84 protein-coding genes, 6 tRNA genes, 2 rRNA genes and 3 pseudogenes are annotated in these 90,092 nt (G+C 53.3%); 23 read left to right on the top strand and 72 right to left on the bottom strand.

The features are described 5' to 3' along the window. The 5 genes from ACH0VJ_RS21550 to pepQ all read right to left on the bottom strand — a co-directional run. Positions 1 to 110 (bottom strand): 16S ribosomal RNA (locus ACH0VJ_RS21550); the annotation flags it as partial. Between the two features lie 377 nt (positions 111 to 487). Continuing rightward, positions 488 to 1,033, bottom strand: a complete 546-nt coding sequence (hemG, locus tag ACH0VJ_RS21545; protein ID WP_000853982.1) for a menaquinone-dependent protoporphyrinogen IX dehydrogenase — start codon at positions 1,031 to 1,033, stop codon at positions 488 to 490. Between the two features lie 11 nt (positions 1,034 to 1,044). Further along, positions 1,045 to 2,496 (bottom strand): Trk system potassium transporter TrkH, encoded by a 1,452-nt coding sequence (gene trkH / locus ACH0VJ_RS21540; protein WP_000545688.1) that lies wholly within the window; start codon positions 2,494 to 2,496, stop codon positions 1,045 to 1,047. 38 nt (positions 2,497 to 2,534) lie between these two features. After that, complete coding sequence (locus ACH0VJ_RS21535; protein WP_000378898.1) at positions 2,535 to 3,149, bottom strand: IMPACT family protein; 615 nt, start codon at positions 3,147 to 3,149, stop codon at positions 2,535 to 2,537. Beyond that, positions 3,149 to 4,480 carry a Xaa-Pro dipeptidase gene (gene pepQ / locus ACH0VJ_RS21530; protein ID WP_000444529.1) on the bottom strand — a complete coding sequence of 444 codons (1,332 nt, stop codon included), beginning with the start codon at positions 4,478 to 4,480 and terminating at the stop codon, positions 3,149 to 3,151. The genes ACH0VJ_RS21535 and pepQ overlap by 1 nt, the downstream gene beginning before the upstream one ends. A gap of 189 nt (positions 4,481 to 4,669) precedes the next feature. Here pepQ and fadB point away from each other — a divergent pair, with 189 nt between their 5' ends. Continuing rightward, the gene (gene fadB / locus ACH0VJ_RS21525; RefSeq protein WP_000965997.1) at positions 4,670 to 6,859 is read left to right on the top strand and encodes a fatty acid oxidation complex subunit alpha FadB; all 2,190 of its coding nucleotides are present in this window, start codon (positions 4,670 to 4,672) and stop codon (positions 6,857 to 6,859) included. Between the two features lie 9 nt (positions 6,860 to 6,868). Beyond that, positions 6,869 to 8,032, top strand: coding sequence for an acetyl-CoA C-acyltransferase FadA (fadA, locus tag ACH0VJ_RS21520; protein WP_000438778.1), 1,164 nt, complete (start codon positions 6,869 to 6,871; stop codon positions 8,030 to 8,032). A 196-nt stretch (positions 8,033 to 8,228) separates the two neighbouring features. Here fadA and ACH0VJ_RS21515 read toward each other — a convergent pair whose 3' ends face one another. From ACH0VJ_RS21515 to ubiD, 3 genes are all read right to left on the bottom strand, one after another. Further along, positions 8,229 to 10,052 carry an aryl-sulfate sulfotransferase gene (locus ACH0VJ_RS21515; protein ID WP_000669887.1) on the bottom strand — a complete coding sequence of 608 codons (1,824 nt, stop codon included), beginning with the start codon at positions 10,050 to 10,052 and terminating at the stop codon, positions 8,229 to 8,231. A 253-nt stretch (positions 10,053 to 10,305) separates the two neighbouring features. After that, positions 10,306 to 11,007 carry an NAD(P)H-flavin reductase gene (gene fre / locus ACH0VJ_RS21510; RefSeq protein WP_000209832.1) on the bottom strand — a complete coding sequence of 234 codons (702 nt, stop codon included), beginning with the start codon at positions 11,005 to 11,007 and terminating at the stop codon, positions 10,306 to 10,308. An 85-nt stretch (positions 11,008 to 11,092) separates the two neighbouring features. After that, positions 11,093 to 12,571, bottom strand: coding sequence for a 4-hydroxy-3-polyprenylbenzoate decarboxylase (gene ubiD / locus ACH0VJ_RS21505; RefSeq protein ID WP_000339764.1), 1,479 nt, complete (start codon positions 12,569 to 12,571; stop codon positions 11,093 to 11,095). A 185-nt stretch (positions 12,572 to 12,756) separates the two neighbouring features. Between ubiD and rfaH the strand changes: the two genes are divergently transcribed. Next, a complete protein-coding gene (gene rfaH, locus ACH0VJ_RS21500; protein WP_001192410.1) occupies positions 12,757 to 13,245 on the top strand; it encodes a transcription/translation regulatory transformer protein RfaH in 489 nt (162 codons plus the stop codon). Between the two features lie 7 nt (positions 13,246 to 13,252). Here the strand turns inward: rfaH and tatD are convergent, their stop codons facing one another. The 9 genes from tatD to udp all read right to left on the bottom strand — a co-directional run bounded on the left by tatD (position 13,253) and on the right by udp (position 21,305). Then, the gene (gene tatD, locus ACH0VJ_RS21495) at positions 13,253 to 14,035 is read right to left on the bottom strand and encodes a 3'-5' ssDNA/RNA exonuclease TatD (RefSeq protein ID WP_000459644.1); all 783 of its coding nucleotides are present in this window, start codon (positions 14,033 to 14,035) and stop codon (positions 13,253 to 13,255) included. Between the two features lie 41 nt (positions 14,036 to 14,076). Beyond that, positions 14,077 to 14,856, bottom strand: a complete 780-nt coding sequence (gene tatC, locus ACH0VJ_RS21490) for a Sec-independent protein translocase subunit TatC (RefSeq protein ID WP_000257554.1) — start codon at positions 14,854 to 14,856, stop codon at positions 14,077 to 14,079. A 2-nt stretch (positions 14,857 to 14,858) separates the two neighbouring features. Next, the gene (gene tatB, locus ACH0VJ_RS21485; RefSeq protein ID WP_000459612.1) at positions 14,859 to 15,407 is read right to left on the bottom strand and encodes a Sec-independent protein translocase protein TatB; all 549 of its coding nucleotides are present in this window, start codon (positions 15,405 to 15,407) and stop codon (positions 14,859 to 14,861) included. A 3-nt stretch (positions 15,408 to 15,410) separates the two neighbouring features. Further along, positions 15,411 to 15,665: a Sec-independent protein translocase subunit TatA gene (gene tatA / locus ACH0VJ_RS21480; protein WP_000508972.1), complete on the bottom strand. Its 255-nt coding sequence runs from the start codon at positions 15,663 to 15,665 to the stop codon at positions 15,411 to 15,413. A 205-nt stretch (positions 15,666 to 15,870) separates the two neighbouring features. Further along, entirely contained in the window at positions 15,871 to 17,511 is a 1,641-nt protein-coding gene (gene ubiB, locus ACH0VJ_RS21475) for a ubiquinone biosynthesis regulatory protein kinase UbiB (RefSeq protein ID WP_000187559.1), read from the bottom strand. After that, the gene (gene ubiJ, locus ACH0VJ_RS21470; RefSeq protein WP_001116087.1) at positions 17,508 to 18,113 is read right to left on the bottom strand and encodes a ubiquinone biosynthesis protein UbiJ; all 606 of its coding nucleotides are present in this window, start codon (positions 18,111 to 18,113) and stop codon (positions 17,508 to 17,510) included. The genes ubiB and ubiJ overlap by 4 nt, the downstream gene beginning before the upstream one ends. 9 nt (positions 18,114 to 18,122) lie before the next feature. Further along, the gene (gene ubiE, locus ACH0VJ_RS21465) at positions 18,123 to 18,878 is read right to left on the bottom strand and encodes a bifunctional demethylmenaquinone methyltransferase/2-methoxy-6-polyprenyl-1,4-benzoquinol methylase UbiE (RefSeq protein ID WP_000229009.1); all 756 of its coding nucleotides are present in this window, start codon (positions 18,876 to 18,878) and stop codon (positions 18,123 to 18,125) included. 95 nt (positions 18,879 to 18,973) lie between these two features. Then, on the bottom strand, positions 18,974 to 20,404 hold the full coding sequence (gene rmuC, locus ACH0VJ_RS21460) for a DNA recombination protein RmuC (protein ID WP_000355562.1): 1,431 nt from the start codon (positions 20,402 to 20,404) through the stop codon (positions 18,974 to 18,976). Positions 20,405 to 20,543: 139 nt separating this feature from the next. Next, a complete protein-coding gene (gene udp / locus ACH0VJ_RS21455; RefSeq protein ID WP_000045169.1) occupies positions 20,544 to 21,305 on the bottom strand; it encodes a uridine phosphorylase in 762 nt (253 codons plus the stop codon). Positions 21,306 to 21,563: 258 nt separating this feature from the next. On the opposite strand from udp, the gene ACH0VJ_RS21450 reads away from it, so the two are divergent. Further along, positions 21,564 to 22,376: a dienelactone hydrolase family protein gene (locus tag ACH0VJ_RS21450; protein WP_000213959.1), complete on the top strand. Its 813-nt coding sequence runs from the start codon at positions 21,564 to 21,566 to the stop codon at positions 22,374 to 22,376. A gap of 79 nt (positions 22,377 to 22,455) precedes the next feature. Here ACH0VJ_RS21450 and ACH0VJ_RS21445 read toward each other — a convergent pair whose 3' ends face one another. Next, positions 22,456 to 23,799, bottom strand: a complete 1,344-nt coding sequence (locus tag ACH0VJ_RS21445; RefSeq protein ID WP_000017944.1) for an anaerobic sulfatase maturase — start codon at positions 23,797 to 23,799, stop codon at positions 22,456 to 22,458. Positions 23,800 to 24,133: 334 nt separating this feature from the next. Continuing rightward, positions 24,134 to 26,398: a 5-methyltetrahydropteroyltriglutamate--homocysteine S-methyltransferase gene (gene metE, locus ACH0VJ_RS21440; RefSeq protein ID WP_000154179.1), complete on the bottom strand. Its 2,265-nt coding sequence runs from the start codon at positions 26,396 to 26,398 to the stop codon at positions 24,134 to 24,136. Positions 26,399 to 26,633: 235 nt separating this feature from the next. Between metE and metR the strand changes: the two genes are divergently transcribed. Further along, positions 26,634 to 27,587 carry an HTH-type transcriptional regulator MetR gene (gene metR, locus ACH0VJ_RS21435; RefSeq protein ID WP_000569786.1) on the top strand — a complete coding sequence of 318 codons (954 nt, stop codon included), beginning with the start codon at positions 26,634 to 26,636 and terminating at the stop codon, positions 27,585 to 27,587. Here the strand turns inward: metR and ACH0VJ_RS21430 are convergent. From ACH0VJ_RS21430 to pldB, 3 genes are all read right to left on the bottom strand, one after another. Further along, entirely contained in the window at positions 27,475 to 28,374 is a 900-nt protein-coding gene (locus ACH0VJ_RS21430; RefSeq protein ID WP_001196254.1) for a carboxylate/amino acid/amine transporter, read from the bottom strand. The two genes, metR and ACH0VJ_RS21430, sit on opposite strands and share 113 nt — an antisense overlap. An 80-nt stretch (positions 28,375 to 28,454) precedes the next feature. After that, positions 28,455 to 29,255, bottom strand: coding sequence for a sugar/pyridoxal phosphate phosphatase YigL (gene yigL / locus ACH0VJ_RS21425; protein WP_000285338.1), 801 nt, complete (start codon positions 29,253 to 29,255; stop codon positions 28,455 to 28,457). A gap of 15 nt (positions 29,256 to 29,270) precedes the next feature. Further along, positions 29,271 to 30,287, bottom strand: coding sequence for a lysophospholipase L2 (gene pldB, locus ACH0VJ_RS21420; RefSeq protein WP_000487685.1), 1,017 nt, complete (start codon positions 30,285 to 30,287; stop codon positions 29,271 to 29,273). A gap of 110 nt (positions 30,288 to 30,397) precedes the next feature. Between pldB and rhtB the strand changes: the two genes are divergently transcribed. Next, entirely contained in the window at positions 30,398 to 31,018 is a 621-nt protein-coding gene (rhtB, locus tag ACH0VJ_RS21415; protein ID WP_000142528.1) for a homoserine/homoserine lactone efflux protein, read from the top strand. Between the two features lie 39 nt (positions 31,019 to 31,057). Here rhtB and rhtC read toward each other — a convergent pair whose 3' ends face one another. The 3 genes from rhtC to pldA form a co-directional block, all read right to left on the bottom strand. Beyond that, positions 31,058 to 31,678, bottom strand: a complete 621-nt coding sequence (gene rhtC, locus ACH0VJ_RS21410; RefSeq protein WP_000980080.1) for a threonine export protein RhtC — start codon at positions 31,676 to 31,678, stop codon at positions 31,058 to 31,060. A gap of 63 nt (positions 31,679 to 31,741) precedes the next feature. Then, entirely contained in the window at positions 31,742 to 33,571 is a 1,830-nt protein-coding gene (recQ, locus tag ACH0VJ_RS21405; RefSeq protein WP_001526553.1) for an ATP-dependent DNA helicase RecQ, read from the bottom strand. 83 nt (positions 33,572 to 33,654) lie between these two features. Continuing rightward, on the bottom strand, positions 33,655 to 34,524 hold the full coding sequence (gene pldA, locus ACH0VJ_RS21400; RefSeq protein ID WP_001201692.1) for a phospholipase A: 870 nt from the start codon (positions 34,522 to 34,524) through the stop codon (positions 33,655 to 33,657). A gap of 164 nt (positions 34,525 to 34,688) precedes the next feature. Between pldA and yigI the strand changes: the two genes are divergently transcribed. After that, positions 34,689 to 35,156, top strand: coding sequence for an acyl-CoA thioesterase YigI (gene yigI, locus ACH0VJ_RS21395; RefSeq protein WP_001277136.1), 468 nt, complete (start codon positions 34,689 to 34,691; stop codon positions 35,154 to 35,156). Between the two features lie 43 nt (positions 35,157 to 35,199). Further along, positions 35,200 to 36,087 (top strand): EamA family transporter RarD, encoded by an 888-nt coding sequence (gene rarD, locus ACH0VJ_RS21390; RefSeq protein ID WP_000339081.1) that lies wholly within the window; start codon positions 35,200 to 35,202, stop codon positions 36,085 to 36,087. 39 nt (positions 36,088 to 36,126) lie between these two features. Here rarD and ACH0VJ_RS21385 read toward each other — a convergent pair whose 3' ends face one another. After that, positions 36,127 to 36,423, bottom strand: coding sequence for a hypothetical protein (locus ACH0VJ_RS21385; protein WP_001170054.1), 297 nt, complete (start codon positions 36,421 to 36,423; stop codon positions 36,127 to 36,129). Positions 36,424 to 36,597: 174 nt separating this feature from the next. On the opposite strand from ACH0VJ_RS21385, the gene ACH0VJ_RS21380 reads away from it, so the two are divergent. Beyond that, positions 36,598 to 36,978, top strand: coding sequence for a hypothetical protein (locus ACH0VJ_RS21380; RefSeq protein ID WP_000619297.1), 381 nt, complete (start codon positions 36,598 to 36,600; stop codon positions 36,976 to 36,978). Positions 36,979 to 37,025: 47 nt separating this feature from the next. Here ACH0VJ_RS21380 and corA read toward each other — a convergent pair whose 3' ends face one another. The 8 genes from corA to ACH0VJ_RS21340 form a co-directional block, all read right to left on the bottom strand. Then, a complete protein-coding gene (gene corA / locus ACH0VJ_RS21375; RefSeq protein ID WP_000947139.1) occupies positions 37,026 to 37,976 on the bottom strand; it encodes a magnesium/cobalt transporter CorA in 951 nt (316 codons plus the stop codon). A gap of 155 nt (positions 37,977 to 38,131) precedes the next feature. Then, positions 38,132 to 38,188: a YsgD/CorL family protein gene (gene ysgD / locus ACH0VJ_RS21370; protein ID WP_212723238.1), complete on the bottom strand. Its 57-nt coding sequence runs from the start codon at positions 38,186 to 38,188 to the stop codon at positions 38,132 to 38,134. Positions 38,189 to 38,447: 259 nt separating this feature from the next. Then, a complete protein-coding gene (gene uvrD, locus ACH0VJ_RS21365; RefSeq protein WP_000383436.1) occupies positions 38,448 to 40,610 on the bottom strand; it encodes a DNA helicase II in 2,163 nt (720 codons plus the stop codon). Between the two features lie 135 nt (positions 40,611 to 40,745). Next, complete coding sequence (gene yigB / locus ACH0VJ_RS21360) at positions 40,746 to 41,462, bottom strand: 5-amino-6-(5-phospho-D-ribitylamino)uracil phosphatase YigB (RefSeq protein ID WP_001213560.1); 717 nt, start codon at positions 41,460 to 41,462, stop codon at positions 40,746 to 40,748. Continuing rightward, entirely contained in the window at positions 41,462 to 42,364 is a 903-nt protein-coding gene (xerC, locus tag ACH0VJ_RS21355) for a tyrosine recombinase XerC (protein WP_000132877.1), read from the bottom strand. The genes yigB and xerC overlap by 1 nt, the downstream gene beginning before the upstream one ends. Beyond that, positions 42,361 to 43,068, bottom strand: a complete 708-nt coding sequence (locus tag ACH0VJ_RS21350; protein WP_000812763.1) for a DUF484 domain-containing protein — start codon at positions 43,066 to 43,068, stop codon at positions 42,361 to 42,363. The genes xerC and ACH0VJ_RS21350 overlap by 4 nt, the downstream gene beginning before the upstream one ends. Beyond that, positions 43,065 to 43,889, bottom strand: coding sequence for a diaminopimelate epimerase (gene dapF / locus ACH0VJ_RS21345; protein WP_001160671.1), 825 nt, complete (start codon positions 43,887 to 43,889; stop codon positions 43,065 to 43,067). The genes ACH0VJ_RS21350 and dapF overlap by 4 nt, the downstream gene beginning before the upstream one ends. A gap of 36 nt (positions 43,890 to 43,925) precedes the next feature. Beyond that, on the bottom strand, positions 43,926 to 44,129 hold the full coding sequence (locus ACH0VJ_RS21340; protein ID WP_000799903.1) for a lipoprotein: 204 nt from the start codon (positions 44,127 to 44,129) through the stop codon (positions 43,926 to 43,928). A 185-nt stretch (positions 44,130 to 44,314) separates the two neighbouring features. Here ACH0VJ_RS21340 and ACH0VJ_RS21335 point away from each other — a divergent pair, with 185 nt between their 5' ends. The 4 genes and pseudogenes from ACH0VJ_RS21335 (at position 44,315) to cyaY (ending at position 45,604) form a co-directional block, all read left to right on the top strand. After that, positions 44,315 to 44,566: a hypothetical protein gene (locus ACH0VJ_RS21335; RefSeq protein WP_001621231.1), complete on the top strand. Its 252-nt coding sequence runs from the start codon at positions 44,315 to 44,317 to the stop codon at positions 44,564 to 44,566. Beyond that, positions 44,536 to 44,837, top strand: a pseudogene (locus ACH0VJ_RS21330) (hypothetical protein); the annotation flags it as partial. The gene ACH0VJ_RS21335 and the pseudogene ACH0VJ_RS21330, both read left to right, overlap by 31 nt. After that, positions 44,825 to 45,214 carry a DUF3021 family protein gene (locus ACH0VJ_RS21325; protein ID WP_001125556.1) on the top strand — a complete coding sequence of 130 codons (390 nt, stop codon included), beginning with the start codon at positions 44,825 to 44,827 and terminating at the stop codon, positions 45,212 to 45,214. The pseudogene ACH0VJ_RS21330 and the gene ACH0VJ_RS21325, both read left to right, overlap by 13 nt. A 69-nt stretch (positions 45,215 to 45,283) precedes the next feature. Beyond that, on the top strand, positions 45,284 to 45,604 hold the full coding sequence (gene cyaY, locus ACH0VJ_RS21320) for an iron donor protein CyaY (protein ID WP_000999930.1): 321 nt from the start codon (positions 45,284 to 45,286) through the stop codon (positions 45,602 to 45,604). Between the two features lie 77 nt (positions 45,605 to 45,681). Here the strand turns inward: cyaY and cyaA are convergent, their stop codons facing one another. Further along, complete coding sequence (gene cyaA, locus ACH0VJ_RS21315; RefSeq protein WP_000281718.1) at positions 45,682 to 48,228, bottom strand: class I adenylate cyclase; 2,547 nt, start codon at positions 48,226 to 48,228, stop codon at positions 45,682 to 45,684. A 376-nt stretch (positions 48,229 to 48,604) separates the two neighbouring features. Here cyaA and hemC point away from each other — a divergent pair, with 376 nt between their 5' ends. From hemC to hemY, 4 genes are read left to right on the top strand one after another with little or no spacing between them, the layout of a single operon-like run. Continuing rightward, a complete protein-coding gene (hemC, locus tag ACH0VJ_RS21310) occupies positions 48,605 to 49,546 on the top strand; it encodes a hydroxymethylbilane synthase (RefSeq protein ID WP_023196070.1) in 942 nt (313 codons plus the stop codon). Beyond that, positions 49,543 to 50,283 (top strand): uroporphyrinogen-III synthase, encoded by a 741-nt coding sequence (gene hemD / locus ACH0VJ_RS21305; protein WP_000025495.1) that lies wholly within the window; start codon positions 49,543 to 49,545, stop codon positions 50,281 to 50,283. Before hemC ends, hemD begins: the two co-directional genes overlap by 4 nt. Before the next feature lie 21 nt (positions 50,284 to 50,304). Further along, entirely contained in the window at positions 50,305 to 51,474 is a 1,170-nt protein-coding gene (hemX, locus tag ACH0VJ_RS21300) for a uroporphyrinogen-III C-methyltransferase (protein ID WP_000138967.1), read from the top strand. A 2-nt stretch (positions 51,475 to 51,476) separates the two neighbouring features. Then, complete coding sequence (gene hemY / locus ACH0VJ_RS21295) at positions 51,477 to 52,673, top strand: protoheme IX biogenesis protein HemY (protein WP_023602562.1); 1,197 nt, start codon at positions 51,477 to 51,479, stop codon at positions 52,671 to 52,673. A 581-nt stretch (positions 52,674 to 53,254) separates the two neighbouring features. Here the strand turns inward: hemY and ACH0VJ_RS21290 are convergent. The 20 genes from ACH0VJ_RS21290 to trxA form a co-directional block, all read right to left on the bottom strand. After that, a tRNA-Pro gene (locus ACH0VJ_RS21290) sits at positions 53,255 to 53,331 on the bottom strand. Between the two features lie 42 nt (positions 53,332 to 53,373). Continuing rightward, positions 53,374 to 53,460: transfer RNA gene (locus tag ACH0VJ_RS21285), tRNA-Leu, on the bottom strand. 20 nt (positions 53,461 to 53,480) lie between these two features. Continuing rightward, positions 53,481 to 53,556: transfer RNA gene (locus ACH0VJ_RS21280), tRNA-His, on the bottom strand. 54 nt (positions 53,557 to 53,610) lie between these two features. Continuing rightward, positions 53,611 to 53,687, bottom strand: a tRNA-Arg gene (locus ACH0VJ_RS21275). A gap of 102 nt (positions 53,688 to 53,789) precedes the next feature. Then, positions 53,790 to 55,175: an amino acid permease gene (locus ACH0VJ_RS21270; protein ID WP_000818376.1), complete on the bottom strand. Its 1,386-nt coding sequence runs from the start codon at positions 55,173 to 55,175 to the stop codon at positions 53,790 to 53,792. 206 nt (positions 55,176 to 55,381) lie between these two features. Then, positions 55,382 to 56,122 carry a lipopolysaccharide N-acetylmannosaminouronosyltransferase gene (wecG, locus tag ACH0VJ_RS21265; protein ID WP_079833557.1) on the bottom strand — a complete coding sequence of 247 codons (741 nt, stop codon included), beginning with the start codon at positions 56,120 to 56,122 and terminating at the stop codon, positions 55,382 to 55,384. Next, positions 56,119 to 57,477, bottom strand: a complete 1,359-nt coding sequence (wzyE, locus tag ACH0VJ_RS21260; protein ID WP_000055601.1) for an ECA oligosaccharide polymerase — start codon at positions 57,475 to 57,477, stop codon at positions 56,119 to 56,121. The genes wecG and wzyE overlap by 4 nt, the downstream gene beginning before the upstream one ends. Next, positions 57,474 to 58,553: a TDP-N-acetylfucosamine:lipid II N-acetylfucosaminyltransferase gene (locus ACH0VJ_RS21255; protein ID WP_000217197.1), complete on the bottom strand. Its 1,080-nt coding sequence runs from the start codon at positions 58,551 to 58,553 to the stop codon at positions 57,474 to 57,476. The genes wzyE and ACH0VJ_RS21255 overlap by 4 nt, the downstream gene beginning before the upstream one ends. Further along, the gene (gene wzxE / locus ACH0VJ_RS21250) at positions 58,550 to 59,800 is read right to left on the bottom strand and encodes a lipid III flippase WzxE (protein WP_000050285.1); all 1,251 of its coding nucleotides are present in this window, start codon (positions 59,798 to 59,800) and stop codon (positions 58,550 to 58,552) included. The genes ACH0VJ_RS21255 and wzxE overlap by 4 nt, the downstream gene beginning before the upstream one ends. A 1-nt stretch (position 59,801) precedes the next feature. Continuing rightward, complete coding sequence (gene rffA, locus ACH0VJ_RS21245) at positions 59,802 to 60,932, bottom strand: dTDP-4-amino-4,6-dideoxygalactose transaminase (protein ID WP_000612087.1); 1,131 nt, start codon at positions 60,930 to 60,932, stop codon at positions 59,802 to 59,804. A gap of 4 nt (positions 60,933 to 60,936) precedes the next feature. Continuing rightward, positions 60,937 to 61,614, bottom strand: a complete 678-nt coding sequence (gene rffC / locus ACH0VJ_RS21240; protein WP_001145156.1) for a dTDP-4-amino-4,6-dideoxy-D-galactose acyltransferase — start codon at positions 61,612 to 61,614, stop codon at positions 60,937 to 60,939. Then, a complete protein-coding gene (gene rfbA, locus ACH0VJ_RS21235; protein WP_000676077.1) occupies positions 61,592 to 62,473 on the bottom strand; it encodes a glucose-1-phosphate thymidylyltransferase RfbA in 882 nt (293 codons plus the stop codon). Before rfbA ends, rffC begins: the two co-directional genes overlap by 23 nt. 32 nt (positions 62,474 to 62,505) lie before the next feature. Further along, positions 62,506 to 63,573 (bottom strand): dTDP-glucose 4,6-dehydratase, encoded by a 1,068-nt coding sequence (rffG, locus tag ACH0VJ_RS21230; protein ID WP_000822143.1) that lies wholly within the window; start codon positions 63,571 to 63,573, stop codon positions 62,506 to 62,508. Next, entirely contained in the window at positions 63,573 to 64,835 is a 1,263-nt protein-coding gene (gene wecC, locus ACH0VJ_RS21225; protein WP_000011236.1) for a UDP-N-acetyl-D-mannosamine dehydrogenase, read from the bottom strand. Before wecC ends, rffG begins: the two co-directional genes overlap by 1 nt. Continuing rightward, positions 64,832 to 65,962: a non-hydrolyzing UDP-N-acetylglucosamine 2-epimerase gene (gene wecB, locus ACH0VJ_RS21220; RefSeq protein ID WP_000866676.1), complete on the bottom strand. Its 1,131-nt coding sequence runs from the start codon at positions 65,960 to 65,962 to the stop codon at positions 64,832 to 64,834. Before wecB ends, wecC begins: the two co-directional genes overlap by 4 nt. Before the next feature lie 55 nt (positions 65,963 to 66,017). Further along, a complete protein-coding gene (gene wzzE / locus ACH0VJ_RS21215) occupies positions 66,018 to 67,064 on the bottom strand; it encodes an ECA polysaccharide chain length modulation protein (protein WP_000193420.1) in 1,047 nt (348 codons plus the stop codon). Positions 67,065 to 67,075: 11 nt separating this feature from the next. After that, on the bottom strand, positions 67,076 to 68,179 hold the full coding sequence (gene wecA, locus ACH0VJ_RS21210; protein ID WP_001050945.1) for a UDP-N-acetylglucosamine--undecaprenyl-phosphate N-acetylglucosaminephosphotransferase: 1,104 nt from the start codon (positions 68,177 to 68,179) through the stop codon (positions 67,076 to 67,078). A gap of 239 nt (positions 68,180 to 68,418) precedes the next feature. Beyond that, a complete protein-coding gene (gene rho / locus ACH0VJ_RS21205; protein ID WP_001054532.1) occupies positions 68,419 to 69,678 on the bottom strand; it encodes a transcription termination factor Rho in 1,260 nt (419 codons plus the stop codon). Positions 69,679 to 69,765: 87 nt separating this feature from the next. Further along, complete coding sequence (locus ACH0VJ_RS21200) at positions 69,766 to 69,849, bottom strand: rho operon leader peptide (RefSeq protein WP_134820045.1); 84 nt, start codon at positions 69,847 to 69,849, stop codon at positions 69,766 to 69,768. A 247-nt stretch (positions 69,850 to 70,096) separates the two neighbouring features. Then, complete coding sequence (gene trxA / locus ACH0VJ_RS21195; RefSeq protein ID WP_001280776.1) at positions 70,097 to 70,426, bottom strand: thioredoxin TrxA; 330 nt, start codon at positions 70,424 to 70,426, stop codon at positions 70,097 to 70,099. Between the two features lie 143 nt (positions 70,427 to 70,569). On the opposite strand from trxA, the gene rhlB reads away from it, so the two are divergent. Further along, on the top strand, positions 70,570 to 71,835 hold the full coding sequence (gene rhlB / locus ACH0VJ_RS21190; RefSeq protein WP_000047524.1) for an ATP-dependent RNA helicase RhlB: 1,266 nt from the start codon (positions 70,570 to 70,572) through the stop codon (positions 71,833 to 71,835). Positions 71,836 to 71,953: 118 nt separating this feature from the next. Further along, positions 71,954 to 73,435: a guanosine-5'-triphosphate,3'-diphosphate diphosphatase gene (gppA, locus tag ACH0VJ_RS21185; RefSeq protein ID WP_001089448.1), complete on the top strand. Its 1,482-nt coding sequence runs from the start codon at positions 71,954 to 71,956 to the stop codon at positions 73,433 to 73,435. Positions 73,436 to 73,474: 39 nt separating this feature from the next. Here the strand turns inward: gppA and rep are convergent, their stop codons facing one another. From rep to ACH0VJ_RS21170, 3 genes and pseudogenes are all read right to left on the bottom strand, one after another. Further along, a complete protein-coding gene (gene rep, locus ACH0VJ_RS21180) occupies positions 73,475 to 75,499 on the bottom strand; it encodes a DNA helicase Rep (RefSeq protein ID WP_001238842.1) in 2,025 nt (674 codons plus the stop codon). A 99-nt stretch (positions 75,500 to 75,598) separates the two neighbouring features. After that, positions 75,599 to 75,736: pseudogene (locus ACH0VJ_RS21175) on the bottom strand (nicotinamide riboside transporter PnuC); the annotation flags it as partial. Further along, positions 75,688 to 75,843 (bottom strand): annotated as a pseudogene (locus tag ACH0VJ_RS21170) (Crp/Fnr family transcriptional regulator); the annotation flags it as partial. The pseudogenes ACH0VJ_RS21170 and ACH0VJ_RS21175, both read right to left, overlap by 49 nt. A gap of 193 nt (positions 75,844 to 76,036) precedes the next feature. Here ACH0VJ_RS21170 and ppiC point away from each other — a divergent pair. Next, a complete protein-coding gene (ppiC, locus tag ACH0VJ_RS21165) occupies positions 76,037 to 76,318 on the top strand; it encodes a peptidylprolyl isomerase PpiC (RefSeq protein WP_001096806.1) in 282 nt (93 codons plus the stop codon). A gap of 37 nt (positions 76,319 to 76,355) precedes the next feature. On the opposite strand, the gene ilvC is transcribed toward ppiC, so the two are convergent. Then, a complete protein-coding gene (gene ilvC / locus ACH0VJ_RS21160) occupies positions 76,356 to 77,831 on the bottom strand; it encodes a ketol-acid reductoisomerase (protein ID WP_000024933.1) in 1,476 nt (491 codons plus the stop codon). 163 nt (positions 77,832 to 77,994) lie between these two features. On the opposite strand from ilvC, the gene ilvY reads away from it, so the two are divergent. Beyond that, positions 77,995 to 78,882, top strand: a complete 888-nt coding sequence (ilvY, locus tag ACH0VJ_RS21155) for an HTH-type transcriptional activator IlvY (RefSeq protein WP_000365798.1) — start codon at positions 77,995 to 77,997, stop codon at positions 78,880 to 78,882. Between the two features lie 2 nt (positions 78,883 to 78,884). Here ilvY and ACH0VJ_RS21150 read toward each other — a convergent pair whose 3' ends face one another. The 9 genes from ACH0VJ_RS21150 to ilvL all read right to left on the bottom strand — a co-directional run bounded on the left by ACH0VJ_RS21150 (position 78,885) and on the right by ilvL (position 86,472). Further along, positions 78,885 to 79,226 (bottom strand): helix-turn-helix domain-containing protein, encoded by a 342-nt coding sequence (locus ACH0VJ_RS21150; RefSeq protein ID WP_000560822.1) that lies wholly within the window; start codon positions 79,224 to 79,226, stop codon positions 78,885 to 78,887. Beyond that, the gene (locus ACH0VJ_RS21145; RefSeq protein ID WP_023196385.1) at positions 79,223 to 79,540 is read right to left on the bottom strand and encodes a type II toxin-antitoxin system RelE/ParE family toxin; all 318 of its coding nucleotides are present in this window, start codon (positions 79,538 to 79,540) and stop codon (positions 79,223 to 79,225) included. The genes ACH0VJ_RS21150 and ACH0VJ_RS21145 overlap by 4 nt, the downstream gene beginning before the upstream one ends. Before the next feature lie 282 nt (positions 79,541 to 79,822). Next, on the bottom strand, positions 79,823 to 81,367 hold the full coding sequence (gene ilvA / locus ACH0VJ_RS21140; protein ID WP_001518457.1) for a threonine ammonia-lyase, biosynthetic: 1,545 nt from the start codon (positions 81,365 to 81,367) through the stop codon (positions 79,823 to 79,825). A 2-nt stretch (positions 81,368 to 81,369) separates the two neighbouring features. Further along, complete coding sequence (ilvD, locus tag ACH0VJ_RS21135) at positions 81,370 to 83,220, bottom strand: dihydroxy-acid dehydratase (RefSeq protein ID WP_001127427.1); 1,851 nt, start codon at positions 83,218 to 83,220, stop codon at positions 81,370 to 81,372. A 160-nt stretch (positions 83,221 to 83,380) separates the two neighbouring features. Further along, positions 83,381 to 84,310, bottom strand: a complete 930-nt coding sequence (gene ilvE, locus ACH0VJ_RS21130) for a branched-chain-amino-acid transaminase (RefSeq protein WP_000208532.1) — start codon at positions 84,308 to 84,310, stop codon at positions 83,381 to 83,383. Positions 84,311 to 84,327: 17 nt separating this feature from the next. Continuing rightward, positions 84,328 to 84,591 (bottom strand): acetolactate synthase 2 small subunit, encoded by a 264-nt coding sequence (ilvM, locus tag ACH0VJ_RS21125; RefSeq protein ID WP_000983260.1) that lies wholly within the window; start codon positions 84,589 to 84,591, stop codon positions 84,328 to 84,330. Then, positions 84,588 to 86,234: an acetolactate synthase 2 catalytic subunit gene (gene ilvG, locus ACH0VJ_RS21120; protein ID WP_001012558.1), complete on the bottom strand. Its 1,647-nt coding sequence runs from the start codon at positions 86,232 to 86,234 to the stop codon at positions 84,588 to 84,590. Before ilvG ends, ilvM begins: the two co-directional genes overlap by 4 nt. A 2-nt stretch (positions 86,235 to 86,236) precedes the next feature. Beyond that, on the bottom strand, positions 86,237 to 86,287 hold the full coding sequence (gene ilvX, locus ACH0VJ_RS21115) for a peptide IlvX (RefSeq protein ID WP_192930503.1): 51 nt from the start codon (positions 86,285 to 86,287) through the stop codon (positions 86,237 to 86,239). An 86-nt stretch (positions 86,288 to 86,373) separates the two neighbouring features. Next, the gene (gene ilvL, locus ACH0VJ_RS21110) at positions 86,374 to 86,472 is read right to left on the bottom strand and encodes an ilv operon leader peptide (protein ID WP_001311244.1); all 99 of its coding nucleotides are present in this window, start codon (positions 86,470 to 86,472) and stop codon (positions 86,374 to 86,376) included. Positions 86,473 to 86,823: 351 nt separating this feature from the next. On the opposite strand from ilvL, the gene ACH0VJ_RS21105 reads away from it, so the two are divergent. Further along, on the top strand, positions 86,824 to 88,344 hold the full coding sequence (locus ACH0VJ_RS21105; protein ID WP_000050212.1) for a YifB family Mg chelatase-like AAA ATPase: 1,521 nt from the start codon (positions 86,824 to 86,826) through the stop codon (positions 88,342 to 88,344). Between the two features lie 24 nt (positions 88,345 to 88,368). Here the strand turns inward: ACH0VJ_RS21105 and maoP are convergent, their stop codons facing one another. Then, a complete protein-coding gene (maoP, locus tag ACH0VJ_RS21100) occupies positions 88,369 to 88,707 on the bottom strand; it encodes a macrodomain Ori organization protein MaoP (protein ID WP_000840996.1) in 339 nt (112 codons plus the stop codon). A 106-nt stretch (positions 88,708 to 88,813) separates the two neighbouring features. Here maoP and hdfR point away from each other — a divergent pair, with 106 nt between their 5' ends. Beyond that, positions 88,814 to 89,662, top strand: a complete 849-nt coding sequence (gene hdfR, locus ACH0VJ_RS21095; RefSeq protein WP_001541181.1) for an HTH-type transcriptional regulator HdfR — start codon at positions 88,814 to 88,816, stop codon at positions 89,660 to 89,662. Positions 89,663 to 89,763: 101 nt separating this feature from the next. On the opposite strand, the gene ACH0VJ_RS21090 is transcribed toward hdfR, so the two are convergent. The 3 genes from ACH0VJ_RS21090 to rrf form a co-directional block, all read right to left on the bottom strand. Then, positions 89,764 to 89,839, bottom strand: a tRNA-Trp gene (locus ACH0VJ_RS21090). An 8-nt stretch (positions 89,840 to 89,847) separates the two neighbouring features. After that, a tRNA-Asp gene (locus ACH0VJ_RS21085) sits at positions 89,848 to 89,924 on the bottom strand. A 54-nt stretch (positions 89,925 to 89,978) separates the two neighbouring features. After that, positions 89,979 to 90,092: ribosomal RNA gene (rrf, locus tag ACH0VJ_RS21080) — 5S ribosomal RNA — on the bottom strand; the annotation flags it as partial.

Here is a 90,092-nt window from a genome sequence, read left to right as displayed (position 1 = left end):
GTCCGCCACTCGTCAGCGAAGCAGCAAGCTGCTTCCTGTTACCGTTCGACTTGCATGTGTTAGGCCTGCCGCCAGCGTTCAATCTGAGCCATGATCAAACTCTTCAATTTAAAAGTTTGATGCTCAATGAATTAAACTTCGTAATGAATTACGTGTTCACTCTTGAGACTTGGTATTCATTTTTCGTCTTGCGACGTCAAGAATCCGTATCTTCGAGTGCCCACACAGATTGTCTGATAAATTGTTAAAGAGCAGTGCCGCTTCGCTTTTTCTCAGCGGCGCGGGGTGTGCATATTACGCTTTCCCGCTTCAGAGTCAAGCGATTATTTTCGCTTTTCTCCGTGAGGTTCTGGTCTGAACCCCGCTGACCCGGCGGCCTGTGTGCCGTTGTTCCGTGTCAGTGGTGGCGCATTATAGGGAGTTATTTCTGCCTGACAAGAGGAAATTTAAAATAATTTTCTGAGTGCGCACTTTTTATTCTTTGCGTTTATTTTGCCGACGATTTGTTGGTTAAATGGGCTATTTCACGGGCAAAGTGCGCAACTTGCTCCCAGTCGGTGTACACCACTTCTTTACTGGTATCCGTTTCGCCGCCCGACATCTTCATAATAAGCTTGATCATCAGACGGTCATACCAGCGATAGCGTGGATAGCGAAGCGCGCCTGCAATGACGGCACAGTAGTCAGGTCGCCACGGAGAGCTCATTAAAAACTTACGCGCGTAGCTGTTAGTCTGCGGCGTCCGTTTTTCAGCTTTACGCGCCACCAGGTTAACGGAATAAAAGGCGCTCGGCATTCCGTTCAACCGCGTGGCATATTTCTTAACAAACTCCTGAAAGGCGCTGTGGTAATGACCATAACGAATAGACGCGCCAATCACTACGCGATCATAGCTATCCCAGTCCGGCTCTTCTGCGCGATGCAGATTAACGACATCGGCCCAGATCCCCATCTCTTTGAGTTCAGAAGCCAGATAAGAGGCAATTTCGCGCGTTTGTCCGTCCCGGGTAGAGAAAAGAATCAATGTTTTCACGTGTTACTCCATTATTCACGCCAGAAAGTCGGGGTAAAAAGTACCAGCAAAGTGAATACTTCCAGACGACCAAATAGCATGTTGGCGATGAGTATCCATTTCGCAACCGGATTCATACTGGCGAAGTTATCAGCAACCACCCCCAGCCCCGGTCCCAGGTTATTAAGCGTAGCCACTACCGAGGCGAAAGCCGAGAAATCATCTACGCCTGTAGCGATAATGGCCAGCATACTGACGATAAATACCAGCGCGTAGGCAGAAAAGAATCCCCAGACGGCTTCCAGAATACGTTCTGGCAGCGCCCGGTTCCCCAGCTTAATACTGTAAACGGCATTCGGATGCACCAGACGTTTGAGTTCGCGGTTCCCCTGTTTAAACAACAACAGAATACGGATGACCTTTAACCCCCCGCCCGTTGACCCGGCGCAACCGCCAATAAACGCGGAACATAGCAGCAAGACGGGCAAAAACAGCGGCCAGCGCGCAATGCTGTCCGTGGTAAACCCTGCCGTTGTCGCCATCGACACAACCTGGAAGAACGCCTGATTTAGCGTTGTCAGCGCCGAGTCGTAGATATTATGGAACCACAGTACCAGCGTGCAGATCACCACCAGCGTCAACTGTACGCCGATGAACATGCGGAATTCCGGATCGCGCCAGTATACTTTCAGGCTACGTCCGCTTAATAAAGAGAAATGCAGGCCATAGTTACAACCGGAGATCAGCAGGAAAATAGCGATGATGGTATTAATAGTGGGACTATCAAAATAGCCTACGCTGGCGTCATGCGTTGAGAAGCCGCCGATAGCGATAGTGGAGAAGCTGTGTCCGATAGCGTCAAACGCGGGCATCCCTGCAAACCATAGCGCCAGCGCGCAGGCTACCGTTAGCAAGACATAGATAAGCCACAGCGTTTTCGCCGTCTCGGCAATACGCGGGCGCATTTTGTTATCTTTGAGCGGCCCCGGCATTTCCGCCCGATAGAGCTGCATCCCCCCGACGCCGAGGATAGGGAGAATCGCCACCGCCAGCACAATGATCCCCATACCGCCAAACCATTGCAGCATCTGACGATAAAAGAGAATGGCGTGCGGTAATGAATCCAGCCCCACCAGAGTAGTGGCGCCCGTGGTGGTTAACCCGGAGAACGATTCAAAAAAAGCATCGGTAATGGTGAGGTTTGGGCTTTCCGAGAAAATAAACGGCAGCGCACCCACGCTGCCCAGCACGGTCCAGAACAGCACCACGATAAGAAATCCTTCGCGGGATTTCAGCTCGCCCTTTTCCCTACGGTTCGGCCACCACAGTATGGAACCGATCGCCAGCGCGACAAAAAAGGTCTGCGTGAACGCTCTTCCTGCGCCATCACGATATATTAGCGCTACCAGTCCCGGGAGAATCATTGTCCCCGAAAATAAGATAACCAGTAGTCCAACGATTCGGGTAATGGCGCGAAAATGCATCTCTGCCGCTTCCTTTATTCTTAAAAATGAGGTGGGGATTATTCTTCAATCGCTAACAATTGCAATGAACCACGGCTAAAATCCGCCAGTTTTGTGGAAAATACATTCACATGAGCAAAAGGAAGCGCCACCCTGAGCCGAACAGACGCCTGATAATCGCTGGAAACGATCTTCCCGGCAAACTGTCCTAATAATGCTTCGATTCCGGCCAACTGACCGTACTCACACTGCAAAGTATATTCGGTTAATGGCGTCTTGCGTTGTGTGGCAAGCTGACGTAATGCCTGATTCACACCGCCGCCATAGGCTTTTACCAGCCCGCCCGTACCCAGCAGAATACCACCATAGTAGCGCACGACGACGGCAGTAATCTCTCCGACGCCGCTGCCCATCAATTGCGCAAGCATCGGCTTGCCTGCCGTTCCCGCCGGTTCGCCGTCGTCTGAAAAGCCCAGTTGCTGTGAGTCGTCCGGCGCACCCGCCACCCACGCCACACAATGGTGGCGCGCATCAGGGTGCTCAGCTCTGACTGACTCAACAAACGCTTTCGCCGCGTCTACGCCATCGGTATGCGCCAATAGCGTAATAAAGCGGCTTTTTTTGATCTCTTCAACAACGGTGACCGGCGCTGCAGGGATTAACCAACTGTCCATTACGCCAGTTTTAAATCCCGCGTCATGTTTTCCACGCCGTTTTCGTGGATGACCACGTTATCTTCAATGCGAATACCGCCGAAAGGCTTGAGCGCTTCAATTTTCTGCCAGTTGAAGTGCTTGCTGAACGGGCCTTCGCGCCACGGCGCTAACAGCGATTCGATGAAGTAAATCCCCGGTTCGATAGTCAACACCATTCGCGGCTGTAACACACGCGTGCAGCGCAGATACGGGTATTTGGACGGCGCGGCGAGATGCGTACCGGAATCATCCTGCATAAACCCGGCCACATCGTGTACCTGCAGACCCAACGGATGACCAATACCGTGCGGCATAAACGGCCCGGTGAGATCATTTTCCACCATCGCCTCTTCACTCATGTCGGTAATGATTTGATGTTTACGCAGCAGCTTCGCGATGCGCTGATGGAACTGAATATGATAATCCACATAGCTGACGCCCGCCTTCATGGTAGCGATCAGCGCCAACTGTTCATCGTTAACATCTTTCACCAGGTGGGCGTAGTCGTTATCGCTTTTCGCCGACCAGGTTCGCGTCAGATCCGCCGCGTAGCCGTTGTATTCCGCGCCCGCATCCAGCAGGAAACTGCGCATTTCAGACGGTGCCTGATGATCCAGTTTCGTGTAATGCAGCACGGCGGCATGTTCGTTCAGCGCCACAATGTTGCTGTATGGAACATCGGTATCGCGATGTCCCGTGGCGGTCAGGTACGCCAGGTTGATGTCAAACTCGCTCATGCCGGAACGGAAGGCCTCTTCCGCCGCCCGATGACCGCTCACCGCCATTTTCTGCGCTTCTCGCATACAGGCCAGTTCATAATCCGTTTTATAGGCGCGGTAGTAATGCAGATAGTCGATAACACCTTTCGGGTTGATGTTGCTGGCAGCGATATCCAATTGTAGCGCGCGCTCAGGAACCGGGCCGATATAGCCGATATTGCCACGCGCGGCAGGCAGCTGGCTGCCGATGCCATCCGCTTTCGGCAAGGCGACGACCTCGACTTCTTCCGTCCAGAAGGATGTTGGCAGCGGTTCAACGTTATGCCAGTAATCGACTGGCAGATAAAACCACAATTTGGGTTTGTTGACGCCATCGACCAACAGCCAGCAATTTGGAACCTGAGTTACCGGCACCCACGCTTTAAACTGCGGATTGACCTTAAACGGATAAGGGTGATCGTCGAGAAAGACGTTGAAAAGCTCGCCGGAATGAATAAGTAACGCATCCAGCTTAAAGCGCGCCAGAACATCGCGCGTCCGTTCTTGTAAGGTAACAATATGATTTTTATAGAGCGCGGCCAGTGATTCCATTTTTTACCCTTCTGTTTTTTTGACCTCAAGTTCCCGCATCTTAGCACATCGCCCCACGAGAGCGTGATCTCTGCCGAGCGTGATCACATCGGCATTTCTTTAATCATTTATTTGCATTTTATTAACACAAAATACACACTTCGCTTCATCTGGTACGACCAGATCACCTTGTGGATTCAGGAGACTGACATGCTTTATAAAGGCGACACCCTGTACCTCGACTGGCTGGAAGATGGCATCGCCGAACTGGTGTTCGATGCTCCAGGCTCGGTCAATAAACTCGACACCGCAACCGTCGCCAGCCTCGGCCAGGCGCTTGAGGTGCTGGAAAAGCAACACGATTTAAAAGGGCTGCTGCTGCGCTCGAATAAAGCGGCCTTTATTGTCGGCGCGGACATCACCGAATTTCTTTCACTGTTCCTCGTCCCCGAAGAGCAGTTAAGCCAATGGCTGCATTTCGCTAATAGCGTCTTTAACCGTCTGGAAGATTTACCCGTACCGACCCTTGCCGCCGTAAACGGCTATGCGCTGGGCGGCGGGTGCGAATGCGTACTGGCCACCGATTACCGTCTGGCGACGCCAGACCTCCGTATCGGTCTGCCGGAAACTAAACTGGGCATCATGCCGGGTTTCGGCGGCTCCGTTCGTCTGCCGCGTATGCTGGGCGCAGACAGCGCGCTGGAGATCATCGCGGCAGGTAAAGATGTCGGTGCAGAGCACGCGCTGAAAATCGGCCTTGTGGACGGCGTGGTCAAACAAGAGAAGTTAATTGAAGGCGCGATAGCGGTGTTACGCCAGGCCATTACCGGCGATCTCGACTGGAGAGCTAAACGCCAGCCGAAACTGGAGCCGTTGAAACTCAGTAAGATTGAAGCAGCGATGAGCTTTACCATCGCTAAAGGCATGGTCGCACAAACGGCGGGTAAACATTATCCGGCGCCGATGACCGCAGTGAAAACCATTGAAGCCGCCGCGCGTTTTGGTCGTGAAGAAGCGTTGAATCTGGAAAATAAAAGCTTTGTTCCGCTGGCACATACCAATGAGGCTCGTGCGCTGGTCGGTATCTTCCTCAACGATCAATATGTAAAAGGTAAAGCCAAAAAGCTGACCAAAGATATTGAGACGCCGAAACAGGCAGCCGTACTGGGCGCGGGCATTATGGGCGGCGGTATCGCTTACCAGTCGGCCTGGAAAGGCGTACCGGTCATCATGAAAGATATCAACGATAAATCGTTGAACCTCGGCATGACCGAAGCGGCCAAGCTGCTGAACAAACAGCTGGAACGCGGCAAGATCGACGGTCTGAAGCTGGCGGGCGTCATTTCGACCATCCACCCGACTCTCGATTATGCCGGTTTCGATCGCGTAGATGTTGTTGTCGAAGCGGTGGTCGAAAATCCGAAAGTGAAAAAAGCGGTACTGGCGGAAACCGAAGATAAGGTACGTCCGGACACCGTACTGGCTTCGAATACCTCAACCATTCCAATCAACGAACTGGCCAGCGTGCTCAAACGCCCGGAAAACTTCTGTGGCATGCACTTCTTTAACCCGGTGCACCGCATGCCGTTGGTTGAGATCATTCGCGGCGAGAAAAGCTCAGATGAAACCATTGCCAAAGTCGTCGCCTGGGCAAGCAAAATGGGCAAGACGCCGATTGTAGTCAACGACTGCCCCGGCTTCTTTGTTAACCGCGTGCTGTTCCCCTATTTCGCCGGTTTCAGTCAACTGCTGCGCGACGGCGCGGATTTCCGCAAGGTCGATAAAGTGATGGAAAAACAGTTCGGCTGGCCGATGGGCCCGGCCTATCTGCTGGATGTTGTCGGCATTGATACCGCGCATCACGCGCAGGCGGTAATGGCGGCAGGCTTCCCGCAACGGATGCAGAAAGAGTATCGCGATGCGATCGACGCTCTGTTTGATGCTAACCGTTTCGGGCAAAAAAACGGTCTGGGCTTCTGGCGCTATAAAGAAGACAGCAAAGGCAAGCCGAAGAAAGAAGAAGATGCCGCGGTGGATGACCTGCTGGCAAGCGTCAGTCAGCCGAAACGCGACTTCAGCGACGACGAGATAATCGCCCGTATGATGATCCCGATGATTAACGAAGTGGTTCGCTGTCTGGAAGAAGGCATTATCGCAAGCCCGGCAGAAGCCGATATGGCGCTGGTCTACGGCCTGGGCTTCCCTCCGTTCCACGGCGGCGCATTCCGCTGGCTGGATACACAGGGCAGCGCGAAATATCTTGATATGGCGCAGCAGTATCAACACCTCGGCCCGCTGTATGAAGTGCCGGAAGGGCTGCGTAATAAAGCGCGCCATAACGAACCGTATTATCCCCCGGTTGAACCAGCCCGTCCGGTTGGTTCTCTGAAAACGGCTTAAGGAGTCACAATGGAACAGGTTGTCATTGTCGATGCTATTCGCACCCCGATGGGCCGTTCGAAGGGCGGCGCGTTTCGCAACGTGCGGGCAGAAGATCTCTCCGCCCACTTAATGCGTAGCCTGCTGGCGCGTAATCCGTCGCTTACAGCGGCCACCCTCGATGATATTTACTGGGGCTGCGTACAACAAACGCTGGAGCAAGGCTTCAACATTGCCCGTAACGCCGCGCTGCTGGCAGAAATTCCCCATTCGGTACCGGCGGTCACCGTCAACCGTCTGTGTGGTTCCTCGATGCAGGCGTTACACGATGCAGCGCGAATGATCATGACCGGCGATGCGCAGGTTTGTCTGGTTGGCGGCGTGGAGCATATGGGGCACGTGCCGATGAGCCACGGCGTGGATTTTCACCCGGGTCTGAGTCGCAACGTCGCCAAAGCGGCAGGGATGATGGGGCTAACGGCGGAAATGCTCTCCCGCCTGCACGGCATTAGCCGGGAAATGCAGGACCAGTTCGCCGCCCGCTCTCACGCTCGCGCCTGGGCCGCTACCCAGTCTGGCGCATTCAAAACGGAGATTATCCCGACTGGCGGTCATGATGCAGACGGCGTGTTGAAGCAGTTTAACTACGATGAAGTGATCCGCCCGGAAACCACGGTCGAAGCGCTATCAACGCTGCGTCCGGCATTTGATCCGGTTAGTGGCACGGTCACGGCGGGCACCTCATCCGCGCTTTCCGATGGCGCAGCCGCCATGCTGGTAATGAGCGAAAGTCGTGCCCGTGAGCTGGGCCTGAAACCTCGCGCCCGTATTCGCTCAATGGCAGTGGTGGGTTGTGATCCGTCAATTATGGGTTACGGGCCGGTTCCGGCGTCAAAACTGGCGTTGAAAAAAGCGGGACTGTCGGCCAGCGATATCGATGTGTTTGAGATGAACGAAGCGTTTGCCGCACAGATCCTGCCATGCATTAAGGATCTGGGATTGATGGAGCAGATAGACGAGAAGATCAACCTCAACGGCGGCGCGATCGCGCTTGGTCATCCGCTCGGCTGCTCCGGAGCACGTATCAGCACCACGCTTATCAACCTGATGGAGCGCAAAGACGCGCAGTTTGGTCTGGCGACGATGTGTATTGGTCTGGGTCAGGGCATCGCCACGGTGTTTGAGCGGGTTTAATCAAAGATAATGTCCCCTAAATAATTCACGTTGCAGCGCGGCGGCAACCGAGCGAATCCCCGGGAACATAGATAACTATGTGCCCGGGGTGAGCAAAGGCAGCCAACAAAGAGGCTGCGCGAATTATGACGGGAAACAGTTTAGTTGCCGTTTTTCCCGCCCGTCAGGGGCGGGTTTTTTCACCGTATGGCCCGCTCTACTCAGTAAGCGCTTTGGTCAGGCTAAATGGCATAGCCTGATATCCACGCGCACCATGTATTTGCATTTCAACCGCAGGCTCTTTTTCTCCCCATTTGAACTCTTCCAGATACGGATTAGGCAAGCTGGTAAATGCGCCTACCGATAAATCAAACGCACCACCTGCTGTTGCGGAATACACGAACACAGAATTCTTGTCAGTCTGGTACTCGGTGATAGAGGTTACCGGGCTAAACCACTCGTTCCCGCGCTCTTTACCGTATTGCCAGATCTGTTGGACTGTCTTGTTTTTCTGGTCGATTTTGTAAATCACGGAGCGGCTGTATTTCATACTCTGCATAGCAGGCTGTTCTAAGCCGCGGCCATCACCATTGTCGAAAGCGGAAAGGTATAAGATATCGCCTTTACTCTTACTATCAATTTTAAAGGCCGTATGTTGCGTCCATGTCCAGTCGAAGTCACCCTCGCAGCCACTGTCCTGGCAGGCGATTTTTTGGCCTTTGCTATCCACAGGCGTCAGAATTGCGGCATTAAATGGCGCTTTCCAGCCAGCAGGCGTACCCAGTATCCACTTCACTTTCTTATCGCGGCCGATTTTGATAATCGCACTCTGGTGGCGGGAGCTGATGATGATGGAATCATCTTCACTGTCATAGTCGACGCTGTTGACATGCGCCCAGTTGCGGCCAGCCCCACTACCCACGATATCCCCGAATTTGTCGGAGGAGTCCAGCGCCGCCAGATCTTCTTCGCTCAACGTATGGCCGGACTGGCTGGCGTCGATATTCAGGCACACAGCGCCCTGATCGAGGGTTTTCATTATCACATCACGATAAGGATCGAGGATATCAAACAGACGCCATTCATCCACTACCACGCCGTTCTGATCAACTTCGGCAATCACATCACGCACGGTACGAACATTTTTCCCATCAGGACGTTTATAGTTAGAGCTGGCTACACGCAGGAAGTAGTGACCGTTGGCCGCGTTATCCATTGAGTGTGAAAAATCGTTATAATTATCCGGCAGGCGGCGGTTAAAGATTTCACGCCCCATGATATCGTATTTCACATAACGCTGACCGTAGCCCCACGATAGTGCGCCATCCTGGTTTTGTTTAAAGCCCATCATAACGCCAGCACGATAAATTGACTTTAAATCATAAATTGAACTTGGATTCATAAACCAACGAATATCACCGGAGGTGTCGATAATAGCGTTAGCTGTAGTGAAGTTCCATTCTAATGCACCCCCAGTAGGGTTGTTCCAGACAGTACGCGTTCCATTCCCAGACTTATCTTTCGTATTATTCAAAAGATACAAGCGATCTTTAAATTCTGGGGAAACCTTTTTAACATCGATAGTAAAGAGTGCTGATTGTTCTTCTTTTGTGCCCGCTGATTCAATATAGGCAGGCGGTGCATACATTTTATAGCTTTCTTTTATATTTTCGGTTTTACTACCCTGGATTCTTGTATATTCAACCTCAACGGTATTGACATAATCCGGGTAAAGACCAAAGACGGGAATACCGCCATACGTTAAAAGGTATTTATTATTAACTTTATACGCGATCTCCTGGCCATTTTCTTTGGGGACAATCCGCACATGCACGTCACGTAACTGGTAACCGCCATTACGAATAACGGCGGTTAACGGCGCGATATCATAGGGGTTCATAACAACTTCGCCAATTTTTCCCTGGACCTGATAGTCCACTTTAGCGCCGCTGGCGCCGCCGATGGCGAAAGCAGTAGAAGGTACTGATGACAAAATTGCAACAGATAATGCGAGAGAAGTTAAAGCATATTTAAATTTCATAACACTCTCCATCTTATAAATAAATAACTAACTTTCCATTTTATGTTTCTTTTATAAAAATAAATGAAGCATATATAATTAACTATTTTTATTGATAGCCTCAGGACATAATATTACTTAATTTATTACACGCAATACAAAGCCTGTAGATATTCAATATCATAAGGTTTTATAGTTGACGATTAATTAATATTTAAGAGGACTTTTAGGTAGGCTAACGTAAAAAGGGACGCTACTGCGTCCCATAAAATAGTTAAATAAATGCGAACGCATCGCCAAACAGACGATCTTCCCGCGCGTTACGCTCATGACAGAACAGATCGCGGGCAATTTTCGCCATCTCAAAACGTCCCGCAATATAAATATCGTGCCCCGCCAGCGTACCATAATCCTGCAATACCGCCGTAAGTACCGTTCCTGTACGTCCACGCCAGCCTTCTTCCGGCTGCTCGACAACAGGTTCAATACGCAAATTCGGATGGTTAACAGAGAGTGCTTCCAGCTCAGAGAGATCATAGAGGTGCTTTTCTTCGCGACCACCCCAGTAAATGGTAACATCGCGGTTCGGGTTGCGCGCTAACGCCGTCAACAGGATGGAGCGCACATAAGAAAAGCCCGTACCGCCCGCGATCAGAATCAACGGACGCTCTTCATCGTCACGTAGCCAGGCGTCGCCATGCGGAATATCGACGACGATTTCCCGGTCTTTCAGAATCCGATCCATGACCGCCATCGCATACAGATTGAGCTCGGAGGCGCCAATGTGTAATTCAATAAACCCTTTCTCGTCCGGCGTTGAGGCCATCGAAAACGGGCGTTTGTCACGCTCGTCCATTACGACCATCAAATACTGACCAGCGCGGAATGAAAACGCCGCGTCCGGCACTAAACGAACCCGATATACGGTATCGGTGATAGCTTCTACCGAGGTCACTTTACAGCTTAAGGTTGTCATGCGCTCCCTCTGTCGGGTGTCGGGTCAATACCGACATTTTTCAAGCCGAGTCGCCGCAGCCTGAAATGTCGATGTCCGCTTTCAGTTATTTAAAGATAGCCAGCTCATCCCAAATCGCATCAATACGCGCGGTAACTTCAGGATCTTTAACAATAGGACGACCCCACTCGCGTTGGGTTTCGCCCGGCCATTTGTTTGTGGCATCCAGCCCCATTTTTGAACCCAGCCCGGAGACCGGCGAGGCAAAATCCAGGTAATCAATCGGCGTATTTTCAACCAGCACCGTATCCCGCGCAGGGTCCATACGGGTGGTAATCGCCCAGATCACATCATTCCAGTCGCGTGCGTTAACGTCATCATCGCAAACGATGACAAATTTCGTATACATAAACTGGCGCAAAAACGACCAGACGCCCATCATGACGCGTTTCGCATGACCAGCGTACTGCTTTTTCATCGTCACTACCGCCAGGCGGTAAGAACACCCTTCCGGCGGCAGATAAAAGTCGACGATTTCCGGAAACTGTTTTTGCAGAATAGGCACGAAGACTTCATTGAGCGCCACCCCTAATACCGCAGGCTCATCGGGCGGACGCCCGGTATAGGTGGAGTGATAAATGGCATCCTCACGCTGCGTAATATGCGTGACGGTAAAGACCGGAAAGCTATCCACTTCATTATAATAGCCCGTATGATCGCCATACGGCCCTTCCGGCGCCATCTCTCCCGGCTCAATGTAACCTTCAAGGATAATCTCGGCGCTGGCAGGCACTTCCAGATCGTTAGAAAGACATTTAACCACTTCAGTTTTCGTGCCGCGCAGCAGGCCCGCAAAGGCATACTCCGACAGAGTATCGGGAACTGGAGTCACGGCGCCAAGTATCGTCGCCGGATCGGCGCCCAATGCGACGGAGACCGGGAAACGTTCACCCGGACGCGCGGCTAACCACTCCTGAAAATCCAGCGCGCCGCCGCGGTGAGACAGCCAGCGCATAATCAGCTTATTTTTACCTATCAACTGCTGACGATAAATGCCCAGGTTTTGCCGTTCTTTGTGCGGGCCACGCGTTACCGTCAGTCCCCAGGTAATCAACGGCGCAGCGTCGTCCGGCCAACAGGTCATGACAGGAAGACGCGTTAAATCGACATCATCGCCAGACGCGATTTTCTGCTGGCAAGGCGCGCCGCGTAACCGTTTCGTCGGCATATTCAGCACTTGCTTAAACTGCGGCAGCTTGTCAAACAGATCGCGAAAGCCTTTCGGCGGCTCAGGTTCTTTCAGAAACGCTAATAATTTACCCACTTCCCGTAATGCGGAAACATCATCCTGCCCCATGCCCATCGCCACGCGTTTTGGCGTGCCAAAAAGGTTGCACAGCACCGGCATGGCGTAACCTTTAGGATTTTCAAACAGCAACGCCGGTCCACCGGCACGCAGCGTGCGGTCAGCGATTTCCGTGATTTCCAGATGAGGATCCACAGGTAGCGTGATGCGTTTTAGTTCCCCCTGCTGCTCAAGTAGCGTCAGGAAGTCGCGTAAATCGTGATATTTCATGGCGTCCATTGTAGCCTCTTGGTAAGCGCATCATTATACGGCGTTCATCATCGGGATGCTGTATTTTTGTTAAATTAGCGTGAACTCTGGCAACCAACGCTAATCCAGATACGGCTTAAAGGATGAAGTGTATAATTAACTTCGCGCATGGCTTTTGCTATGCTTGCGCCCCGAACAAGCGGATAAGAGTCATTATGCAATCCTGGTATTTACTGTACTGCAAACGCGGGCAACTTCAGCGTGCTCAGGAACACCTCGAAAGACAAGCGGTAAGTTGCCTGACACCGATGATCACCCTGGAAAAAATGGTACGCGGAAAACGTACCTCCGTCAGCGAACCGCTCTTTCCTAATTATCTGTTCGTTGAATTTGATCCGGAAGTGATACATACCACTACAATCAACGCCACGCGCGGCGTCAGCCATTTTGTGCGCTTTGGCGCGCATCCTGCGATCGTGCCTTCCAGCGTTATTCATCAGCTTTCTATCTACAAGCCCGAAGGCGTTGTCGATCCTGAAACCCCCTATCCCGGCGATAGCGTCATCATCACGGAAGGCGCATTTGAAGGGCTGAAAGCGATTTTTACCGAACCGGATGGCGAAACGCGTTCGATGTTACTGCTTAATTTACTCAATAAAGAAGTGAAGCAGAGCGTAAAAAACACCGGTTTTCGCAAGATTTAGCGATCGTTCAGAATACAACCTCAAATAAGGTTCTGGCGTTGGCATCTGTCATCGCCGCTAACCATTGCGGATCTTCACCACGCCATAGCGCTATGCGCTCCAGGATGTGAGGCAGATACGCGGGCTCGTTGCGTCGTGACGTTGGTTTCGGCGTAAGATCGCGGGGCAACAGATACGGCGCGTCGGTTTCTATCAGTAGCTTTTCCGCTGGAATAAACGGTAAGAGTTCACGTAGCTCAAGCCCGCGTCGTTCGTCGCAAACCCACCCGGTAATACCGATATAGAGTCCTCTGTCCACACAGTCCTGCATTTGCTGGCGTGAACCGGTAAAGCAGTGCAGTATCGCGCCAGGAAGACTATCCAGCCAGGGATCAAGCAATGCCAGAAATCGCTCATGCGCGTCCCGGCAGTGCATAAAGATTGGCATCTGTAATTCGGCGGCAATTTGTAGCTGCGCCTGAAAGGCACGCTCCTGCTCCTGCGGCGTAGAAAAATTGCGATTGAAATCCAGCCCGCACTCACCGATAGCGACGACTTCCGGCTGGTTCGCCAGCGCAATAATGGCGTCTTCAGACGCGGATGACCACTGACTGCTGTCATGGGGATGGACGCCAGCCGTCGACCAACAATGGGGGTAGCGCCGCGCCAATTTTAACGCCTGCTGACTTTCATGGATGTTCGTTCCGGTCAGTAGCATACCTTTTACTCCCGCCGCAAACGCACGGGCGACCACATCATCACGATCTTTTGCAAACTGGCTACTGGTTAAATTAACGCCAATATCAAACATGCTTGCCCCCATATGACAACCGCCCTGGCGGGCGGTTGTGTTTAGTCTTCAGTGTGCTCGGCCTTTTCGGTTTCGGCCTCGTTATCTTCGTCGCGCGTCCGTCGCTTACCGACATAAAAGCGTGAGCAGAAAACGCCAATTTCAAACAGGCAGTACATCGGTATCGCCAGCAACGTTTGCGAGAAAACATCTGGCGGCGTAAGCAGCATTCCCACAATGAATGCCCCGACCAGGATATAAGGCCGTTTTTTACGCAAATCTTCTGGCGTGGTGATGCCCATCCAGCACAGCAACACAATCGCCACCGGCACTTCAAAGGCTACGCCAAAGGCCATAAAAAGCGCCATAACAAAGCTAAGATAGCTGGCGATATCTGTCGAAACCTGTACCCCTTCCGGCGCCGTATGCGTCAGGAAACCAAAGGCCAAAGGGAATACGACAAAATAGGCGAAGGCCATACCAATGTAGAAAAGCAACGAGCTGGATACCAGCAGCGGTACGACCAGACGACGCTCATGCTTATACAGCGCCGGGGCGATAAAGGCCCAAACCTGGTACAAAATGACAGGCGCGGATAAGATCAAAGACACCATGAAGGTGAGTTTGATAGGCGTAAAAAACGGCGACGCCACATCCGTCGCAATCATTGTCGCCCCTTGCGGCATCTGTTTAATCAGCGGTGCGGCGACTAAATGATAAATATCATTGGCGAAATAAATTAACGCCAGAAAAATCAGAAGCACTGCGACGATGCAGTTTAGCAGGCGCTTACGCAACTCGATCAGATGCGTGATAAGCGGTTGAGTATCTTCTACAGCCATGTTTACGGTTTATCACTCGACGAGGGGGAAGATTCGACAACAGGCGCAGCGGATTTCTTCTCGGCGTCTATCGTGGCTACGGAAGCGGTTTCCGTCGACTCAGGCACGTTAGCTTTAACGGGCTCCGGCTTTTGTTCCGGCGCGCTCGCCTGTGTTTCAGCGGCGGCAGGGGTGACGCCCTCATGCTGCGTTTCGTTCCCTTTTACCACCGGATTATGGATGGTATGCGCTTCATCGCTCGCTTGTTCGGGATCGTTAGCGCTGTAGGTGCGTTTCATCGACTCCGCCGCCTGACGCAGTTCATCCATAGATGCTTTCAGTTCGGGAGTCAGATTTTCCAGGCTCGCCTTTTCGACTTTTTTCAGACTGTCCTGGAACTCCTGAAGTTTCAGTTCCTGAGTCAGTTCATTCTGAACCGTTGTCGCAAGGGACCGCAACGCGCGAATCCAGCCCGCTACCGTTTTTACCGCTACTGGCAATCGTTGCGGCCCCAACACAATGAGGCCGATAACGAACACTAACAGCAGTTCGCTAAAACCGATATCAAACACGGATTATACCTGCTCTTTATCTTGGCTTTTAGCGTCTTCCTTTTTCGCTTCGCCTTGCTTATCCGCGATAGATTTAGCGGTAAAATCAGCGTCCTGACTGGTTTTATCCTGTTTGGCATCATCATCGCTCATGGCCTTTTTAAAGCCTTTGATAGACGCGCCAAGATCGGAACCGATGGAACCGAGTTTTTTGGTGCCGAACAGCAGTACGACGATAACGGCAACAATCAACAACTGCCAAATACTGATACCACCCATACATGTTCCTCTGTGATAGATGATGAATTAATAGGGCCGCATTATACACATTATCCTTCGCGCTGCCTCTTTGTTAGCCGCTTTCGCCCGCCCTATTCACATACTTTTACATACGACCGGGACGACATTGACTTGCGGCCTGAGTACTGCCTCGAGTGATAATATGTACCTGCGTGACACAACCGGCGTTGAGCGATAAAAAATCTCAACGAGTTTTACGCCAGCCAACCAGCCAGACAACTACGCCGCCGACCATGAGCCAGCCAGGCATCAATCCCCATTCAGGGCGGTTGACGAGTAAGAATGACCCGCTCAGTAACAGCGTTGCGCCAATTCCCAATAAATAACGAGACTGACTTTGGCGCACATGGTTTACCTGTAACTCGCGCGCAATCTTATCAACACTGTGCTGTAAATATTTGCCCTGGCGCAAACTGTCGTACACCAGTTCAGGTATTTCTGGCATTTTTTCGACCCAGAACGGCGCTTTTTCTTTAAGAGCCCGCGTGAGAGCCGGAATACCCACCTGATCTTTGATCCAGGACTCAAGAAACGGCTTCGCCGTTTTCCACAAATCAAGCTGAGGATAAAGTTGCCGCCCAACCCCTTCAACATACAATAATGTTTTCTGCAACAACACCAGTTGCGGCTGGACTTCCATGTTAAATCGACGCGCTGTATTGAAAAGGTTTAACAACACATGACCAAACGAGATTTCCGCGAGCGGCTTTTCAAAGATAGGTTCACAGACGGTGCGGATGGCAAACTCAAAATCTTCAACGTTGGTATCTGGCGGAACCCAGCCTGAATCGACATGCAGTTCTGCCACCTTTCGGTAATCGCGATTAAAAAACGCGATAAAGTTTTCAGCCAGATAACGCTTATCTTCTTTGTTTAGCGACCCGACGATACCGCAGTCAATGCCGATATATTGCGGGTTTTCAGGGTGTTCATGGCTGACAAAAATATTTCCCGGATGCATGTCCGCATGGAAAAAGCTGTCGCGGAAAACCTGGGTGAAGAAAACTTTAACCCCGCGTTCCGCCAGCAGTTTCATGTTGGTGCCGTTCTTTTCCAGCGCCGCCACATCCGAAACCGGAATGCCGTATATCCGCTCCATCACCATCATGTTCTGGCTACAGTAATCGGAGTACACCTCCGGGATATACAGCATGGGACTATTTTCAAAATTGCGGCGTAACTGAATCGCGTTGGCCGATTCCCGCAGCAGATTCAGCTCATCGATCAGCGTTTTCTCATACTCACGCACCACTTCCGTCGGGCGCAGACGACGCCCATCCGGCAACAGGCGTGGTACCCAGCGAGCAAGGCGATAAATCAGTTTCAGGTCTGCCTGAATTACCGGCAAAATATCCGGGCGAATGACCTTAATAACCACTTCTTTACCGTTTGATTTCAATCGCGCGGTATGTACCTGGGCGATTGACGCCGACGCTAAAGGCTGGATATCAAAGTCGTCAAACCAGGCTTCGACTGGTAGCCCCCCCATCGCCTCTTCAATCTGGGCTTTCGCCAGCCGACCATCGAATGGCGCGACTTTATCCTGGAGCAAAGCGAGCTGATCGGCGATTTGCGGCGGGAACAGGTCACGGCGCGTGGAGAGCATCTGGCCAAATTTGATCCAGACCGGTCCCAGCTCTTGCAACGCCAGTCTTAATCGTTCACCCAGCAATTTATCTTTATGCCGGTTTGGCATCCAGAACAGCGAATAGCGCCATAATCGGAGTGGCAGTGTAAGACGCATTCGGGGGATGAGTTCATCAAGGCCGTAGCTTAAAAACGTGCGGATGATGAAATATAGGCGCCGTACTTCACCTGGCGTCATTTGGCCTCCAGTTTTTCCAGCCGTGTGGTCAGAGCATCTACGGCGCACTCAACAGCCGCGGTTTCTTCGGCAAACCATGCGACTTCCAGCGGGCCAGGCGCCATACGCCACTCTTCAGTGATCGCTTCAGCGGCATAACGCTGCTGGCGTTGAAACCCGTGGCGCAGGAATTTAGCCCCGCCACGCACGGCCTTACCGATACTTTCCGCCGCAATATCACCCGTGTATGGCGCCAACAGCTCCGCAGGATCGAATTCGGCGAGATCGGCGAGCGCCACAAAATTTTGCACGACCTGAATATCGCCCTGCACTTCCAGTTCGCCGCTGCGAATAAGCGCGGCCAGCTGCTGACGATCGCGTAGTTTTGGCAAAACGCTAGCTTGAGTGATTACCGTACAGTCCGCTTCGCCTTCCCATGCCCCCAGCACATCAACCTGGCGTTCGCTGAATACCAGGACTAATGGCGTCGAAAATCCCTTTAGTTTCACACACAGTACTTTTCCCTGTAAGCGCGTTCTGGCTGATTTCAGCGCTGGCGAACGATACAGAAACGTATTGAGGAGACCTTCAATTCCTGCGGTCACTAAGGGTTTAAAAGGCATTCCACCCTCCTAGAATTTATAACCACGGTGCAATGCCACAACACCCGCCGTCAGATTGTAATAATCCACGCTCTCAAATCCGGCGTCCTGCATCATGGCTTTTAAGGTATCCTGATCGGGATGCATACGGATGGATTCCGCGAGATACCGATAGCTATCCGCATCGTTTGCGACCATCGAGCCAATACGCGGTAAAATATGGAAAGAATAGGCGTCATACGCTTTACTCAGCGGCTCAATGATAGGCTTGGAAAATTCAAGCACCAGTAAACGTCCGCCGGGTTTCAACACACGGAACATTGACCGCAGCGCTTTTTCTTTTTCCGTTACATTGCGCAAACCAAACGAAATGGTAATGCAATCAAACGTATTATCAGGGAAAGGCAGAGCTTCGGCATTCGCCTGCACATACTCTACGTTGCCGATCACGCCGATATTGCGCAGCTTCTCACGCCCCATTTTGAGCATGGAATCATTAATATCCGCCAGGATAACTTTGCCAGTTTCCCCGACCATACGTGAAAATTTCGCGGTAAGATCGCCCGTCCCGCCCGCTAAATCGAGAACGGTTTGTCCACGACGCACGCCACTGCAATCAATGGTGAAGCGCTTCCACAAACGATGAATGCCAAATGACATTAAGTCATTCATCACATCGTACTTTGACGCCACAGAATGAAAAACGTGGGCCACCATGTCAGCTTTCTGCTCTTTAGCGACGGTCTGAAAGCCAAAGTGCGTCGTTTCTTGTGAATCTTCCACCATCTCAGTGCCTGCTTATCGATAAAAATGTTCAAGAAGTGTAACAGATTGGGCCAATTTGCCCTACTCTGCGCCAGGACTAAACTACTCCGTATGGGTTAACTTAACTGCTGCTTCACCCGTTCATCATTGGGATAATGTTCATCCTGCCGCCCTTCAGGGATCGATCGTAAACGATATTCTTCATCTTGCGTAACGGCCTGTTCCGCTAAATCCGGATTAATCTCGCGTTTGATTTCCACGCCCAGCCCCCGGAAGGCCTCCGCCTGCGCCAAAACGTTGCCACGCCCCGACGCAAGTTTTTTCATCGCCTGGCGGTAGTTATCCTGCGCTTTATCCAGACTCTGACCGATCGCTGACATATCATCAACGAACAATCGCATTTTATCGTAGAGCTTACTGGCTCTGTCTGCGATGTGCTGCGCATTGCGGCTCTGGTGTTCATAGCGCCACAGGTTGGCGATTGTCCGTAACGCCACCAGCAGCGTCGTGGGGCTTACCAGCATAATGTTATTTTTCAGCGCCTCGGTTATCAGTTCGGGCTGTTTATCTAACGCCAGCAGGAAAGCGGGTTCTACGGGGATAAACATCAGAACATAGTCCAGCGAGCGGAGGCCGGGAAGCTGCTGGTAGTCTTTACGCCCCAGTAAGCGAATATGATTGCGCACCGAGGCGATGTGCTCTTGTAAAGCGGCCTCGCGCGTGTAGTCATCTTCAGCGTTAAAGTAACGCTCGTAGGCGACCAACGTCATTTTAGCGTCGATGACCACATCTTTGCCCTGCGGCAAGCGGACGATGACATCCGGCTGCATCCGCGAGCGCGCATCGTTCTCAATACTGACCTGGGTTTCGTATTCGTAGCCTTCACGCAGTCCGGATGCCTCCAGCACCCGCGCCAGCACAACTTCGCCCCAGTTTCCTTGCGCCTTATTGTCCCCTTTCAGGGCGCGCGTCAGGTTGATCGCTTCCTGCGCCATTTGCGCGTTAAGCTGCTGCAAATTACGAATTTCGTGCGCCAGCGTATGCCGCTCCTGCGCTTCTTTGCCAAAACTCTCCTGAACCTGGCGGCGAAAACCGTCCAGTTGCTCACGCAGCGGCGTCAGCAGGCTATTCAGGCTTTGTCGGTTTTGTTCGTCTACGCGACGATTACTGTGTTCAAAGATACGATTCGCCAGATTTTCAAACTGCTCGCTTAAACGCTGTTCGCTGTTGATCATCTGACGGATTTTGTCTTCCGCGTGTTGCTGAGTCGCTTCCAGACGGGTCGTGACTTCACGCAGATCGGCTTCCAGGGAGGTATTAATACTGTGCAGGCTACGCAGTTCGTTATTAAGTAACTCGCATTCACTGCGCCAGTGCGCTTCTTGCGCTAATTGCTGCCTGGCCGCGCTAAGTTCGATATCCAGCTCACGCCGTTCTTCGATAAGATCGGCGCGGATTTGATCGGCGTGCGCTTTCGTCGCCAGCCAGCCAATCACCGCCCCAGCCGCCAGCGCCACGACGGCGCTTATCATAAGAGTAATATCCACAACACCTCTCCTGGAACCACACTGTCCTGCACAAAATAGAATTGTGCTGTATAAACGTCCAGTTTAAAAGGGATTTCCTGCGAGGCGCCACGCAAAAAGAAAAGGCCGAACGCGTCGGCCTTTGCAAAAGAGAGGAGAATTACAGCAGACGACGGGCCGCTTCCACGACGATTTTCACCGCGTGGCTTTCAGTTTGTTTCATCGTTTCCGCATTCGGAATCTCTTGTTGGGTACGGTTGACGATAACACCCGCCACCATACCTGCGCGTAACCCCTGGCTTGCGCACATGGTTAACAGCGTAGCGGATTCCATTTCGTAGTTCATTACGCCCATCGCCTGCCACTCTTCCATAGAGCCTTTGAAGCGACGCACAACGCGGCCAGAATAGGTGTCGTAACGTTCCTGACCCGGATAGAAAGTGTCGGAAGAGGCGGTTACGCCAACGTGAGTCGTGGCGCCAATCGATTTCGCGGCTTCAACCAGCGCAGTGGTGCAGGCAAAGTCGGCAACCGCCGGGAATTCCATCGGCGCAAAATGCAGGCTCGCCCCATCCAGACGAACGGATGCGGTCGTTACCAGAACGTCGCCGACGTTAATGTGCGGCTGAATAGCCCCCGTGGTGCCGATACGCAAGAAGGTACGAATACCCAGTTGCGCCAGTTCTTCCACGGCAATAGAGGTAGACGGGCCGCCGATACCGGTAGAGCAAACGATAACTGCTTTGCCATCCAGCTCAGCGCGCCAGGAGGTGAATTCGCGGTGAGATGCCAGCTTAACCGGCTTATCCATCAGCGCGGCGATCTTTTCCACACGCTCAGGATCGCCAGGGACGATGGCGAGCTGGGCCCCTTGTAAATCGTTTTTGGTGAGGCCGAGATGAAAAACATCAGACTTGGACATATGAAACTCCTCTGTGAATCGGGTTTGTCAGAAGAAGCAAAAAGACACTTTACCTAAGGCATAAAGATATTTTCGTGACAGCCATCACTATGGCGTAAAACAATTGCACTCGATTACCATTAAAAAGTGATGCACATCACAATAAATAATCAATATCGCCAGGCATTGCACAAAAGATAGCCGCTTTAAGGCAATGTGGTTTGTTACACACTGTCTATAGTTAAGATTGCGCTATTTTTTAAGGGTACGGAGAATACCATGACAACGACACATCCATCCGGCTTTGCACCTGCAGCTTCCCCACTTGCCCCTACGATGATTCATACGCCTGATGGGGCCATTAGCGCGGGGATAACGTCGATTCCCTCTCAGGGCGACGATATGCCAGCCTATTACGCCAGACCAAAAGCGAGCGACGGCGCGCTGCCTGTGGTCATTGTGGTACAGGAAATTTTTGGCGTACATGAACACATTCGCGATATTTGCCGACGACTGGCGCTGGAAGGCTATCTCGCTATCGCGCCGGAGCTCTATTTCCGCGAAGGCGACCCCAATGATTTCGCCGATATACCCACATTATTGAGCGGGCTGGTAGCTAAAGTACCCGATTCGCAAGTCCTTGCCGACCTGGATCACGTCGCCAGTTGGGCTTCGCGCAACGGCGGGGATGCGCATCGGCTGATGATCACCGGTTTTTGTTGGGGAGGCCGAATTACCTGGCTGTACGCCGCGCACAACCCTCAGTTAAAAGCGGCGGTAGCGTGGTACGGCAAGCTGGTGGGCGACACGTCACTCAATTCGCCGAAGCATCCCGTTGACATCGCCACCGATCTTAACGCGCCGGTACTGGGTTTATACGGCGGGCAGGATACCAGTATTCCACAGGAGAGCGTGGAAACCATGCGTCAGGCGCTACGCGCCGCTAATGCGAAGGCGGAAATCGTGGTCTATCCCGATGCAGGGCACGCGTTTAATGCCGATTATCGTCCGGGCTACCACGAAGCCTCGGCGAAAGACGGCTGGCAAAGAATGCTGGAATGGTTCGCGCAGTACGGTGGGAAAAAAGGCTAACCACAGCGCATTACGATGTTTGTTGGGCCTACGAGACCGGAGTCGGTGTAGGCTCAACAAAGCGTCATCGCCACGTTAGCTATGCTTTACCACAGCATTTTTTATATTTTTTGCCGCTGCCGCAGGGACAGAGATGGTTACGACTGACGGCTCCTGTGTCTTTACGCGCGTCCTGCGCCAGCCAGCGCATGATCGATGCCATCGGATAGCCTTGCGCCAGCAGCTCCCGCCAGACATTCATATACGGCGTAACGTGCTGGAAAAAATGCTTATAGCCCGCACACAAGTAATTATGCGCAGGATGACCGGACGGCGAGACGGCAAAGCGATGCTTCGGACAGCCGCCATGACACGCAAAGCGGTAGTCACAGCGACGACAATCGGCGGTCAGGGTCTCCCGCTTGGCCTCGCCAAACGCAATAGCCCGCTCGCTATTATTTAAGGCTTTGATGCTGTGCTGGTGGATATTTCCCAGCAGATGCTCCGGGTAGACAAAGTGGTCGCAGTTGTAGAGATCGCCGTTCGACTCCAACGCGAAGGCATGTCCACAAGTCTCGGAATGTACACACAGTACCGGCTGCTGCGCCGTCCAGGCGGCTAACGCCACGTCAAACATCTGCACATAAACGCGGTCTACGTCGCGACGAACCCAGATATCAAAGATCTGGTTGAGAAATTCGCCATATTCCCACGACGGTACCGTCCATGGCGCCAGCGTCGCCGCGCTTTCGCCGGGCATCACCAGATTAAGTACCGATGAGTTATCGGTGCTCATTCGCTCCACCAGCGGGATAAACTGAATAAAACGCGATCCCGCCGCCAGAAGAAATTCGTAGACGTCTGCTGCATGACCGACGTTATGTTTTCCCACGACGGTTAAGGTATTAAAGTCGACATGGTGCGCTTTAAGCCGCGCCATTGCTGCGACGACCTGTTCATGAGTTCCTTTTCCAGCGCGATTAAGCCGATAGTGGTTGTGTAACGACGCCGGGCCGTCGATAGAGAGACCGATGAGAAAATGCTGTTCAGCGAAAAAGCGCGCCCACTCGTCATTCACCAGGATGCCGTTCGTCTGCAACGCATGAGTGATTTTTCGCCCATCGCCGTACTTTTCACATAATGCGACAACCCGACGGAAAAACGGTAGCCCCATCATGGTCGGTTCGCCGCCCTGCCAGGCAAAGTCAATGCGGTCGCCACTCTGCGCGGCAATATGCTGGCGTATAAACTGTTCCAGCGTCTCGTCCGACATCCGCCAGTTTTTATTGCGTTCCGGGTACAGCGCCTCTTTTTCAAGATAGAAGCAATATGTGCAATCAATATTGCAGATCGCGCCGCCGGGTTTGGCCATTACGTGACAACCTGCTACCGCCATGTCAGACATCTCCGTTAAAAAATAAGGTTCACCAGCGCCATGAGACAATGCGACGTTTATCGTCGCCAGGGAACATAACAGAATGGAAAACCTCGTTTTGTGCTATGAGAGCGCTGGGCGATCATGACAGGAAAAACGATCTGCGAGGCAATAAAAGCCGCCGCGCTGCTTCCGGGGACGCTATCCGCCTGGTTGTCATTCATACGGAGAACCTTTTTATTATCAAGATCGCCAAATAGCCAGATCCTGAAAAGGACAGCGCGGAAAATAAGAAAAAGGGAAATGAGAAGAAAGAGGCGCTGTTAATCAGGTCAGACACGGGCGCTACCCGTCAAAGGGTAGCGCCGCATTGCTGCCGGATAAACGCAGCGGCCAGGATGGGTTATTTCGCCTGACGCAGATTGTGCGCCGCTTTGACCATGTTCGCTAACGCCGCGCGGGTTTCCGGCCAACCGCGAGTTTTCAGACCGCAGTCCGGATTCACCCACAGGCGTTGTGCCGGAATACGCTGTGCCGCCTTCTTCAGCAGGGCTTCAATCCACTCGACGCTCGGCACGTTCGGCGAGTGAATATCGTACACGCCCGGCCCGATTTCGTTCGGGTAGTCGAACGCTTCGAACGACTCCAGCAACTCCATATCCGAGCGGGAGGTCTCAATGGTGATCACATCCGCGTCCAGCGCGGCGATCGAATCCATAATGTCGTTGAACTCGCAGTAACACATGTGGGTGTGGATCTGTGTTTCATCCTTCGCCACCGCCGCGTTGATGCGAAAGGCTTCCACACCCCATTCCAGATAGGCGTCCCAGTCGCTGCGACGCAGCGGTAGACCTTCGCGCAGCGCCGGTTCGTCGATCTGAATAATCCCGATCCCCGCCGCCTCCAGATCCGCGACTTCATCACGCAGCGCCAGCGCAATCTGTTTCGCAATCGTTTCGCGGGTCACGTCTTCGCGGGGGAATGACCAGCAAAGAATAGTCACCGGGCCGGTCAACATCCCTTTTACTGGCTTGTCGGTCAGCGACTGGGCATATTTCGCCCACTCCACGGTAATCGGTGCCGGACGGCTGATATCGCCAATCACTACCGGCGGTTTCACACAGCGGGAGCCATAGCTTTGCACCCAACCATTCTGGGTAAAGACGAAGCCGTCCAGATGCTCGCCGAAGTATTCCACCATGTCGTTTCGCTCGGCTTCGCCGTGTACCAGCACATCCAGCCCTAAACGCTCCTGCTCGATGATAGCCTGTTTGATATGTTCGGCGATGCCGGTGCGGTAGTTGTTCGCGTCGAGGTTGCCCTTTTTGAAGTCCAGACGCAGACCGCGAATCTCCGTGGTTTGCGGAAACGAACCGATAGTCGTCGTCGGCCAGGCGGGAAGTTTAAAGCGGGCGCGTTGCGCTTCAGCGCGCACCTCATACGGATTCTCACGCTGGCTGTCCTGCGCGGTGATCGCCGCCAGGCGTTTTTCTACCGCGGCATTATGTACGCGGCGGGAGTGACGACGAGCCTGAATCGGTGCGCTCCATTCCTCAAGCGCCGCCGTTTCGCCGCTGTTCAGCGCATCGCGCAGCAACGCCAGTTCACCGCATTTTTGCAGCGCAAAGGCAAACCAGCTTTTAACTTCCGTATCCAGACGCGTTTCGACGCTGAGATCGATCGGGCTGTGCAGCAAAGAGCAGGAGGATGCTACCCACAGCGCGCGTTTGCCCACAATGGCGTTAATCTGCGCGTATTTTTCGGTCAAATCGGCGCGCCAGACATTACGCCCGTTAATCAAGCCTGCGGAGAGCAGCCAGTCGACCGGCAGACGTTGATGCAGTTCCGCTACATCATCTTTGCCATGAATGAGGTCAACATGTAGCCCCTGTACCGGTAGCGCGATAATAGTGTCCAGGTTTGGCGTCACGCCTTCAAAATAGGTCGTCAGCAACAGCTTCACCTGGCCGGCGAGCGCGTCGTAAGCCGGTTTGAAGGCATCCAGCCACGCCTGCGGCAGTTCCAGCACCAGCGCTGGCTCATCAATTTGGACCCACTCAATACCACGTTTTGCCAGTTCAGCCAGCACGTGCTGATACACCGGCAAAATGTCTTTCAGCAACGTCAGGCGGTCAAACGGCTCGCCTTTCACTTTACCCAGCCACAGATACGTGACAGGCCCCAGCAGTACGGGTTTGATCTTATGCCCCAGCGCCAGCGCTTCGTCCACTTCCTCCAGCAACTGTGTCCAGGTGAGTCTGAACTGCTGGCCTTTGCTGAACTCGGGTACTATGTAGTGATAGTTAGTATTAAACCATTTGGTCATTTCCGCTGCCGCCGCCGGTTCGCCGGTTGGCGCGCGACCGCGGCCAATGCGGAACAGAGTGTCGATGTCCACGGAACCATCGTTGTTCTGATGACGAGCCGGCACATTGCCTAACAGCAGGCTGGTGGTCAGAACATGGTCGTACCAGGCAAAGTCGCCTACCGGTAACAGGTCAATACCCGCTTGTTTCTGCTGCTCCCAGTGACGCGCGCGCAGTTCGCGCCCCACCGCCAGTAACGCTTCACGCGTTGAGTTCCCCGCCCAGTAGCTCTCTTGCGCTTTTTTCAACTCGCGACGCAGGCCAACGCGAGGAAAACCGAGGGTATGAGTCAATATTGTCATTTTACTTCCTCTAATTATATGTAAATCCTAAGTATTTTAAATTCAGGGAAGGCGGCAAGTTTGCTCATCCCCGGGAGCTTACATCAGTAAGTGACCGGGGTGAGGAAACGCAGCCAACGCACCATCAATTTAAAAGACGACGGATTTTGGACGTCTGGATGTTTACACATCCATAATGTAAAGGTACTGTATATTCCTCAAGCGCAATTTGTTCATGGCGAAGTGAAGGACTTTCATGATCGAAATTAAACATCTGAAAACACTCCAGGCATTGCGGAATAGTGGATCGCTGGCTGCTGCTGCTGCGGTGCTGCACCAGACTCAATCCGCTCTGTCTCATCAGTTCAGCGATCTGGAACAACGCCTTGGCTTCCGCCTGTTCGTGCGTAAAAGCCAGCCGCTGCGCTTTACGCCGCAGGGGGAAGTTCTGCTGCAACTGGCAAACCAGGTGCTGCCGCAAATCAGCCGTGCGCTGCAGGCGTGCAACGAACCGCAGCAAACTCGTCTGCGCATCGCTATTGAATGTCATAGCTGTATTCAGTGGCTGACCCCGGCGCTGGAAAACTTCCGTGCAAGCTGGCCGCAGGTAGAAATGGATTTCACATCCGGCGTCACTTTTGATCCGCAACCGGCCTTGCAACAAGGCGAGCTGGATTTGGTGATGACGTCGGATATTTTGCCGCGCAGCGGGCTGCATTATTCGCCGATGTTTGATTTTGAAGTCCGACTGGTGCTGGCGCCCGACCATCCGCTGGCCAGCAAAACGCAGATTACGCCGGAAGATTTAGCCAGCGAAACGCTGTTGATTTACCCGGTGCAGCGCAGCCGACTGGATGTCTGGCGACATTTCCTGCAACCGGCGGGTATCAGTCCGCTGCTGAAAAGCGTGGATAATACGCTACTGCTGATTCAGATGGTGGCGGCCAGAATGGGTATTGCCGCCCTGCCGCACTGGGTGGTGGAAAGCGTTGAGCGCCAGGGTCTGGTGGTGACCAAAACCCTAGGCGATGGTCTGTGGAGCCGCCTGTATGCCGCCGTGCGCGATGGCGACCAGCGTCAGGCGGTGACCGAGGCGTTTATTCGCTCGACGCGGGATCACGCCTGCGATCATCTGCCGTTTGTGCGGAGCGCGGAGCGACCCATTTTCGATGCACCCACAGCGAAGCCAGGATCACAGCCGCGCCTGTAATAAAGCTTGGCCAGTGGGGCTGCTGATGCCAGATGGCAAGATTAACCAGCAGTCCTGCGGGAACATGCATGTTATTCATGATACCCAGCGTCCCGGCGTCTACCTGGGTAGCGCCATAGTTCCACATAAAGTAGCCAATGCCTGACGCCACCACGCCGAGAAACACCAGAATGCTCCATTGCAGCGTGGTTTCCGGCAGCTTTTGCGCGTTCCCCAACAGCGACCACGCCACCGCCGCCACCAAAAACGCCCCCAGATAGAACCACGCAAAGGCGTTGTGCTGCGGCATGGGACGGGTCTCCATCAGACGTTTATACCCCACCATTCCGATAGCGAAACTGATATTAGAAAGCTGCACCAGGAGCAAACCTACCCAAAAATGGTCGGTCACGCGATCGTAGCGAATAATCCCGGCGCCAATCACCGCCAGCAACGCGCTAAATGCATAGCCCCAGCGCAAACGACGCTGACTCATCACATCGTAAATCAGCGTGATATAGAGCGGCGTCAGAACGGTAAACAGCAGCAGTTCGGATACGGTCAGGTAGAGGTAAGCATGGAAGCTCAACATATACATGATGCCAAGCTGCATCGCCCCCACCAGCATATACAGGCTGATGGTTTTTAGGTTGTGCCCGCGAGAACGCAAAAACGGCAGAAAAACGAGCGCCGCCAGCCCAACGCGTATCAGCACCGCGAAATAGCTATCGACATGCCCGGCAAGATACTCGCCAAATAGACTAAAGGAGAAAGCCCACAGGATAGTGGTAATGATGAGTAGCGCCACAATGGATGTCTCTTAGAACAGGGAACACCCATTGTAGCGGAGAGTGAAGTTGACAACTGGTCAACTAACAAACAATCACATCAGCGTAAGAAAAGATCGCGCAGGTAATGCGGCACGGCGTTATCCGCGTTGATGCCGATCACCTCAAGTTCGGGATACAGGTCTTTCAGACGCTGGTGCGCATTGCCCATGATGCAGCCTTTGCCCGCCATCGTGAGCATTTCAGCGTCGTTCATTCCGTCGCCAAAGGCGATACACTCTTTCAGGCTGTACCCCATCGCCTGAGCGACCGCTTCCAGCGCATGACCTTTCGACACTCCGCCCGCCATCACTTCCAGACAGGTTAGCGTGGAGAAGCTCACGTTTACCCGATCGCCCCAGCGCGCGTTAATCGCCTGCTCCAGCGGCAACAACTTTTCATGAGTGTCGCTGGTGAAAAACACTTTGCTGACGCCCTCCGGCTCCAGCAGCGCAGGCTCAAACAGCGAATAGTTAAATACCGCCTCTTTGAAAAAACGCATTTCATCGGGGCGATGACGATTCATAAACCATTCGTCGTCGCGATAAACGTTAGTCACGATGTCCGGGTTCGCATTCACCACGCCGAACAGGTCGCTGGCAATGTCGCTGTCCAGATTATGCGTAAAAACCAAATTCCCGTCGGTATCGTGCACTCGCGCGCCGTTGGAGGTGATCATGTAAGACTTGATTTCAAGATTATCGCGGATTTGCCCTACATCGACATGATGACGACCAGTGGCAAAGACAAAATGGATGCCGCGTGCGGTCAACAGCTTCAGAGTCTCTTTGGCATAAGGGGACAACGTATGGTCGGGGGAGAGCAGCGTGCCATCTAAATCAGACGCAACAACCTGATACATAATAAAATTTAACCTCTAAGCAAAGCGATTTCCGCTGGATAAATTAGGCTTGTTGAAAAATTCAACAATGGCGTTAAGCGCGACTGAGCGCATGGCGTCCTTTTCAAAAAGGATCTCATGGTACGCGCCTTTGATAACCAGCGGTTTTCCCCCTTCACAAGGGTATCCCGCCGCGGCGCGAATTTCACAAAAACGATCGTGGGTGCGGTTATCCACTACCCGCTCTTCTTCCGCCTGAATCAGTAGCGTAGGCGTCGTGTCATCGCTCGCCCCGGCCAGTACCTGCTCACCCGCCAGAATGCCTTCGCGTACCCAATGCCAGGTGGGGCCGCCAACGCGCAGTTGCGGCTCGTCGGCATAAAATCGTAAGTTGCGCTGATAACGCTGGCGGCTGTGGGTCAGCGCATTCATCCCAAACGGCAACGCCCGCCACTGACCGGTACCAATAGCGTAATCTTCACGGATACGCTGGTGCCCCTCGGCCCAGTCGAGAATATGGCGCACCATAAAGGAAGGCAAGCGTATCACAATACCAAACATCGGCGCGGTGAGCGCAATAGCGTCGCACCGCACACGATGGCGTTGCAGGAACAGAGTGGCTATCGCGCCCCCCATTGAGTGCGCCAGGATATAACGCTTACGCCACGGCCCCGGCTCAATTTCCTGCTGCCAGAACGCCGCTAAGTCCTCAACATAATCGTTAAAATGATCAACATGACCCCGATGCGGGTCCGATAACATCCGCCCGGAGCGCCCTTGACCACGGTGGTCGATGATGAAGATATCAAAACCGAGATGAAAAAGGTCATACGCCAGTTCAGCGTATTTTACATAACTCTCAATGCGGCCAGGACAAATGACGATCGTCCGATCGTTGGAATCATTTCGAAAACGGACAAAGCGCACCGGAATGTTACCCACGCCGATAAACTCCGCCTCTTCCCGCTGACGCCAGAAATCGGTCAGCGGCCCCATAGCAAAAGCGGCAAACGCATTTTCTCTTGTTTCCCAGTCATTTTGCTGCTGAAACATCGGGTTTTCGGCCTCGTTTACCAGGTAAAATCGTTTTTTGCGTCGTGCCTGACACAACACAGCGGCAGTAGCGTATTGTGGCACAAAAACAGACAACCAGGGAGTTTCGCATGACCTTTGAATGGTGGTTCGCCTATCTACTGACCTCAACTCTGCTGAGTCTTTCTCCGGGTTCAGGCGCCATCAATACCATGACGACGTCTATCAACCATGGATATCGTGGCGCAGTGGCTTCTATCGCCGGACTCCAGACCGGGCTGGGGATACATATCGTACTGGTGGGCGTCGGACTGGGTACGCTCTTTTCGCGCTCGCTCCTCGCTTTTGAAATTCTGAAATGGGCTGGCGCGGCTTATCTTATCTGGCTGGGTATCCAGCAATGGCGCGCCGCAGGCGCTATCGATCTGCATACCCTCGCCCAGACGCAATCGCGGGGTCGGCTGTTCAAACGGGCGATATTTGTCAATCTAACCAATCCCAAAAGTATTGTCTTTCTTGCCGCCCTGTTTCCGCAATTCATCATGCCGCAGCAACCGCAACTGGCGCAGTACCTCATTCTCGGCGTCACCACGATTGTGGTGGATATGGTTGTGATGACCGGTTACGCCACACTGGCGCAGCGCATTGCCGCCTGGATTAAAGGACCAAAGCAGATGAAGGCGCTGAATAAAGCGTTTGGTTCGTTGTTTATGCTGGTAGGCGCGCTCCTGGCGTCGGCAAGACACGCGTGATAGTCGTGCCGGATGATGTTTATCCGGCCCGGAGGTAAATTAGCGCGAAATAATCAGGTGAATACCAAAGCCCGCAAACAGAGCGCCGGCAAAGCCATCAATCCATTTCGCCAGACGCTGATAGCCACGGCGCATTTTCGGCAGCGCGAACAGGCTGGCGACTACGGTAAACCAGGCCAGCGTTTCCAGGGTGATTAACGCGAAAATACCCCAGCGCGCCGCAGCGCCGACGTTATCGCCGACAAAAAGTGAAAAAACGGAACCAAAATAGATAATCGCTTTAGGATTCGACAGATTGGTCAGCAGCCCTTTGAGAAAGCTGCGCCCGCTCTGCGCCAGTTCAATGTGCGGAGAAGACGCCGCCGCATCCTGTTTTTTCAGCGCGCCGCGCAGCATCTGATAGCCCATCCAGCACAGGTACAGGCCGCCGCCTACCATAATGATCGTATGCAGCCAGGCCATTTTTTCGATGATGAGATGCAGGCCAAGCAGCGCCACGCCCGCCCATACCATCACGCCGCAGGTGATGCCCAGTACGCCCATCATCGCTTCTTTACGCGAACGGCTGACAGCAGTTTGAGACACGAAGAAAAAGTCGGGGCCGGGGCTCATTAGCGCAACGATGTGCACCATTGCCACGGTGAAAAATAGCATCATCATAAAAATGGCTCGCGGGGAAATAGTTCAGTGAGTCACCATCCTGGCACTTTTTTGCCGGGCTGACTACTCTTCGTCATCACCATCGACATGCGCGCGGATGAGCGCCATAAATTCTTTCCCGAAGCGCTCCAGTTTGCGCATCCCAACCCCGTTAACGCTTAACATCTCGCTGGCGGAAACCGGCATCTGTTCCGCCATTTCTATCAACGTGGCGTCGTTAAAGACCACATACGGCGGGATATTCTCTTCATCAGCGATAGCTTTACGCAGCTTGCGCAACTTAGCGAACAATTTGCGATCGTAATTACCGCCGAACGATTTCTGCATCACGCGGGGTTTGAGGGCGACGATGCGCGGCACCGCAAGCTTTAGCGGAACGTCTCCACGGAGTACCGGACGCGCGGCATCCGTCAACTGTAATGCGGAGTGCTGCGCAATATTTTGCATTACCAGCCCCAGATGAATGAGCTGGCGAATCACGCTCACCCAGTGCTCATGGCTCTTTTCGCGTCCCATGCCATAAACCTTGAGTTTGTCATGACCGAAATCGCGGATGCGTTGGTTATTCGCGCCGCGGATCACCTCGACAACGTAGCCCATGCCAAAACGCTGGTTAACCCGACCAATGGTAGAAAGCGCAATCTGGGCATCGTTTAAGCCATCATATTGTTTGGGCGGATCGAGACAGATATCGCAGTTGCCGCACGGTTCTTGTCGGCCTTCGCCAAAGTAATTAAGCAATACCAGGCGGCGGCAGGTTTGCGCTTCAGCAAAAGCGCCCATCGCATTCAGTTTATGCCGTTCAATATCCTGAAGCTGTCCGGCTGGTTTCTCTTCCAGACAACGACGTAGCCAGGCCATATCAGCCGGATCGTAAAATAGCATGGCTTCCGCAGGCAGTCCGTCGCGCCCGGCGCGGCCCGTTTCCTGATAGTAGGATTCAATATTGCGCGGGATATCGAAATGCACGACGAAACGTACGTTAGGTTTGTTTATGCCCATTCCAAAAGCGACGGTCGCCACCACGATTTGCAGATCGTCGCGCTGAAATTTTTCCTGCACATCGACGCGAATAGCGTTTTCCAGCCCCGCATGATAGGCCGCCGCGCTAATGCCGCGACTTTGCAAGCGCGCAGCGGTATCTTCCACTTTCGCCCGGCTGTTACAGTAGATGATACCCGATTTGCCGCGTTGCTCCTGAACATAGCGCATTAACTGGTCGAGCGGCTTAAACTTCTCCATCAGCATGTAGCGGATATTCGGTCGGTCAAAGCTACTAATCTGGATTAACGGATCGTTAAGCCCAAGCAGACGAATAATATCCTGGCGCGTGGTGTCGTCGGCGGTGGCGGTCAATGCCATAAACGGCAAAGCGGGAAAACGCTGGCGAAGCTGACCGAGCGCCGCATATTCCGGACGGAAATCATGTCCCCATTGCGAGATACAGTGCGCTTCATCCACCGCCAGCAATACCGGATTCCAGTGCGCCAGATGATCAAGAAAGTTGTCCAGCATCAGGCGTTCCGGCGCAATATACAGCAGACGAATCTGTCCGGTACGGCACCCCGCCATCACCTCAAGCTGCTGCTCGCGGCTTTGAGTGGAGTTCAGGCACGCCGCCGCCACACCGTTCGCCAGTAGCTGATCGACCTGGTCTTTCATCAACGAGATTAATGGCGAAACGACGACAGTCAACCCGTCCAGCAACAACGCGGGGATTTGATAGCACAGAGATTTGCCGCCGCCGGTGGGCATGACGACCAGACAGTCGCGACCGGAGAGCGCAGTATCAATAATCGCTTCCTGACCCGGGCGAAACTGTTGGTAGCCAAAGGTTTCCTGCAAAACCTGTTTGGCCCCTGATTCCAGATTCAACACTTCCGCCTGCGCCACATTAACCCCGTTCACCATAAATCAAAACAGGCGCTATTTTCAGCGCCTGCGAGAGAAACTGCAATGTTTAAAACACAATCCAATCAGAAGATATCGTTAAGCATCACGCCGACGCCGACACGTGTCTGATTAAAATTATAGTCGATCAGCGATTCGCCATAGCCGCTGTACACCTGGGTATAAAGCCGGACATGTTTAGTGACCGGATAGCTTAATCCAACTTCCGCGCCGCCGTAGCCTGTATTCCAGTTGTACTGGCCTTTGGCGCTTAATACCGCCTCGCCCAGGTGATAACCGATTTTAAGCTGGTAATAACCCATATATTTGGTGATGTCCGGATTATCATCGGTACTGCCAATCACGTACCACGGTTTGACCTCTACCAGCCAGTTACCGTTTTCGGCCATCAGACGGGTATACAGACGGTTCCAGCTACGCGAGGTGGGGTCCGAACGTCCGTTAGAGTCATGGTTGTAGCCCATCTCTACGTCGCGCAGCGTCCAGCCGGCAAAGCGATAATCGGTAGCAAAACCAAGAAAAAGCTGCGGTTCGTAGTTGGTTTCGCGAAACGGCGAAGACTCTTTACTGTTGGAAAGCTGCCACCAGGATTTCTGCGTATAGGAAGCGCCCAGTACCGAGTTCGGCCCCAGTATTCCGCGCCACAGCGGAAACGCCAGGCTCAACTGAAATTTCACTTCATCTTTACGTGCGTTTTCAGACCAGTTGTAGGTACTTATGGCCTCTTTGTTCAGATCGCTGGTGTTCGTGTAGATCAAGTAGTTCGTGTCATAAGGGTAAAGCGTAAAAGGGTTATCATGCTCCTGTAGCATGTTAGCGATGATACTTCCCCGTACTGCAGGCGCATCATGAACCTCTTTTATCGTAGCTTCTTGTGCATATGCCGCTAATGGCAGTAGCGTGGCTGGCAACAACCCTCTCAAAATCGCCCGCATTCTTGACGTTCTCCTGACGAAGTATTTTCAGCTTGAATCATTCTCTGCCAACCATTTTTACATATTTACACACATAGCCGTTAGTTATCCCTTCTTAAAGTAGAAAACAACAATTAAGAAGCATAATATCAACATTTCATTAACTAATGAGGTGTCAGGAATCTATGTCCGCTGTACTTACCGCTGAACAAGCTCTGAAATTAGTGGGTGAAATGTTTGTCTACCACATGCCGTTTAATCGGGCGTTAGGGCTGGAGCTGGAACGCTATGAAAAAGCGTTCGCCCAACTGGCCTTCAACAACCAGCCGATGATGGTCGGCAACTGGGCGCAAAGCATTTTACACGGCGGCGTGATCGCCTCTGCGCTGGATGTCGCCGCCGGACTGGTATGCGTCGGCAGCACGCTAACTCGCCACGAAACCATCAGCGAAGATGAACTACGCCAGCGCCTGTCGCGGATGGGAACGATTGACCTGCGCGTCGATTACCTGCGTCCGGGCAGAGGCAACCGCTTTACGGCCACCAGTAGCCTGCTGCGCGCAGGGAATAAAGTGGCCGTCGCCCGCGTGGAATTACACAATGAAGATCAGCTGTACATCGCCAGCGCCACCGCTACTTATATGGTGGGATAAAAGCAGGTAAACTGTTGTTACACTTCAGATACGAGTTTTCCGGATGGACGCAAAACAAACACGGCAGGGCGTATTACTCGCTCTTGCCGCCTATTTTATTTGGGGGATCGCCCCCGCGTATTTCAAGCTGATCTATTACGTTCCCGCAGATGAGATCCTGACGCACCGCGTGATTTGGTCATTTTTCTTTATGGTGGCGCTGCTTAGCGTCAGCCGGCAGTGGCGACAGGTTAAGCGCTTACTGAAAACGCCAAAGAAGATTTTCCTGCTGGCCCTGTCCGCCGTACTGGTCGGCGGTAACTGGCTATTGTTCATTTGGGCGGTAAATAATCACCATATGCTGGAGGCCAGCCTGGGTTATTTCATTAATCCGCTGGTTAACATCTTGCTGGGGATGATTTTTCTTGGCGAACGCTTCCGTCGAATGCAGTGGCTGGCGGTGATTCTGGCGGTGTGCGGCGTGCTGGTGCAACTCTGGACCTTTGGCTCGCTGCCGATTATCGCGCTGGGGCTGGCGTTTAGTTTTGCGTTTTACGGCCTGGTGCGTAAGAAGATCGCCGTTGAAGCGCAGACGGGTATGCTGGTTGAAACGCTATGGCTGTTGCCGGTCGCCGCGATTTATCTGTTTGGCATCGCCGATAGCCCTACCAGCCATATGGGGCAAAACGCACTATCGTTGAACTTGCTGTTAATGGCGGCGGGTGTGGTCACTACGATTCCGCTGCTGTGCTTCACCGGAGCGGCTACGCGTCTGCGTCTTTCTACACTGGGCTTTTTCCAGTATATCGGCCCAACGCTGATGTTTTTACTGGCGGTGACGTTTTATGGCGAAGTGCCGGGCGCGGATAAGATGGTGACATTTGCGTTTATCTGGGTCGCGCTGGCGATTTTCGTGATGGATGCGATTTATACGCAGCGGCGTAAGCATTAAATAATAAAATGGCAGCTATTATCTGGCTGCCATTTTATGTTATTTCTTCTTAGTAAATAGCAATACAATAAATAATATAATATTTGTTACTGGAAACACGCCCAACACACCAATAAACTTATTCCAACCAACAAACGTTAAATAGCGGGCATGGATCTGGCAAAAGCCGAATCCCAACGCTATTCCAATCCCCCTCAAATTTAATGAAGTACAAATCGACAGTACACCGAGCAGGACAATAGCAATCACCCACCATCCAATCCAGGCTTTAATGAATTCGGCTTTAGAAAAAGGGTCTTTACCAAAATAAATTTGCCAGAAATTTTTCTTTTGCATTTTATGAAATCCATTCATTGAAATTGTTAATTACCAGATAATATATTTAATTATTATCGATTGCTGTACAGCGTAATTATCATGACATTAATTACCATTGCTGTCATTAGAAAATTCAGTGTAATATATTTACATGTGAGATCTGAAGTTGGTTATCAATATGGAAAAAATAATATGATTAGGATTATTAAAGATATTTTTCACCCTTCCCCAAGGGATACATTGAAGCGAGCAAAGTTTGTTATTTATACATTATCATCATGGATAATATTATTTACTATAATGCCTAAAAACCAATATCTTAATTTAATATTTATTATTGCCAATACCTATATCCATATTAATATTGGCGCGAAGAGAATCAGAGATTCAGGTTGCAGGGCACTTTATTTCATCGCATTGTCTATAGGTGTAAATGTCTTCTGTACAGTCAGTGTCGCACTCAATGGGGCTGATTGCGATAACATTGGTATACAACTCAATATTGCCTGGGTAATACTCACAACACTACTGCTATCTTTCATCGCTTCTTCAAAACAAGAACTTTCCTCATGATGAAGAACTTCCAACGGACTGGCGGTTAAATCGCCAGTCCGTATATTTTACAGCCAGTTCTTGCGCTTAAAGTACAGATACGGCGCAAGCCCCGCCAGAATCATAAAGATAATCGCGCCTGGATAACCAAAGCTCCACTTCAGTTCCGGCATAAACTCGAAGTTCATCCCATAGCTGGAAGCGACCAGCGTCGGCGGCAGGAACACCACGGAAACCACCGAGAAGATTTTGATAATACGGTTCTGCTCGATGTTGATGAACCCCATCGCCGCTTGCATCAGGAAGTTCACCTTCTGGAACAGCGATTCATTGTGCGGCAGCAGAGATTCGATATCGCGCAGGATCTCACGCGCCTGCTCCAGCTGTCCGCCCGGTAAGCGCGCCTTGCGCACCAGGAAGTTCAGCGCGCGTTGGGTATCCATCAGACACAGGCGTACCTTCCAGCCGATATCTTCCAGTTCCGCCAGCGTGGAAAGCGCTTCGTCGTATTCATCGCCCTGATGCCCTTCCATAATGACGCGGCTCAGTTTTTCCAGATCGCTGTAGATGTTTTCGATTTCATCCGCCAACTGTTCAATTTTAGTTTCGAACAGATCGAGCAGTAATTCATAAGCATTACCGTCGACCATCGCCTGGCTGCGGGCGCGCATACGATACAAACGGAAGGCGGGCAGTTCGCGTTCACGCAGCGTAAACAGACGGCCATCGCGAATAGTGAATGCCACCGTAGAGTTACCGGCATGATCTTCCGCATCTTCGAAGAAGAAGAAGGAGTGGATATGCAGTCCGTCTTCGTCTTCAAAGAAGCGCGCGGATGCTTCGATATCTTCCAGTTCAGGACGCGTCGCCAGACTCTGGCCCAGCTCAGATTGTACGCGCAATCGCTCGTCGTCGTCCGGTTCGACCAAATCGACCCATACGGCATCAATCAGGCTTTGTGACTCCTCGACTTCCAGCCGGGTTAGTCGGTTTTTTTCCAGTTGAAATGCGCTCAGCATGACCGGGACTCCCAATGCGTAAAAATATCGGACAGTTCAGATGGGCACACAGAAACAAATTGGGTTTCAGACCATTAAACAGCCTGACTCAACGCGACGGGAAAAAATGAAAGGTCGCTGACAACCGCTAAGGCTATCAGCAAAAAGGGATAGCCTTAGGAGTTGATCCTGGATGACAGGATAATGAGCCAGTATCTACTGGGTGTGTCCAAGGCGAATGTCCTCTTAGCGTAATCGTGGGCGCATGTTACGCCAGCAAAAATTTGCCGTCAACACGCAACGAAACGCGAAAAAGCAATAATTTCCCCTTATGCAGAAAGGTTAGCAGAGTGAGAGTATTTATCTATGATTTCAGAATATTAACATCAATATATCGCCGGATGGCGGCTTCGCCTTATCCGGCCTACAAATCAAAATGTTAGCCAGCGCGTAGGTCGGATAAGAGGCGTCATCCGGCAATATGAGAGTCGGTCAAACCGTTTCCAGCTTCGCATATGCGGCAACCAGCCATTTGATCCCTTGCCCCTGAAAAGCCACCTGCAACCGGCTATGTTCGCCGCTGCCCTCCAGGTTGACAATAGTTCCCTCGCCGAACTTCGCATGGCGCACGCGTTGGCCGAGTTTGTAGCCTGTGTCGTTTTCCGCCAGCGGCGTTCCCATTCGTTGATGGCTCACCGGACGACTGACGGTGGCGCGCAGACGGACCTCTTCCACGCACTCCTCCGGCAGTTCGCCGATAAAACGCGACGGGCGATGGTAGACCTCTTTACCGTACAGACGACGCGTTTCCGCATAGGTTAGCGTCAGTTTCTGCATGGCACGGGTAACGCCGACGTAGGCCAGACGACGCTCCTCTTCCAAACGCCCGCCCTCATCCAGCGACATCTGGCTGGGGAACATACCCTCTTCCATGCCGACGATAAACACCTGCGGAAACTCCAGGCCTTTGGCCGAGTGCAGCGTCATCAGCTGTACCGCATCCTGCCAGGTATCCGCCTGCCCCTCGCCCGCTTCCAGCGCCGCGTGAGAGAGGAAGGCCTGCAATGGCATTAAATCTTCATCTTCGTCGTTGTAGCTGAACTGCCGCGTCGCCGTCACCAGTTCCTCTAAGTTTTCGATGCGCGTCTGGCCTTTCTCGCCTTTTTCTTGCTCATACATGGTGCGCAGGCCGGAATCTTTGATCACCCGGTCAGTCTGCACATGCAGCGGCATGTCAGCGGTTTCCTGCGCCAGGGCGTCGATCAGTTCCATAAAGCGTTGCAGCGCGCTGGCCGCACGCCCGGCCAGGGCTTTTTCCTGTAACAATTCACGGCACGCCTGCCACAATGTTAGCTGGCGATCGCGCGAGGTCTGACGCACCACGTCCAGCGTGCGGTCACCGATGCCGCGCGTTGGGGTATTCACCACGCGTTCAAAGGCGGCATCATCGTTGCGATTGGCAATCAAACGCAGATAAGAGAGCGCATCTTTGATCTCCTGGCGTTCGAAGAAGCGCATACCGCCGTAAATCCGGTACGGCATACTGGCCTGTAATAACGCTTCTTCCAGCACGCGCGACTGGGCGTTGCTGCGATAAAGGATGGCGCATTGCGCAAGCGCGCCGCCGTTGTCCTGCCAGGTTTTGATACGGTTAACCACAAAGCGCGCTTCATCCAGTTCGTTGAAAGCGCAGTACAGCGATATCGGTTCGCCGTCAACGCCGTCAGTCCACAGCTTTTTGCCCAGACGCCCGTTGTTGTTTTCAATCAGGGCGTTCGCCGCGCTAAGGATGTTGCTGGTCGAGCGGTAATTCTGCTCCAGACGAATGGTCTGCGCGCCGGGGAAATCATTGAGGAAGCGCTGGATGTTCTCTACCTGGGCCCCGCGCCAGCCGTAGATCGACTGGTCATCGTCGCCGACAATCATCACCTTACCGGTATCGCCCGCCAGCAGACGAACCCAGGCGTACTGAATGTTGTTGGTATCCTGGAATTCGTCCACCAGGATGTTAGTAAACCGCTCGCGATAGTGTTGCAGGATGTGCGGCTTGTTCAGCCATAGTTCATGAGCGCGCAGCAGTAGCTCGGCAAAATCCACCAGACCAGCACGATCGCACGCTTCCTGATAGGCCTGATACACCTTCTGCCAGGTCTGCTCCACCGGGTTGCCATAGCTTTGGATATGGTGCGGGCGTAGCCCTTCGTCTTTCTGGCTATTGATGTACCACATCGCCTGACGCGGCGGCCACTGCTTCTCATCAAGATTCATCGCCTTAATCAGGCGCTTAAGCAAACGCATCTGATCTTCGCTGTCGAGAATCTGGAAATCCTGCGGCAAATTAGCGTCCATATGATGCGCGCGCAGCAGGCGGTGCGCCAGACCGTGGAACGTCCCTACCCACATTCCGCCCTGGCTGGTCCCCATCAACTGGCCAATACGATGGCGCATTTCCGCCGCCGCTTTATTGGTAAAGGTCACCGCCATGATGGAGTATGGCGAGTTGTTTTCTACGCTCAGTAACCAGGCAATACGGTGCACCAGCACGCGGGTTTTCCCGCTTCCCGCGCCCGCCAGCACCAGCATGTTGCTACGTGGCGCGGCCACCGCTTCGCGCTGTTTATCATTAAGGCTGTCGAGCAGGTAAGAAACGTCCATTGGCACCGCCGCGTAAAAACATGAAAACTAAAAACGCCCGGTGGCGCTTCGCTTACCGGGGCTACTTATCGTAGGGCGGATAAGCATAGCGCCATCCGCCAGAATAACTGGGAATTTATACAGAACTACTGGTGATTATATCAGCGAGGTGAGAGATGCCAACCGCGAAATTTCGATATGCGGCAGTAAACGGCTGTCCTGCGTCCGCATCAGGTCGGCATTTTCAGGTTTAATCCAGCAGGCCTGCATCCCACAGCGAATAGCGCCAGCCACATCGGTAGTCAGATCATCGCCGACATGCAGGATCTCGCCGATCGGCACATGCAGTTTTTCCGCCGCCAGGAAATACATGTCGCTAAACGGCTTGGAACGTCCATCCGGGCCGGCGCGCAGTACAAACTTAAAGTAATCGCCGAGGCCAAACAGTTCCGGCTGGGCATTGCCGTTAGTGATCGCCACCAGCGGCCATTTTTTCGCAAGCTGCTGTAACGTCTCATGGGTAGCCTGCGGAACCTCAATCTGGCTGCGCCATTTGGCAAAATGCATCATCGCCGCATTCGCGCCGGCAATGGCCTCCTGCGCCGATAATCCCGCATCCCGCATGGCCTGCTCTATCGCACGATGGCGCCAGCGGGTAACGTCATGATAGATTTCCGGCTCCGCTTCACGCACCGCCTGCCGTATCCGCTGTAAATCGACGTTTTGAAACGAACGTAGCGACGGGTGATAATTTTGCATAAAAGCGAGCGCTTCCTGCTCAGTACGCAAAATCACCGGACGGTTATCATAAAGGGTATCATCCAGGTCAAAGGTGAGCGCGGCAATACGCCCCAAAGGCCGGTAAAAACGCATTATTTCCCCCGTTTAGCGCGCGGATGCGCCGCGTCGTACACTGAAGCAAGATGTTGAAAATCAAGATGAGTATAAATTTGGGTGGTGGAAAGGTTGGCATGACCCAGCAGCTCTTGCACGCCGCGCAGATCGCCGCTCGATTCCAGCATATGGGTCGCGAACGAATGGCGCAGCTTATGTGGATGCACGTGGCTGTTTAGCCCCTGCTTTATGCCCCATTCGGCGAACCGTTTTTGGACATTGCGCGCGGAGATACGCTTGCCGAGCTTCGACAGGAATAACGCCTCTTCATCGCTGGCGAACAGGCCGCGCAGATCCAGCCAGTGCTCAATCCACGTCACCGCGTTACGGCCAATCGGCAGGCGTCGCTCTTTGCTGCCTTTACCCATTACCCACACTTCGCCGGTATCAAGATCGAGGTGCTTTATATCCAGGCCAACCAGTTCGGATAAACGCAGCCCCGCGCCGTACATGACCTCCAGCATCGCCCGGTCACGTACGGCGAGCGGATCGTTAAGATCGATGTCCAGCAGGCGGTTAACGTCGTCGACATCAATATTTTTCGGCAGATGACGCGGCGCTTTCGGTGCGGAGACGCCCTTCGCCGGGTTAGCTTTCAATTCGCCCTGACTGACTAACCAGTCAAAAAAGCTTCGCAATGCCGAGAGACGTAGCGCCAGACTGGCAGGGCCAAGCCCTTTACGCCGACTGCGCACCGCAAAACTGCGCACAATCGCAGCGTCACATTGTTGCCAGCTTTTCAGCCCGGTTTCTCCGGCTAAAGCGATAATGGCATCAAGCTGACGCTGGTAGTTCTGCAGGGTAATGGGGCTAAGCTGGCGCTCCACGCCTAAATAGCGCAGGAACCGCGAGACATCCTGAGAAAGCGCGACATCCGTCATACGCGTTTAATCCAGCGTTCCAGCAGTTCCGGCAGCATCAGCGCGATCTCCTGTAAAAGCTGCGTCCCCTGCCCCGGCTGATAGTGGTGCGGGTCACGGCTGCTGAAGAGAATCACCCCGAGGTCGCCATCGCTGCCCATCATCGACATAGCTACCGAGCCTACAGCCTTCGCCTCCGGCAAGACCACCAGCAGTTCCGGGCCGTTTAGCGGGCCAAGATAATGCTGCGACTGTCCCAGTCGTTGAATACGCAGCGGCTCGAAGGCCTGACGGTTTAAAGCCAGATGCGTATAGCGCGATGGCGCGCCAAGACGCCACCGATCCGGGAACAAACGCAGCGTCGCGCCGGCAAGCCCCAAATCGCGCGCCCAGCGGTGAAACCGCACCAGCATCTCATCCAGACTATCCGCGGCGACCAGACGGCTTTGCAGATGCAGCAAGCGATAAAACAGGCTTTCATTGGCATGAGCCTGTTCCATCAGCAGCGTCATATTTTCTTCAAGCACATTGATGTGATTACGCGCGCGGGCCATATGCCACTCAACGAGCGAAACCGTTCCCCGCACGGGATGTGGAACACGCATCGCTTCCACGGCATGGGCGTTACGGATAAAAAACTCAGGGTGATGGCGCAGGTAATCGACGACCGCTCGATCGTCCAGTTCCGTGAGCGTTTCCTGTAGTTCTTCCTCTGGTTGCTTCATAAATGGATAAATCCGTCGTAGATATGTGCCGCCGGACCAGTCATGTATAACGGATGACCCGGACCTTTCCAGGCGATATCCAGCCGACCGCCCGGTAATTCCACGCGTACTTCTTCAGCCAGCAGCCCCTGCTGAATCCCCACGGCAACGGCAGCGCACGCGCCGCTGCCGCACGCACGGGTCTCCCCTGCGCCGCGTTCATAGACTCGCAGCCGGATATGCTCACGTCTTACAACCTGCATAAAACCAATGTTGGCACGTTCCGGAAAACGCTCATGGCTTTCCAGAACCGGCCCCAGTGTTTCAACGGCCGCCGTGTCGACGTTATCAACCTGAATGACACAGTGCGGATTACCCATTGAAACCACGCCGCACAATATGGTCTGTTCCGCCGCTCGCATAATATACGTCTTTTCCGCTTTGTTGGCGCGAAAAGGCACCTGCGCGGGTTCAAAGTTTGGCTCGCCCATATTGACGCGTACCAGTTCATCTTCCGTGACGCTCAGTACCATCCGGCCATTCGCGGTACTGACCCGAATGTCGCGTTTATTGGTTAGCCCTTTCAGGCGAACAAATCGCGCGAAACAGCGCGCGCCATTGCCGCACTGCGAGACTTCACTGCCGTCGGCGTTGAAGATGCGGTAATGAAAATCCAACTCAGGATCATAGGGCGGCTCAACCACCAGCAGCTGATCGAACCCTACGCCCAAGTGTCTGTCGGATAGCCGACGAATCAGTTCCGGCGAAAAAAAGACATTCTGCGTTACCGCGTCGACGACCATAAAATCGTTGCCAAGGCCATGCATTTTAGAGAATTGCATCATTCACTCCGTTCACGCGGGGACAGAAAACTATCCTCAGTAATTGACCTGGGACGGGCCATCTCCCGTTGCGCGATCGTTCTTATCGGGCATCGTGGACTGCGTTTGCGAATCGACTTTTTTCGTCGGCGGCGGCGCATTTTTATCGGCTGGCGGGAAATAAAGCGGCCCTTTCAAACCGCAGCCCGTCAGGCTGAACAGAGTCAGAAGTACAGCGAGTGTCTTAAACACGTTTTTCATTATGGATTGCCTGTAAGTTCATGCTTTCTATTTTCTATCATCGCAGGAGAAGGCGTAAAAGCAAGCGTTTAGGGGCTCTTTATAAAATCTGAAAAGCGGCGCGTTGCCATGATTATTGCGCATTTACATCAGGGAACATGCTTTGCTAATCACTTTAGGTTTACGTACCACGTCCGGATGACCTTATGCAATATCGTAATTTGTTTTGCCTTTTTTCGCTTTCACTTCTGCTGCCTCCCGCCTGGGGATGCCGGCTGAGTGAATCTCCGCACAATGTTTATCAACGGCAAGGCAGCGGCGTGGTTTATCTCCAGCCAGAAGAGGAGAACAATCTTTCGTTGCCGGAGGTGAATTTCAAACGCCTGCGTCGGTTACCCAATTCATTGATTAACCCGGCAACTCAGGGCTGGAACTGGATAGCACAGCCCCCTTCCTGAACCAGAAAATTAACGCCGGAAAAGAGCACGGCTACTTTATGCATAATAGCCAGCAGGCTCAGGATATTCAGGTCTTTAGCATCAATGGGCCGCTAAAAGTCACCGAGCGTTTTGCGTATGACAACCGCTAGTTTATACGTGGATTGGCAGCCAGCTTTACCGAACAGCATCCCCCTGCCCGGATAAGACGCATACTCTGAATAGGAACGTCATGTACACCAACAATAAAGACATCATCATCATAACGCAGGCACCGGAATGCCAAAAATGACGCCGCTAAACCGTTTTGCGCACTTGATTAAACATTTGAAAAACGCCCTTCGGGGCGTGGGGATCGGTTCATGCATTTACGTCATTATTGAAAGCATTATGCACGGCACGATAAACGGTGTTGAAGCTGCCGGAGTCCTGACGATAAGCGCGGTACTCGGTCTGCTTAGCGCTCTTTTGGATATCAAAGCAAAGCCGCGCGCCCCCTTAATCCTGTTGCATTTTCTCCTCTGCGGCGGCTGCGTCGCACTGATGGTGGCAATGCTGTCGGCTCTGAACCATTTCCCGGTTAACGCGTCCGTCATACTTATCACCGGTGCGCTATTTATCGTCATTTACCTACCGCTGAGTTTTATCCTTTACCGCTCACAACGGTAATTCGTATCGGTTCCAGAAGCTGACGCTTCCCCTTATACTGGCGCTATCACTCAATAGCGGGATAAAACAATGAACGACAGTGAATTTCATCGCCTGGCTGACGCCCTGTGGCTCACCATTGAAGAACGCCTCGATAGCTGGGACGGCGACAGCGATATCGACTGCGAAATCAACGGCGGCGTGCTGACCCTCAGCTTTGAGAACGGCAGTAAGATCATTATTAACCGTCAGGAGCCGTTGCACCAGGTGTGGCTGGCGACCAAACAGGGCGGCTATCATTTCGATCTGAAAGGCGACGAGTGGGTTTGCGATCGCAGCGGCGAAACCTTCTGGGATCTGCTGGAGCAGGCGGCAACGCAACAAGCGGGTGAAAAGGTGAGTTTTCGTTGATTTATTTGCCGGATGCGCTTTGCTTATCCGGCTTACTGTAGGCCCGGTAAGGCGTAGCCGCCACCGGGCGAAAATCCTCAGGAGAAATACTGCTGCAATAGCGGCGCGTCATGATCCTGGTTTGCTGGCGGCACGGTGTTGATAGGCTGCGTACGGAATGGGATCACCTGCGCACGGCCATCGGTTTTCACTATCTGGTAGAACTGCGGCAGGTTGAAGTTGATAAAGCTGGAGCCATACGTGAAGCGATCGTGCGATGACGAATAGAAGCGACTGACGTCGCGCACCAGTTCTTCCTTGCTACCCTCGCAGTGGTGATACACTTCCGCCCGGTTACTTTCATCCAGAATATAAATATTAAAGCCTTTCTCATCGCCCGTTTCTTCAAAGAAGAACTGGATGATCCCTTCGCTGGCGAAGCCATCCACCACTGACGGCAATTTCACCTGGTTGGTTTCCACCTGTACCGACAGCCCGTGCAGCTTGTTATGCGAAATCGCGCCGTAGAATTCGATAGCGTTCTCCAGCTTCTGCACCGAGACATTCAAGCGTTCGAAGAATAGCCCCCACGTCTGCCCGGAAACCCGCAGCGCCTTGAAGCGACCGGTCTCCTGACGGGTGCTGGAAAGACGTAGCTCGATACATTCGGAGACCAGTTGCTGCACGCGGGTGCGAATCAGACCGCGAAGATGTTGACTGTAGCAGAACACTTCGACGCTATCCGGCGGCGCGGCATCCTGGTGCATTTTCCCCAGAATCGTTTTCAGCGCTTCGATCATCGCCTGCTCGCCGTTAAAGTGCAGAGTACGCACTTCGTTCCACGAGTTGCGATATAACAAGTCGATACTGCCTATCAGACAGTTTTGCTCTTCGCCAAAGCTGAAAACGTCCAGCTTACGGAAGTCAAAATGGACCACTTTATTGCGAAACGCCGCCGTCGGGTCATATTCGAGGTTAACGATAATCGCCAGATGGCGAATTTCACAGGGGCTGTAGAGCGCTTTCGGCGTTGGAGCAGGCAAGCGCAGCGGGAAATGGTGCGAAACATCGGCGACCATCTCCTGCAACTTAGGCAGGTCGACAATACCGTTGCCCTTAATAAACAGATGCGTTCGCGACGTCAGCAGGCCGTTGAACCACGCCCACGCGACCAGCTTATTAAGATAACGGTTATATTCCAGCGGCTGATGGCTGATGATGGAATCCATGTTCGGCGCGCGGTTGTAGAGATACCAGCCTGAACGGTTGGCGCGTCCCGGCGGCACATGGATAAAGGTTAAATTCGGCTCGGACAGATCCGGCGATATCTGCGGGTTCACCAGCGTGACTTTACCCGGCAACGCTTCAAAAGCGGCGTACAGCTTACGCGTCAGTACGCCGATATCCTGCGGGCTGGCACTCACGCTGAGGTTGTTGCGCCGCGCAAAGCGAATCAGATTACGATAGCTCTGCATCATGGCGTCGAGCAATTCGTTGTGGGCTTCGCGCACCTGATCGATTTTCCAGTTTGCGCGATTATCGAGCATGGTCAGACGCGCGTCGTCCCATCCCCACTCGCTGACTAACTGGCTTAATACTTCCCGACGCCAGCCTACGCAGGCACGCTCGCGACTTAATTTCTCGCACACTTTCAGGTAAAAGCAGCGGCGGACTAAATCCAGCCGCGTCGGATCTTCAATCGCCGTCAGGTATTCAGTGACCCGTTCCAGCATCATGCAGTAGGGATCGAGTCCAAACGATACGATTTCACCATCATGCAGACGTTGTTTAATATCTTTCGCCAGCAGACGTGGGTTGGGATATTCCCATGAGTAGGCTTCCAGCAGCAGCGTTTTCAGCACCGCTTTGTACGGCGAGTCAATGCTCTTGTATAGCTGCCACAGGCTGGCGCCAAAGTACTCTTCGGCGGAGAGCGAGCTTAAGCCCCCCAGATCCAGCCATTCGTTTGGCGTTAATACGCCCTGCGCGTAGAGCGTCATGACATAGTCGTCGTAATGCTCTTCTTCGTCGCACGGCACCATACTCCACAGGATACGCTTCCCGGCCAGGCGCACAGCGGTACGATAAAACTCATCAAGCAACAGGATATGCTGCGTAGAACCACAGTCTTCCCCGCCCAGACTGCCGCTTTCGTTATGGCGGAAACGGTTCTCGTCGATCAGGAAGAAGCTCACCTCAACGCCAAGCGAGGCGGCCCAGCTTTCCAGCAGGCTACACTTACGTTGCAGCAACTGACGCTCTTCGCCGTCGAGCCAGGACTGATGGCACACCCAGATATCCAGGTCGGACGAGCAGCTCTGCCCGACCGAGGAGGTGCTGCCCATGGTGTAAACGCCGGTAATCGGCAGCTCGCCCTTCGGCGGGTCCTGCGGCGTCATACCGCGGTACAGCTCAAGTTCGTTCAGATAGTGGCGTTGGGTTTCATCAGGCGTGTAGAAGCAAATACCGCTGGGAACGTTACCATCAAGGTAACCCGGCATCAGTGGATGGTGATAGTGCAATAATGTCGGCAGAAGACTGTAAACCTGCTGAAAAGCGGGTCCCATGGCAGCAAGCGCGCGATCCACACGCAGTTGATTTATGGCATCCAGTCTCTGTTTCAGAGTCTCAATATAGAGGTACAAGACGTATCGCCTGATGTTGCTACCCGTCATGGTGCAGGTCAGTACTTGACCGTCGCCATTCGGGATAAACCGTATGTCAAAAATAACCGTTACCCTTTCTCGCCTGCATATTTTTATCTAATACCGACGAAAAAATGGTCTAAAACGTGATCAATTTAACACCTTGCTCATTGACCGTAAAGAAAGATGCGCTACATACAAGTGTAGCACCGTTCGCTGCGTGTAAATTCTTAAATACGGGCTGGCGGTTTCTCGTCATTATTCACTGTCATTGACGACACTGCGCCTTATCCTCTCACTCACGGTGACCGGAAAACTAACATACTCTCTATAAGGATGTTAGGATGGTCAATGATTGATAATGACGGTAACAAGCATGTTAGACAATGTTTTAAGAATTGCCACACGCCAAAGTCCCCTTGCGCTTTGGCAGGCACATTATGTCAAAGACGCATTGATGGCAACCCATCCGGGACTGACGGTAGAACTGGTGCCGATGGTCACACGCGGCGACGTGATTCTCGATACTCCCCTGGCGAAAGTGGGCGGTAAGGGACTGTTTGTTAAAGAGCTTGAAATCGCGCTGCTGGAAAAACGCGCTGATATCGCCGTGCACTCTATGAAAGACGTTCCGGTGGCCTTCCCGGACGGTCTCGGTCTGGTGACCATTTGCGAGCGCGAAGATCCGCGCGACGCGTTTGTCTCGAATAAATATCACAGTCTGGACGATCTGCCCGCGGGTAGTATCGTCGGGACGTCCAGTTTGCGTCGTCAGTGTCAACTGGCGGAACGCCGTCCGGACCTCATTATCCGTTCGTTGCGCGGCAACGTCGGCACACGTCTCGGCAAGCTGGACAACGGCGACTATGACGCCATTATCCTGGCCGTGGCCGGTCTGAAACGCTTAGGTCTGGAGTCGCGCATTCGCACAGCCTTGCCGCCCGACGTTTCACTTCCTGCCGTAGGCCAGGGCGCCGTCGGGATTGAGTGTCGTCTTGACGACGCGCGAACACAGGCGCTGCTCGCACCGTTGAATCACTCGCAAACCGCGCTGCGCGTAACGGCGGAACGCGCTATGAACACCCGCCTGGAAGGCGGTTGTCAGGTGCCGATTGGCAGCTATGCAGAAATCATCAACGGTGAAATTTGGCTACGCGCGCTGGTTGGCGCGCCGGACGGTTCGGTGATAGTGCGCGGCGAACGTCGTGGTTCTCCCGAGCAGGCGGAGCAAATGGGCATCTCGCTTGCAGAGGAACTGCTGGAAAACGGCGCGCGCGCGATTCTGACGGAAGTTTATAACGGCGAGACGCCCGCATGAGTATTCTGATCACCCGCCCCTCTCCCGCAGGGGAAGCGTTAGTGAGCCGTCTGCGCGCACTGGGGCAGGTGGCTTGGAGTTTTCCACTGATTGAATTTGTCGCCGGTCGGGAGCTACCCACCCTGGCCGACCGCCTGGCGACGCTGACGGAAAACGATCTGGTTTTTGCCCTTTCACAGCACGCCGTCGCCTTTGCTCACGCCCAGCTCCAGCGGGATGGCCGAAACTGGCCTGCGTCGCCGCGCTATTTCGCGATTGGCCGCACCACGGCGCTCGCCCTTCATACCGTTAGCGGGTTCGATATTCGTTATCCATTGGATCGGGAAATCAGCGAAGCCTTGCTACAATTACCTGAATTACAAAATATTGCGGGCAAACGCGCGCTGATTTTGCGTGGCAATGGCGGCCGCGAACTGCTGGGCGAAACCCTGACAGCGCGCGGAGCCGAAGTCAGTTTTTGTGAATGTTATCAACGATGTGCGAAACATTACGATGGCGCGGAAGAAGCGATGCGCTGGCATACTCGCGGCGTAACAACGCTTGTTGTTACCAGCGGCGAGATGTTGCAACGGCTCTGGTCGCTGACTCCCCAGTGGTATCGTGAGCACTGGTTACTACGCTGTCGGCTATTGGTCGTCAGTGAGCGTCTGGCGCACCTCGCCCGGGAACTGGGCTGGCAAGATATTAAGGTCGCTGATAACGCCGACAACGATGCGCTGTTGCGCGCATTACAATAACTCTCATAATGGGATGCCATAATGACGGAACAAGAAAAATCCTCCGCCGTGGTTGATGAGACCAGGGAGAGCGTGGAAACCACGCCACAGCCAGTTAATACCGAGAAAAAAAGTAAGAACGGCGCCGCGCTGGTATTAAGCGCGGTGGCGATTGCGATTGCCCTGGCGGCAGGTATTGGGCTTTATGGCTGGGGAAAACAGCAGGCAACCGCGCAAACGGAAACCAGCGATGCACTGGCGACGCAACTGACCGCCTTGCAAAAGGCGCAGGAGAGCCAAAAAGCGGAGCTGGAAGGGATTATCAAAAAACAAGCGGCGCAGTTAGAAGACGCGAATCGCCAACAGGCGGCGCTGGCGAAACAGCTTGATGAAGTACAACAAAAAGTCGCCACTATTTCCGGCAGCGATGCTAAAACCTGGCTGCTGGCGCAGGCTGATTTCCTGGTGAAACTCGCCGGACGTAAGCTGTGGAGCGATCAGGACGTCACTACCGCCGCTGCGCTGCTCAAAAGCGCTGACGCCAGTCTGGCGGACATGAATGACCCCAGCCTGATTACCGCACGACGCGCGATTACTGACGATATCGCCAGCCTGTCATCCGTTGCGCAGATCGACTACGACGGCATTATTCTCAAGCTCAATCAGCTCTCTAACCAAATCGATAACCTGCGTCTGGCGGATAACGATACCGATGGTTCGCCGATGGATTCAGACAGCAGCGAGCTGTCCAGCTCGCTAAGCGAATGGCGCGTTAACCTGCAAAAAAGCTGGCAGAACTTTATGGACAGCTTTATTACCATTCGCCGCCGCGATGATACTGCCGTACCGCTGTTGGCGCCCAACCAGGACGTCTATTTACGCGAAAATATTCGCTCCCGCCTGTTAGTCGCCGCGCAGGCCGTGCCACGCCATCAGGAAGAAACATACCGTCAGGCGCTGGATAACGTTTCGACCTGGGTTCGCGCTTATTACGATACTGACGACGCTGCGACAAAAGCCTTCCTGGAGGAGGTCGATAAATTAAGCCAGCAAAATATTACGATGGATCTGCCAGAAACCCTGGGAAGCCAGGCGATTCTTGAAAAACTGATGCAAACCCGCGTGCGTAATCTGCTGGCGCAACCGACAGTCTCTACGGCAGCGCCTGCCACGCAGACAGACGCTCCGGCAGCCGCGCCGCAAGGAGAATAATGATGCTAAAAGTATTATTGCTCTTTGTGTTGTTGCTCGCGGGTATCGTGGTCGGCCCGATGATAGCCGGTCACCAGGGCTATGTGTTAATCCAGACCGATACCTACAACATTGAAACCAGCGTCACCGGCCTGGCGATCATTCTCATCGTCGCTATGGTGGTGCTATTCGCCATTGAGTGGTTACTACGCCGTCTGTTTCGTACCGGCGCGCACACCCGCGGTTGGTTTGCCGGCCGTAAACGCCGTCGCGCTCGCAAGCAGACCGAACAGGCGCTGCTGAAGCTGGCGGAGGGCGACTATCAGCAGGTTGAAAAGCTGATGTCAAAAAATGCCGACCATGCTGAACAACCGGTGGTAAATTATCTGCTGGCGGCAGAAGCGGCGCAGCAGCGCGGCGATGAAGCACGCGCTAATCAGCACCTTGAACGTGCGGCAGAGCTGGCGGGGAACGACACCATCCCGGTCGAGATCACGCGCGTGCGCTTACAGCTGGCGCGCAATGAAAATCACGCAGCGCGTCACGGCGTGGACAAACTGCTGGAGGTCACGCCGCGTCACCCGGAAGTTCTGCGTCTGGCGGAGCAGGCCTATATTCGCACCAGCGCATGGAGTTCTTTACTGGATATCATCCCATCCATGGCGAAAGCGCACGTCGGCGATGAAGCGCATCGCGCCATGCTCGAACAACAGGCGTGGATAGGACTCATGGATCAGGCGCGCGCCGAGCAGGGCAGCGAAGGATTACGCACCTGGTGGAAAAACCAAAGCCGTAAAACCCGCCATCAGGTGGCGCTGCAGGTCGCGATGGCCGAGCATCTGATCGAATGTGACGATCATGATATGGCGCAGCAGATTATCATCGACGGTCTGAAACGCCAGTATGACGATCGGCTGGTGCTGCCCATTCCTCGCCTCAGAACCAATAATCCGGAACAACTGGAGAAAGTGCTGCGTCAGCAAATCAAGACGGTAGGCGATCGCCCGCTGTTATGGAGCACGCTCGGCCAGTCGCTAATGAAACACGGTGAATGGCAGGAGGCGACCCTGGCTTTCCGCGCCGCGCTGAAACAACGCCCGGACGCGTATGATTATGCCTGGCTTGCCGATGCGCTTGATCGACTGCATCAACCGGAAGAGGCCGCCGCCATGCGGCGCGACGGCCTGATGCTGACATTACAGAACAATCCCCCGCAGTAATTCCCTCTTGCCCGGTGGCGCTTCGCTTACCGGGCTTACCGCCTACACAAAATCATTCGGGATGCATAAAAAAACGCCTGCCCGGTTAAGGGGCAGGCGTCAAAACAGGTCTGTATGACAACATAAAGGGGTGCTTCACTCAACGTTGTGTCCAGGGTGTTTGATGAGGCGTAAGCGACATCTGTCAGTGGACGATAAGCACCGTAAACGGCTCTGCATCATTCCTGAGTTTATGAGGCCAGAAGGCGAACATAAGAGATGGAATGAGCATCTACCCGTACATTATTGCACATAACGTGCCATCTTTGCACCGCTAAAAAACAGGCGCAGGCATTAAAAAAACGTAGAGAATTCACGCGATTGTCATCCCCCCGCCGCTGGCGAGGTTTTAGCGTGTCGCCCGGTGGAGACAGAACAGGATGCTTTTTACAAAGTGATTATAAATCAATAGATTACTCGTCACCGAATAGCGACAAATGAAGCCTGGGATATCGCCAACAAATCATAATGGCAACACGTGCGGGATAAGGGGTTGAAAAGGAACAGAAAACAAAAAACCCCGCCGAAGCGGGGTTCAAAATTGGTCGGCGAGAGAGGATTCGAACCTCCGACCCACTGGTCCCAAACCAGTTGCGCTACCAAGCTGCGCTACTCGCCGATATACTGCTTTTTTGAATTTTTAGTTCAATTCATTGAGTCGTGGTGCGAGGGGGGGGACTTGAACCCCCACGTCCGTAAGGACACTAACACCTGAAGCTAGCGCGTCTACCAATTCCGCCACCTTCGCGTTTCACAACTCTATATTAATGGGGTGGCTAATGGGATTCGAACCCACGACAACTGGAATCACAATCCAGGGCTCTACCAACTGAGCTATAGCCACCACTGAAACTTTTTACGCGGTATTAAACCACCGCAGCTCAAGCACCTAAATAAATGGTACGCCCGACAGGATTCGAACCTGAGACCTCTGCCTCCGGAGGGCAGCGCTCTATCCAGCTGAGCTACGGGCGCTTAGCGCCGTTGCGGGGGTGGATAATACGGACTTCACACCCCGCTGTCCAGTGCCTTTTTAAATAAAATGCGCGTTTGGTTATGCTTTGCGCATTTTGGCGCTTATTCCCCCACCTTGTGGGCGGTTCCGTGACGATTCAGACCGAAAACTTTGTAGACCAGCGTGACGGCCAGCAGGAAGATGACGCCGACAAACAGCGACATGCGCGTATCTTCATTAAAGTACATGCCGATTAAAACGCAAACCAGAAACGCCATCGTCAAATAGTTCGCCCACGGAAACATAATGGAACAAAAAGGATGATCCGCAATCGCTTCTTTATGCGCCCGACGAAAGCGCAGTTGGCTAATCAGAATGACAAACCACGGCACCATCCCCGGCAGTACGCTGGCGCTATAAACGTAAACAAAGACGCGCTGCGGATTGGGGATGATGTAGTTCAGGCAAGAACCTACCAGCAAAATCAAAATAGAGAGCGCCACGCCCGCGACCGGCACGCCGTGGCGAGAGACTTTCGCGACTGCCGCCGGCAGTTGACGGTTTTTCGCCAGCGCGTAAAGCATACGCCCACAGCTATACATTCCGCTGTTACAGCCGGAGAGCGCCGCCGTCAGCACGACAAAGTTGATAATGCCTGCCGCGGCGGTGATGCCGATTTTCGCGAAGGTGAGCACAAATGGGCTGCCGTTGCTGCCAATCTCATTCCACGGGAAAATGGTGACGATCACGAAAATCGCGCCAACATAAAAAATCAGGATACGCCACAGCACTTTACCCACCGCGCTACGCAACGTCACCTGCGGATTCTTCGCTTCACCGGCGGTAATACCGATCAACTCAACCCCTTGATAAGAGGCCACCACGATACATAATGCGGTCAGAAAGCCTTTCCAGCCGCCGGCAAAAAAGCCGCCATGCTCGGTCAGATTACCAAAGCCAATCGCCTGGCCGCCGTTACCAAAGCCGAAGAAAATCACCCCCAGACCGATGATGATCATCACAATAATCGTGGTGACTTTGATCATCGCAAACCAGAACTCGATTTCACCATACAGGCGCACCGCAGCCAGATTCGCCAACGCGACCAGTCCGACGGCAATCAGCGCCGGTATCCACTGCGCCATCTCCGGAAACCAGAACTGGACGTAGACCCCAATGGCGGTAATTTCCGAGATCCCGACCGCCATCCACATAAACCAGTATGACCAGGCGGTAAGATAGCCAAAAAAAGGACTCATATACCGGTGGGCGTACACGGCAAAGGAGCCGGTAACAGGTTCCAGAAAGAGCATCTCCCCCATCGAACGCATGATGAAAAAGACGAACAATCCGGCGATGATATACGCCAGCAGCACTGACGGGCCCGCCCATTTCAGCGTACTGGCGGCGCCCATAAAGAGTCCGACGCCGATGGTACCCCCGAGGGCAATCAATTCAATATGACGAGCTTCCAGCCCACGCTGTAGCTCCGGTTTTTTCTCTGCCATAAATCCTCATGTCGTGTTTGCAACGGTTCCGGTAGTACCGGTTATTGTTATGGGTACATCGATTGTTGCGAATATTTTCTTAAATTTGGACAAATGGCAAATGGAGCATTAAAAAAATGCACTTATTGTGTAAGAAATCATCGATTATGTTGTAAATGAGCAGCGCCATAAGCACAGCCCGCTGCTCAAGTCATCAGAAGAGAGAATTAGAGATCGCCAGTATAGTGCCAGCGAAGGTAGCGCAGCAGACGCATCTGGCGGGTAATACGCTTCGGTTGCGAAAGCAGACGATACAACCACTCCAGCCCCAGGTTCTGCCATATTTTTGGGGCGCGTTTGACGTGACCGGTAAACACATCATAGGTCCCGCCCACCCCCATATATAACGCATGGGGATGCACTTCCCGACAATCGCGCATGAGTAATTCCTGTTTTGGCGATCCCATCGCGACGGTGACAATTTTCGCGCCGCTGGCATGGATACGCGCAAATAGCGCCTGACGCTGCTCCGGCGTAAAGTAACCGTCCTGGCTACCCACAATATTGACGTTCCACTGCGTCCGCAGTTTTGCTTCCGTCTGCGCCAGCACCTCAGGCTTGCCGCCGACAAGAAATACCGGCGTGCCTTCTTTCCCCGCGCGCGCCATTAACGCTTCCCAAAGGTCGGCGCCAGCCACACGAGAAACCTGCGCCTGCGGAAATTTTTTACGTATTGAACGCACCACGCTGATGCCATCGGCATATTTAAATTCCGTCGCCGCTATCAACGCGCGGACTTCCGGATTATCTTCCGCCGTCAGCAGCTTTTCGGCGTTGATCGCCACCAACGTGCCTTGCTTCAGTTGACCATCGGCAAACAGATAATTCAGCGCGTGTGACATGTCGCGCCAGCCAATCAGAGGTAATCCACGCAGCGAGTAAAGGGGCGCAGCGGCATTATTGGTCATAGTTTTCCTTCCACCTGTGCCTGAGGGAGCGAAGTTGTACGTTTATGAATCAGTCCGGCGCTATCAAATAACCAGAACAGAAGCTTAGCGACCAGCAGGCTGGCGCCAAAAACCACCAGGAAGAAAACCACGCGCGAAACAAACGAATCCAGTCCTTCTCGCGCCAGCACAATCATATTAAAGATGGCGCCAAAGCAGAAACTGTGCAGAATCGCCGCCTTATAGCGATTGGGCTCCCGGTTACCCAGTTCATACAGCCAGTCGAACCATTTGATAATCAACCCGACAACGATCGCGCCGAGCGGAATAAACAGCGCCCCGCCCATGACCACCAGCGATCCGATAAGCGTTGGCGATATCGCCAGGCCAGAATGGTTGTTCAGGACTTCCCAGGTGAAGTAATTCGCAGAATTCAGCACGATGCTGGGTCGTCCCGGCCATAACCAGGTGGGAATAAAGACGTAGAAATCACGCACGATAGGGGCCAGCCCCTGAAACTCGATATTGTGGTAATTTTGCAACAGCAGCGCCAGATTCTCCCACGGCGAAAAGGTATCGCGCGTCAGATAAAGAAACGTATAGAACGCCTCATCGCCGCTCACATTTAATCCGTAGCGTTTGAGCGCCAGCCAGAACATACCGACAATCCCCAGCACGCCCGCCGCTACCAGCATCCACAGGCAGATCCAGCCCCGAATAATGCCGATAAACAGGAAGATTGCAAACGCAATAATGATGTTGGCGCGCGTGCCGCCGACAATCATGTAGGTCAACAGACCAAACGCGACGGTGCTCACCAGAAAGAACAGCCACGCTTTGCTGTCCTGGCGCAGGAAATAGACCACCAGCATCGCCGGAATGAAGAAATAGAAGAACCGTTTTAACGCCACGCCGGAGACTTCGCTGGAAAAGATCTGGCTGTAGGAGTGCAGCCGGAACAGCAAAAAGCCGTTATGCATAAAGAAAATCGCCACGCTCACCAGCGCGATGCCCATCAGGATCACCCAGGTAAGGTGGGTTTCCACCCGGTTCATGGTAAATAGCGGCTTGCGTGGTACATCCACAACGCGTTTGCGTAAACGCGTTTTATAGGTCACGTAATACACGCCGTAGAAACAGGCGGCGGATAATAGAGCCTGCAATAAGATTTCCGGCGGCGCGACGCCAACGTCGAAACGAAATACCAGCACGCTGGTTAGCGGAAAACCAAAAAAGAAGGTCAACAAAAACAGCAACGAAAAGAAAACGTTGAAGTTAAAACGCACGCGGCGGAATTCAAACCAGGTCAGCGTGGCGATAAACAGCGTAGAGAGCAGCCAGACCACCAGCAGCCCGCTGAATTGCATTAAACTCATTCGGCTTCTCCTGCGGCGATTCTCAACGCATTATGCCACGGTTGCAGGTAGTTGGGGCTAAAGAAGGTGATGCCGCTTTTATCTACCGATGCGAGCTGACGCTGCGCCTCGCGCACGACCTGCTCATTAAGATCGTCCGTGGTAAACAGGACGGGCAGATGCTGTTCCGCCATATCCTGCCAGAAAGGATTGTCGCGATTCAGTACGCACGGGATATCGGCCTGAATTAGCAGACACAACGTCCCGATCCCCTGTTGGCGGGCAAAAATAAAATAACCGAGATCGCACTGACGCAACAGCGCAAGATAGGCATCAAATTCCATTTTTTCGCTAAGAATTTGTAGATTTTCGGCGCTAAATAGCGCCAGACCGGCCTGACGAACCTCATCAATATAGGCTTGGTTATTGGCCGGATAGCCCATCGGCACCACCACGTTTACCGTATCGCCAAACTGCTGATACACCGCCCGTAACGCCGCAATATGTTGGTTACTGCGATCGCCGGAGTTCCCTACTAAAATGGTCAATTTTCCCGCACGTTGGCGCTCTTTTGCCATAGCATTCAGGGAAGGATCCATGCGCGTCGGGAAATAGAGCAACTCGCCGCGTACGTCCGGATGCTGGCGCGCAAAATAGCTGAGATCGCCGCGCGTCGCGAATACGCACCCTACTCGCCCCTGCGCGATACGACGAAGCGGGTAGAAAAGGCGGAATTTCAGCCCGTTGGACACTTCGTAGAGATCCGCGCCCCAGATATGCCAGTAAAACTGAGCTGGCTTAATACCGCCGCTTAACAGCGCCAGCCATAGGCTGGTGTTGAACTGACCGTGAAAGAAGAATCTCTGTCGACGATTTGCTTTCGCTTTGGCGATGACCGCCTGCGCCAACGCTTTCTTACTGCCATAAAAACGAAGCGAGAGCGCCGGACAGCTTTCCGTGAAACCGTTATCTTCGCCGGCAACCATAAATTCGCGCGCGTGCTCGCTTGTGGCGGCCAGCGTATCATTGAAAAACCGCAGCACGGTGTGGTTATGGTGAGGGATATCCGATCCCAGGACGTGAATCAGTACAGTCATGCTCGCCTACGCCAGAGTAAAAATACGCCGCAACAAAGTGAAAAATAGACAATATAGGTGGCCATATAAGCCTGTGCCGCACCCAGCGCGCCGTGAGCGGGAATCAGCCAGTGAGCGAACGCCGTTAACAGAATGAACTGGCTAATTTCAGCCAGAATGTAAAATCGCAACGACGCTTTGGCAATCACCAGATAACCGAAAACATAGGCGCCGACTTTCAGCACGTCGCCCACTAACTGCCAGGCGAACAGATCGCGCATCGCGGTGAATTTGGCGGAGAAAAGCAGCCAGATAGCAAAATCGCGCAATAGCCAGACGGTAAAACTCGCCGCCGCAACCGCCGGTAAAACAAATTTCAGCGCTTTTACCACTTCACGCGTAATGTCCTGTTTTTCCGTCAGGCGTGAGAGCGTGGGTAACAGGTAAACACTGAAGGAGGCGGTGATAAATTGCAGATAGGCGTCAGAAATACTGCTTACGCCCTGCCAAATCCCGACATCGCTCCAGCTATAGTGCGCGGCCAGTTGGTTTCGCATCATCACATAGGCGACCGGCATCGTAACGGAGGTAATCAGCGCCATCAGGGTAAATTTACTGAGCTGCCCTGCCAGACCGTTGTCCCAGGAGGGCTTGAGATAGCGTAGCGGGACGGTGCCGCGCTTAATCAGTATTATACCGGCTGGCACTACCACCAGCGCCGGCACCAGCGCCAGGCCAAGCAGAGCGCCTTCATAGCCGCCGACACGGTAGCAGAGATACCAGGCGGCGACGCCCAAAAAGCTGCCGACAATTAACGATAAGGCATTACCCGACGCGTCACGAAAGCCCTTCATTAGCGCCAGCAGCAGGTTCGCCCAGGCGATCCCCATTTGTACCAGCGCAACCAGACGCACCAGCCCTTGATAGTCCGTATGACCGAACAATCCCTGGCTAATCGGCGCCGCCGCCAGCAGGAAGACCAGCGCCAGCAGCGTAGAGAACCCCAATACCATCGCGGAGGAGGTTCCCACCACGGTACGTAACTGCGCCGGGTCATCATGATGTTGTGCGACGAGTTTGGTAACGCCGTTAAATATCCCGGCGCCAGCCAATACGCCCAGCACGGTGATCATCTGGCGGAAGTTACCCGCTTGTCCCACGCCCGCCGGGCCAAAAGAGACGGCCAGTAGTTTCACCACCAGCAGTCCGGCGCCAATTTTTACCAGCGTACTGACCGCCGTCCACAGGGAGGCTTTAGCAAGCGACATATCAGGAGAAATAATTTAGCAAGGTAGTAATCACCGTTCGTTGATCGACGGGCGCAAGGTTATAAAACAGCGGCAGACGCAGCAAACGTTCGCTCTCTTTTGTGGTGTAGACATCGTCCCCGATAAACTCGCCGAATTTATCGCCCGCCGGACAATCATGCAGCGGAATGTAATGGAATACCGCCATGATTTCCGCCTCTTTCAGGGAATTAATCAGCGCGCTGCGATCGGCGATATCCCGCAGTTTGATGTAAAACATATGGGCATTATGCCCGCAGTTTTCCGGAATAGAAGGCAGCTCGATACGCCCGGCGTGCGCCAGCGGCGTTAACGCATCGTAGTAAGTCTGCCACAGCGACAGACGCTGTTGATTGATACGATCGGCGGCCTCCAGTTGCGCCCACAGATAGGCAGCCTGCAGATCGGACATCAAATAACTGGAGCCGATATCCCGCCAGGTGTATTTGTCCACCTGACCACGGAAGAACTGGCTACGGTTGGTGCCTTTTTCGCGGATGATCTCCGCGCGTTCAATTAGCGTACGATCGTTGATCAGCGTCGCGCCGCCTTCGCCGCCAGCGGTGTAATTTTTGGTTTCATGGAAGCTAAAACAGCCGATGTGACCGATCGTCCCTAACGCGCGCCCTTTGTACGTGGACATCACACCCTGGGCGGCATCCTCGACAACGAACAGATTATACTTATCCGCCAGCGCCATGATGACGTCCATTTCACAAGCGACGCCAGCGTAGTGTACCGGCACGATAGCACGGGTTTTATCAGTAATCGCCGCCTCAATCAGCGTTTCGTCAATATTCATCGTATCCGGACGAATATCGACAAACACAATTTTCGCGCCGCGCAGGACAAAAGCGTTAGCGGTGGAGACAAACGTAAAGCTCGGCATGATCACTTCATCGCCGGGCTGAATATCCAACAACAGAGCCGCCATCTCCAGCGATGCGGTACAGGAAGGCGTCAACAACACCTTCACGCTGCCGAAATGTTGCTCCAGCCACTGCTGGCAACGACGCGTAAAGCCGCCGTCGCCGCACAGTTTGCCGCTGCTCATTGCAGACTGCATGTATTCGAGTTCGGTTCCCACCACCGGCGGCGCATTAAAAGGAATCATGTTGTCACCTGTATAACCAGTACGCAGTGCTTTCGATGTTGGCACCGCTTTGTATGTAACGTTTAAGCGCGGCGGTGTTGCCCAACTGGGTCGCCACCCGCAATGTTGCTTTGCCGCGACTCTGCGCCCAACAGATCGCCGCCTGCATAAGTTCCGCTCCCGCGCCGCGTCCGGCCAACAGGCCAATGCGCGCGTCGGTATCATTCAATTCCCGCAGCGAGACGTAACCGCGGATAGCGCCTGTCTCCGTGCGAAGCACCAGGCATTGGTGATCAAACGTGCCGCGTACCGCATTCTCAATCCACTGGGCGTAAAAACGGGCGCTGGCGTCGGGCGCATACCACGGCGCGCGAAAACGACTCTGCGTAAACGCCTCTCCGGCCAACTGACGCAAAGCAGGAATGTCCGTAAGGTGTGCAATTTCCGCGCCATGCTGGTCGCGATGCCCTTTTACCGGCAACGCAAAATCCACCTCGCCTTCAACCAAAGAGAATCCCAGCGATTGCAACGCCGACAGCCAGGCGATGTTTTCAGCCGGCACTTTTACCTGCACGCGTTGCCACGCCTGCAGCGCTTCTGGCGTTAATTCGGGCGCTGAAGCATCGATACGCACAATGCCGCTATTCACGCCAAAAAACGTATTTTCCCAGAGTAACGGTTCAATACTGGCGCGGACGGGCACGGAGCAACTCCAGTAAATATTGGCCATAGCCGGTTTTTTCAAGCTGACTGGCGGCGCGTTTCAAACCATCATCATCCAGCCAGCCGTTGCGCCAGGCAATCTCCTCCAGACAGGCAATTTTGAAGCCCTGGCGCTTTTCCACCGTCTGCACAAAAGTGCTCGCCTCAATCAGACTGTCGTGGGTGCCCGTATCCAGCCAGGCGAAGCCGCGGCCCAGCAGTTCAACGGTCAGCTTACCTTCCTCCAGATACATTTGGTTGATAGAAGTGATCTCCAGCTCGCCACGCCCGGACGGTTTCACGCGCTTCGCATACTCGACGACCTTGCTGTCATAGAAATAGAGGCCGGTGACCGCCCAGTTAGATTTAGGCTGTTTCGGCTTTTCTTCCAGCGAGAGCGCGCGAAAATCATCGTCAAACTCCACGACGCCAAAGCGTTCCGGGTCCATGACCTGATAGCCAAATACCGTAGCGCCTTCGGTACGCGCCGCGACCTGACGGAGTTTGGGGCTAAAACCCTGACCAAAAAAGATATTGTCGCCCAATACCAGGCATGAGGGTTCACCGTTGAGGAACGTTTCGCCAATGATAAAGGCCTGCGCCAGCCCGTCCGGACTGGGCTGCTCGGCATAATGTAAATCGATACCGAATGCTGCGCCGTCGCCCAACAAACGCTGAAAGTCGCGTTTATCCTCCGGCGTGGTGATGATCAAGATCTCACGAATTCCCGCCAGCATTAGCACCGATAACGGATAGTAAATCATCGGTTTGTCGTAGACGGGCAGAAGCTGCTTTGACACGCCGCGCGTAATGGGATGCAACCGGGTACCGGAACCTCCCGCCAGAATGATGCCTTTCATTCGTTTCTCCTCCAGGAGTAAGAACCTGCCGTTTAGCGTTTCAGTCCTAAGCGTTCGCCCTGATAACTGCCATCCTGCACGGGTTTCCACCAGGCCTCATTGGCGAGATACCACTGAACGGTTTTTCGCATCCCACTTTCGAAGGTTTCCTGCGGCGTCCAGCCCAGCTCGCGGGCGATTTTCGACGCGTCGATGGCATAGCGTAAGTCATGGCCGGGTCGATCGTCGACGAAGGTAATCAGATCGTGATAATTCGCCACACCCTGCGGTTTTTGCGGGGCCAGTTCCTCCAACAGAGCGCAGATCGTCCTGACCACATCCAGATTTTTACGTTCGTTATGACCGCCGATATTATACGTTTCGCCCACCGCGCCGTTCGTCACCACGTGATACAACGCACGGGCATGATCCTCTACATACAGCCAGTCGCGAATTTGCTGACCGTTGCCATAGACCGGCAATGGTTTACCCGCCAGCGCGTTCAGAATCATCAGCGGGATCAGTTTTTCCGGGAAATGGTAGGGCCCGTAGTTATTAGAGCAGTTGGTGACAAGCGTAGGCAGACCGTAGGTACGTAACCAGGCGCGTACCAGATGGTCGCTGCTGGCTTTGGAGGCGGAATAAGGGCTGCTTGGCGCATATGGCGTGGTTTCGGTGAAGAAATCGTCTGCAGTATGCAGATCGCCATACACTTCATCGGTGGAGATATGGTGGAAGCGAAACGCCGCTTTAGCGTCCGCGTCAAGCGCGGACCAGTAAGCGCGAGCGGCTTCCAGCAAGGTGTAAGTACCAACGATATTCGTTTCAATAAACGCCGCCGGGCCGTCGATGGAACGGTCTACATGGCTTTCCGCCGCCAGGTGCATCACGCTATCGGGCTGATACTGCTGGAAAACTCGCTCCAGTGATGCCCGATCGCAGATATCCACCTTCTCAAAGGCGAAACGGTCGCTTTGCGCCACCGACGCCAGAGACATCAGGTTGCCCGCATAGGTGAGTTTATCCACCACCACCACCGCGTCTGCCGTTTCATGGATGATATGCCGCACCACCGCAGATCCGATAAAGCCTGCGCCTCCGGTCACCAGAATGCGTTTCATCAGCGCCAGACTCCTTTGGTATCAACCACATAACGTTGATGAACCGCATCGCCGGGGATCGCTTTAAATTCGTCGTGATCGACCAGCATCACCAGCACATCGGCGGCGGCCAGCGCCGCGTCCAGCTTCGCCAGCGTGCAAAGTCCGTCCAATTTTTTCGGCAACTGACGGATATTCGGTTCGACGACCAGGGTTTCGCCGCTGTGCCAGCGGGCGATACTTTGCGCGATCCCCATCGCCGGGCTTTCGCGCAGATCGTCGATATTCGGCTTAAAGGCCAGCCCAAAACAGGCGATTTTCACTTCGCTGGCGCGTTTATCGGTGGCCGCCAGGCAATCTGCGACCGCGGCTTTTACCTGATCGACTACCCAGTGCGGTTTGCCGTCATTCACTTCACGCGCGGTGCGAATCAGTCTCGCCTGCTGCGGATTTTGCGCCACAATAAACCACGGATCGACCGCAATGCAGTGCCCGCCAACGCCTGGGCCCGGCTGCAAAATATTGACGCGCGGATGGCGGTTCGCCAGACGGATCAATTCCCAGACGTTAATCCCCTGTTCGGCGCAAATCAGCGACAATTCATTCGCAAAGGCGATATTCACATCACGGAAGCTATTTTCCGTCAGCTTGCACATCTCTGCGGTGCGCGAGTTGGTGACAACGCATTCGCCCTCAAGGAAAATTTTGTACAGCGCGCTGGCGCGAGCCGAACATACTGGCGTCATACCGCCAATCACGCGGTCATTTTTAATGAGTTCCACCATCACCTGACCCGGCAGCACACGCTCCGGACAATAGGCGATATTCACGTCGGCCTGCTCGCCCGCCTGCTGGGGAAAGGTCAGATCCGGGCGCATCCCGGCCAGCCAGCCAGCCATTTGCTCCGTTGCGCCGACCGGCGATGTTGATTCCAGAATCACCAGTGCCCCTTTTTTTAATACCGGCGCAATGGATTTCGCCGCGGCTTCCACATAGGCCATGTCAGGGTCGTGATCGCCTTTGAATGGCGTCGGCACGGCAATCAGGTACGCATCGGCCTCGACAGGTGTCGTCGTCGCACGCAGAAAGCCGCCTTCCACCGCCATCTTCACCACATTGCCCAACGCCGGCTCCACGATGTGAATTTCACCGCGATTTATGGTGTCTACCGCATGTTGGTTGATATCCACGCCGATAACCTGCTTCTGGCGGGAAGCAAAAGCGGCCGCAGTCGGTAATCCGATATACCCCAGCCCAATAACAGAAATGGTCGTAAAACTCATAACGATACCCGATAACTTTTTAACGCCTGTAAAATGCGCGCGCATGATTGCCCGTCACCATAAGGATTATGGGCGCGGCTCATGGTTTGATATTCATTTTCGTCGTGCAGCAGACGCATAACTTCCGCCACAATGCGCCGGGAGTCCGTGCCGATCAGTCTTACCGTACCAGCGGTAATGGCTTCCGGACGCTCTGTGGTTTCACGCATGACCAATACCGGCTTACCTAATGACGGCGCTTCTTCCTGAATACCGCCGGAATCGGTCAGAATGAGCCAGGCGTGATTCATCAGCCAGACAAAAGGTAAGTAGTCCTGCGGCTCAATCAGTACCACGTTTTCAACATGGCCGAGGATACGGTTGACAGGTTCGCTGACGTTGGGATTGAGATGCACCGGATAGACAATTTGCACATTCTGGTTCGCGGCGGCGATTTCCGCCAGCGCCTGGCAGATATGCTCAAAGCCCTGACCAAAGCTTTCACGCCGATGACCGGTCACCAAAATCATCTTCTTATTCGCGTTGAGGAAAGGATACTGCTCGGCCAGTTCAGCCTGTAATGTATCGCTCGTCAGAACGCGATCGCGTACCCAGATCAGCGCGTCAATAACGGTATTGCCAGTGACAAAAATGCGCTCATCCGGAATGTTCTCCCGCAACAGATTCTGCCGCGAGTTTTCCGTCGGCGCAAAGTGGTACATCGCCAGATGTCCGGTCAGCGTGCGGTTTGCCTCTTCCGGCCAGGGGGAATAGAGATCGCCGGTTCGCAACCCGGCTTCTACGTGCCCTACCGGAATTCGTTGATAGAAAGCCGCCAGGCTGGTAGCAATCGTAGTGGTGGTATCTCCATGAACCAGCACCACATCAGGTTTAAAATCTGCCAGGATCGGCTTTAATCCCTCCAGAATTCGGCAGGTAATTTCCGTCAACCCCTGTCCCGGCTGCATAATGTTGAGATCGAAATCAGGCACAATAGAAAAAAGAGTTAATACCTGATCAAGCATCTCCCGATGCTGCGCAGTAACGCATACTTTGGCCTCGAAATGAGGATCTTTTTCCAGCGCATGGACCAGAGGCGCCATCTTAATGGCCTCCGGTCGTGTACCAAATACAGTCAGTACTTTCACATCGATTCTCTTCGAATAGACAGTAGGGGCCCAGCCCCCTACTGCAGAGGTGTTGCTAAATCGTGCGGCGACGGGTTAAGGCAACGCCCGCACCGATTAGCGCCCCAACGATACCCCACATAATCATCAGGAAGGCTCGGCGTGGGCTATCACGTTTTACCGGTTCTTCCGGCGTACGCAAATAACGATAGGTCTGAAAACGAGGGTCCAGGGTCGGCCCCACATTAAGCGTATTCAACATTGCCCGATTTTGAAAGTAGTCCAAATCGAACGCAGGGCCAACCGCTTGCAGATTTTCAAGACGCGCCTGCAACATAGGGCGACCGAGTAAAAAAAGCTCTGAGTCCGGTAATTCATCTGCCGGGACATCCGTCGCGCTACGAGAAATATTATGTTGTTCCGCAATTTTGAGCGCCTGTTCAATACTGTTTACACGACGCGAATAGATCGCTTTCGCAACCTCTTCCTGCCGTTTGACCTGGGCTTTCATCTGCACGGTACGCGCAGCCCAGGCACCTTTTAATTCATCATTCAGATGACTCGCCGCCCGCTGGCTGGCGAATGCGACATACTGACGCAGCAAATTATTGGCGTCCGGCGCAGTTTCAGCAATCAGCTTCACATTGTCGTTGATGGCGCGTGTAAAATCGCCGGGCGTAAACTGTATGTTATTGATCAGTTCATCAAGCATCGCCGCATCAGCTTTGCTATTCCCGACCATTCGCTGCTTGTAATAGTCCGTCTGTAACCAGAAATCGCGACGCGTATCCCAGGAGGCAAGTTGCATGATGAACTCTTTATACGCTTCATCCATCACCGAGGGCTTATCGGAAGAAGAGGGATCGGTCTTAATATCCAGGTTGCGCAGAAACTGCTGCTGGGAGTAATAACCGCCCAACATATTTACGGTTGGGCGATCGGTGATCGCCGTCGCACTCCACTCCTGACGAGCAAAAAAGGTATAGGCTAACGCGATAAGGGCAAATAGCAGGCCAATGCCGATAATCCAGTATTTGCCAGCCCATAAAGTACGAAACAACCCGCGAATATCCAGTTCATTTTCAGCGCTCACCGCGCGTGCCCCCGGTAATGGTTGTGTCATCGTATCCTCATTTACTTGGTTAAGTTTGGCCGGTTCTTACGGTGCCTGCGCAGGCGACGCTTCACACGCTTAATAAATCTCGCCACCTTCCAGGCCCGCTTAATGCAGTAGCCATAGAGGAAGAATGCTAGCAAAAAGAGCACCAACATAACCCATTCAGGAACAAAATGAGAATATTCTGCAGCTACGCCTACTCCAGCCAGAATGGCGGCGGCAAGCGTAATCAGTACAAACGCCTGACGAGAGGTAAATCCGGCGCGCATGATAAGATGGTGAATGTGCTGACGATCAGGGGAAAAGGGGCTCATCCCTTTACGCAGACGGCGATACATAATCGCCACCATATCCATCAGCGGGATAGCGATAATCCATAGCGCGGTAACCGGACTGATAGGGTGAGTTTTCCCCTGCGTCGTTTCCAGTAAGATCCAGATAACGGTAAAACCAATCAGAGTACTACCGGCATCGCCCATAAAGACTTTATAACGCCGCCCCAAAATACCGAGATTAAGCATAATGTAAGGCAGAATCGCGGCGATCATGGCGAAGCACCATATTGCCAGGCTGGTTTGACCGTCAAACCATAAAATCAGCCCCATCGCCGCGAATGAGACGCTGGATAGCCCGCCCAACAGGCCGTCAATACCGTCCACCATATTGAAAGCGTTGATCGCCGCCCATACGGCAAACAGAGTAAGGAAATAACCGAAGGGACCGAGCACCATCTCCCAGGAGCCAAAGATATAGCCGAGGCTGCTAAGATAGAGCTTACCGAATACCATCATAATGATACCGATCGCGGCCTGTATGGTCGCACGGATCTTTACGCTGATATCAAAACGGTCGTCCAGCGCACCGATAAAAACCAGTACGCCCGCACAAGAAAGATAAAGCGACGCATGAGGAATATAGTGATCAACAATTCCGAATGTGAAGCAAATCCCTGCGTAAACCGAAATCCCTCCAACCAACGGTATCAGCCCCTGGTGGCGTTTACGAAAGTTGGGTTTATCCACTAAACCGATTTTTTTTGCAACTTTACGCGCAAAAAACAGGAACAGTGTCGTGAATAAAAAAATACTGATGAGATCAGTACTCACGGTCAGTAAATTCACAATGCGTGCTCTCAGATAAAATTAGTACCAGAAGTATAACCATGAAGACCTTTATTCAGAAGGGAAACCCTGCTCTGAATCAGGCAGAATTGTTTAAATATCAACCACACGATACCGATAACGAATGGATGGCGAAGCCCGGACCCGGTTTATCATCGTTTTGTAAATGTGTCGTTAAGATTACAGATATAAAACAAAAACGCCACGTAAAAACGTGGCGTTTTCAGGTAAAGACCAGGTTATGAGCGCTTCATCATCTCGAAAAAGTCGTCATTAGTTTTGGTCATCGCCAGTTTGTTAATGAGGAATTCCATCGCGTCAATTTCACCCATCGGATGGATGATTTTACGCAGGATCCACATTTTCTGCAGCTCTTCCTGAGTGGTGAGCAGCTCTTCTTTACGGGTACCGGAACGGTTGTAGTCGATAGCCGGGAAGACACGTTTTTCAGCGATCTTACGCGAGAGATGCAGCTCCATGTTACCGGTGCCTTTAAACTCTTCGTAGATAACTTCGTCCATCTTGGAACCGGTATCGATTAGCGCCGTCGCGATGATAGTCAGGCTACCGCCCTCTTCCACGTTACGCGCCGCGCCGAAGAAACGCTTCGGACGATGCAGGGCGTTAGCGTCCACACCACCGGTCAATACTTTACCGGAAGCCGGCACCACGGTGTTGTAGGCGCGCGCCAGACGGGTGATGGAGTCGAGCAGGATGATAACGTCTTTCTTGTGTTCAACCAGACGCTTCGCCTTCTCGATAACCATTTCGGCAACCTGAACGTGGCGGGATGCCGGTTCGTCAAAGGTAGAAGCAACCACTTCGCCTTTCACCAGACGCTGCATCTCGGTCACTTCTTCCGGACGTTCGTCAATCAGCAGCACCATCAGCACGCAGTCCGGGTGGTTATACGCGATGCTCTGCGCGATGTTCTGCAGCAGCATGGTTTTACCCGCTTTCGGCGGCGCGACAATCAGACCGCGCTGGCCGCGACCGATCGGCGAAGCCAGATCCAGAACGCGCGCCGTTAAGTCTTCGGTAGAACCGTTACCACGCTCCATACGCAGACGAGAGTTTGCGTGCAGCGGGGTTAAGTTCTCAAAGAGGATTTTGTTACGGGCGTTTTCCGGTTTGTCGTAGTTAACTTCGTTAACTTTCAACAGCGCAAAATAGCGTTCACCTTCTTTCGGCGGGCGAATCTTACCAGAAATGGTATCACCAGTGCGGAGGTTGAAACGGCGGATTTGGCTGGGGGAAACGTAGATATCATCAGGACCGGCGAGGTAGGAGCTGTCTGCAGAACGGAGGAAACCAAATCCATCCTGCAATATCTCCAGCACACCGTCGCCAAAGATATCTTCGCCACTCTTTGCGTGCTGCTTCAGGATGGCAAAAATAATGTCCTGCTTGCGCATACGGGCCAGGTTTTCCAGCCCCATACTTTCGCCGAGAGTGATCAGCTCAGAAACCGGCGTATTCTTTAATTCGGTAAGATTCATAATGGTGTGAGTTCTTAAACTTGGGGTAAATCTCGAACTTAATGTTGTGAATGGTATGGCAGGGTCATCCATGCCTGTTTACGGCTATCAACTCATGTCTGTTCGCTGTCTGGTCACAGGAAAGTACGCAGAACTGAAACGACAAGACGGAATGAGCGAAGAGCCAGGAATCTTTCCACTTCTCGTGCGAGAAAAAACGGGAAGTGACGGATAAAACCAGATTCAAACTTAATAAGGTATGTTTAATTCGAAGTCAATACTAACTTAGCACGACTCAGACCGGGCGTCCAGAGATCCTGACAATTTAAGAATAACGTAAGGACAACAGACGCCACGAAACTGCCTGATACCTTAATCATTCGTCGAATGACAGACGCCTGACTATACAGCGCCTTTGTCATTCGACGTATAAAAGGTATTACGCCAGATTGGCGTCGAGAAACTCTTTCAACTGACCTTTAGACAGTGCGCCTACTTTGGTTGCCGCCACTTCGCCGTTTTTAAACAGCAGCAGAGTCGGAATACCGCGGATGCCATATTTAGGCGCAGTACCAGGGTTCTGGTCAATGTTCAGTTTGGCAACGGTCAATTTGCCCTGATATTCGTCAGCGATTTCATCCAGAATCGGAGCGATCATTTTACACGGCCCGCACCACTCTGCCCAGAAATCAACGAGGATAGCCCCGTCCGCTTTGAGTACATCCGTGTCAAAACTGTCGTCAGTCAGGTGAATAATTTTATCGCTCATATATAACTCCACAGGAATAAGCCTGGCGTGTTGGTGTAGCATTAACCAACGAGGTGCTGATGTTAACTTCGCCAACAAAGGTTGACTTTATTTCACCGGATACGCTTTCGTAAAGCAATAGTAAGCTGATATTCTACCACACTATGAGCAAAACACATTTAACAGAACAGAAGTTTTCCGACTTCGCCCTGCACCCACAGGTGGTTGAAGCCCTTGAAAAAAAAGGGTTTTATAATTGTACGCCCATTCAGGCACTGGCCCTTCCGCTAACGCTGGCGGGTCGTGACGTTGCAGGGCAGGCGCAAACCGGTACCGGGAAAACGATGGCGTTTCTGACGTCAACGTTTCATTATTTACTTTCTCATCCCGCGATCGACGATCGCAAGGTGAACCAGCCGCGCGCGCTGATCATGGCGCCGACGCGTGAATTAGCCGTACAAATTCACGCAGACGCGGAGCCGTTGGCGCAAGCGACAGGCTTAAAATTAGGCCTGGCTTACGGCGGCGATGGTTACGACAAGCAGCTTAAAGTGCTGGAAAGCGGCGTTGATATTCTTATTGGTACGACGGGCCGACTGATCGACTACGCCAAACAAAACCACATTAACCTCGGCGCCATTCAGGTCGTCGTACTCGATGAAGCCGATCGCATGTACGATTTGGGCTTTATTAAAGATATCCGCTGGCTGTTCCGTCGTATGCCGCCGGCTGCGCAGCGTCTGAACATGTTGTTCTCCGCCACCCTGTCTTATCGGGTTCGCGAGCTGGCGTTTGAACAGATGAACAACGCCGAATATGTTGAAGTGGAACCGGAGCAAAAGACCGGCCACCGCATTAAAGAAGAGCTTTTCTACCCCTCTAATGAAGAGAAAATGCGTTTACTGCAAACGCTGATCGAAGAAGAGTGGCCGGATCGCGCCATTATTTTCGCCAACACCAAGCATCGTTGCGAAGATATCTGGGGACATCTGGCGGCAGATGGCCATCGTGTTGGTCTGCTGACCGGCGACGTCGCGCAGAAAAAGCGCCTGCGGATTCTGGATGAGTTCACCCGCGGCGATCTGGATATTCTTGTGGCGACCGATGTCGCGGCGCGCGGGTTGCATATCCCCGCCGTAACGCACGTCTTTAACTACGATCTGCCAGACGATTGTGAAGACTATGTTCACCGTATCGGTCGTACCGGTCGCGCTGGCGCCAGCGGACATTCCATCAGCCTGGCTTGCGAAGAGTATGCGCTGAATCTGCCCGCTATTGAGAGCTATATCGGCCACTCGATTCCGGTCAGCAAATACAATCCGGAAGCGCTCATGAACGATCTGCCCAAGCCGTTGCGCCTGACGCGTGCGCGTCCTGGCAATGGTCCGCGCCGCGCTGGCGCTCCGCGTAATCGTCGTCGTTCAGGTTAAGAAAAGTTATGCCATACACAAAATCATTTAGCCTGTATCAAGGCGGCAAGAAAACAAATCCCGATGAGCTTAGGAAGAGTACGCAGCCAACACGGATACAGGTTGAAGGATGAAGTGTATGAATTCCACCTCGTTGTATGCCGCCATTGATCTCGGTTCCAATAGTTTTCATATGCTGGTCGTGCGCGAGGCGGCGGGAAGCATCCAGACGCTGACCCGAATAAAACGCAAGGTGCGTCTGGCCGCGGGTCTGAACAACGACAACCACCTTTCAGCCGAAGCGATGGAACGCGGCTGGCAATGCCTGCGCCTGTTTGCTGAACGTTTGCAGGATATCCCGCAGCCGCAAATCCGCGTGGTTGCCACCGCAACATTGCGTCTCGCCGTCAATGCGGGTGAATTTATCGCGAAAGCGCAGACTATCCTTGGTTGTCCGGTGCAGGTTATCAGCGGCGAAGAAGAGGCGCGGCTGATTTATCAGGGAGTCGCTCATACCACCGGCGGCGCAGATCAGCGACTGGTGGTGGATATCGGCGGCGCCAGCACTGAACTGGTTACCGGCACTGGCGCGCAAACCACGTCGCTGTTTAGCCTGTCGATGGGCTGCGTAACGTGGCTTGAACGCTATTTTAGCGATCGTAATCTGGCGCAAGAAAACTTTGATGATGCGGAGAAAGCCGCGCGCGATGTACTGCGTCCGGTCGCCGATGAACTGCGTTTTCATGGCTGGAAGGTCTGCGTGGGTGCCTCCGGCACCGTACAAGCATTGCAGGAAATCATGATGGCGCAGGGGATGGACGAGCGCATTACGCTCGCCAAACTGCAGCAGCTAAAACAACGCGCGATACAGTGCGGGCGTCTGGAAGAGCTGGAAATCGAAGGCCTGACGCTGGAGCGCGCGCTGGTTTTCCCAAGCGGGCTGGCTATTCTGATCGCGATATTTACCGAGCTGAACATCCAGAGCATGACGCTGGCAGGCGGCGCGTTACGCGAAGGGCTGGTGTATGGGATGTTGCATCTGGCGGTAGATCAGGATATCCGCAGCCGCACGCTGCGAAACATTCAGCGTCGGTTTATCGTCGATACCGATCAGGCAAATCGCGTGGCGAAGCTGGCAGATAACTTCCTCAAACAGGTAGAAAATGCCTGGCATATTGAGCCTATCAGTCGTGAACTGTTGCTTAGCGCTTGCCAATTGCATGAGATCGGTCTGAGCGTTGATTTTAAACAGGCGCCCTATCATGCCGCCTATTTAGTACGCCATTTGGATCTGCCTGGCTATACGCCCGCGCAGAAAAAGTTGCTCGCCACCCTCTTACTGAACCAGACCAATCCGGTCGATCTCTCTTCGCTTCATCAGCAAAACGCGGTACCGCCCCGTGTTGCGGAACAGCTATGCCGTTTGCTGCGCCTGGCGATTCTTTTTGCCGGTCGCCGTCGTGACGATCTGGTACCAGAAATTACGCTACAGGCGCTAAATGAAAATCTGACGTTAACCTTGCCTGGCAACTGGCTGGCACATCACCCGCTGGGTAAAGAGTTGATTGATCAGGAAAGCCAGTGGCAAAGCTATGTACACTGGCCGCTGGACGTTCGCTAACCGTAGTCTGATTGCCGGATGACGCTTCGCTTATCCGGCCTACGATTTCGCTCGCTTTGCCGCCATCATGGCTTTCAGATTAGCCAGGTGACTTTGCCCTTTTTGCATTCGCTCCTCAGCGCTTACCACTTTGCGCTCCTGCTCCCAGATTAAATCATCCTGCGGGAGTTCTAACAGGAAGCGGCTGGGTTCCGGGCGCACCAGTTCCCCATACTGACGGCGCTCTTTACATAATGTAAAGGTGAGCTCTTTCTGCGCGCGAGTGATCCCAACATAGGCCAGCCGACGCTCTTCCTCAATATTATCTTCGTCAATGCTGCTTTGATGCGGCAAAAATCCTTCTTCCATTCCCACCATATAGACATACGGGAATTCCAGTCCTTTCGATGCATGAAGCGTCATCAACTGTACCTGATCCAGCTCTTCTTCGCTCTCGCCACGCTCCATCATATCGCGCAGCGTAAAGCGTGTAACCACCTGGGTCAGCGTCATCGGCTCATCGAGTTCGTTGCCTTCCAGCATCTCAGTCATCCAGCTAAAGAGCTGGTTAACGTTTTTCATTCGCATTTCCGCCGCTTTGGGGCTCGGCGAGGTTTCGTACAACCAGGATTCATAGTCAATACCGTGGATGAGATCGCGCACGGCGGCGACAGGCTCACGTTCGGCCAGTCGCTGGATTTCCCCCAGCCAGTGGGTAAAACGCGTCAATGAATCGTAACCACGTCCGGTCAGCTTCTGGCTAAGCCCCATATCAAAGCTGGCGGTAAACAGGCTTTTATTACGCGTCATTGCCCATTCACCCAGCTTTTGCAGAGTGGCCGGACCGATTTCGCGTTTTGGCGTATTCACGATGCGCAGGAAAGCGCTGTCATCATCCGGGTTGGTCAACACCCGCAGGTAGGCCAGCAGGTCTTTAATCTCCGGACGGGAGAAAAATGAGGTGCCGCCGGAAATTTTGTACGGAATGCGGTTCTGCATGAGGAATTTTTCAAATACCCGCGACTGATGATTCCCGCGATACAGAATGGCGTAATCCTTGTACTGGGTCTTGTTCACAAAGTGATGGGCAATCAGTTCGCCGGTAACGCGCTCAGCTTCATGCTCTTCATTGTTTGCGCTTAACACTTTGAGTTCCGCGCCGTAACCGAGTTCGGAAAAGAGGCGCTTTTCAAAGACGTGCGGATTGTTGGCGATGAGAATATTCGCCGCTTTCAGGATGCGGCCCGAAGAACGATAGTTTTGCTCCAGCTTAATCACCTGCAGCGCCGGAAAATCCTGGCTCAGTAACACCAGGTTTTGCGGACGCGCCCCGCGCCAGGAGTAGATAGACTGATCGTCATCGCCCACGACCGTAAAGCGCGCGCGTTGCCCGACCAGCAGCTTAACCAACTCATACTGGCTGGTGTTAGTATCCTGATATTCATCCACCAGCAGATAACGAATTTTATTCTGCCAGCGCTCGCGCACCTCGTCATTGCGTTGCAGCAGCAGCGTCGGCAGCAAAATCAAATCATCAAAATCGAGAACGTTGCATGCCTTCATATGGGCGTCGTAAAGCCCGTAGCAGTGGGCAAAAATACGATCGCGTTCACCTTTCGCCCCCGCCGCTGCCTGTGCAGGCGTTTTGAGATCGTTTTTCCAGTTGGAGATCGTGGAGATCAGCTGTTGCAACAGAACCTTGTCGTCTTCGATCAGGCCTTCGGTCAGCTCTTTGAGCAAGGCGACCTGGTCGGTATCGTCAAACAATGAAAAGTTCGATTTCATCCCCAGCGCAGCGTACTCGCGCTTAATAATATCCAGCCCTAGCGTATGAAAGGTGGAGATCATCAAACCGCGCGCTTCCTTACGGCCGAGCGTCTGCCCGACGCGTTCTTTCATTTCGCGCGCTGCCTTGTTGGTAAACGTCACCGCCGCAATATGCCGGGCCTGATAGCCGCATCCGCGGATCAGGTGGGCGATTTTATTGGTAATTACGCGAGTTTTACCAGAACCCGCTCCTGCCAGCACCAGGCAGGGTCCGGTGACGAATTCGACAGCGTGTTGTTGGCCGGGATTTAAACGCATGGGAATAGTGCTCAATCTTCGAACGGGGGAGGGATTGTAGCAGAAAGCGAGGCCCAGAGAAGACCTGGCTGCCTTTTCAGGCAGCCAGGAAAAGGTCAATCAGCAGGCTCTGGCGGCAAGCGGCGTATAGCCATTACGCTGTGCGCTCTTGATCCAACTGAAAGAACCCATTAGCGCGATCGCCGTCAGCAGAACATACTCAAGCGACATCGCATAAACGCCCTGTACTGCATGATTTCCAACGGGCAGTATTTGAGTAATTCATAGAGCACTGGGTCGCGTACGACCTGGCGTAACCCTAAAAGCCAGTCGTCTGGAAATTCTGCGTTTTTCATTATGTTCATGGTATCTCGCCCCTTGTCAGAAAGGACAGGACCGCCGTCCCGCACATCCGAAATACGCCTGCTAAAAATGCCGCTTATCTCCCGGTTCATTAAATCAGGCGGGACATCTGTCCTGTAATGGCGAAGAGTATATGTCTGACGGCCTAAGGAGTGATAAAGTGACGGCCAATCTTTGCGACGTGAGAACACAATAATGGCAAAAATGGCAGCAGCACTGCATATCCTTGTAAAAGAAGAGAAACTGGCTTTAGATCTTCTGGAGCAAATTAAAAACGGCGGCGATTTTGAGAAGCTGGCGAAGAAGCATTCTATCTGCCCATCCGGTAAAAAAGGCGGTCATTTAGGCGAATTTCGTCAGGGCCAGATGGTTCCGGCATTCGATAAAGTAGTCTTTTCCTGCCCGGTACTGGAGCCAACCGGCCCGCTGCATACCCAGTTCGGTTACCACATCATTAAGGTATTGTATCGCAAATAAAAAACCGGGTGGCGCTAGCGCCACCCGACAAGGTATATCAACCCGCTACCGCAATACGTTTCATATCCGTCATATAGCCGCGCAGTTTCTTACCTACCTGCTCAATCGCATGACTACGAATTGCGTCGTTCACGTCGCGAAGCTGTGCGTTGTCTACCGCGCCTTCCGGGATAGCACTACCCAGATCGCCCGGTTGCAATTCCGCCATAAACGGTTTCAGCAGCGGTACGCAAGCGTAAGAGAACAGGTAGTTACCGTATTCTGCGGTATCGGAGATAACCACGTTCATTTCGTACAGGCGCTTACGAGCGATAGTGTTGGCAATCAGCGGCAGTTCGTGCAGTGATTCGTAGTAAGCGGATTCTTCGATGATGCCGGAATCGACCATGGTTTCGAACGCCAGCTCAACGCCCGCTTTCACCATCGCAATCATCAGCACGCCTTTATCGAAGTACTCCTGCTCGCCGATTTTACCTTCAAACTGCGGCGCGGTTTCGAACGCGGTTTTGCCGGTCTCTTCACGCCAGGTCAGCAGTTTCTTATCGTCGTTAGCCCAGTCAGCCATCATGCCGGAAGAGAATTCGCCGGAGATGATGTCATCCATGTGTTTCTGGAACAGCGGCGCCATGATCTCTTTCAGCTGTTCGGACAGCGCGTAAGCACGCAGTTTCGCCGGGTTAGACAGACGGTCCATCATCAGGGTGATGCCGCCCTGCTTCAGCGCTTCGGTGATGGTTTCCCAGCCGAACTGAATCAGTTTTTCCGCATAAGCCGGGTCGGTGCCTTCTGCCACCAGCTTGTCGAAACACAGCAGAGAACCGGCCTGCAGCATACCGCACAGGATGGTCTGCTCGCCCATCAGGTCGGATTTCACTTCCGCCACGAAAGAAGACTCCAGTACGCCCGCACGGTGACCGCCGGTCGCCGCCGCCCAGGCTTTAGCAATCGCCATGCCTTCGCCTTGCGGATCGTTTTCCGGGTGAACGGCGATCAGCGTCGGCACACCGAAGCCACGCTTGTATTCTTCACGTACTTCGGTGCCCGGACACTTCGGCGCCACCATCACCACGGTGATGTCTTTACGGATCTGCTCGCCCACTTCCACGATGTTGAAGCCGTGGGAGTAGCCCAGCGCCGCGCCGTCTTTCATCAGCGGCTGTACGGAACGCACCACGTCGGAGTGCTGTTTGTCCGGCGTCAGGTTAACTACCAGGTCAGCCTGCGGGATCAGCTCTTCGTAGGTACCCACTTTGAAGCCGTTTTCGGTCGCTTTACGCCAGGAAGCACGCTTCTCAGCAATCGCTTCTTTACGCAGGGCGTAGGCGATGTCCAGACCGGAGTCACGCATGTTCAGGCCCTGGTTCAGCCCCTGCGCGCCGCAGCCGACGATGACCACTTTTTTACCCTGAAGGTAGCTCGCGCCGTCGGCGAATTCGTCGCGGCCCATAAAGCGGCATTTACCCAACTGCGCCAGCTGCTGGCGCAGATTCAGTGTATTAAAGTAGTTAGCCATGATGGTGTACTCCGTGATGTTGTGTGTCGCGCTTATTGTTCGGTTTACAGATTGCTATCTGTGCGAATGAACCCACATTACAACAGGAAATTTATTGCGGAAATTGATATATTCACAACGTTATGTTGCGGTTTATGCAACGTCAAAAACCGGAGGTCTGTCTGTGGATTTACGCGATCTAAAAACCTTCCTGCATCTGGCGGAAAGCCGCCACTTTGGCCGCAGCGCGCGGGCGATGCACGTCAGCCCCTCCACGCTCTCCCGGCAGATTCAGCGGCTGGAAGAAGATCTCGGCCAGCCGCTGTTTGTGCGCGATAACCGTACGGTCACGCTGACCGAAGCGGGTGAAGAGCTGCGAGTGTTTGCCCAACAGACGCTTTTGCAGTACCAGCAGCTGCGCCATACCCTCGATCAGCAGGGGCCGTCCCTTTCCGGCGAACTCCATATCTTCTGTTCAGTGACCGCGGCATACAGCCACCTGCCGCCAATCCTCGACCGTTTTCGCGCCGAGCATCCCTCGGTGGAAATTAAGCTCACCACCGGCGACGCCGCCGATGCGATGGAAAAAGTAGTCACCGGCGAGGCCGATCTGGCAATCGCCGGCAAACCAGAAACGCTGCCTGGCGCGGTGGCGTTTTCGATGCTGGAGAATCTGGCAGTGGTGCTGATCGCCCCGGCGCTGCCCTGCCCGGTGCGCAATCAGGTTTCGGTTGATAAGCCCGACTGGTCAACGGTGCCGTTTATCATGGCCGATCAGGGGCCGGTACGCCGCCGCATTGAGCTATGGTTCCGCCGCCATAAAATCAGCAATCCGCAGATTTACGCCACCGTCGGCGGTCACGAAGCGATGGTCTCAATGGTGGCACTGGGCTGCGGCGTGGCGCTGCTGCCGGAAGTGGTGCTGGAAAACAGCCCGGAGCCGGTACGTAATCGCGTAATGATTTTAGAGCGCAGCGATGAAAAAACACCGTTTGAGCTTGGCGTCTGCGCGCAAAAAAAGCGGCTGCATGAGCCGCTGATTGATGCGTTCTGGAAGATTTTACCGAATTAGTTTTACGGCCCTACCATTACCCGAACAGGCTTCCCAATACGGCTAAGCATATTCACCAGAGCATCAATGGTGAATTTGCTGCATTTCTTGTTGACGACATCCGAAACGCGCGGTCGGGATATATGCAAAACTGTAGCAACCTCGGCTTGCTTCATCTGGTTTCGCGTAATCCAGAGGGTAATTTCTTCCATGAGCTGTTCTTTAATGGCTAACGTGTTTTCGATTTCACTCAGGGAATCAGCGTAAAACTTTTCTGCGTCCTGCTTATCAAACCCCAAATCAGCAAAAACATTACCGCCAGATGGCGTCACATGGCGAATATCACTATCAGTTTTGGCAATCACAAGCTGTTTCTCCGTTGTTGCACCACCCGGTTATAACGCGTTCTGGCGATGTTTTTATCGTGCTGACTGGTTTGTTGCGTCTGTTTTTGGAAACTATGCAAAACGTAGAGTGCTTCTTCAAACTTAGCGACATACATAACGCGATAGATACCATTGTTGTCACGAATCCGAATTTCATTTACCCCAGCCCCAATTTCTGAAAACAGTTTCCAGTCATCGGGTTCAATTCCATACTGAATTTTGTGAAGCTGATAACCGACTGCTTTACGTACCGTTATGGGAAAAGCCAGGAGATCATCCAGAGAAGATCCCACCCATCGAATTTCTTTTTCATTGGAGAGAGCTCGGGTGAGTAACATAACATCCTTGTGTATAAAATTTTATACATTGTTTTTAACAGGTGCAAGTGATGGCGGTGCTAACGATATGGTGAGCCGAGTTTCACCACAAGCAGATTGGGCGCCTTCTGGAAAACGTCTCGCAAAATTAAATGAGTGGATGCTCCGGGCTGGCAGAAAAGCCCAATAACTGAGGGAAGATCATATCTGGATATCAGGCCCACTTTACTTTGTGGGCCTGAAAAACTAGACGCTGAATTAACCCGCCAGAAAGAACCGGAACGCCGGGTTATTGCTCTCATCATGGCATTCATAGCCCAGCTCATGCAGCCGGGTTTCGAAATCCGGCTCATGATCGCCTAACTCGAACGCCGCCAGCACGCGGCCATAATCGGTACCGTGGCTGCGGTAATGGAATAGCGAAATATTCCAGTGCGTGCCAAGCGTATGCAGGAATTTGAGCAACGCGCCGGGCGACTCCGGAAATTCGAAACTATACAAACGCTCCTGTAATGGCTTGGAGGGGCGCCCGCCGACCATATAGCGCACATGCAGCTTCGCCATTTCATCGTCGGAGAGATCCACTACGCTATAACCGCCGTCGCACAGTTGGGTGATAATCTCTTTTCGTTCCTCCAGCCCCTGACTGACGCGTACGCCGACAAAAATACAGGCATTTTTCGCGTCGGCAAAACGGTAGTTAAATTCGGTGACCATACGCCCGCCAAGCAACTGACAGAATTTGAGGAAGCTCCCCTTTTCTTCCGGAATGGTCACCGCCAGTAGCGCTTCGCGCTGTTCCCCCAACTCGCAGCGTTCAGACACATAGCGCAAGCCGTGGAAGTTGACGTTGGCGCCGGAAAGGACGTGCGCCAGCCGTTCGCCGCGAATATTGTGCTGGGCGATATATTTTTTCATCCCCGCCAGCGCCAGCGCGCCGGACGGTTCCGCCACCGCACGCACATCTTCAAACAGATCTTTCATCGCCGCGCAGATAGCGTCGCTATCGACTGTAATAATGTCGTCGAGATATTCCTGGCACAGGCGGAAGGTTTCGTCGCCGATGCGTTTTACCGCCACGCCTTCAGCAAATAACCCAACGCGCGGGAGATCCACTGGATGACCGGCTTCCAACGCCGCTTTCAGGCAGGCGGAATCCTCCGCTTCGACGGCAATCACTTTGATTTGCGGCATCAATTGTTTGATCAGTACCGCTACGCCCGCCGCCAGGCCGCCGCCGCCAACCGGCACAAAGACACGATCGAGATGCGAATCCTGCTGAAGCAGTTCCAGCGCCAGCGTGCCCTGCCCGGCGATCACCATTGGGTGATCAAACGGCGGCACCCAGGTAAAACCCTGCTGCTGCGCCAGCTCAATAGCTTTCGCTTTCGCTTCATCAAAATTAGCGCCGTGCAACAGCACTTCGCCGCCAAAACCGCGTACCGCATCGACTTTAATATCCGCCGTTGCTTTTGGCATGACGATCAGCGACTTCACGCCAAGCCGCGCGGAGGAGAACGCCACGCCCTGCGCATGATTGCCCGCCGACGCGGTAATCACGCCGTGGGCTTTTTGTTCTTCGGTCAATCCGGCCATCATCGCGTAAGCGCCGCGCAGCTTAAAGCTATGTACCGGCTGCCGGTCTTCGCGTTTGACGAGAATAACGTTATCCAGACGTGACGAGAGCTTTTCCATTTTTTGCAGCGGCGTCACCTGCGCCGCTTCGTATACTGGCGCGCGTAGCACCGCGCGCAGATACTCCGCCCCTTCCGGCGCGACTGACAGTGGTTGAGATTCCGCCATCATCAACCTCCCAGTTTCGATTTATCGCGCACCGCGCCTTTATCGGCGCTGGTCGCCAGGCTGGCGTAGGCACGCAGGGCAAACGAAACCTGACGCTGACGATTTTTAGGCGTCCAGGCTTTGTCGCCACGAGCTTCCTGCGCCTCGCGGCGTGCGGCGATTTCAGCCTCGCTCAACTGCAACTGAATGCTGCGGTTCGGGATATCAATCGCAATAGTGTCGCCATCTTCAATCAGCGCAATAGTGCCGCCGCTGGCCGCTTCCGGCGAGACGTGGCCGATGGAAAGACCCGAAGTACCGCCGGAGAAACGCCCATCGGTGATGAGCGCGCAGGCTTTGCCCAGCCCCATCGACTTCAGGAAACTGGTCGGATAGAGCATTTCCTGCATTCCCGGCCCGCCTTTCGGCCCTTCGTAGCGGATCACGACTACATCGCCTTCCACTACTTTGCCGCCGAGAATCGCCTCTACCGCGTCGTCCTGGCTTTCATACACTTTAGCCGGGCCGGTAAATTTAAGGATGCTGTCATCCACGCCTGCGGTTTTCACAATGCAGCCGTTTTCGGCGAAGTTGCCATACAGCACCGCCAGACCGCCGTCTTTGCTATAGGCATATTCCAGCGAGCGGATGCAACCCGCTGCGCGGTCGTCATCCAGCGAATCCCAGCGACAATCCTGCGAGAACGCCTGGGTAGTACGGATACCGGCAGGGCCAGCACGGAACATTTTTTTAACCGCTTCGTCCTGCGTAACCGTGATGTCGTACTGTTCCAGCGTTTGCGGCAACGTCAGGCCTAATACGTTTTTCACGTTGCGGTTCAGCAGCCCGGCGCGATCCAGCTCGCCTAAAATACCCAGCACACCGCCGGCACGGTGAACATCTTCCATATGGTATTTCTGGGTACTTGGCGCCACTTTACACAGCTGCGGCACCTTGCGGGACAGCTTGTCGATATCACTCATGGTGAAGTCGATTTCCGCTTCCTGCGCCGCCGCCAGCAGGTGAAGAACGGTGTTGGTCGAACCGCCCATCGCGATATCCAGCGTCATCGCGTTTTCAAACGCGGCTTTGCTGGCGATGTTACGCGGCAGTGCACTTTCGTCGTTTTGCTCGTAATAGCGTTTAGTCAGTTCAACAATCCGCTTACCGGCATTGAGGAACAACTGCTTACGGTCAGCGTGAGTTGCCAGCAGCGAGCCGTTGCCCGGCTGCGACAGGCCCAGCGCTTCGGTCAGGCAGTTCATGGAGTTAGCGGTAAACATGCCGGAGCAGGAGCCGCAGGTTGGACACGCGGAGCGCTCCACCTGGTTACTTTGATCGTCAGAGACTTTCGGGTCCGCTCCCTGAATCATGGCATCAACCAGATCCAGCTTGATAATTTTGTCTGAAAGCTTGGTTTTCCCGGCTTCCATCGGTCCGCCGGAGACAAAGATCACCGGAATATTCAGGCGCAGCGAGGCCATGAGCATCCCTGGGGTGATTTTGTCGCAGTTGGAGATACACACCATCGCGTCAGCGCAGTGAGCGTTCACCATGTACTCAACGGAGTCGGCGATCAGCTCGCGCGACGGCAGTGAATAGAGCATACCCCCGTGCCCCATGGCAATCCCGTCATCCACGGCAATAGTGTTGAACTCTTTCGCCACCCCGCCGGAAGCTTCAATCTGTTCGGCGATCAGCTTACCGAGATCGCGCAGATGAACGTGACCCGGCACAAACTGAGTGAATGAGTTCACCACGGCGATAATCGGTTTGCCAAAATCACTGTCGGTCATTCCGGTGGCGCGCCACAGCGCGCGGGCACCCGCCATATTACGACCATGAGTGGTGGTGGCGGAACGGTACTTAGGCATGCTTTATTTACTCCCCATCTTTTCCCTTCATACTTCACGCCACAGGTGCGTTGGCTGCCTCACTCACCCCAGTCACTTACTACAGTAAGCTTCTGGGGATTCGCTGCGTTACCGCCTTCCTGTGACGCAAATTATTTTGGGAAAATATTAATTTTATTTATTATGAATTTACCGGATCCAACCAGCCCCATTTATCCTCGGTTTCTCCAGTGAAGAGACCAAAGAAGGCTTGTTGAATACGCTTGGTAACAGGGCCGCAACGGCCTTCACCTACCTGGATACCATCAACGCTGCGTACCGGAGTAATTTCTGCCGCGGTTCCGGACATAAACACTTCGTCGGCCAGATACAGCGATTCACGGGACAGCACCTGCTCGCGCACTTCAATACCCAGCTCTTTCGCCAGTTTGATAATCGCGTCGCGAGTAATGCCTGGCAGCGCGGAAGAGGTAAACGGCGGAGTAAACAGCACGCCATCTTTTACCTCAAACAGGTTTTCACCTGCGCCTTCGGAGATATAGCCGTTTACATCCAGGGCGATGCCTTCCTGATAGCCGTGGCGGCGCGCTTCGCTACCCACCAGCAGTGAGGAAAGATAGTTCCCGCCCGCTTTGGCGGCGGTCGGAATGGTGTTCGGCGCAGCGCGGTTCCAGGAAGAAACCATCGCATCGATCCCCTGATCCAGCGCTTCGGCGCCCAGGTATGCCCCCCACGGGAACGCGGCGATGATGACGTCAGTGGTGTATCCCGGGGGCGGGTTAACGCCCATACCGACATCGCCGACAAATACCAACGGACGGATATAGGCGCTGGTCAGGTTGTTTTTGCGGATCACTTCGCGGCAGGCTTCCATCAGCTCATCAATACTCTGGGAAACCGGAAAACGATAAATTTTTGCTGAGTCGCGCAGGCGCTGCATATGTTCACGATGACGAAACACTACCGGGCCTTTGTGAGAGTCGTAGCACCGAATCCCTTCAAATACCGACGTACCGTAGTGCAGCGCGTGAGACATTACGTGAACCTTCGCGTCTTCCCAGCGCACCATCTCGCCATTGAACCAAATGTAATCAGCTTTTTTCGTCGTCATTTTTCTTCCTTTTGCGCTCAGGCGCGGATTTGTTGTGATGTGGCAGCGCTCTGGCAGATTGCGACATGCGCAACATCTACCAGTTTACTTAACTGACTAAACAGTAAGTCGACCGACCGGGGACTGGCAACGGTCAATTCAATATTTATATTCTGCGCATCGGTCGCGGCTTCCATATTCATGGAGCACACCTGAAAACCACGATGGCGCACCACGCGTAAAACACGTTCTAAGGTTTCTGGATTAAAGCGTGCCGATACATTGACCTGATGTTGCATCATGATAATTTCTCCAGCATTTCAGAGTTACTGGCGCCAGGCGGCACCAACGGCCAGACATTTTCAAGTTCGTCGATTGAGACGTGAAGCAGGTACGGCCCTTCGCTTGCCAACATCGTGTCGAGTGCCGCTTCAACCTGGTCTTTACGAGTAATGTGCTGGCCTGGAATGCCGAAGGCGCTGGCCAGCATGAGAAAATCGGGGTTATCGGTCAGGGTGGTTTCGCTATATCGCTCCTGGAAAAACAGTTGCTGCCATTGTCGAACCATCCCTAACCGCTGGTTGTCGAGTAAGACTATCTTCAACGGTAACTGCTTGCGTTTTACGGTGCCCAACTCCTGAACATTCATCATGAAGGAGCCGTCACCGGAGATACAGATAACAGTATCATTCGGTCGCGCTACCTGCGCGCCAACGGCCGCCGGTAAGCCGAATCCCATCGTCCCCAGACCGCTGGAAGTGATGAAATTTTCCGGGCGGGTGTAAGTCATATGCTGGGCTGACCACATCTGATGCTGCCCCACATCCGTCGTCACCACACTGTCTGCGGGTTTGCGTTCCGACAATTGCTTCAACAACAACGGCGCATAGATAGTCTCGCCAGGATGATCATAGCGCCAGGCGTGTTCTGCGCGCAGCTCTGCACAGGACTGACGCCATGCGTCGATCTTCAGCGGTTGCTGTAATGCCGACAACAGCGAATTTAAATCGCCCTGCAACGCGACGTGTGCCTGACGCAGTTTGTTCATTTCCGCCGGGTCGATATCCATATGGATCACGCTGGCGTTCGGCGCAAACGTATTCAGCTTACCGGTCACCCGGTCATCAAAACGTGCACCCACTGCGATCAGTAAATCACACTCTTGCACCGCGAAATTAGCCGCTTTAGTACCGTGCATTCCCAGCATGCCCAGATAGTACGGATAATCAGCTTCAACAGCCCCTAGCCCTTTCAGCGTGCAGGTAACTGGCATTTGCGTTACCGCGATAAATTTACGCAGCGCCGGAACCGCCTGCGCCATACCAACACCACCGCCGACGTACAGCATGGGTTTTTTCGCCTGTTCCAGCATCTGGTGCGCTTGTTCCACATCAGCCTGCGGGAAAGTCGCTTCGTTATCAACGGTAGTAAACCAGGGTTCCAGCTCACCGCTGGCCAACTGGATATCTTTCGGGATATCCACCAGAACGGGTCCGGGACGGCCAGCGTTGGCGACTTCAAAAGCCTCCGCCATGATGCGCGGCAACTCTGCCAGCGACTGCACCAGGAAGCTGTGTTTGGTGCAGGCCAGCGACAGCCCTAACACATCCACCTCCTGGAACGCATCGGTGCCGATGAACGGGGCGGAAACCTGACCCGTGATCGCGACGACGGGGACCGAATCTAACAACGCATCCGCCAGGCCAGTGATCAGGTTAGTGGCGCCAGGGCCGGAGGTGGCGATACAAACACCGGTTTTGCCGGTAGAACGGGCATAACCGATTGCCGCCATTGCGGCACCCTGTTCGTGTCGGCACAACAAATGCTCCACACCACCGTCATACAACGCGTCGTAAACCGGCATAATTGCGCCGCCAGGATAACCAAATACGGTTTTCACCCCCTGCGCTCGCAAAGCATGTACCACCCACTGTGCCCCGTTCATAGTTACATCCCCGTCGTAAATCTTGAGAAACAGAATTTTATGCTGTTATTCACGCTCTGCTCCTCGCTTAAGTTTTTCAGGCCAAAAAAAACCCCCGGACCTTTCGGTGCGGGGGTCTTAGTTCGTTAAGGCTTGATTTCTAAGCCTTTCCTCGTCCAAGTGCAGCCCCGCACGGTGGGATAATAATCACCACCACGCTAATCACGACCAGGCTAATCACTCGTAGAAGGGCTGTCATTTTTGTCTATTCTTGCATCTTGTTCGAAGGAATACCTAAAGAGTTACCATAGGTTTTGCCAATAGCACAAGATATTTTTTTAACCACGTTTCAGATAATGCAGGTGAATGCCTAAAAGTGCTTTGTTTTTTATAAGAAAAATTAGCAACTGAAAAATTTTCACGTTTTCCTCCCCCTTTTGGCGCACTCTACATCCTGTTTTCCTTCTTTTCGCTTCTGCGAGCGTTCTTCCAGTTTGATGTTTCTTACCTGAAAATGACGCCAAAATTCAGGAAGCAGTCGCTAAAAAACAAAAAGTCAGTAATTCGATTTTCTCTTCTATTCCGCATAATCCACGTAACAGGAGGGATTATGTCACTGGCGATTGTTCATACCCGCGCCGCACTTGGCGTCAATGCGCCGCCTATCACTATAGAGGTGCATATCAGTAATGGATTACCGGGATTAACCATGGTTGGCCTACCGGAAACCACGGTAAAAGAGGCGCGTGACCGGGTACGTAGTGCGATTATTAATAGCGGATATGAATTTCCGGCTAAAAAAATAACCATTAACCTTGCTCCAGCCGATCTACCGAAAGAGGGTGGAAGGTATGACCTGCCTATTGCTGTTGCGCTTCTGGCCGCGTCTGAGCAGCTTACAGCGTCGAATCTTGAGGCATATGAGCTGGTGGGTGAGTTAGCGCTTACAGGCGCATTACGCGGCGTTCCTGGCGCAATATCAAGTGCAACGGAAGCCATCAGGGCCGGCAGAAATATTATCGTCGCAACAGAGAACGCGGCGGAGGTTGGGCTTATCAGCAAAGAAGGATGTTTTATCGCCGATCATCTACAAACCGTCTGCGCCTTTCTGGAAGGGAAACACGCCCTGGAAAGACCTTTAGCTCAGGATATGGCATCGCCTACCGCAACTGCCGATCTTCGCGATGTGATCGGTCAGGAGCAGGGTAAACGCGGCCTGGAGATTACAGCGGCAGGGGGACATAATCTGCTATTGATCGGCCCGCCGGGTACGGGTAAAACCATGCTGGCCAGTCGACTGAGCGGGATTCTTCCACCATTAAGCAATGAGGAGGCGTTGGAAAGCGCCGCGATCCTCAGTCTGGTTAATGCCGATACGGTACAAAAACGATGGCAGCAACGCCCCTTTCGCTCACCTCATCATAGCGCCTCACTTACTGCTATGGTCGGCGGCGGCGCAATACCCGCCCCGGGAGAGATATCGCTGGCGCACAACGGAATTTTGTTCCTTGATGAATTGCCTGAATTTGAACGACGCACACTGGATGCGCTACGCGAACCTATAGAATCCGGCCAAATTCATTTATCCCGTACCAGAGCGAAAATAACGTACCCTGCCAGGTTCCAGTTAATCGCCGCAATGAATCCGAGCCCGACCGGACATTATCAGGGAAACCATAATCGCTGCACGCCAGAACAGACACTACGTTACCTTAATAGGTTGTCAGGCCCGTTTCTTGATCGTTTTGACCTTTCGCTTGAGATACCGCTTCCTCCGCCCGGGATTCTTAGCCAACACGCCTCAAAGGGTGAGAACAGCGCTACGGTAAAAAAGCGGGTCATCGCCGCCCATGAACGGCAGTACCGACGCCAGAAGAAGTTAAACGCGCGTCTGGAGGGTCGCGAAATCCAAAAATATTGTGTTTTGCATCACGATGACGCTCGCTGGCTTGAAGACACGCTGGTGCATCTTGGGTTATCCATTCGCGCCTGGCAGCGTTTACTAAAAGTGGCCAGAACCATTGCCGACATAGAACTGGCTGACCAGATCTCACGTCAGCATTTGCAGGAAGCGGTAAGCTATCGGGCGATAGACAGGTTGTTAATTCATTTGCAAAAGCTGTTGGCGTAAAAAAAGGGCATTACGCCCTTTTTATTAATCATCAGCTTCGGTGTAGTCTTCTGCGCCTTCAACTTGCGGCTTGCCGCCAGACAAGGTGTGGAAGCGTTTTGGACGCTTGATACGCGTCATATACTTGGACCAGACGCGTTCTGCATCCGTTACCGGCTCGCGTTCACCGCGACATACCGCTACAAACAGCTTCTCTTCTTCAGTCACAGGCTCACGCTTGCCAAGATCCAGATCATTAAAGGCATGACCATGACGCTCAAGCAGTTGTGCCTCTTTAATCGTGAAATCACCGTGACGAGAGAATCCACGTGGATAATGTTTATTGTCAAAATATCGATTAGTCGTCGTAAAGCTTTCCGCCATCCTGCACGCTCCTAATTCTTTGTCTGAGCTATTTATGGCGCGGAGTATTAGTTACGCTTGACAGAGTGTAAAACAAAACATTTAAATCATAACGACAAATAATTTTGTGGAGAGCACAGTGGATACGGAATTGTTAAAAACTTTCCTGGAAGTTAGCCGGACACGCCATTTCGGGCGGGCCGCAGAAGCACTTTACCTGACGCAATCCGCGGTGAGCTTTCGTATCAGGCAACTGGAGAATCAACTGGGCGTAAACCTTTTTACGCGGCACAGAAACAATATCCGTTTAACCACGGCTGGCGAAAAACTTTTACCGTATGCGGAAACGCTGATGAATACGTGGCAGGCGGCACGTAAAGAGGTGGCGCATACCTCACGCCATAACGAGTTTTCCATCGGCGCCAGCGCGTCTTTATGGGAGTGTATGCTTAACGCCTGGCTGGGGCGACTGTACCAACTACAGGAGCCACAAAGCGGCCTGCAATTCGAAGCCAGAATCGCTCAACGGCAATCGCTTGTGAAGCAACTTCATGAGCGCCAGCTTGATCTCCTCATTACTACCGAAGCGCCCAAAATGGATGAGTTCAGCAGTCAGCTGTTAGGGCACTTCACTTTGGCGTTATATTGCAGCAGCCCTGCCCGTAAGAAATCAGAACTCAATTATCTGCGGCTGGAGTGGGGCCCAGACTTCCAACAGCATGAAACCGGGCTGATCGCAGCAGATGAAGTGCCGGTATTAACAACCAGCTCAGCCGAACTCGCCCGACAGCAGCTTAGCGCATTAAATGGCTGTAGCTGGCTTCCTGTAAACTGGGCAAATGAAAAGGGCGGATTACATACCGTTGCCGACAGCGCAACGCTTTCACGGCCGCTATACGCCATTTGGCTGCAAAACAGCGATAAATACTCGCTGATCTGCGATCTGTTAAAAACGGATGTGCTGGATGAACAATGAAAATGATGAAAAGAAAAGGAAGGGAACTCACGATTACCTGATCAGATAATCAGGTAATTTTAGGCAAAAAAAAATCCTTAGCAGATGCTAAGGATTATTTCTGGCAGGGGCGGAGAGACTCGAACTCCCAACACCCGGTTTTGGAGACCGGTGCTCTACCAATTGAACTACGCCCCTAATTAGGGTGGCGGAACGGACGGGACTCGAACCCGCGACCCCCTGCGTGACAGGCAGGTATTCTAACCAACTGAACTACCGCTCCACCGAATTCTTTTACAACCACTGATTTTTACATCAGTTTACTGCTTAATTTGATGCCTGGCAGTTCCCTACTCTCGCATGGGGAGACCCCACACTACCATCGGCGCTACGGCGTTTCACTTCTGAGTTCGGCATGGGGTCAGGTGGGACCACCGCGCTAGTGCCGCCA

This window comes from Salmonella sp. 2020_1459 (genome assembly GCF_043847915.1).
Classification (GTDB): domain Bacteria; phylum Pseudomonadota; class Gammaproteobacteria; order Enterobacterales; family Enterobacteriaceae; genus Salmonella; species Salmonella enterica.
The sequence above is the reverse complement of the archived record's forward strand: the minus strand, read 5'-3'. Positions and strand labels throughout refer to the sequence as shown.

Excerpts from the sequence above, each read along its gene's own strand:
- fre (WP_000209832.1), bottom strand. The coding sequence starts at position 11,007 with ATGACAACCTTAAGCTGTAAAGTGACCTCGGTAGAAGCTATCACCGAT.
- fadA (WP_000438778.1), top strand. The coding sequence starts at position 6,869 with ATGGAACAGGTTGTCATTGTCGATGCTATTCGCACCCCGATGGGCCGT.
- ilvC (WP_000024933.1), bottom strand. The coding sequence starts at position 77,831 with ATGGCTAACTACTTTAATACACTGAATCTGCGCCAGCAGCTGGCGCAG.
- yigI (WP_001277136.1), top strand. The coding sequence starts at position 34,689 with ATGTCCGCTGTACTTACCGCTGAACAAGCTCTGAAATTAGTGGGTGAA.
- wzyE (WP_000055601.1), bottom strand. The coding sequence starts at position 57,477 with ATGAGTTTAATGCAATTCAGCGGGCTGCTGGTGGTCTGGCTGCTCTCT.
- ACH0VJ_RS21350 (WP_000812763.1), bottom strand. The coding sequence starts at position 43,068 with ATGAAGCAACCAGAGGAAGAACTACAGGAAACGCTCACGGAACTGGAC.
- ilvD (WP_001127427.1), bottom strand. The coding sequence starts at position 83,220 with ATGCCTAAGTACCGTTCCGCCACCACCACTCATGGTCGTAATATGGCG.
- yigB (WP_001213560.1), bottom strand. The coding sequence starts at position 41,462 with ATGCGTTTTTACCGGCCTTTGGGGCGTATTGCCGCGCTCACCTTTGAC.
- ACH0VJ_RS21450 (WP_000213959.1), top strand. The coding sequence starts at position 21,564 with ATGACAACGACACATCCATCCGGCTTTGCACCTGCAGCTTCCCCACTT.
- wecC (WP_000011236.1), bottom strand. The coding sequence starts at position 64,835 with ATGAGTTTTACGACCATTTCTGTTATTGGGCTGGGGTATATCGGATTA.
- metR (WP_000569786.1), top strand. The coding sequence starts at position 26,634 with ATGATCGAAATTAAACATCTGAAAACACTCCAGGCATTGCGGAATAGT.
- ACH0VJ_RS21380 (WP_000619297.1), top strand. The coding sequence starts at position 36,598 with ATGATTAGGATTATTAAAGATATTTTTCACCCTTCCCCAAGGGATACA.
- yigL (WP_000285338.1), bottom strand. The coding sequence starts at position 29,255 with ATGTATCAGGTTGTTGCGTCTGATTTAGATGGCACGCTGCTCTCCCCC.
- hemY (WP_023602562.1), top strand. The coding sequence starts at position 51,477 with ATGCTAAAAGTATTATTGCTCTTTGTGTTGTTGCTCGCGGGTATCGTG.
- hemC (WP_023196070.1), top strand. The coding sequence starts at position 48,605 with ATGTTAGACAATGTTTTAAGAATTGCCACACGCCAAAGTCCCCTTGCG.
- ACH0VJ_RS21335 (WP_001621231.1), top strand. The coding sequence starts at position 44,315 with ATGCAATATCGTAATTTGTTTTGCCTTTTTTCGCTTTCACTTCTGCTG.
- ACH0VJ_RS21535 (WP_000378898.1), bottom strand. The coding sequence starts at position 3,149 with ATGGACAGTTGGTTAATCCCTGCAGCGCCGGTCACCGTTGTTGAAGAG.
- tatA (WP_000508972.1), bottom strand. The coding sequence starts at position 15,665 with ATGGGTGGTATCAGTATTTGGCAGTTGTTGATTGTTGCCGTTATCGTC.
- hemX (WP_000138967.1), top strand. The coding sequence starts at position 50,305 with ATGACGGAACAAGAAAAATCCTCCGCCGTGGTTGATGAGACCAGGGAG.
- ubiJ (WP_001116087.1), bottom strand. The coding sequence starts at position 18,113 with ATGCCTTTTAAACCCTTAGTGACCGCAGGAATTGAAGGTCTCCTCAAT.
- trkH (WP_000545688.1), bottom strand. The coding sequence starts at position 2,496 with ATGCATTTTCGCGCCATTACCCGAATCGTTGGACTACTGGTTATCTTA.
- rhlB (WP_000047524.1), top strand. The coding sequence starts at position 70,570 with ATGAGCAAAACACATTTAACAGAACAGAAGTTTTCCGACTTCGCCCTG.
- ubiE (WP_000229009.1), bottom strand. The coding sequence starts at position 18,878 with ATGGTGGAAGATTCACAAGAAACGACGCACTTTGGCTTTCAGACCGTC.
- gppA (WP_001089448.1), top strand. The coding sequence starts at position 71,954 with ATGAATTCCACCTCGTTGTATGCCGCCATTGATCTCGGTTCCAATAGT.
- dapF (WP_001160671.1), bottom strand. The coding sequence starts at position 43,889 with ATGCAATTCTCTAAAATGCATGGCCTTGGCAACGATTTTATGGTCGTC.
- metE (WP_000154179.1), bottom strand. The coding sequence starts at position 26,398 with ATGACAATATTGACTCATACCCTCGGTTTTCCTCGCGTTGGCCTGCGT.
- ilvG (WP_001012558.1), bottom strand. The coding sequence starts at position 86,234 with ATGAACGGGGCACAGTGGGTGGTACATGCTTTGCGAGCGCAGGGGGTG.
- rarD (WP_000339081.1), top strand. The coding sequence starts at position 35,200 with ATGGACGCAAAACAAACACGGCAGGGCGTATTACTCGCTCTTGCCGCC.
- xerC (WP_000132877.1), bottom strand. The coding sequence starts at position 42,364 with ATGACGGATGTCGCGCTTTCTCAGGATGTCTCGCGGTTCCTGCGCTAT.
- rhtB (WP_000142528.1), top strand. The coding sequence starts at position 30,398 with ATGACCTTTGAATGGTGGTTCGCCTATCTACTGACCTCAACTCTGCTG.
- wzzE (WP_000193420.1), bottom strand. The coding sequence starts at position 67,064 with ATGACACAACCATTACCGGGGGCACGCGCGGTGAGCGCTGAAAATGAA.
- udp (WP_000045169.1), bottom strand. The coding sequence starts at position 21,305 with ATGTCCAAGTCTGATGTTTTTCATCTCGGCCTCACCAAAAACGATTTA.
- rho (WP_001054532.1), bottom strand. The coding sequence starts at position 69,678 with ATGAATCTTACCGAATTAAAGAATACGCCGGTTTCTGAGCTGATCACT.
- fadB (WP_000965997.1), top strand. The coding sequence starts at position 4,670 with ATGCTTTATAAAGGCGACACCCTGTACCTCGACTGGCTGGAAGATGGC.
- ppiC (WP_001096806.1), top strand. The coding sequence starts at position 76,037 with ATGGCAAAAATGGCAGCAGCACTGCATATCCTTGTAAAAGAAGAGAAA.
- ilvE (WP_000208532.1), bottom strand. The coding sequence starts at position 84,310 with ATGACGACGAAAAAAGCTGATTACATTTGGTTCAATGGCGAGATGGTG.
- uvrD (WP_000383436.1), bottom strand. The coding sequence starts at position 40,610 with ATGGACGTTTCTTACCTGCTCGACAGCCTTAATGATAAACAGCGCGAA.
- tatD (WP_000459644.1), bottom strand. The coding sequence starts at position 14,035 with ATGTTTGATATTGGCGTTAATTTAACCAGTAGCCAGTTTGCAAAAGAT.
- rfbA (WP_000676077.1), bottom strand. The coding sequence starts at position 62,473 with ATGAAAGGCATCATTCTGGCGGGAGGTTCCGGTACCCGGTTGCATCCC.
- wzxE (WP_000050285.1), bottom strand. The coding sequence starts at position 59,800 with ATGTCGCTTGCTAAAGCCTCCCTGTGGACGGCGGTCAGTACGCTGGTA.
- ACH0VJ_RS21270 (WP_000818376.1), bottom strand. The coding sequence starts at position 55,175 with ATGGCAGAGAAAAAACCGGAGCTACAGCGTGGGCTGGAAGCTCGTCAT.
- trxA (WP_001280776.1), bottom strand. The coding sequence starts at position 70,426 with ATGAGCGATAAAATTATTCACCTGACTGACGACAGTTTTGACACGGAT.
- ACH0VJ_RS21325 (WP_001125556.1), top strand. The coding sequence starts at position 44,825 with ATGCCAAAAATGACGCCGCTAAACCGTTTTGCGCACTTGATTAAACAT.
- wecG (WP_079833557.1), bottom strand. The coding sequence starts at position 56,122 with ATGACCAATAATGCCGCTGCGCCCCTTTACTCGCTGCGTGGATTACCT.
- corA (WP_000947139.1), bottom strand. The coding sequence starts at position 37,976 with ATGCTGAGCGCATTTCAACTGGAAAAAAACCGACTAACCCGGCTGGAA.
- ilvL (WP_001311244.1), bottom strand. The coding sequence starts at position 86,472 with ATGACAGCCCTTCTACGAGTGATTAGCCTGGTCGTGATTAGCGTGGTG.
- rfaH (WP_001192410.1), top strand. The coding sequence starts at position 12,757 with ATGCAATCCTGGTATTTACTGTACTGCAAACGCGGGCAACTTCAGCGT.
- ACH0VJ_RS21105 (WP_000050212.1), top strand. The coding sequence starts at position 86,824 with ATGTCACTGGCGATTGTTCATACCCGCGCCGCACTTGGCGTCAATGCG.
- tatC (WP_000257554.1), bottom strand. The coding sequence starts at position 14,856 with ATGGCTGTAGAAGATACTCAACCGCTTATCACGCATCTGATCGAGTTG.
- rep (WP_001238842.1), bottom strand. The coding sequence starts at position 75,499 with ATGCGTTTAAATCCCGGCCAACAACACGCTGTCGAATTCGTCACCGGA.
- ilvA (WP_001518457.1), bottom strand. The coding sequence starts at position 81,367 with ATGGCGGAATCTCAACCACTGTCAGTCGCGCCGGAAGGGGCGGAGTAT.
- ACH0VJ_RS21385 (WP_001170054.1), bottom strand. The coding sequence starts at position 36,423 with ATGCAAAAGAAAAATTTCTGGCAAATTTATTTTGGTAAAGACCCTTTT.
- rhtC (WP_000980080.1), bottom strand. The coding sequence starts at position 31,678 with ATGATGATGCTATTTTTCACCGTGGCAATGGTGCACATCGTTGCGCTA.
- ACH0VJ_RS21340 (WP_000799903.1), bottom strand. The coding sequence starts at position 44,129 with ATGAAAAACGTGTTTAAGACACTCGCTGTACTTCTGACTCTGTTCAGC.
- ACH0VJ_RS21255 (WP_000217197.1), bottom strand. The coding sequence starts at position 58,553 with ATGACTGTACTGATTCACGTCCTGGGATCGGATATCCCTCACCATAAC.
- pepQ (WP_000444529.1), bottom strand. The coding sequence starts at position 4,480 with ATGGAATCACTGGCCGCGCTCTATAAAAATCATATTGTTACCTTACAA.
- ubiD (WP_000339764.1), bottom strand. The coding sequence starts at position 12,571 with ATGGACGCCATGAAATATCACGATTTACGCGACTTCCTGACGCTACTT.
- ilvM (WP_000983260.1), bottom strand. The coding sequence starts at position 84,591 with ATGATGCAACATCAGGTCAATGTATCGGCACGCTTTAATCCAGAAACC.
- hemD (WP_000025495.1), top strand. The coding sequence starts at position 49,543 with ATGAGTATTCTGATCACCCGCCCCTCTCCCGCAGGGGAAGCGTTAGTG.
- rffA (WP_000612087.1), bottom strand. The coding sequence starts at position 60,932 with ATGATTCCTTTTAATGCGCCGCCGGTGGTGGGAACCGAACTCGAATAC.
- maoP (WP_000840996.1), bottom strand. The coding sequence starts at position 88,707 with ATGGCGGAAAGCTTTACGACGACTAATCGATATTTTGACAATAAACAT.
- pldA (WP_001201692.1), bottom strand. The coding sequence starts at position 34,524 with ATGCGGGCGATTTTGAGAGGGTTGTTGCCAGCCACGCTACTGCCATTA.
- cyaY (WP_000999930.1), top strand. The coding sequence starts at position 45,284 with ATGAACGACAGTGAATTTCATCGCCTGGCTGACGCCCTGTGGCTCACC.
- ubiB (WP_000187559.1), bottom strand. The coding sequence starts at position 17,511 with ATGACGCCAGGTGAAGTACGGCGCCTATATTTCATCATCCGCACGTTT.
- ACH0VJ_RS21515 (WP_000669887.1), bottom strand. The coding sequence starts at position 10,052 with ATGAAATTTAAATATGCTTTAACTTCTCTCGCATTATCTGTTGCAATT.
- pldB (WP_000487685.1), bottom strand. The coding sequence starts at position 30,287 with ATGTTTCAGCAGCAAAATGACTGGGAAACAAGAGAAAATGCGTTTGCC.
- rffG (WP_000822143.1), bottom strand. The coding sequence starts at position 63,573 with ATGAAACGCATTCTGGTGACCGGAGGCGCAGGCTTTATCGGATCTGCG.